Consider the following 112439-nt stretch of genomic DNA (forward strand, 5'->3'; position numbering starts at 1 on the left):
CCAACCTTATCATCTGCCAATGCCCCCTGCGACTTCGTGCTGCAGGGGGCATTTGTATGTTACCCCCCGCCCGGTTGCCCTCCCGCCTCCCGTTAGCTGGCACAACTTAGTATAACCTCTCGCTACTACCCTCGCGCCTAACGTCACTCCCAATTGGTGCAGGAGGGGCTGGAATAGGAGCACTTGCTGTTTAACAGGTGCAGGTAGATTGGCGCTAGCTACTCATTATGGCTCTAGTCTTTCTTGAATCTATAGATACTGGGCAATTGCTAAGTTGCGACCTTTTATAAGTTGTACAAGCTTAATAGGCATACACACCATGGAGGTCTGTTTAGCTTTTCCTTGCCTAAGTATATGCTTGGTCCTCGTAGGTGAGTTTGGCTTCCGATAGTTTAGTAGCAAGCTTACTATTTAAGGAGTATACTATGTGCTGTCTCTCTCTCATTGAAGCATTCGAGCTTGAGCGTACAGTTGGTTCTGATCTTTAAGTGAGCACTACCCCTCAGTTAGTGTACGTTCCTCACGAAAAAAGGCCCCGCTACAATTGTAGCGGGGCCTTTTTCGTGAGAAACAAAGATCTTCTACTCTGTCAGGGAAGTTTGTCCTAGGTCGGTTATCTTATCATTCGTGACCGTAATACCGGTTTTCGTAATCACTTTATACGCTGCTTGGCCGGATGGTGCCGTAGTGGTCGGGAACAGCTCAACCCGGTAGGTGCCCGAAGGAAGCGCGCTCAACTGGAAAGCGCCAGAAGCATCGGCAGCGGTGCTGAAGGTATCAGGAACGGTTATGGATGAGCGAATAGCTAGGACTTGTGGGATAGCAGCAACCGGGGCCACAGTACCACGAATGCCACCTTTCAAGTCTTGGGCAATAACCCGGATGACAGGCTTTAGCAGGTAGCGCTCTTTCCTATCGTTTCCGGTTTTCCAAGTGCCGCGTTCTACGATAGATTTAGCTACGTCGAAATCAAGGAGCAACTGGTACTTCTCCCGCTCGCGCAGCGACACATTGTTTAGCTTGAGCTTTACGCCCGAGGTCTGGCCACTTGGTGTCTTGAGATCATAGCGCTGGCCATCACGACCGGTTACGTAGCTATCAGGCCCTAGTACCAACCGGATTTCCTTGAGGTCGCCGGGCTCAAAATCAGTGTCTACTAGCAGCGCTGATTTGCCATTTACGTAGTCCAGCACATTAACGGTCTGCGCTTGAAATGGCAGCAACTCCCAGCCGTCAGGGTTATTCTCTTCTTTCAGGTGCACTTCAATCTGGCGTACATCGAGCACTACGGCCTGGAAGTCGCCAGGAGCATCGGTGAGCCGCACTTCCAGCTTAGCAGCGCCGGAAGAGGAGTTGTTGTCATCGTTGCAGCCAGCTAACAGCAAAGGGGCTGATAACAGCGCGAGGGAGAGGAGTCGGGAGGGGATCATACAACAGTTTAAAATGAAAAAACGGAATGTTCAGCCTCATACGCAGGGTTGAACATTCCGTTTCTGGCAAGAAGCTAGCCAAAATAGCTACTTCCGCGGTATTAGCAAAATTATATTACCTCTGCTTAGTGCTGTCAGTGGCTACAGGCTCAGTAGGCTTTGTTTCGGTTGGTTTGGGCTCAGCAGGCCGTGCTTTAGGTTTGCCGAAAATCAGATTGTTGAGGCCTTGTTTAGCTTTGTCCTGGAGCTTGGCTTGCGTTTCGAGGCGCTTCTTTTCAATTTCAAGCTGCGCCTTTTGGGTAAGTTCCTGCTGTTTGCGCTGGAGCTCCTTCTGCAGGCTGTCCTGCGCTACTTTGGCTTGGGCCTGTAGCTTGAGCTTGGCATCATCCACTTTGGCTTGCACCACGCTATTCACCAAATCCTTGGCCTGTGCTTTTACACTGCCGGTAGTAAGCCGCACCTGTGGGTTCGTAACGGTTCCGCCAATGGTAAGGCCTAGTGTCACGCGGTCGGTACCCTGCAGGTTTTGTACGCCCGTAAGCTGGGTTAGCTGGCTATTGAGCTGGTTACCCAGCTTGCCCGTGGGCACATTCAGCGCCGTAACATACTCCAGCCCACCGGTGCTGACGTTGTTGGAACCACCTATGGTCATTTTGATTTGACCCACAGTCAGGTCGAAGGGCTTCACTACAAAGTTGCCGTTAATGATTTCAGCAGCCACGTCTTTGTTGTCAACGGCGAATTTCTTGAGCTCCTGAAACTGGGTCAGCGAGCTAATCTTGTTCAGCACTGCGGAGTTGACGACAGAAGCCCGCACCACTTCAAACAGACCTTTGCCAGTGAGCGAACTATACAAGGGCATCATATCGGGGCCCATTTCACCGCTCACCTTAAAGTTGGTAGAGAAGATACCTTCCAAGCTGCCCGCTAGTGGTACTAGGGTCTTGATGGAGTTAAAGGCTTGGAAGGCGTTCTGGAAGTTCAGGTTCTTGATGTTCAGCCCCAGGTCAAACTTCGGATGAGCCAAGTTCTTGCTGGAATAGCTGCCTGTAGTGGCAAAGGAGCCGCCAAGAGTATTAAACGTTAGGCCGTTGAGCAGCGCCACTTGGTCGCGCACCGTGATGGTGCCTTTCACGTCGTCGAGCTTCAGGTTGTCGTACACCATCTGGTTAACGGTGGTGTTCAGCACTAAATCAAATTCCTTCGGAATCTGTAATACACCCTCGGCTTTGGCCGGCGCCTGGCCGCTAGCGGCTACGGTTAGTTTCGCCGATACCTCGTCTACCATCCATTCATTTACATTAAAGCGCTGGGAGTTCACCGTCAGGTTGCCGCGCAGGGGTTGGCCAGGCACAAAGAGGTAGCCCATGTAGTTGCTGATGGTGCCTGAGGCCGCTATATCCGACGACCCCACAAAGCCCGTCATGTTTTGCAGCACAATCTTATCGTTGTTGAAAGTGGCCGTAGCGGCGGTTACTCGCATGCCCTGCGGCAGATCGGTGCTCTTATAAGTAATGTTGCGGGCGTTTACAGTACCCGATGCTATCACGCTTTGGTAACGGCCAGCTTCAATATCCGCCATGTTGCCTTTGGCAGCCACGTTACCATTCAGGCGGCCCGTAACCGTCATGCCTTGCAGCGGGAATATTTTGGTGAGCTTGGTAAGATCTACCACCCCTTTTACATCCGTATCAAAACGTAGCTTATCTACGCCCTGTGTGGCCACGCGGCCTTCCAGCGGCTCACCATCCAGCAGCATCCGGAACTGCGGAATATCAACACGGGTATCATTGAGCAAGCCTGTTGGGTTGGTGACCGTACCAGTAAGGGTCAGGTTTTCAATGGGGGTAGGCAGCTGCTTGGCTTTTACGTAGCCGTTGGTTAGGTTCATTTTGGCCTGTACCACGGGCATCTGGGTTTTGGAGTAGATACCCTTCGCGGTGCCATCCACGAACAGCTTCCCACGCAGCAACAGGTCCTGCACTGGATATACCTTCATCATTTCAGCCAGGTCCACGTTGGCTTTCACCCGACCATCTACTTTCATTGGCTCCAACCCATCAATGCTCACGTTGCCATCAATCGGGTTGGTACCGAGGTCTAAGTGAAACTGCTTGACGTTTACTTTCACGTTGTTAGTAAAGCCCGAGGGGTTATCGACCACCATATCCACGTTGATGTTGCGGGCGCGCTGAGGCAGCTGCGGATATTTAAAGCTGCCTTCCTTCACTTGCAAGTTTATACCGTAGCCCGGCATCTTCACCTCATTCTGGGTGCCTTTGAAATAACCGTCAAACGCTACCTTACCTGTTGCCTCCATGTCCTTGAACTGGTTGGTATAGGCGCCGGGTACTAGGCTCAGAATATTCTTAAAGTCCGTTTCAAGGGCTTTAAACGTCAGGTCATACGTAATGTCGGTGGCGTTGGGCAGGCCAATAATGCCCTGGAAAGTGGCAGGGAAATCGTTCAGCTTCACCTGGTTGTCCTTGAAAGTGAACAGCATCTTTTCCAGGTTCATAGCCAGCGTCACATCAGCATCCAGCTTTTTGTTGCTGATGTATTCGGTGCCATCATATTGCATCGAGAAGCTTTCTGCTGATGTCTGGCTCACCATATCGAAAATATTCTGCTCGAAGTCGCCAGAGCCGGAATGGGTGATGCCGCGCATTTGCATCCCAAACGGAATGCTTTGGTCATCGTAGCGCAGCCGGCCGTTGTTCATCTGCCAGCCCTGAATGGCTAGGTTCACGGCCGTGGTATCCTGTCCTTTCGAGGCAGCCGCAGAGTCTGATACATATACATCCCAGTTGGCGCGGCCACTTTTCAGTACGCGCAGGCTTAGGTCAGGCTGCTCCAGGGTAATGTTCTTGATCTTGATCTGGTTGCCGCTGATAACGCTCATCAGATCCAGGCCTACTTTCACCTGCGGGAGGTAGGCTAACGTATCGCGGGCAAACGAATCCTGACCGATGACGCGCAGTTGATCGATGCGCAGAGCCAAATCGGGGAAGGAGCTGAGCAGCGTTACATCCACGTTCGCCGGATCGTACTGCACGGTGGCCCGTACGCGCTGGGCCAGCTGCTGATCGAAGGCGGCCTTGATTTTATCTTTGAATAGCACCGGCGCCAGCGCCAGACCGGCAATCAGTACTACTAGAAAAATCAGGAGCCCGACAAAGAATTTACGCATAGTAGTAAAGGAAAAGAGCGAGGAACACAGACCGATTAAGCAAAAGCGTCGTAGGCTTACTTAAGTAAAGTACTAGGGCAAAAGTAGTGCGAAACCCTTGCCAGCTTGGGAAGTAAAGGGAAAACCAAACTTTATAAGTGCAAAAACGCGGCAACAATCCTGCACAGTACCGGCAAGCCGAGAAGAATATCGTATGTTCAGGAAGTAAGCACGCCATCGGATGTACCAAAATACCAGAAGCTGGCGTTACGCAACCTACCTATGCTGACGCTTTACCCGCCCGTTGTGCCTAGTCTGCCGCGCTGCCTCCGCCGGAGCAAGGGCTGGGCCTTTGCGGCCGGACTAACCCTAGGGGCCACCCTTGCTGCCCAGGCGCAGGACTTGTATTTCGCTCAGCCGTATGCCAACCGCATGCAGGTAAACCCAGCGTATACGGGCCTGCTCGATGATTACAGCGTCACGCTAAGCTACCGCAACCAGTTTCCAACCCTAGCCGGCTCATTCCAGACCAGCCAACTGGCCGCCGACTACCGCCTGCAGAATCAGCGCAGTGCCGTGGGCGTGCTCGTGAACTACGACCGGACCGGCGGCGTGGGCTACACCCGTTTTCAGGCCGGCGGGCTATATGCCTACCATTTGCGGTTAAATGAACAGCTGAGCTTAAGTGGAGGAGCCTCCCTAAGCTATGGTCTTCAGCGCGTAAGCTACGGCAACCTTATATTCGGTGACCAGCTCTCGGATGAAGGAACCGTAAGCGACTTTAGCTTGGAAGTGGCCGACTACAAGCCTGTGCATTATGTCACTGCTTCGGTAGGCGGACTGCTTTACACTGAGCGGTTCTGGATTGGGGCTGCGGGCCACCACCTCAACCAACCCGACCTAGCGTTTGTAACCCAGGCTAGCCTGCCGCTACGCCTAAACTTCCAGGCCGGCTATAAACAGTACTTTACCCGCACGGCCACTACAGCTGAGTATCGCGAAATTAGTTTGTCGCCGACAGTGAATTATACCCGGCAGGGCGAGTCGCAGCGAGCCGAGACCGGATTATACTTTACAGCTACTCCTATCACGTTAGGAGCCGTGTACCGGGGCGTGCCATTGCCGGGGGCTAGTAAGCCTCAACAGGTCCTGACGGCCATTGCTGGCGTGAGTGTGGGCAGTTTTCGGCTCGGTTATAGCTACGACGTAAGCTTCAGTCAGTTTAGTGCAGATTTAGGTGGCGCACATGAAATTTCTTTGGCCCTTCGGGAGTTTGATTCGCTGGAAGCAGCATGGCGCCGACTAAAACGACGGAATTACCCATCGATTCCTTGCCCAGCCTTTTGAAAATTTGTATTATTGCAGCCGACTTGCCTTGTCTAAACGCTTTTCTAACAGGTAGTTTCAACTCGATCATGAATTTTTCCAAGTACCTGCGCTTTGCTGTAGTGGGAGCCTGCGCACTGGCAGCCTGTAAAGGCGGGCCGCCCACCGCGACCAAACCCGGTAAGTACAGCTCCACGACGGGCATAGAGTACAACACCGAGGAGGGAATGATGGTATCTGATTACCAAGGCATTCCGGAAGGTCCTGGGTTGGTGTTCATCGAAGGAGGCCGCACGGTGCTGGGCTCTTCCGAAGAGGACATCGCCATGACCCACGACAACTTGGAGCGTACCGTTACGCTGGCCTCGTTCTACATGGATGAAGCCGAAGTAGCGAACATTCACTGGTTGGAATACCTGCACTTTGTGCGGAAGGACTCCGCTGAAGAGTTCTACCAGTCGGCTTTGCCTGACACCACCGTGTGGGCCCGTGAGCTGTCGTTCAACGACCCGTACGTTGATTACTACCTGCGTTACCCCGGCTTCCGCTACTTCCCCGTGGTGGGTGTAAGCTGGCTGCAGGCCAACGACTATTGCACCTGGCGTACTGCTAAGGTGAATGAGAAGCTGGCTGGTGAAGGCGACGAAGGCGGTAGCAGCAAAAAAGGTGGTTTGTTTAGCCGCAAGAAAAAAGGTGGTGATGCTGCTGAAGGCACTACCGATGACGAAGGCAAACCAAAAGTTTCCATCGAGAACGGCAACACGCTGCCTAACTACCGCCTGCCCACCGAGGCGGAGTGGGAGTACGCTGCTCAGGCACTTATCGGTACGCAGGAAACCGGCAACGAAAACCAGGAGAACAAGCGCATTTACCCATGGGACGGCCGCCAGGTGCGTAACCCCCACGGCAAGAAAATGGGCGAGTTCCTAGCCAATTTCAAGCGCGGCCGCGGCGACTACGCCGGTATTGCTGGCTCGCTGAACGATGGCGCTATGATTACGGAGTATGTATACGCCTACCCACCAAACGACTACGGCCTGTACAATATGTCGGGCAACGTAAACGAATGGGTGCAGGATATTTACCGTCCGCTCTCGTTTGAAGATGTGGAAGATCTGAACCCCTTCCGTCGGAATGGCTTCCTTGACCCTGCTGAGAAGTACGATAAGAACCCTAACTCGTTGGGCAAAGGTGGCTACCAGTCACTCATCGACGACCACGTGCGGGTGTACAAAGGCGGCTCTTGGCGCGACGTAGCCTACTGGCTCTCGCCCGGTACGCGTCGTTTCATGGCCGAAGACTCGGCTACAGCTACTATCGGTTTCCGTTGCGCGATGATCAACGCTGGCTCGAACAAGTAAGCTGAAAGGCAATACTATTAACACAAGAAAGCCGCCCCATCCCGGGCGGCTTTCTTGTGTTATAAAACCTAGTGAAGAGTTGGGGTTATCGGTCGGCGGTAGCAATGGTGGCAATACTGACCTCAGCGGCACCGGAAGCCAGCAAAGTGGCGGCACACGCTTCAAGGGTCGCGCCAGTTGTCAAGACATCATCAACCACCAAAATACGTAGCCCTTTTATGGCATCAGGCTGGGCTACCTCAAATACGTCGGCTACGTTATGCCACCGCTGCATGCGGTTCTTTCGCGTCTGTGAATCGGTGTGCGAGGTGCGCACGAGGGCATTAGCCAGCCAAGAGCAGCCTAGCCCTAGGGCCATACCGGTCGCAAAGCTATCGGCTTGGTTGTAGCCCCGCGTAGCCAGCTTGCGGCGGTGCAGCGGAACCGGAACCACTAGGTCGAAGCTGGAGGCAAAACCGGCATCATGTAGCTCCTGCCCGTACCACTGGCCCAGCACGCGCCCTACTTCCTGTTGGCCCTGATATTTGAGTTGATGCAGCAGATGCTGCACGCGGCCGTGCTTCTGAAAACGCAGATAGCTTAGGGCGTGGCGCACCGGCAGCTTTCCCCAAAACCGGCGCGCCAGCGGATTTTCAGCGGGCGGGAGGCGGTGGTAATCGGTATAGGGCAGTTGAGCCCGGCAACCGGTACAGATAAGGCCCTCACCGCGGGCCACAGGCTCTTCACAGGCCAAACAAACCTGCGGAAAAACTAGGTTAACAAAATCGGCAAGTAAAGCAGGCAACCCCATAACAGCTAGTTGGATATCAAAAGAAGGCTAGTGGCTTACGAGAAGGTGCTGCAGTCCGTGCGTGGCACTGGCGAACTTCTCCTTAATTTTAAGGTTTAAAGCTGAATCCGGAAACACTGTCCTAGGGTCTCCATCGGGCTATACCTATCAGGCCCACGGTGGGTTCAGCACCTTCTCACGCAACATACAAACCTATATGAGTCTCGTTTCAGAGTTCAATGACTACCGCCAGCGCATGAATGAAAAAATCATGGCGGCTGATAACAAGGTAATTAAGCGGTTTTTTAACCTCGATACCAATACCTATCAGGAAGGCGCGCTCAATGTAAAAACCAAGGAAATGCTGGGCCTAGCCTGCTCCATGGTATTGCGCTGCGACGACTGCATCAAATACCACCTCGGCAAATGCTACGAGGAAGGCATCAACGATGAGGAAATTTACGAGGTGTTTGCCATTGCCAACCTGATTGGCGGTAGCATTGTGATTCCGCACTTCCGCCGGGCAGTGGAGTACTGGGAAGCCCTCAAAGAGGAAGCAGCTGTGGCAGCTCCACCTCATTCGCACGACGCGTAGCTATGCTCGATCCTCAGGAAACGGAAGCGCAGTTTGAGCATCGGTGGTGGGAATTGATGACGGAGCTGCGGGAGCGGTTTGGAAAGAAGCCCGACCTGAATGCGCTGCTGCTGCTCATTGGCGTGCAGGAGCTTGGCCAGGGGGCGGGCCCTTTCACGAAAGAGCAAAAGCAGGACCTGATGCACATTGCCACGTGCCGGCTATTCAGCCTCTCTGGCTATTATGAGCTGGAGAGCGTGGACGCAGAAGGGTGGCCCCACTTTCGGCTGCTGCGCCCCGTGCCCTTTGCCAGCCTGAAAGAGCAGGAACGGATGCTCAAGTGGCACATCCTGGAGTATTTCGCAGAGATGAGCGGCGACTAAAGTGCCCCTGCACTGGTCTGGGTTTGGGTGCTAAAAAAGCGTATTGCGTACACATGAATATCATAACCTACAACGTAAATGGGTTGCGCTCGGCCCTGAGCAAAGGGCTGCTTGACTGGGTGCAAGAGGCCAACCCAGATGTGTTGTGTTTGCAGGAAATAAAAGCCGGGCGTGAGCCGCTGGACGTATCGGGCCTGACGGCACTGGGCTACCACGCGTACCTACATCCGGCTCAAAAGCCGGGTTACAGCGGGGTGGCTACGTTTTCCAAACAGCTGCCGCTGGCTGTAACGGAAGGGTGCGGCAACGGGCTGTACGACGAGGAAGGCCGCGTATTGCGGCTTGATTTTGCCGATTGCTCGGTGCTGAATGTGTATATGCCCTCCGGCACGAGTGGCCCCGAGCGGCAGGCGTTTAAGGTGGAGTGGCTGCATTTCTTCCGGCGCTACGTGCGGGAGCTACAGCAAGCCGGCGCCCCGCCGCTCATTATAGCCGGCGACTTCAACTGCTGCCAGCGCGATATTGACTTGCATAACCCCAAAGCCAACCAGAACAGTCCTGGCTTCACGCCGGAAGAGCGCCAGTGGTTTAAAGACTTTCTGGCCGATGGCTTCACGGATTCCTTCCGGCATCATCACGGCGATGCACCGGGCCACTATTCTTGGTGGACCTACCGAGCCGGGGCCCGTGCCCGCAACGTGGGCTGGCGCCTCGACCACCTGCTGGTTGATATTGCCCTGCAGCCGCGTATCGAAGAGGCCCATATGCTGCGGGACGTGATTCACTCAGACCATTGCCCGGTTCAGCTGGTACTTGGGGCGTAGCCCTAGCCTAGTGAAAACAAAAGTCCGCTGGTACTCTGCGTAAAGAGTGCCAGCGGACTTTTTTGTAAGCTACACTACGCTCAAGTGCTAAGAATAGCCTCCGCAACCTCTCGGCCGGAGGCCATAGCAGCATTAAGCGACGGATAGGCCGTGTAGTCGCCGCAACGGTACAGGTGGCTGTGCAGCTTCAGGAACTGACGAGCCGGTTGGCCGGCGCCATACACGGGCAACGCGTGCGCAATGGTGTACGTGCGCAGATGACGCCATTGCACAGCTTCCGGCCCAAACCAGGCTACTAGCTCCTGCTGCAGCCGAACCGTAAGAGCCTCTTCCGTCAGGCCATGCTCGCCGTGCGTGCTCACAGATACTAGGCGTTGCCCGGTCGGAGCGTACTCCGCCGATACATCGGTAGGAAAGGCAACGTTATGAGCTAGGCAATCGGGGGCGGAGTTGAGCCGCAACAGTTTATCGGGGCGGGCTTTGGGAACCGGGGCCGCAAAATAGGTGCAGGTGGTGTGTCGCCACGTTATATCTGGGGTTTGAGGCTGCGCGCTGCCTAGCAGGCGCGCAGCGGCCTCACCGTCTAGCGCTACTACCACGGTAGCGGCCGCAATGGTTTCGCCGTTGGCCAGGCGTACGGTGGTGCCTTCAATGGCCGTAACGGGGGCACGTAGGCGTACGGCGCCGGCTGGTAGCCGCGTGGCTAGCTGCTCCGGAATCTGCTGCATGCCCAAGGCTGGTACGGCCGCTTCGCCTTCTACAAACTGCTTGAACACGAACTCAAAGAAATTGGCCGCCGTGCTCAAACCGCGGTCAAGAAAAACGCCGCCGAAAAAGGGGCGGAAGAAATTGTTGATGAACTGCTCGCTCCAGCCATACTCCCGCAGAAAGCTCAGCGTATCGAGCTGGTTTGTGGCATTACGTGTGATGAGCTGCTCGCTAGTAAACCGGCGCACGTGCTGCACCATACTCAGTACCCGTAGCTTATCAGGAAGAGTGCCTACGCGAGAGGTAAGCGCCGAAAAAGCCGCCGTGGGTTGCTGCAGTGGGTTTACTAGGGTGGTTTCATGCCCATCGGGCAGCCGGATGACGGCCCCGGACTTAAAGGCCTGCAGTTTCAGTGCGCCGTAGTCCAGGAGGCGCTGCACCTCGGGGTAGCGCGTCTGAAGCACCTGAAAGCCCCGGTCGAGGCGAAACCCATCGGGCGTAATATCCGTCCGGACGCGGCCGCCGACGGCATCACTGGCTTCGAGCACCAGCACCGGTTGGCCCGCGCGATGCAGGTAGCAGGCACAGGTTAGGCCGGCCATGCCTGCCCCAATAATTACAATAGGTAGTTGAGAGGAATTAGCAGCAGTAGTCATACCCTGCCCAAACTGGAAACCAGGGCAGAAGGTTAGGACCCGAGCCGAAGCTAGTACCGGAATATGCTGCTGGCGCCTAAAACAGAGGCTTCCGCTTTTTCATCACTTTACGGGTTTTCATCGTCCAGAACTCCGCTACACCGGGCCGCTGAAAGCTCGCGCGCCACACGCCCATGGTTTGGCCCAACTGATACCCAGTCGCCTGATCCTGTGGGTATTGCTTTCGAATAAGTGCATAGTCGCCGGCAGAAATATCCTTGCCTACTTCGCCGTGGCAGCGCAGGCACACGGCATCACTCAGGACTAGGGGGCGCTGATAGGTAAACTCCTCCGTAGAGGGGCGGGCTACGCGACGGGTCGTGTCGGCAGCGTCGAGCTCGGCGGCGGTTAAGTCAGCCCGATGCAGTGGGTCGCGCGGCCGTGGGCTCACCCAACTCAGCGACGCCTTCAGCACCTTAGCCAGCGAATCAGTAGCCGGAAGCTTGTTGGGGTGGCAGTAGGGTAGGGCTGCGGCCACGCCGCCTTCCTGCAGTTTCTGGGCTAGCAGCTGGCGCAGTTCTCGGTCGGCGGTATTCGTGAGCGAGTCGCCGGCCCAGCGAGTGGCCCGGAGCAAATCCTTGGGCATAATACGCTTCACCTGCCAGTTTTCGGCCTCCACGGCTAGCTCTTTGGTGTTGCTGAGGTGCTCAATCTGATCAGGGCGGCAGGCGGGGAGCAGGGCTAGTAGGAAAGCGGCGCGAAGGATAGGACGCATGGCAGCACAGAGGTTTGGGAACAGCAAAGGGACAAACTCCCCGGCACTCAACCAAAAGATACGCCCAGATGATTTAGGGTTGCGGGCCACTAGGACCGAAAAGCAGGAAAAGCTAAGCCGTTTCCCACAGATACGTTCGTAACGCTTCGTAATCGGGCTCCAGCAAGATGCTTTGCTTGGGTTGCTGCATCAGGTGCTGCAGCGCAGTAAGCACGGGCACCTGCTGGCCAGTAGCCGGCTCCACCGCATCCGGAAACTTCACGGGATGCGCCGTCTCCAGAAACAAGCCGTGGGCTTCGGGATGCTGGCCGAGGTAGTGTTGCAGGGCCACGTAGGCCACGGCGCCGTGGGGGTCGAGCAGGTAGCCGGTTTGCTGATGCACCTGTGTAATAGCCGCGCTTGTATCGGCATCCGAGACAGAATAGCCGCTGAGCAGCTCCCGAATAACTGGGTACTCATGCCGAAACAGCTCCAGAATCCGTCCAAAGTTGCTGGGGTCACCTACGTCCATGGCATTCGAGAGCGTAGCCACGGCCGGCCGCGCACTGTACTGCCCCGAGGCCAGGTAGGCGGGTACGGCCGCGTTGGCATTGCAGGCGGCTATAAAATGTGCCACCGGCAACCCTGAAACGTAGGCCAGCAATCCGGCGCATAGGTTGCCGAAGTTACCGCTGGGTACGGCCACTACCGGCGGAGTGGCTTTTTGCTGAAGCGCCTGTGCCACCCCATAGCAGTAGTACACCTGTTGTGGGAGCCAGCGTGCCACGTTAATGGAGTTGGCGGAGGTAAAACGCCGCCTTTGCATCAGCTCGGGGTCGCGGAAGGCTTGCTTTACTAGGCGCTGACAGTCGTCGAAGTTGCCGCGCACCTCCAGGGCAGTTATGTTCTGGCCCAGGGCCGTGAGCTGCTGTTCCTGCACGGGGCTTACCCGGCCTGCGGGGTAAAGAATCACGACTTCCACGCCCGGCACGCCCAAAAACCCACTAGCCACGGCGCCGCCCGTATCGCCGGAAGTCGCCACCAGCACCGTAACGGGTTGGGTTTCATGACGAGAGAAGTAACCCAGGCAGCGACTCATAAACCGGGCTCCCACATCCTTAAACGCCAGGGTCGGGCCATGGAACAACTCCAACGCACTGATCTGCTCCGTAACGGGCACCAGCGGAAACGGGAAGTTTACGGTTTCGGCACAAATGCGGCGCAGATCCACAGCCGGAATGGTGCTGCCCACGTAGGGCGCTAGCACGGTGTAAGCAACTTCTGCCGCTGATAGTTGCGCCAACTGCTGCACAAAGCCCGCCGGAAAGCGCGGTATAGTTTCGGGGAAGTACAGGCCGCCATCGGGGGCTTGCCCGGCTACCGTGGCCGCCCGGAAATCAACGACATCAGACTGCCGGTTGAGGCTGTAATAGCGCATAGTATTCTGTTGATGAATGTTTTGTGTTTCCTGCGTGGTGCTTGCCTGACCCGAAACCGACTAGGCCTCTCTGACCTGACAACCGGTTGGGTTGATGGTCGTCAGGTAGGTGTGATGATCTAGCCCAAGGCGTTGGTAGGTGCCCTGCATCACGGCTTCCACGGCGCGGGCCGTAGCCTCATCCTGACTCAGCATAAACAACGACGGCCCCGAGCCAGAAATGCCGCCACCCAGCGCTCCGGCCGCTCTGCTACCCTCCTTCACCTCTTGAAACCCCGGAATAAGAATACTGCGCACCGGCTCCACAATCACGTCTTCCAGAGAACGGCTGATCAGGGAGTAATCATGCTGCAGCAGGCCCGCCACCAAGCCGCCCACGTTCCCCCACTGCCGAATGGCATCCTTCAGGGCCACTTCCTGCTTCAGAATCTGGCGAGCATCGGAGGTTTTCACCTCAATCTGGGGGTGTACCACCGTCACGAACAGGGGCGGGAAATCTAGCGGTATGATGTCGGGAGTAGGGGTAGTGGCCCGAATGAGCGTAACGCCTCCGTAAATGCCCGGGGCAATGTTGTCGGCATGGCGCGCTCCGGAGGCCACTTCTTCGCCGTACATGGCAAACTCAATCAGCTCGGGCTTGCTGAAGCGGTGGCGGATCAGATAGTTCAGGCCCACCACGGCTCCGGCGGCGCTGGCCGCGCTGCTGCCAATGCCGCTGCCCGGCTTAATGGTTTTGCGAATGCGCACTTCCACGCCCAGTGGTTCTGGCACGGCCCGCAACATTGCTAGTAGCGCCGCCCCGGCCACATTACGCGCCGGCTCGGTTGGCAGGTGAAAGTCGTCTTCGTTGATAAGTACTACCCCTGGTTGGTCGGTTAAGCGTAGCTGCATCACGTCGTTGGGTTCGTGCAGCGCAAACCCGAGCACATCGAAGCCGCACACCACGTTGGCCACGGTGGCCGGGGCCAGAACAGTTACGGAGCGGGAAGAAAAGGTCATATAGTATAAGTCAGAGGAGCTACTAGGACAGGACGGCCCGCAGGATATCAGCAAAGACGCCCGAGGCCGTTACCTCAGCCCCCGCCCCGGCCCCTTTAATTACGAGCGGCTGCTCCAGGTAGCGGTTCGTGTAGAAAAGCACGGCGTTGTCTTTGCCCTGCAAGGAGTATAAATCATGGGCCGGAGTGAGAGCCTGCAGGCCCACGCAGGCGCGGCCTTCGGCGTAGCTGGCTACAAAGCGCAGCTTGGCGCCGTTAGCGGCGGCCGCATCATATAAGCCACGGAAGTGTGGTTCGTGCGCGGCCAGCTGCTCATAGAATGCAGGCACATCGCCTACTAGGCATGCAGCGGGCAAAAATGGCTCGTTCTCCACATCTTCCATTTCCAGGGTTTGGCCGGCCTCGCGAGCTAGTATCAAAATCTTACGGGCCACATCAACGCCAGTTAGGTCTAGGCGCGGGTCGGGCTCGGTGTAGCCTTCGGCCTGCGCCTGGCGTACCACCTCAGCAAAGGGTCGGGTGCCATCATAGTTATTGAATACAAAGTTGAGCGTGCCGGAAAGCACTGCCTCCATGCGCTGTACTTCGTCGCCGCTGCGGAGCAGGTCGTTGAGCGTCCCGATGATGGGCAAGCCGGCCCCCACGTTCGTTTCGAACAGGAAGCTCGTGTTGAACTCCTGCGCCTGGGCTTTCAGCTGCGCATACTCCTGGTAGGCTGCTGAAGCGGCCACCTTATTGCAGGCTACTACTGCCACGCTGCGGGCCAGCAATGCGGGGTACACCTGGGCTACTTCCGCGCTGGCCGTTACGTCCACGAACACGGTATTGCGCAGGTTCAGGGCTAGTAGCTCATTCGTGAGGGTGGCCAGATTCAAGGGTTGCCCTGCCTGTAGTGCCGCCTGCCAGTTAGCCAAATCAATGCCCTCTTCTTGAAGTACGAACTGTTTGCTTGTTGCTAGGCCCACTACCCGTAGGTTCAGCTGCAACCGCTCCAGTAGCCACTGCTGCTGGCGTGCCAGCTGCTCCAGCAGTTTGCGCCCTACGTTGCCCACGCCCGTCACCACCACGTTCACCTGGCGGGTAGTAGCTTCAAAGAACGTTTCGTGGAGCACGTTCACAGCCTTGCGCACGTCCTGCTGCCGGATAACCGTGGAAATATTCTTTTCTGAGGAGCCCTGCGCAATAGCCCGGATGTTAATACCGTTTTGCCCCAGCGCGCTGAACATGCGGCCACTGATGCCGGGATGATTTTTCATCTGCTCGCCTACCAGCGCCACAATGGCCAAGTCGTCTTCGCAGTACAGCGGGTCAAGGCGGCCGGCACTGATTTCGCCTGCAAATTCTTCATCGGCTGCTTGCCGGGCGCGGGCGGCTTCCGGTGCACTTACGGCCACGGAAATGGAGTGCTCCGACGAGCTTTGGGTGATGAGAATCACGTTGATTTGCTCCCGGGCCAAGGCCGCAAACAACCGCCGCGAAAACCCCGGAATGCCTACCATGCCGCTTCCTTCCAGCCGCAGCAACGCCACTGGCCCAATGCTGGAGAGCCCCCGAACAATGGCGTGGTTACCGAGCGCGGCCACTTCTACCAGGGTTCCTTCGGCTTCGGGCGCGAAGGTGTTCTTAATCAAGAGGGGAATGCCCGACCGCATGACGGGCTGAATAGTTGGCGGATAGAGCACCTTGGCCCCGAAGTGCGAGAGCTCCATGGCCTCCTGGTACGAGATGCGCGGAATGGGGCGCGCGGCCCGCACCAAGCGCGGGTCAGCGGTCATCATGCCGCTTACATCCGTCCAGATTTCAAGCCGCGAGGCACCTAGGGCGCCGGCAAAAATGGCCGCCGTGTAGTCGGAGCCGCCGCGGCCCAGCGTAGTGGTGCTGCCATCCGGAGCGGCGGCCACAAAGCCAGGGGCCACATACAGCCGTACTTCAACCCCATTCACGGCGGCTTGTATTTGAGGGTTGGTCGTGGCAAAATCTACGGTGGCGTGGCCGTATTTGGCATCGGTGCGGATAAGCTGGCGGCTATCCAGCCACTGGTGCGGAGTGTTTCGGGCCGCCAGCCCCGCCGCCACTACCCTCGATGACAGCAATTCCCCGTAGCTTACTAGCCTATCCAGGGTTCGGGCCGAAAGCTCCCCTAGGGAATAGATGCCGGTGCAGATGCTTTCCAACTCGTTGCAATGCGTTTTCACGAAGCTCAATACCCCGCTCTGGCCCGTAAGTGGGAGCAGGTCGCGAACAAGTTCCAGATGACGCTGCTCCAATTCCAGGAGCAGCTGCCGGTAGCTGTCATCAGCAGCAGCTGCGCGCCGACCCGCCGTAATAAGGGCATCCGTCACGCCGCCCAGCGCCGACACTACGACCACCGTGGGCTCGCGCTGGGCAGCGGCTTCGGCCAGGTCCAGTACCCGCCGGATAGTATCGGCCGTTGCCACTGACGAGCCTCCAAATTTCAGCACCTGCATAGTTTCTGTGTTCAGTTAAACATGAAAAAGCCCGCGTCGGCTCGGTGGCTCCTTGTAGGGAGCGTACCGGCGAGGCGGGCAGCGAATCAAAAGAAAAAGGGATTCCGCGGCCCGCTTAGCGGGTTGTAATCACGGTTGTCCCTGTCCCCATCAAGGTGATGGGTAGTGCGCGGGTGGAAGCATGGAAGGCACGAAGCAAGGCCATGAGCGCGGGGTTGAGGACTGCAAAGTAGGAATTTTTTGAAACGATAAACGTTTGAACTATAAATAATTCGATTTTCTGTGGAGAAGCAGCCAGCAAGCCCGCGGCCGGTTCAGAGCCTAACAGGAGCTAGTAGCAGACGCCCAACAGCCTACTGAAAAGCTCCTGCCAAAACCAGCCGGTTCCGGCAAGTTGCTAGCGGTTCTCTTACAAGTGGTTCCGCCGTATTTATGGACGGATTCGTTTCCGTACCTTTGCACTCCCAATACATTTTCTGAAGGCAAGATGCTAGACAAACTGGAGGCCATCCAACGGCGCTTTGAGGACGTGAGCGAACAGCTCACCCAGCCCGAAGCTATGAGCGACATGAAACGCTTCAAGGCCCTCAACAAGGAATACAAGGACCTCGGCAAAATCGTGACCGAGTACAAGGCGTATCAGAACGTGCTGGCCAACATCGACAGCACCAAGGAGGTGATTGCCACTGAAAAAGACGAGGACTTCCGGCAGATGGCGAAGGATGAGCTGGAAACGCTCTATCCGGAGCAGGAGCGTCTGGAAACTGTTATCAAAGAGCTGCTGATCCCGAAAGACCCGAACGATTCCAAGGACGTAATCATGGAAATCCGGGCCGGAGCGGGCGGCGACGAAGCGGCCATCTTTGCCGGTGACCTGCAGCGTATGTACATGCGCTACGCCGAAAAGAACAACCTGCGCATGGACCTCATTGATGCCACTGAAGGTACTTCGGGCGGCTACAAGGAAATTATTCTGGCCGTGAAGGGCGAGGACGTGTACGGCAAGCTCAAGTTTGAGTCGGGCGTACACCGCGTGCAGCGCGTGCCGGCCACGGAAACTCAAGGCCGCATCCATACTTCGGTAGCTTCCATTGTGGTAATGCCGGAGGCTGAGGAACTGGATGTGCAGATTGATATGAACGACGTTCGGAAGGACCTGTTTATGTCGTCGGGTCCTGGTGGTCAGTCGGTAAATACCACGTACTCCGCCGTGCGCCTCACCCACTTACCCACGGGCCTAGTGGCACAGTGCCAGGACCAGAAGTCGCAGCTCAAAAACTTCGACAAAGCCTTGCAGGTACTTCGCTCGCGCCTCTATGAGATTGAGCTGGCCAAGAAAAACGAAGCGGAAGGTGCTACGCGCAAAAGCATGATTGGCGGCGGCGACCGTTCGGACAAAATCCGGACCTACAACTACCCCCAAGGCCGGGTAACCGACCACCGCATTGGCTACACGGTGCACAACCTAGCCAGCGTAATGGAAGGCAACATCGATGACTTTGTAGAGCAGCTGCGCCTAGCAGAAAGCGCTGAGCGCCTGAAGGAAGGCGTGGGATAATACGCCTCTTGTTTGACCGTTTGTCATCCTAAATATACCCGATAACCGGCTGAGGTTTAAACGAAACTACACGGTAGTAACGCCTAACTTCAGCTGGTTCTGTGGTATGTTTAGGATGACTTTTTTTACTCCCAAGCCTTGCTATGCGCTTTCTCCTTTCGTTGCTTGTGTTTCTGTCGGCAGTTACGGTGCTGCTTCCGGGCTGCGAGCCAAAGGAAGACATCGTCACGAATGACAGCAGCGCTAGGCTCGAATTTTCGCTCGACACGGTCAAGTTCGATACGGTGTTCGTGACGGTGGGCACCGTGAGCAAGCGTCTGTGGGTGTACAACCGCAACGCTCGCGCCGTGCGAGTGTCAGAAATTAGCATTCAAAATCGGCCCGGCGTTGCCTACAGCCTGCTCATCAACGGCGATGCCGGCCTCAGCGCCCGCGACGTGGAAATCAGAGGTAAAGACAGCCTACTGGTGCTGGTGCGTGCCACCATCAATCCCACGCCCACCGATGTGAAGCCCTTTTTGGTCATCGACGACCTGCGCTTCCGCACCAATGGCAACGACCAGGACGTGAAGGTGCTCAGCTACGGGCAGAACGCGTATTTCCATGATAACGAGCAGATAAGCAGCAACACTACCTGGCTGGCCGATAAGCCCCACGTTATCTATAACTCCGTCCTAGTTGATTCGGCTGCTTCCCTGACCATTGAGGCCGGGGCCCGCATTTACTCGCATGCTGGCTCTTTTCTGGTGGTGCGCGGGCAACTGCTTTGTAACCCTACGTTCAGGCCAGCCGGTGAGCTTAAGCCCAACGACCCCAACTTTGTGCGCTTCCAGGGCGACCGGCTAGAAGCGCAGTACGAGGAAACACCGGGCCAGTGGGGCGGCATTGAGTTCGACCCCAGCAGCCACGACAACGTGGTGCGCTTCACGGAAATCAAAAACAGTGCGTTTGGGCTGCTGGTGTATAACCCACTTAACCGGCAACCGCGGCCTAGTGTACTGGTAGAAAATAGCTTGATTCGGAATATCTCTAGCGCCAACGGTGGCTTCTCGCTGGAAGGCGCTGGCATTCTAGGCATATCCGGCGACTTCACGGTGCGCAATACCCTAGTGGCGAACTGCGAGCAGTACGCTCTATTTGCTGTGCAGGGCGGCCAGTATCAGCTCGACTACTGCACCATTGCCAACTATACTACCCTCGCCAACCGCCAAACTCCTTCGGTGCTGCTGGCCGATGCCATCAAGATAAACGGCGTACTTCAGCCCGCTGCGGCGCCCCGCCTAACCATGCGCAACAGCATTGTATGGGGAAGCATGCGGGAAGGGGAGGAGCTGGAGTTCAGCAATGGAGAGCAATATGCCAGCAATATCAGCATCAGCAACAGCGTGCTCCGGACCCGCAAATACAACAACACGGGGCCGCTAGGCCAGCAGAAGAATGAGAACCTGCTGAACCCGGCGGAAGGCCCAGCTTACCTGTTCAAGAGCACTCCTTTCCGCTTTCGGGGCCGCACCCTCGATTTTCAGCTCGATACTCTTTCGCCGGCCAGCAACAAAGCCCGGCCGCTCCCCGGCCTGACCACAGACCTGCTCAACCGCCCTCGCGACACCTCGGCGCCGGATATGGGGGCATATGAGCGCAAGAACCCCTAGTAGGCTACATCAGCACGCCAGTTCATGAGCGGTTTATCCACTATTGATGCCTAGTAGCCTGCGCCTTTTTTCAATCACTGAGCTTTACTAGCATGCATTTCTTTCAGAAGCGGTTGCGGCTGCCGGCCGTGAGCCGGGGCTTTCATTTGATTACTGATTTGCTGCTCGCCGAGCTGCCCGAGCTGGAGCAGCTGAAGATGGGTACGGCTCATTTTTTCATTCAGCACACGTCGGCTAGCTTAAGCATCAATGAAAACGCCGACCCAACCGTGCGGCACGATTTCGAGCAGTTCTTTAACCGCACCGTGCCGGAAAATGCACCGTATTTCCGCCATACCCTGGAGGGCTCCGATGATATGCCAGCGCATATCAAAGCAAGTTTACTAGGCCACGCGGTGAGCATACCCATCAGCAACGGAACCCTGGCCCTCGGCACCTGGCAGGGCATTTATCTGGGCGAGCACCGCAACCACGGGGGCCGCCGCTGGGTACTGGCCACCTTGATGGGGCAATAGCTGCAGTCGGTGGGCAAAACACAGTAGTTGAGCGGAATAGTTGGGAGTGGCTGGGCCATACCCCCGAAATTTGCGTATAGGGCCAAAAGCTCCGTTGCCATGTCTGCTGCCCTGTTTTTATCTGCTACCAAAGCCGTTTCGGCCGTGTCGCTCACTGCGGCGCTGTTGTTGCAGGCTGGTGTAAGCAAGGCCGCCGACACTCCGACAGCCAAATCCAGGCAGACTACCCCACAAACCCCGCCTAACCGGCTGGCACCCGCTGCTCCAGTTGCCACACGCATTGTTCGGCTCACCAACGACTCCCTGGCGGGTCAGCCATTCGGCGCCGAGCCAACCGTGCAGGAGCTGTTGGCGCATGGTGGTAAGGTAGTGGCCCGCAAGCCGTTGCGAAATATGTACGAAGCCGGGCAGATCGATACTATTCTGCTGGTACGCCATCAGGGCAATGTATTCGAGTTTTACCGCGCTCCGGAAAAAGACTTGCTGCGCGACGCTACTATTGTCAACTTCCAGCCAGCTTATGGCCGCCGATTGCGCACCCGCCTTGAGCCAGCCTGCCGGCCCGCAAGCGCCAAAGCCAGCCGGGTACGCATCGGCGACACGGAGCGCACCAACTATGTTTCCGTCATCTACCAAAGCGGCCGCCTAAGCGCCGTACACGTAGAGCCGTACGTAGATTAAGCTTACACTTGGTTAGAAAGCATAAAGGCCTCGCTCTGATAAGTATCAGAGCGAGGCCTTGCGTTTACACGGCAGCTGGTTACTTTATTTGGCCCTGCACGGCGTAGTGCACTGAGTCAAACAGAATGAGTTTCTGCACACCTTCCACGCGGTAACTGCTCAACAATCCGTTCTGACAACGAATTTCCAGCGTTTTGGCAGAATATACCAGCGGGTTATCCTGGGCAATTGTGGCCGTAAGCTCCTGGACATCAGGGCCATTGCTTACCACCGTGAGCTGAGTAACCGGGTGCTCGGTGCCAGGCTGGCGCTGATACACGCGGCGCGTTAGGCCCTGTGCAGTGGTAGTAGAGTCCAGTTGGTACAGGCCCCGCAACGCCGGCTTGTTGATGTCGGCCTGTTGAAATATCTGCAGTTCTTTACTCCAGTCGGGCGGAGTAACCTGGGTTACCTCTTGTTGTCCATTGCGCAGCAACACCTGTTTTTCAACTGGCGGCTTCCGGCCATTGAGCAAGCTAGTCTGCTGCTCCAGAAAGCCCATTAAATCGAAATACGAGGGCCGACGGTTAGCTGGGTTAGTGCGCATAGTGGCGTCCTCGCCGGGGCTGCAAGCCGCCAACAAGGCTAGGGCAGCCACTACGCCGCCATACCGCTTACGCATTCGGGGTGGTTGCGGGCCGCAGCAAACTCACGCCGCCCATAACTGCCGGCTGTGGAAGACCCATCAACTGCAACACGGTTGGGGCAATATCACCCAGCTTGCCATCGGCCACGGTGCCTTGGTAGTCGTTGCTGGCAATGATGCAGGGTACCAGGTTGGTGGTGTGCGCCGTGTTGGGGGTGCCATCGGGGTTAATCATCATGTCGGCGTTGCCATGATCCGCAATAATGATGCAGGCGTAATCCGAGGCCAGGGCTGCTTCCACGACTGCTTTAGTGCATTCATCCACGGCTTCTGCTGCTTTTACGGCGGCTTCAAACACCCCGGTGTGGCCCACCATATCGGTGTTGGCAAAGTTCAGCACAATGAAGTCGGCAGACTTGGCCTGCAGTTCCGGTACTAGGGCATCGCGCAGCTCAAAGGCACTCATCTCAGGCTGCAGATCGTAGGTGGCTACTTTAGGAGATGCGCGCATGATGCGTTTTTCGCCCTCGAACTCCACTTCACGGCCCCCGGAAAAGAAGAACGTTACGTGCGGATACTTCTCGGTTTCGGCAATGCGGATCTGCGTTTTATGGTGCGCGGCCAGCACTTCGCCCAGCGTTTCCTCCAAGTTATCCTTCTCGAAGATGGGAGTAACGCCCACGAAAGTGGCGTCGTAGTTCGTCATCGTGAGGTAGTGCAGGTTCAGCCGGTGCATTTCAAAGGCGTGGAAATCCTGCTGCGTTAGGGCCTGCGTGATTTCGCGGCCTCGGTCGGTGCGGAAGTTAAAGCAGATCACCACGTCGCCTTCCTGAATAGTAGCCATGGGCAAACCATCGGCGCCCACTTTTACAATCGGCTTCAAAAACTCGTCGGTTACGCCCTCTTTATAAGAGTCCAGCATGCTCTGGATCAGGTTCTGAGAAGGTGCGCCTTTGCCGTTTACCAGCAAATCGTACGCGAGCTTCACGCGTTCCCAGCGGTTGTCGCGGTCCATGGCGTAGTAGCGCCCTACAATAGAGGCAATTTTGCCACTGGCGCCACGCTGCAAATGCTGCTCCAAGTCGTTCACGTAGCTCACGCCACCTTTGGGGTCGGTGTCGCGGCCATCGGTAAAGGCATGAATAAACACGTTATGTACGTCGGCATCGTGCGCTAGGGTGCACAAGGCCTTCAAGTGCTCGATGTGCGAGTGCACGCCGCCATCGGAGAGCAGGCCCATCAGGTGCACCGGTTTGTTGTTGAGGCGGGCGTACTCAAACGCTTTAGTGAGTGCCGGCATCAGGCCCAATTTCCGCTCCCGGATGGATTTGTTGATGCGCACAAGGTCTTGGTACACAACCCGGCCAGCCCCAATGTTCATGTGGCCCACCTCAGAATTGCCCATTTGCCCGTCTGGCAGCCCTACGGCCTCCCCAGAGGCTTGCAGGCGGCTGTGCGGAAAGCGCTGAAACAGCGAATCGACGAAAGGTGTACGAGCCTGATCAATAGCCGAAACCTCTTTATTCTGCGCCAGACCCCAGCCGTCCAGAATCACCAACAATACCTGTTTGTTCATGGAAGCAAAGATAGGCCAGATGGGCCAAAAAGCCCGCATTTTCCCTAACTTGGCCCCAAGGCAGCAGGGTAAAAGGGCGGAATAAATAAGTGGTGCCAAGTTGGCATAGTTTTAGCGAACCCCATGACGAACTCTTTACGCTAGCATGAAACGCAACTTCTTTTTGGCCTTCGCCCTGGTGTGGGGCCTATTGCTGTCGATGGGGGCCTTGGCCCAGGGCGAGGCGTTTGTCCCCGTTCGTAATGCCATCCGCAGTTCTTCCTCGCGTGATTTGGCTCAGCTTTTCGCCCCTTCCGTCGAGCTAAGCTTCGATGGTGACAAGCAAAGCTACAGCGCTACTCAGGCTGAGTTCGTGATGAAAGACTTCTTCGCGAAACACTCACCTGCCACTTTTGACTTCATTCACTATGGTGGCAGCAACGAAGGCACGCCCTACGCAGTAGGCAAATACGCCGGCAAAGACGGTGCATACCGCATGTTTGTCAAAATGAAATCGGCGGGCGGCAGCATGAAGATTGCCACCATCGACTTTACCAAAGAAAACTAACTGCTCCTTATTTTAGGACTAAAAAAGCGCGCCGCGGAACCCTTCCGCGGCGCTTTTTTGTGTCCTGAGTAGTCTGGCACGGGCTTTCCGAAGGAAGGGCTACGAAACGGCCCCTTTTTGCTATTTTTGCACCGTGCAAAACCCCCACTACCTCACTCCGGAAGCCTTAACCACCTTTATCCGTACGGCCCTGGCCGAAGATGTCGGCGACGGCGACCATTCGGCGCTATCGGCCATTCCGGCAGATGCCCGTAACCGCGCGCACTTGCTGGTAAAAGATGAAGGAGTATTGGCTGGCGTAGAGTTGGCGCGGCATATCTTCCGGGAGGTAGATACTGACCTGCACATGGAAGTTCGCCTACAGGATGGTGCCCGGGTGGCCTATGGCGATATTGCCTTTACCGTGGAGGGCCGCGCGCAAAGCATTCTGACGGCTGAGCGTTTGGTACTCAACTGTATGCAGCGCATGAGTGGTATTGCCACGCACACGGCCCACTTGGTAAGCCTGCTGGCCGGCACGAAGGCCCGTCTGCTTGATACCCGCAAAACGACCCCCAATTTCCGAATGTGTGAGAAGTGGGCGGTGCTGATTGGCGGCGGCCTAAATCACCGCTATGGTCTTTTTGATATGATTATCCTGAAGGATAACCATGTGGATTATGCCGGCGGCATTCGGCAGGCCATTGAAGCCTCGCGCGCGTATCTGGCCCGCACCGGCCGGCAATTGCCCATCGAGATAGAAACCCGCAATCTGGCTGAGGTTCAGCAAGCCGTAGAAACTGGCCGCATCGACCGCATCATGCTCGATAATATGGCGCCGGCGCAGTTGCGCGAGGCCGTGGCCCTAGTAGCCGGCCGTTTTCCGCTGGAAGCCAGCGGAGGAATTACGGAAGAGTCTATTGCAGAAATAGCGGCTACCGGCATCGATTACATTTCCGTAGGGGCCCTGACGCATTCTATCCAAAGCCTCGACATGAGTTTGAAAGCGTACTAGTTGAAGAGAAAGAATCCGACGGCGTGAGCAGAGCACTTCCGGCTCTGACAAGAGCTAGTCATCGTTTCTTTTACCCGGCTGCGCATTCACCACATACCGCACATTTACCTATTACCCACAGATGCAACTTCCTAACCAACGTGGCGGCTACCGGCAGCAAACGCAGCAAGGCTCCTCGCCGCTGGCCATCCGCACGAAAAAGCACCAGCTTGATACCAACACCTACACCAACCTGGCCATGGCCCGGGTGTGGCGCAAAGAGTGGTGGTATGCCCTCATTCCTTTTGCGGTTGGCCTACTGCCCGTCGTGATTTGGCATTCCTGGTGGTGGTTGGCGTCGGCGCTGGTACTCACGCTGCTGTTTGTGCTGTTCCGCTCAGCCCAAGTGACTGGGGTGGCCCAAATGGAGCAAACCAAGCCACTGTTTGAGAAGGTGGGCTATGAGTTTGATAACAAGCAGATTGTGCTGCGCCGCAACGAGAAAGAAGGCATGCGCCTGACCTGGGATATGATTGGTGATGTAAAGCGCGAAGCTGATGGCTATTTGCTGTCATTGCGGGCGCCGGAGTTGCCTCAGGAACTGAAAGGCTGGCGCCTCTGGATGGCCAAAACGTTTGATACGCCCATTTTTCTGCAGGTGCCCGACCGCATTTTTAACTCTGCCAACGACCAAAAGCTGTTTGACGCCATGCTGCGGCGCAAAAATCTGCTTCCCGGCGGTGGTACGGCCGCAGCCTAGCGCTCCGCGTTAACTTGCCGCCTCGTTTTTACGTCCTTACTCTTATTCAAGATTCTGTTTTTCCTCTTCTCATGAGCAAGCAACTTGTAGTTTCTGCCTTGGCCCTGGCTACGCTGGCCCTGAATGCGTGCAGCAGCGAACCTTCGGACTGGCGTCCGGAAGCCAAGGTATCGGTAGATATGGTAGAGCCCGGCAGCCGCTCTTCCGATAATTTTGACCAGCACACGCCTGCTGCCGCCGACCAGTCGAAAGGCGGTGCCATTGAGCGGCCCATCAGCTCCCACGCTGACCTAGAGGGTGTGGACCACCGTGAAGGCGTTAGCGCCGAGAAGGCCCGTACGGCCGATGCCGAAGATGCTGCCCAAACCAACAACCCCGACGCTACTAAGAGCGTCAAGAAAGCTCCTGTAGCTCCAAAGGCTGCCAGCGACCAGAAAGCTGAGGCTGCTGGCCCCGACAAGGAATAAGTAGCCGGGTTGGTTATGCAAACATTCTGGAAACCAGCGGCTGCAGTTGCGCTCCTCGTAATGGGTAGTGTGCTAGGTAGCTGCCAGTCGAAACCAGCTGAGCAACCGGCAACTACTACGGAAGCCGCTGCGCCTGCTGCTTCTGCTGCGTCTGCCGACAGCACCACTGCCCCAGTTGCTACGGCCGCCTACATCTGCCCCATGGGCTGTGAGGGCAGCGCCAGCAACACAACTGGCAAATGCCCGGTGTGTGGGATGGATTTGGAAGCCAATACCGCTGCCAAACCAGCCGCTTCGCTTTGATCTTAAAAAGTAGTCGGCCATATTTGCATCATTGTTGCAAATATGGCCGACTGTTTGCTGTCTTGTCGAGAAGGGGCGTGCAAGCGCCCCTTTTCCGTTTTATTTGCTGCTGCTATTATGCTTTCTGTGCCCACCGAATGGTTTAGTACCTGGTTTGATTCGCCCTACTATCACCAGTTGTACCGCGACCGGAACTACACTGAGGCCCGGGCTTTCCTGGCCAAGCTGCTGGCGCATCTGCACCCCAAGCCTACTACCCGGCTGCTGGATCTGGCCTGCGGAAAAGGCCGCCATGCACTCTATTTCAGCGAGCAAGGCTACGATGTAACCGGCGTTGATCTGTCGCCCCAAAGCATTGCACACGCCCAGCAATTTGCCCACGAACACCTGCGCTTTCATGTGCACGATATGCGTGAGCCACTGCCTTACGCCCCCTTCGATTTCATCTTCAATCTGTTTACCAGCTTTGGCTACTTTGAGCAGGAAACGGAAAATGTGGTAGCGCTCCGTAATGCGGCAGCTGCCCTGCGGCCTGGGGGCAAAATGGTTATCGACTTCCTGAATACCGCGCGCACTATTCAGCACTTGGTAGCCCACGAAACCAAAGTGGTGGATGGCACCGAGTTTCGGCTGCACCGCCACTTTCAGAACGATTTCATTGTCAAGGAAATCAGCTTTCTGGACGCGGCAGGGCAGGAGCAGCACTACGAAGAGCGAGTTCGGGCCCTGAGCCGGGAGCGGTTTGAAGAGTATTTCCACATGGCTGGGTTGCGGCTGGCGGAGGTGCTAGGAGACTACCACCTGGGCCCGTATGATGAAGCCACCAGCCCGCGTATGATTTTCGTGCTAAAGAAATAGACTGCGCAACCCAAGTACTCAGCGCAACGGCATCAAGCGCCAGCAACCCGCTGTGCGCAGCCTTGCTTGATTTGCTACCCCCTTTCCTATCCCCGACCCCTCCTAGTTTCTTGCCATGTGGTTTGCCGTTTTTGCGTTGTTTCTAACTGTGCTGGGGGCTGGCTGGCTCACCCGACTGGTACCAACGGCGCGTACCACCTGGATGAAGCCCCTGCTGGCTTTCAGCGGTGCTTACCTATTCACACTTACCGTTACGCACCTGTTGCCAGAGGCCCTGCAAATGCTGCCGGGGCACCGGGTGGGGTACTTTGTGCTGGCGGGCTTTTTTGGGCAAATGCTGCTGGAGGTGTTTTCGCAGGGCGTGGAGCACGGGCACGTACATCATCACACTGAGCACGCCGGTAGGGTGCCATTTCTGCTACTGTTCTCGCTGGTACTTCACTCGTTTTTGGAGGGTAGTATTCTGGTGAAAACGCCTGAAGCCGGCGACGTAAGCCGAAATTTCTATGCTATTCTGGCGGGGGTAGCGCTGCACCATATTCCGGCCGCATTTGCTCTTATGGCCGCCCTGCTGCTGCGCCTGGGCTCCTTTGCGCGGGCAATGCCTTACCTACTCTTGTTTGCGGTGGCTGGGCCGGCCGGCATGGTTGTCAGCAACTTTGTAGTGCTAGAAGAACTGCTGACGGGTGGGATTTATGCGGCTTTGCTGGGGCTGGTGGCCGGTAACTTTCTGCACGTGTCCACTACCATCCTGTTCGAGACTAGCCCCGACCATAGCCTGAACGTGCGCAAAACCCTCGCTACCCTGGCCGGGCTACTGCTGGCTTTGGTGGTGGATATGGTATAAGCTCTCAGGTGGCGGTTGGTGTTCACGCACTAGGTAGTAACAATCGGCCAACCTCGGCAGGCATACTTTCCAGTAAGCGCGCACCCTTGGAGAACACAAAAAAGGCCCGCTCAATTGAGCGGGCCTTTTTACTAGGTGGTCGAATCGGAATTACTTCCGGCGGGGCGCTGGCTTGCGGGCCGGGGCCTTTTTCGCGGGAGCCTTTTTGGCAGGAGCCGGAGCAACTTTAGCTGGAGCGGCCGGAATTTCTGGAGCTGGGCCGTACTTGGTTTCCGCGGGGTTCGGGTCGCCGGGCAGGTACACATCAAACTCTACGCGACGGTTGAGGGCGCGGCCAGACTCGGTCGTGTTCGGTGCAATCGGCTTGCTTTCACCGTAGCCATGCGACACGATACGGGCTTCCGGAATGCCTTTGCGCAGCATGTAGGCACGGGCCGAAGCAGCACGGTCATCGGAGAGGCGTAGGTTGTAGTCATCGTTGCCTACGTTATCAGCGTGAGCCGAAATGCCGAGATTATAATCCGGGTAGTCGTTCAGGATTTGTACTAGGCCATCCAAAGTCGGGAACGAAATCGGCTTCAAAGTAGCCTTGTTGAACTCAAACTGGATGTACTTGGTCGCTTCCTGAAGGCGCTTCTTCTCTTCCAGCTTCATTTCGGGGCAGCCTTTGTTCGAGGCGGGGCCGGGGCGGTTGGGGCAACGGTCCTGGTAATCCGGAACGCCGTCGCCATCGGTATCAATAGGGCAACCAGTAGCATCTACTTTCACGCCGCCGGGAGTGTCGGGGCACTTGTCGTCCTGGTCGATTACGCCGTCATTGTCGGAATCAGGGCAGCCCTGGAGCTCGGCCTTGCCAGGAGTATCGGGGCACTTGTCGTCGCCGTCGCGCACGCCGTCACCGTCACGGTCGGGGCAGCCTTCGAGAGCGGCTAGGCCTTTTTCGGTGGGGCACTTATCCTGATAGTCCGGAACGCCATCGGCGTCGCCATCAAGCGGGCAACCGTTTGCGTCTACGGCTACACCGGCCGGGGTGCCGGGGCATTTGTCTTTGCGGTCAGCTACGCCATCGTTGTCTTCGTCCTTGGCTTTGCCTAGGGCCACATTCAGGCCCACGGTGTGCTGCAGGAACCGGTCGTCAATCTTGTTGTCGTCGCGCGCTTGGTCGCCGTCAATGTTGGCGTTGAGCGGGAAGTGCTGGCCGGTCTGCACAAACAGGGTCACGGCATCACCCAAGCGGAAGTCAATACCGGCTGCTCCGAACAGGTCGAAGTGGTTTTTGTCTTCGTTCAGGACCGAGTTCTGGTTGTTGCGGTTGATGGTGCTCTCACGGCTCATGTACGTCAGGCCGGGAGCTGCCAGCAAGTAGGGGCGTACGGGCGAGTCTTCGCCCAGTAGCTTAAACTTCAGGCCCAGGTTCACATTCACCACGTTGGTCGCGAAGTTGGAGCCGAAGAGGGGCGCGCTGTTGGGGGCTGTCTTCTTGAACTCGACGTAGTTGCCGCTCAGCTGCAGGTCCAGGCCGCTGGTCAAGTAGCGGCTGATGGTGATGCCGGGGGCATACTTATTCTCGCTCCAATTCCAGTAGTCGGAGCCGAAGTTGCCTTTGTACTGCATGGCACTCACGTTGAGCCCGATGGCCGTCTTGCGGTCGGCGGTTTGTGCGTGAGAAGCTAAAGGCGCCAAGGCCCAGGCAGATAACCCAAGGGCTAGTGCCTTTGGAATGGGAATGCGTGGAAGCATATAGAGGTGGATAAGGTGGCAGAAAGGGAAAAATCTGCAAAGCAGATTGCGCCTTTATACACCCGCCAACCGGAAAAGTTGTGCTTTGCTGTCCAAACGCACCTAGGAATCCTGCAACGTTTCTGATTTACTGTTCAGTAGCGTAAGCTGAGCCGTATTGGTAGAGCGGGTTCGAACTACCCTAACTCGATGTCTAATACAGGACCTGAGCCGCGCAGAAACAACTCCAGCTGCCGAACGCGGGCTCGTTGTAATTGGAGCTCTTGTTGCAGTTGCTCCATCCGCTGGCGCATGGCCACCACCACCTCCAGGCTGTCTTTGCTCAGGCCTAGCTCGTGGTGCAGCCGGGCTAGGCGCGCCACGTGGTCGGGCTCCTCCGCTATAGCCTCGGGCACGTGTGGGGCCGGGTGTAGCAGCCCCAGGTCCAGAAACTCGCGTACATCTGCTTCCGTGAGGCCGTAGCGCACGGCGCAATCCTGAAAAGTAATCGTGATGATATGGGTTTCCATCTCCGTAACAGCTAGTAAATGAGTGCCGAAGCCAGCGGGTACTAGGTCAGTGGTTGGCCTCAACCCTGCGGGCGTAGGCTGGCCAGTTGTCGAAACAAGGTTTTTTCCTGCTCCGTGAGCTGTTGCGGCAAGGTAAGCGTAAGGCGCAGGTACAGGTCGCCGAACTGGCCCGCCTGCCGATACACCGGAAAGCCCTTGCCCCGTAGCCGCAGCCGGGTGTTGTTTTGGGTTTCCGGCTTGATGGTGATTTTAACCGGGCCGGAAAGCGTTTCTACTACCTGCTCGCCCCCGAGCAAGGCCGTGTACAGGCTCACGGGCACGTCCATGGTCAGGTCGTGGCCAGAACGGGTATAGCGGGCGTCGGGCAGGATGCGCAGCGTGATATAGAGCGAGCCGCTAGGGCCACCGTTACGGCCGGGGCCGCCCTGGTCGCGCAGCCGGATGGTCTGCCCATCTTCCACGCCCGGCTGGATGGTTATGCGCAGGTTTTTACCGTTTACGGTGAGCGTGCGGGGGCCGCCGTGGTAGGCTTCTTCCAGGGTCAGTTCTAGCTCCGCCTGAAAATCTTGGCCGGCGCGGGGCCGGGTGCTGCCGCCACCAGCGTGACCACCACCAAACATAGTGCTGAAGAAGTCAGAGAAATCAGCGCCACCAAACGGGTCTTCATGGCCCCCGCCAAACCCGCCTCCCTGGGCATACTGCGACCAATCGAAGCCCTGGCTGCCGCGGCTGTTGGGGCCGCCGGCTTGCTGGTAACGCTGCCAATCAGCGCCTAGCTGGTCGTACTTCTGGCGCTTCTCGTCGTCGCTGAGTACCTCGTTGGCCTCGTTTATTTCCTTGAAGCGGCGTTCCGCCTCGGCATCGTTCGGGTTTACGTCGGGGTGGAACTGCCGCGCCAGCTTCCGGTATTGCTTTCTGATTTGCTCCTTGGTAGCCTTCTTATCAAGCCCCAGGATTTTGTAATAGTCCTTGTAATCCACGAGAGTAACAGGAAAAAACAGGCGAAAAATGAAAGCGGGAAATGCGGTTGGTGTATATCTACTGCATATTTTTTGAAACGCAGCCATCCAAGCTTAGGTTGCTCCGCAGGTAGGGGTGAAATTTGGCGCGTAGTTTGTATTTTAGACCGCCGGCTCCCCCTTGCCTGTGTTTCCACCCACCCCATTTTACTTACTTATGAAAGTGCATTCTTCTCTGCTGGCTACCTTACTGCTACTGGGCGCTACTACCCTGTGCGCGCAGGCTCAAACTAAAGTAGCACCGCGCCGGGCGGTGCAGCCCAAGGCCAAAGTGGTGCCCGTGGGTATTACTATGAAAGACGGTTTCATGATGAAAGAAGGCAAGGTAATGATGACGCGCGACGCGCATACCGAAACCCTCACCTCAGAAACCGCCTTGCTGAACGGTACCAAAATCAACGCCGACGGCACCGTAACGATGACCGATGGCACCACGGCCATGCTGAAAGAAGGCGACTACATGTCCTTGACCGGCCGCCTGACTACCAAAGCCATGAAAGCAGAGCAGGACAGCCTGCTGCAAGTAGCCCGCGACGGTGGCAAGAGCAAGGCCAAGATGAAGAAAAAGGTTAAATAAGCAGGTTACAAGCACTATTCGACCTAGGAAGCGGTCTGGCAGAAGCCGGACCGCTTTTTTTGTTAGCCCCGAACGGGCTGCGTATAATCCTGAAAGATGAGGGCTACTTCTGCCTCATCGGCGGCTTCTACCACCTCATCCATCACAAACTGTATTTCCGCTTCTGACCAGCCTTGCACTTCGGCGGCCTTTACAAAGGCCCCGAGCTGGATAAATCGATCGGCTTCGGCGGGAATGGTCCACTGTACTTTTTTACGAATGCGCATCGCGTGAGCTAAGCTTAGGGTGATTAGGATACACTATGGCTGCTACGGCAGGTTGGGGCAAAGCGGAGGGCTAGCGTGCCTTGCGCACTACCTTTAGTTCAACGGGAGCCACGCCCGCATCAATAATGTCGATTTTGCGGGCCGCTTTTTTGGAAAGGTCAATGATGCGGCCTTTGGCATGCGGCCCCCGATCCGTGACGGTTACTTTTACGGATCGGTGGTTGCGCGGATTGGTTACTCGCACCACCGTGCCGAAGGGCAGCGTATTGTGAGCCGCCGTGCGCTGGCCGCCCCTATACACCGTGCCGCTAGCCGTTTTGCGCCCCTCAAACTTATCAGCATAGAAAGAGGCCTTGCCAGATTGCGTGAAGGCGCCGGAGCTGCCGGCGCAGCTGGCCAGCAGTCCGGCTGCCGGAAAGGCCAGCAGCCAGCGCCACGAAAGGAAAGCGGAGAATTGCATGGGCAGAAACGTTAGTGGGCCAGTGTGCCTGGGGGCCGGGTGCGCGAAGGAATGCGCAGGGCTAGCAGGCGTTCAAAATTTCCTTGAAATACATTGAAGTCCACGGTGCCCCGAATGCCGGGAATGTAGGCCTCATCGGAATGCTGCCAGATGATCCATTTCTCGCGCGGCAATACGGGTTGTGCTACCTCATAGTGCGCCAGCCACAGCGGGTACGCATCAAAATGCCCGGCCAGGTAGCGCTTGTAAAAGCTGTAGTTGGAGTAGAGTATGGGCCGCACGCCGTAGTGGCGCTCTACTAGCCGCAGCCAAATAGCCACGCCGCGCCGCATCTGGGCCACATCATGAAACTCAGCGTGTTCTACATCGAGCACGGGCGGTAAGTCGCCGGGGGCTAGGGGCACCGTGCGGGTAAACAGGTTGGCTTGCTGGGCGCCGTCGTAGTTGGGCTGGAAGTAATGGTAGGCACCGCGGTAAATACCAGCGGCCCGTGCGCCTTTCCAGTTGCGCTGAAACCGTACGTCGCGCAGGGTTACGCCTTCACTGGCTTTAATAAAGGCAAACCGCACGTTGTGCTCGGCTACTTCCGGCCAGTTTATCTGCCCCTGATACGCCGATACATCAATGCCATGCACCGAATAGCCCGTGAGCAGGGGCGTTTTCTCGCGGCCCGTCAGGTACCGGCTGCTGAGCGTGGCGTAGGTGCGGCGAACATACCGGTTAATCTGCCGCTGATATTTCCCATAAAAAACGAGGGCCCCTACCAGCAGCACTAGCAACGCCAGCGGCAGCAACCGGCGCCGGGCCGAGGAAACGCCAGTACGGGAACGACGAGAAGCACTCATGAAGCAAAGGCAGGTGGTCAAAGGTAACGACGCAACGGGCTTGTCTGGTACCTTACTAGGGTGAAGCCAGCCGGAAGCCGCCTGCTTTTTCGCACTTTTGCAGCAACAAGTTGCCCTACTACCATGCCCGACCTGCCCAACCTTCCTGATGCCCGCGACGAATCCGGCCACCTCATCCGCGAGCTACACGGCGTTACCCTGTCTCAGATTCTGGAGTACTTGGTGGCGGCGTACGGCTGGCCCGAGCTCGACAGTCGCATCCGCATCAACTGTTTCGCCGTGAACCCGAGCATCAAGTCCAGCCTCACGTTTCTGCGCCGCACACCCTGGGCCCGAGCCAAAGTAGAGGAACTGTACATCCGAACCCGTACGGCTGAAATACTAAGCAAGCGGTAAGCCCAAACCTCCTGGTCTGGGTTCTTGAATTCTTGTTTTACCTGTTTTACTAGGTGCTGTTATGGCTGAAACCACCCAAAAATCGGGGCTGCGGCCGTTGCTGGTGGGCGCCGCGTTGTTCGTGTTGTTTGAGGTGGTAGTGTACTACGTGCTGCGGTTTGCCACGTCCGGACTGGGCATGAGCAACCAAATGCAGCCCGAAAATACCATTGTCAGCAATTGGGTGAAAACGGTGGTGTTTCTGCTGCTGTACTTGGCCTTGGTAGTAGTGGCCGTGCTGGTATTGAGCAACCGGTTGCCGCGCCGCTACCGCGGGCACCTCATGGGCTGGTTTTACCTCTCCCTGCTCACTGGCTTTCTATTGTTGTGGCCTCTGTTCGAATAGCAGAAGGAATAAGGTTTAGATACTGGTAGTAGCTAGTAGCTAAGCGGGCATGAAAAAGCCACTACCGAGCCGGCAGTGGCAAGTGAAACCATACGGTGGCCGGTCGGTCCCGGCGTTATGAGCAGCTAGTGGATTAGCGCTGCTTGATGGTGATTTCGCGCGCAGCGGCCGTGGTGTCGCGGTACGGAATGCGTACCAGCAGTTCCTGACCTTCAAACACGGCATCGATGCGGCTCTGGTCGAGGTTATCGGGCAGGGCCAGAACGCGCGTGAACAATGGCGCTGCCAGCTTGTCTTCGGGCGAGTTACGATACTCGGCAAACACCGTCAGCACATTGTTATTGAGCACAACGTGAAAGTTCTCAGGGCTCACCGACGGGGCAGCCACACGGACTACCACGCCCTTCTCCCGCTTGTCGACCCGAATCACGGCTTGCGCAATACCACCACCTAGCGTGTTAAGCAGGTCGAGTTGCGGAGCAATGTTGCGGATAAAGTCTTTGCTGATCAGATTCATGGTTAGGTTCCTTTCTGGATGATGTACCAGGGGTATTTCAAATCCTGTACCAACATACCCCAATGGCCACTTAATACTAATACAAGACATAATGTCCGTTTTAAGGTGCATTAAGCCGGTTTTTGCCAGTCATTGTGTCGGGTTTACTGGTAGGAATGACCTAGTGCGGTATCCTTCCGATGTAACTACTCGTCTTTAAGAAGCGGCCTACCTACTCTCTTTTCAAATCAGAAACTCCTGTTTATGAAGCCTCAGCTTTTTACTACTTCCCGTACGGCGCGGTACATCAGCCTCGGTGAGCCCGGCCCTGACATTCAGCACGTGTGGTTTTGTTTGCACGGGCGCGGGCAGTCGTTGGAAGATTTTGCGGCGCAGCTCATTACCCTCGATACACCCGAACGCCTGCTTATTCTGCCAGAAGCCCTTTCGCGCTATACCCTGCCTGCCGAACTCACTGATAAGTTAGTGACCGGTGCCAGTTGGTTTACAGATGATTCGCTGGCGCCCGACTTGGCCGACCTGAACACTTACCTAAATGCCTTGGCCGACCATGTGCTGGCTGCCTGCCCCAAGGGGGTGTCCATCACGGTGCTGGGGTATGGGCACGGCGCTGCTGTTGCCTGTCGCTGGCTAGCCAATGGGCACGTGCCCTACAGCCGCTTGATTTTATACGCGGCGGTATTTCCGGCCGTGCTTGACCGCAGCGCTACCCTGCAAAAATTGCCAAACCGGCCGGTTACGCTCATTTCCACCACTACCAACGACTTTACCCCGGAAGCTTCGGGAGAGGGCCTGCTGCACGATATGCAGGAAGCAGGGCTGCCAGCGCAGTTGCGGTTTGTATCGGAGGGGCCGCTAACGCTGGCGGCTTTAGGTGCTGCTAGTGAGGCCAACTAACGCACCGGCACGGGCTCCGTGGTAGGAGCGTAGGTGAGGTGGCGCTTGAAGCGGTCGAGGGGGGCCTCAATGAAGCGCCAGGAAGCCGCACAGAGCAACAGTAGCAGGGGCGTAAGCACCAGTAACGTAGGAATAGGCCCCAGCAGAATTTCGCGCCAGCCAGACTCTGCCGAGAATAGCTTGTACACCACCCGCTGCCAAAATACCGGCAATACCAAATGGTACAAGTAGGTTCCGAAGCTCCGCTTACCCAGCCATAGCAGTACCGGGTGTAGCAGCCCCATTCGGCGGGCAGCATCGGGGTTGCGCAACAGCCAGGCCAGGGTAAGGAAGGCCGCTACCGAGCCTATAGTAGGAAATACCATAATCCAGGTGGCGCCGCCCTCCACTCGGTGCAGAAACCACCAGGCCGTCCACCATACTGCCCAGGCCAGCAGCACAGAGCGCCCCTTGGCCCAACGGCCTAGCCTTTCTGATTTCTCAAAGAGGCGTAGCAGCGTACCGGCCGCAAACAAATCAATAGAGGAGGGTAGCAGCACCAGCAGAAAGCCCGAAGTGACCAACAGGCCCCAGCCTACCCGGAACGCCAAGCCTAGGCCAGCAATGAGTACAAACCACTTCCAGCGCCGGCCCACCAGCCCCAGCAGCAGCGGCCACAAAAGGTAGAACTGCTCATCTACGGCCAGGGTCCAGAAGTGTCCGCAGCCTTCGCCCCAGCGCTGGAGGTGGTAAAATAACTGGTTTGCCGTAGGTAGCATAAACCAGAGCGCGTACTCGCGCACGGTTTCCAGAGGCAGCAAAGCACTAACGGCCAGGGCACAGTAGTAGGGTGGAATAATCCGGAGCAGACGGCGCAGATAAAACGTACCTAGGCGCTGCCGCCAGGGGCCCGGAGCACCCGGATATACCTGCTGCTTCCAGACAATACCCGAAATCAGGTAGCCGCTGAGTACAAAGAACAGCTGCCGCCCTACTTCCCCCATCATGATAGGGGGCGAGGCCCAGTGCTGCACCACTACCACCCATACCGCAATGGCCCGCACTCCATTCAACTCAGGGCGGTAGGTAAGGGGAGTACCGGTAGCAGCGGACATAGCGGGCAGGACAAAAAGGAAAGCAAAAGTACCGGCTCACCTGCAGCAATCCACTACCTAAGGCCCAGAATAAACATGCCCCAGGCTGCTAACAACCCAGGGCACATCAGGCAGAAGTAGCTGCCAACGGCTTCGTTGGAAATTATTTTTTCTCGGTTTTATCCGTCTCGATAATATCTCGCTCGAAATGCAGACGGCCATCTTCGTCGGGGAGGGTGGTAGTAGGGCGAAAGCCGTTTTGCTCGAGAATACGCTGGGCGCCGGAGTTCTCAGGGGTAGTGCGGGCCGTGAGGTGACGCACTAGTTCGGTATCGGCGGCGTGGCGCACCAGGCCGGCTACCAGCTCTGTACCCAGGCCTTGGTTGCGCCAGTCATCGGCAATCGAAAAGCCTATTTCCACCGATCCATTCACTGGGGGGCCATGGAAGCCGCCGGTGCCAATGATGGTATTAACAGGAGCTTCCTGGCCGGCGCGCAGAATGGCATACCACCCGTACCAGCCCGCGGCAGTGCGGCCGCCCGCCGTAAGCTGCTCCAGAAAATAACGCATGGCGTCCTCGTCGTACTCGCCGGGGGGCCAGTGCGCTGGCATGGCCGCACCCAGTAGCACAGGAAAGTACTGGGGCTTTGTGAGTTCGGCGGTGAGCAGGGCCCGGCTGGCTGCTATCAGGGTAAGCCGCGGCGTATAGGCAATCAAAGGAATCATAGAAAAAGATACGGAGTTGGTCGAAGAAGTGCCAAAAACAGAAGAATGGCTACTATGGTTGCGAAAGTAGGCTGTTACCTTTGATGTAGTTCTTTTCCTTTTGCACATGTCGGCAGTTGCCCCGGAGTACCTGGAAGTCTCGTATCGTGAAGACCTGGACGTGCTACTGATTCGGTGGATGCGGAAAGTAACCGAAGAGGAGATGCGTACCGGCTACCTCTACTTACTGGAGGAAGCGGCCCAGCGCCAGTGCCGGCAGTGGCTGCTCGATGCCCGCCGCCGCTATAACACCGACCGGGATGGTGCCCGCTGGATGATAACCACGTTTCTGCCCATGCTGTCAGCGCGGTTGGGTGGCCGCACTTACCTAGCGTATCTGCTCGTGCCCGCCATCATGCGCGATGCCGAAGCCGATGCCGCTTTTCCGCCCGTTAGCTTTTTTGCTGACAAACCCTTTATAGCAGAGCGTTTTATAGATGAGCGGGAGGCGATTAACTGGCTGCAAATAGGCCGGCGCCAACCAGTGGTGTAAGGCAGGCTTTACGAGCGGCCGGTACCTAGCGCCACAAAAAAAGCCCGGCAGCCCAGTAGCTGTCATCTAAACAACGCTACTGGGGCCGGACCAGGGCAGATAAGGGCGGTAACCAGTATCTGTTTCTGCAAGAACTTTGGGCTGAGCGACGACCTAGTGTACCGTGGCGGCCAGGTGTTCATCTACGCAATCGAGCACGTGTTGCACAGTGCGCAGGCCTTCCAGCTCGGGGTCTGAAATTTCGATGTGAAAGCGGTTCTCCAGATTAATTACCAGCTCCACCATGTCAATAGAGTCAAGTCCTACGTCTTCGTGTAAGCGGGAGGCAGGGGTGAGCTGAAGCGCGGGGTTGCGGTGTTTTTTGCGGAGCATGCGCTCTACTTGGTAGCGAATGAGCTGTTCCATAGTCTGATACGGCAGCAAGTACTGAGAAGAGAGGTAAAAGAAGAAGGGGCCGCGGGCTTACTCAACGCTGGAAAGTAGGAGCGTGGTATCCTCCGGCAACTCCGAAGACAGCCGGGCCACTTCCATCTGCGGGGTGAGGTAGTCGCCGGTAGCCACCAGGCGGCCCGTAATCAGGCCATCGGCCGGGGCCGAAACATACAGGAAGCTGAGCATGGGCACGGCCCGGGCCAGCTGGGTGCGGGTAGCCGCTATCTGCTCACGGGCGGCTGTTAAGGCGGAGGCGGTTGGGGCTGGCTGGGTGGCTAGTAACGCATCAAGGGCTTGCTGCTGCTTTTGCAGACGGGCCTGCAGTTGCTGCTGCGCTACGCTCGGCAGCTTTTCTACCAGCTTTAGCAGCAACTGCCCTTTACGCACGCGCTGGCCTTCGTGGAAGTAGATTTCCCATACCCGGCCCGCTTGGAGCGCCAGTACGGGCTCACCCTTCACGGTATTCAAAGGGCTAGTCTTCGCAGGCTCAGGCAAGAAGTGCGAGGTTGCAATAATAGGCAGCTCAGAAGTTAGCTGCGCCGGAGTGGAAGTAAGCCAGCGGGAAGCCAGCAGGCTGCCCACCACGACGAGGAGGGCAAGCCCCACGCCAAGTAATTTTTTCATGAGTTGAGAACCGGCTTTTCCGGCCTATCCAGGAATGCTGCCCTGGTAAAGGTTAGCCGCTGGCCGATGATGACCGCACGGAAGACGTTGATAAACAGAAAGTAACTGGTTTGGTTACATTTCAGGGCAAATAAAAAGAAGCCTAGCTTGCTGCTGCTCCAGGGCACTGGCCCGGCAGCCGCTTGCGTAGTTCTTGGGCCACCTGTTCTACCGTCACGGCGGCCAGCGCAACGCGCATGGCCTCGAGAGCTGGCCCAAACAAGCTTTCCAGGGTTTCCTGCATCACGCCGCCTACATCGCAGTGGGTGTTGGGGTTGGTGCTGCTTAGTTGAAAAATATCAGGATCGGTTTCCTGCACCGCCCGAAACACATCAAGCAGTGTGATTTCAGTGGCTGGGCGTGCTAGCACCGTGCCGCCACCGGCTCCGCGCTGGCTCTGTACAAAGCCAGCCTCGCGCAACGCACTCATGAGCCGCCGTACTACCACCGGGTGCGTACCCGCGCTGCACGCCAATACCTCCGACGATACCTGCTGCCCTTGCGCATGGGCTAAGTAGGCCAGAATATGCGTTGCAACGGCAAACCGAGTGTTCATGAGGGAATACGTAACAGAATCTGTTACAAATGTACGACGCTGAAAGGTTGTGCACAATCTTTCAGCGATTTTATCTGAGGAAGAAGTAAAAACGTCGGTCATTGGGCGGTGGCTACCAGCCAGTAAAGCAGCTTACTGGCAGAGACGTTTTTCCTAGCCCTTTACTTTACACTAAGGCAATTAATCTTCCCACTGGCCAAACTTGCCGGCTTGGTAGTCTTGGTAAGCCTGCCGGATTTCCTGCTCCGTATTCATCACGAACGGGCCATAGGATACGATCGGCTCCTGAAATGGCTTGGCGTGGCCGAGCAGCAGTACAGCCTCACCGCCTACTGCTTCTATCTGTAGCTCGTCGCCATCATAATTGAACTCCGTAAGCTTGCGGGCCTCGGTTTCCTGGCCGTTCACGCGCAGCTTGCCCCGGATGGTATAAAAGAAAACGGTACGCTCGGCCGGAATAGTAAGGTGAAGCTTACCACCGGCCTGGAAGTTGATGGTAGCCAGCTGAATATCGGCCAGGGGCTGTACCGCGCCCGGTGTGCCGGCCCAGTTGCCCGACACCGCATGAACGGTTACCCGGCCTTCGTCCAGCGAAACGCTAGGTATCTCGGGCTCCTGAAGCCCGATGTAGCGCGGCTCCACCATTTTATCCTTGGCCGGCAGGTTTACCCACAGCTGCAGAATTTCCAGCGGCCCGCCCGTGCGTTTAAACTCCGGCGACGAAATTTCGGCGTGAATCAGGCCCCGGCCCGCCGTCATCCACTGAATACCACCCGGCCCGATAATGCTCTGGTGCCCGCCCGTATCCTGGTGCATAATGTCGCCGTCCAGAATAAAGGTCACCGTCTCGAAGCCGCGGTGGGGATGTGGTCCAAACGGCAAGCCTTGGTTATTAGGTCGGTACACCTGCGGGCCGTGGTGGTTCAAGAACAGAAACGGATCCAGGTGCTCTACGGAGTTCGTAGGCAGCGCCCGATACGTAACCAGGTCGGCGATGGGGGCGTTCTGGGCGCGGTGCTGGGTTTTGATGGTGCGCATGGGGTAGGGAAGACGAAGGTCAGGGGAAGAAAGCAACCCGGTTGCCGGGCCCGGTGCCAGATGCATACCGCCAGCCGGCCTGAATGGTTTTGTTCTTTTGCAGGGCTAGTACGAGCAGGCAATGGCTTCCAGCTGCACATGGCGTCCTGAAAAGCTCAGCGGTGAAAACCCTGATGCCTCACCAGAGGTTTATGAATCTTCGTTCCGAACCGCTTTTACTTCTTTGTATACATAGAATGGCTCAGCTCTTCACGCCGCTTACCCTGCGCGGCCTCACCCTGAAAAACCGCATTGTTATTTCGCCCATGTGCCAGTACAGCGCCCAGGATGGGTTTGCTAACGACTGGCACCTAGTACACTTGGGCGCCCGCGCGGTGGGTGGCGCTGCCCTTATTTTGCTCGAAGCCACGGCCGTGGTGCCCGAAGGCCGCATTACCCCCGACGACCTAGGCATCTGGAAAGACGAGCACGTACCCGGGCTGCGCCGCATCACCGATTTTCTCAAAAGCGAAAACTGCATTCCAGGCATTCAACTCGCCCACGCTGGCCGCAAAGCCAGCCACAGCAGCCCCTGGAAAGGCGGCGCAGTAGTGCCCGAAACCGGAGGCGGCTGGCAAACCGTAGCCCCCAGCGCCCTTCCCTTCACGCCCGAGGAGCCCGCGCCCAAGGAAATGAGCTTGGCTGATATTCAGGGGGTAGTCGACGCCTTTCGGATAGGCACGCGGCGGGCCTTGGAAGCTGGTTTTGAGGTGATTGAGCTGCATGCGGCCCACGGCTACCTACTGCATGAGTTTATGTCGCCGCTCAGCAACCACCGCACCGATGCCTATGGCGGCTTCTTCGAAAACCGCATCCGGCTGCTGCTGGAGGTAGTGGCCGCTACACGCGCCGAACTGCCTGAAAACCTACCGCTGCTCGTGCGTATTTCCGCCACCGACTGGACTGAAGGCGGCTGGACGGCCGAAGAATCCGTGGCCCTGGCGGCTATCCTGAAAGATAACGGCGTTGACCTCATCGACTGCTCCACCGGTGGCAACGTGCCCCGCGCCGACATACCCGTCGGTCCTGGCTACCAAGTGCAGTTCGCCGAGCAAATCAAGCGCGAAACCGGCCTCGCTACCGGCGCCGTGGGCATGATTACCGAAGCCCAACAAGCCGAACACATCATCGCCAGCGGCCAGGCCGATGTAGTACTGCTCGCCCGCGAATCCTTACGCGACGCCTATTTCCCGCTGCACGCCGCTCACGAGCTAGGCGCCGATGTGCACTGGCCCGAGCAATACGAGCGCGCCAAGCCCCGCCAGCGGTAACTGGTAGCGTTGAAGTTGGTTTATCAAGGCAGTGAGGGCTAGTCGCCTTTACTGCCTTGTTAGTTTCTGGTGTTTAAGGATGCTAGTAACTCTGCACTTTTACACTGAGGGTCGTTCTAGGAGTGCGGTGTCGGTAAAGTGCTGTTTAGGAGTAGGAAGTCATCTCGTCTAACACTAGCACAATTTCCTGAGGTGTCGAATAATAAAGATTATGTAAAGAAAGGATTCCGCGAAAGCATCTACTTAAGGCAGCGCCTGTAACTACAGAATTTATCCTAAAAAGCCGCCTTGTTATAGTATAAGTTGGTTATTGACTAGAGGTATCCAGAAAGGATTGGTTAGTAGACGGATTTAACCTCATCGTTAGCAGCCCGGTTAAAGGCGGTTTTCACTTTCGATATTTGTCTCCCTTTGCGATGCTATATAGTCGGTCATCCAGTCCAGTATGATAGCGGTTCCAACCTACTGTTTTGAAGCTATGAAATATCTACGCTTTGTCTTGGCGCTTAGCGTTCTGCTAATTATCGTGCTTCTTATAATCGATCACAACAAAGAGCAGATTGCATATGACAAACGAGCTGCTCGTGACTTTGCCCATATTGGGCACGTAAAACCAGGGATGAGCGCACGTCAAGTATTGGCCATCATGGGTCCACCAGCAGCGATGGACACCCTGCAGCCATGCCAGGATTGTAAGGCGTTTGATCCCGAAAGTATGAGTCCTCGATTTCAGTATTACTACACAGCCATCTCCGGTTCTTCAGGAGACTGCCGGGTGGTATTCGACTCGACGTATCATGTCTCGAAAGTCGTGGCGACTAGATAAATTGAGAGGCTGCTCAGTCTGATAAGTTAAAATATGTTAAGCTAGACGGGACAGCAAACTAGCTCACATATCAGCTTATACTCTAGACTAACTATGAGAGGCATTATAGAAGTTTGCAGTACTAGTATAGTAGGCTTTATCAGCACAAACCAACCGGCGCAACCTTACGAAGGGAGTTACGACCTTAGGCGAAATCCTTTTCTGTATCTCGCTGAATGAAAAACCGTTCTGCTTCCCAGCGGGCTGGGGCCGCGGCCCTGCTGCTGTCCTTGGCCGGCTGCGCCACCAGCCAGCAACCCACAACCACTACCAGTACTGCTGCTGCTACCACAACTCCCGCTTCCGTAGCATCCACCACAGGAGGCCGCAGTATCAACCCCCAGGACGTCGACCGCTCGGTGTCGCCGTGCGAAGATTTCTTTCAGTTTTCGGGTGGCAACTGGCTGAAGAACAACCCGATTCCGGGTTACGCCTCCAGCTGGGGGCCGCGCAACCTGCTCGGAGACCGGACCCAGGCTACGCTTAAACAGATTCTGGAAGAAGCGGCCGCCAACACCTCGGCTGCTAGGGGCACCAACGCCCAAAAGGTCGGCGACTTCTACGCCTCCGGCATGGACTCCGTAGCAATTGAAAAAGCCGGCCTGAAGTATCTGCAGCCGGAGCTAAAGCGCATTGCCGACGTCAAAGACCTGAAAGGCCTGCAAACGGTATTGGCCCGTCAGCACACGCTGGGCACCGGTGCCTTCTTTCGCGCCGGCGTAGGCCCCGACCGCAAGCAAAGCACCAAGTACACCGTGAACCTGAGCCAGGGCGGCCTCGGCATGCCCGACCGCGACTACTACCTCAAGGATGACGCCCGCTCCAAAACCATCCGCGACGCCTACGTCAGCTACCTCACCAGCACCTTTAAGCTGATGGGTGATGCGGAAGCCACGGCCGCTAAGAAAGCCGCCGCCGTGCTGCGCCTCGAAACCCGGTTGGCCAAAGCCAGCAAGGACCGCGTAGCCCTGCGCGACCCCAATGCCAGCTACAACAAAATGACGGTAGCCGAGGCCAACACCCAATTCCCCAACATCGGTCTGACGACCATTCTGGCCCAGAATGGCTTGGGGTCGGCGCCAGAGGTAATTGTGGGCCAGCCAGATTTCTTCCGGGAAGTAAGCGCCCTGATGAAAGCTGAGCCCCTGACCGACATCAAAACCTACCTGACCTGGCAGTTGGTAAGCTCGTTACCTTCGGCGTTGCCCAAAGCCTACGGCGACCTGGCCTTTCAATTTCAGCAGGTGCAAAGCGGGGCCAAGCAGCAGCCGGTTCGGTGGAAGCGCATGCAGTCGGCTACCGATGCGACCCTAGGCGAGGCCTTTGGCCAACTGTACGTGGATAAGGCCTTCTCGCCGGAAGCCAAGCGCAAGGCCCTGGAAATGGTGGCCAACATCAAGGAGTCGATGGCTGAGCACATCCAAACCAACACCTGGATGAGCGACGCCACCAAAGCTGAAGCTCTGAAAAAGCTCAAAGCCCTACGCGTAAAAATCGGTTACCCCGATAAGTGGAAGGACTACTCCGAGCTGAACATTTCGCGCGAGTCGTACCTGCAAAACGTGCTCAATGCCCGGCAGTGGGCCTACAAGCAGAACGTGAAGAAGTTTGGCGGCCCGATTGACCGCAACGAGTGGGGCATGACCCCGCCCACCATCAATGCCTACTACAACCCGCCCATGAACGAAATCGTGTTTCCGGCGGGCTACCTCCAGCCGCCGTTCTTTGACCCCGAAGCCGATGACGCGGTAAATTACGGTGCCATTGGCGGCGTGATGGGCCACGAAATGACCCACGGCTTCGATGACCAGGGCCGCCAGTATGACTCGGAGGGCAACCTGCGCGACTGGTGGACCAAAGCCGATGGCGAGGAGTTCACGAAGCGCGCCGCGGTAGTAGGCAAGCAGTACGACGCCTTCTCGCCCCTCGACTCAGTGCACGTAAACGGCAAGTTGACCATGGGTGAGAACCTAGCCGATTTTGCCGGCCTCACCATCGTGTACGGTGCCCTCCAGAAGCAGCTGGACAAGCAGTATGGCAAAGGCAACCGGCCGCTGATAGATGGTTTCACGCCGGAGCAGCGGTTTTTCCTGAGTTGGGCACAGCTACGCCGCACCAACATCCGGCCAGCCGCTTTGCGCCAGCAAATCCTGACGGACCCGCACTCGCCGGGCCAGTACCGTACCATTGGGCCGCTCATGAACATGCCCCAGTTTTACCAAGCCTTCGGGTGCCAGCAGGGCCAGAAAATGGTACGCCCCGATTCAGAAAGAGCTGTAATTTGGTAATCGGATTATAGGCTGAAAATCCCTAGGCTTTCGAACACCACGAACTGTCTCTGTTGGAGCTCTATAGCAGAGCTACGGCGTAACGAATGGCGGCTTTCATACACACAACACACCTCTTCATTTTCCCACATCCCTAGTTCATGACCTCCAAAAATTACCTGTTGCTGACCTTGGGCACGGCTACTGGCCTAGCCCTGGCCGGCTGCGCAGCCAGCACACCTGCTGCCACTACTACCGCCACCACAACCACCACGGCTACCACCACTACTACCCCCACGGCTGCGCCCAAAGGCCCCGTGTTGCCCGGTGTTGGCCTAGATTTGTCGGCGCGCGATGAGTCGGTTTCGCCCTGCGAGGACTTCTTCCAGTATGCCAGCGGTACCTGGCTCAAGAACACGCCAGTTCCCGCCGCCGAGTCATCGTGGGGTTCCTGGAATACGCTGATCGACCAGAACAACGCTGTACTGCGCAATATTCTGGAAACGGCTGCGGCTAATAAGTCGGCGGCTAAAGGCTCTAACCCACAGAAAGTGGGCGACTTCTACGCCTCGGCCATGGATACGGTAGCCATCGAGAAAGCCGGCCTGAAATATTTGCAGCCGGAGCTGGCCCGCATTACGGGCGTGAAAGACCTGAAAGGCCTGCAAAGCCAACTGGTGCGCCAGCAGATGCTCCAGACTCGCTCGGTATTCGGCCTGGGCGTTAACCAAGACCGCAAAAACAGCTCGCAGTATGCGCTTTACCTGAGCCAAGGCGGCCTGACGCTGCCCGACCGTGACTACTACCTGAAAGACGATGCCCGCTCGAAAGGCATCCGCACGGCCTACACTACGTACCTCACCAACACCTTCAAAATGTTGGGCGACAGCGAGGCTGCGGCTGCCAAAAACGCGGCTACCGTCCTGCGCCTGGAAACCCGGTTGGCCAAAGCCAGCAAAGACCGCGTAGCCCTGCGCGACCCCTACGCCAACTACAACAAGATGACCGTAGCGGAAGCCAACACCCAGTACCCGAACTTGGGCTTGTCGGCGATGCTGCCGCAGCTGGGCCTAGGCTCGGCGAAAGAGGTAATCGTGGGTCAGCCGGAGTTTTTGAAGGAAGCCAGCACGGCCCTCAAGCAAGAGCCCCTCTCTGACTGGAAAACCTACCTGCGGGCACATCTGGTGAACTCCGTATCGTCGGCGCTGCCCAAGGCCTATGTCGATGAGTCGTTCCGGTTCCAGCAGATACTGAGCGGGGCCAAGCAGCAGCAACCCCGCTGGAAGCGCATGCTCCGCGCTACGGATGGCGCCCTAGGCGAAGCCTTCGGCCAGATCTACGTGGAGAAAGCCTTCACCCCCGAAACCAAGCAGAAGGCCTTGGAAATGGTAGCCAACATCAAGGAAGCCATGGGCGAGCACATTCAGGCCCTGGAATGGATGAGCCCGGCTACCAAAACGGAGGCCATGAAAAAGCTGAACTCCTTCACTGTAAAAATCGGCTACCCCGACAAGTGGAAGGACTATTCGGCCCTGAACGTCTCGCGCGAGTCGTACCTGAAAAACGTGCTGGCCGCCCGCGAGTGGGAATTTAAGGACAACGTAAGCCGCTACGGCAAGCCGATTGACCGCCAGGTGTGGGGCATGACGCCGCCCACGGTGAACGCCTACTACAACTCCTCGCTCAACGAAATCGTGTTCCCGGCCGGTATCATGCAACCCCCGTTCTTCGACCCCAAGGCCGATGACGCGGTAAACTATGGCGGCATGGGCGCCGTAATCGGCCACGAAATCACGCACGGCTTTGATGACCGCGGCCGGCAGTCGGATGCGGAAGGCAACCTGCGCGACTGGTGGACCAAGGAAGACGCCGCGGAGTTTACCAAGCGTGCCGACCTAGTAGGCGCTCAGTACTCGGCGTTCCAGCCCCTCGACTCGGTGTTCGTGAATGGCAAGCTGACCATGGGCGAGAACCTCGCCGACTTTGGCGGTACGGCCCTAGCCTACTCGGCACTGCAAAAGCAGTTGCAGAAGAAATACGGCTCTGACCCACGCCCGCAGTACGACGGCCTGGCTCCCGAGCAGCGCTTCTTCCTAGCCTGGGCCCAGATCTGGCGCACCAATGCTCGCCCCGAGTACATTCGTCAGCAAGTACAGACGGATCCGCACTCACCGGCCCAGTACCGCACCAACGGTCCGCTCATGAACATGCCCGAGTTTTATGAGGCCTTCGGCTGTAAAGAAGACGCCAAGATGGTACGCGCTCAGAACGTGCGCGCCCGCATCTGGTAATCTGCTGAGCTACTAGCTCTGAATTTTGGGAAAGCCGGTTTGCCTTGTGCAAACCGGCTTTTTTGTTGCCGCTGAAAATAAATTTGGGGTTGTTGTATGCTTGTTTACGAAATAATCGTAGTATTACGAAATAATCGTAATGACTCATATGGAACGACTTACTCTGCCTGAGGAAGAGGCGATGCGCGGCTTCTGGCAACTAAACGGCGGCTTCATTAAAGAGGTGCTGGACCTGCTGCCCGAGCCGCGGCCGCCGTATACCACGCTGGCTTCTACGGTGCGCAACCTGGAGCGCAAGGGCTACCTCCGCAGCGAGAAGCTAGGCAACACCTTTCGGTTTACGCCGCTTATTCAGGCCGAGGACTACCGCAAGCGCTTCCTGGGCACCTTCGTAGGCGACTACTTCCGCAACTCTTATAAAGAGCTGGTTTCCTTCTTCGCGCAAGACCAGAAAATCAGTGCCGAAGAGCTGCAGGAAATCATTGCCATGATTGAGCAGCAAAAGCCCAAGCAGCCATGATGCCGGACCTGCTGGTGTATCTGCTGAAGGCAAACGGAGCCTTGCTGCTGCTGGTGGGCGTGTATTATGCTTTTCTGCGGCGGCTTACCTTTCATCAACTCAACCGGGCTTATCTGCTCGGGGCCGTGGTTTTCGCAGCGCTGTATCCGCTGCTGGATGTGTCGGGGCTGCTCACCCGGCCGGCCGTGCTGGAAAGTCAGCTGACGGTTTTGCTGCCAACTTGGGCTAGTGGAACCAGTGCCTCGGCCGCAGCACCGGTGGCCGCAGGGCCCGATTACGGCGCTTGGCTACTAGGCCTCTATGGGGCCGGAACTGCCCTGATGCTGCTGCGCCTCGTGGTGCAGGGCGCTTCCCTAGCAGGCATGCATCGGGCGTCGAGGCCGGCGCAGGCCGCGGGTGTGGACTTTCGGCAGGTTGCGGCCCCCATCAACCCGTTCTGCTTCTGGCAAACCATTTACCTGAACCCAGAGCAGCACGCCACCACTGAGTTGCCGGCCATCTTGCTGCATGAGCAAGTACACGTGCGGCAGTGGCATACGCTGGATGTGCTCGTGGGCCACGCACAGCGAATAGTAAGCTGGTTTAACCCTGGCGCCTGGCTGCTGCTGCGGGCCGTGCAGGAAAATCTGGAGTTCATTACCGATGCTGCCGTGCTCATGTCGGGCAGCCTGGAGCCCAAAGAATACCAATACAGCTTGGTGCGGCTTAGCACCCTAGCGCCGGGGCCGGCGCTGGTCACACCTTTCTCCTTTATTACCCTTAAAAACCGTATCCACATGATGAATTCCCAGCCATCTTCCCGCAAGCAAGCCTTACGCTACCTAGCAGTGCTGCCGCTGGCCCTAGGCCTACTGAGCCTCTCAACTCCTGATGCAGCTTCGGCTGTGTTAGCACCAACTGATAACGTACCAACCGCAACCGCTGATACGGAAAAGGAAGCGCCTATCAGTGCCTTGCCCCCGGCCGCCTTAGCCTACATCGTGAAAGAGTACCCCGGCTACCGCCTCATTGGGGTTACGGAAGTGCGCGCCGCCGATGGAAGTAACCTGCGTTACCGGGCTGAAATAGCATCTGGCCGTCGGCCGAAGAAAGTGTTGTTTGATGCCAAAGGTGAGCCCGTGGCGGTAGCCGAGCCTCTGTATTTCCTGGATGGCAAGCCCGTGACCAAAGCGGAGTTGGATGCGCTCAGTCCGTCGGCCATTGAAAGCGTGAGCGTGCTCAAACGAGAGGAAGCGCTAAAGTCATTCGGAGCCAAAGCCAATGAGGGAGCTATCCTGATTATCACGAAGAAAAACAGAGACTCAGCGGAAGTACTAGCCTTTATCAAGGAGCACAACCTCAGCTTTGCGCCCGCCAAGCCCGAAGACCAGCGCCTGACAAGCTCTGTTATGGCTGGCAACGGCTTTACCGCCGCTGATTTAGGCGGCCGGCTTCTAATCATTAATGGCAAAGAAGCAGCCCCGGAGCAAGCCAAAATAGCGGCCGGGCAAGTAGCATCAGTGTACGTGCTGGACGCGCCGAGTGCTACCAAAAAATACGGCGATAAAGGCAAAAACGGCGCTATTGTCATCACTACCAAGTAAAGCGCCCGGACCATACTGGCCGTCTGTAGATGAGCTACTGGCCTAAGAGCTGGTTGAAATTAGTGGAATCTGACACCTACAAAGCCCCGAATGCGCACTGCGTTCGGGGCTTTTGCGGCCCTAGTGGTTCCGTGCGTATCTTGCCTGCTACACTCGCCTCCACGCCATGCTCCTTTCTACTTTCGTGCGTTCTTCTGGCTTGCTGCTTGCCTGCAGCCTGCTGAGCTCGGCCACTGTATCGGCCCAAACGGCGGTGCCGGTGCCGGCTACTACGCAGCACGTAGCGCCCGCTAGCCTCTATTTTCTCGATGGGTTGCCTTCTGACCAGCAAACCATTAGCCAGTTAAACCCTCGTACCATTGCTTCGGCCACTGTGATTAAGGGCGAGGAAGCCATCCGGATATTCGGGGCCGGAGCTCAGGATGGCGTAGTTATGGTGCTAACCAAGCGAAACGTGCGCTCGGCGGCAGTTGCGGAGTTCAACCGCCGCTACGATATCCGGCCGGTGGAGGCTCCTACGCCACCTGCAGTGCCTACTAAACCCTAGCTCAGCCTAGCGCCTGACGTATAGACAGTTGGAAAACCCGCTGAAATAAAGCGCCAAGCCGTATGGCCGGTGTAGCCAACAAGGTAGCCTAGTCGCCCGTATTCCGACCGCTATTCGCGTTGGTTTGACTTTTAGTTCTGATTGCATGACCTCGACCACCGTTGCCGATTTCCTTGTGCTTGCCCACCGCTCTGACTTGGGCATTGTCACGGCTCGCTGGACGCGTCCCGCGTCTTCCGCTGAGCTGCGTGCCGGTTATCAGGAGCTGCTGCGTTATGCTGCCGGCTGCGAGGCCTGCCGCCGCTGGCTGATAGACTCGCGCCGCCGCGTGCAGGTTGACTCCCGCGACGTGCATTGGCTTACCACGGAGTTCTACCCAACGCTGCGCCGCCAGCTCGGCGACCACGTGTACCTGGCCTTCCTGATTGCGCCCTATCAGCAGGATGACGTGCAGGACGACACCTTGCCCTCTTTGCCCTACACCCACGGCGACTACTGCTCCCTCAACCAGTTTACGGATGAAGGCGAAGCTGTGCGCTGGCTTTGTTCCCGGGTGTAATTCTTCGGCTGCTTACTAGGTCGTGCTGCTGGAGAAACCGTTAGCGCTCAGCGCGTAGCCTACCTATAAGAAGCCAGGCCGCACCGGCCACCACCACCGCTACCATCCCGGTCATTGTAGCCTGCCGCAGGCTACGGGCTGACCGTGGCAGCTCAGGAGCCGTTGCGGGCACGCCCTGTCCACTGGTAACGTGCAGGATAAGCTGCGCCGTTTCAGCGGGTTGGTCCCACTGCGGAAAGTGCCCGCAGTCTTCAAACCAATACAGGGCTGCATCCGGAAAGGAGCGCTGGGCCCGGTACGCCTGCGCCGGAAAGCACACCCGGTCTTGCCGCCCCCACCCAATCACTACGGGCTGGGCCAAGCTGCCTGCCGGCGCGCCCTGCTGCCGCTCGCCAAAAGCTAAGCTGCGGAGCAGTTCATCGAAAGAAGGGCTGGCCGCGAAGGTGTGCATTTCCGGCAGCAACACATCTGAGGAGAGGCGCCACGGGTGGGCCGAAAACTGGCTGAATAAGAGCGTGCGCGACACCGGATGGCTGGTAATAGCCGGCATAACGGGGCGCAGCAACCGCACCAAGCGCACTGAAAAAGCCACTGAGTAATAGAATACCGGAATTTCCGATCCTCGCCAGAATCCGCCTGGGTCCAGCGAAACCACCGCGCCCACTACCCCGCCCCGGCGCGCCAACTCCAGCACTAGGCGGGCACCCATTGAGCTGCCTACGGCATCAATGCCCAGCAGTTGATGCTGGCGCAGGAAATCCGTTACGGCATCGGCTAACGTACGGATAGACACTTCACCGGCTAGGGCAGGCGTAGCCCCAAACCCCGGCAAATCCACCGCTATTACGTCGCGCTCTTCGGCCAGCGTATCCAGAATAGTGGACCAGGAGCGCCAGCTGCCGCCAATACCGTGTAGCAGCAACAGGGGTTTGCCCGCGCCCCGCCGGATGTAATGCATGTCCATAGGTGCTCAAAAAAATAAGTAATTGAGGAAACAGCTTCAGATTTAAGCGCCAGAAAACCAGCGATACTACAGTACGGGAAATGCCACCCAAACAGCCTAGGTGGCTCATCTGAAGAAGGCCTGTATTAAAGCTGGTTCTTGTAAAATACTAAGAATTAATTATTGAAAATTTGAAGATAGCTACATATGTTTTATTAGAAAAGTGAAAATAATTATTGGTTATATGAGAAAGTGTATATACGATGTTACTGCCTATGTATCAGTGGCTAAAATCATTTGAGTCCTTGTGTTGGAGGTGGGTTAGAAATAAATATATTTACTTTGCAAACACACAACCAACGCCTCTTCGTACACTTTACATTCCTTGCTTATGTTCAAAACGATACTCTTGTTGTTTTTGGCATTCCTCATGTTTCTGGAGCCAGAACCTGTCCGGGCAGAAGCCGTAACCGATGCCACCGTCTCGGTAGAAATGACGAGCAACGTGCCGCTATTCCGTCGTAGCTATAAGCGTGGGCGTCCCAACTACAAAGCTTACCGTGGAAACAGCCGTCATAAAATGAAAAAGCTTGGCCCGTACCGCCGCTGGAAGCTGCGCCGGAAGGCCCAACACAAACGGCGTCAGGCCGGGCCAAGCGTAAAAGTTGGCTCACCCGTGCGCAGCATGCCGAAGAAATAGGTCGGCATCACAACACAAAAAAGCCGGTTCCCACTTAAGCGGGAACCGGCTTTTTTGTGCCCAATTGACTGGCTTTCCAGCATTGGCCGTCAGCAGCAGGAAAGGAAAACACGGTGTATAGCGTGGCAGAAGTAAGAGAGACGACTACTATTTTTCCCTTCTACGCACCTACCCCCGAGCTACGCACCTACCCCCGAGGCGGCTAAACACAACAGCCTGCCTGCACCGGGCAGACAGGCTGTTGTGGGATGTGGCAGCTTTGTGCTCTGGCGAAAGCTAGGAGCCTACCCCGGAGCTTTTAGGCCGTTTGTTCATTTCCTGCATGGGGTCAGCCGAGGTGGACTTGGCTGAGTTAGCTGCTGAGGCCTTGTTTTTGCCGCTGTCGTTGCCGCCCGACGACCCCTGCACCGGAACATCTGTAGCCTGTTGGCCCGACTGGCCTGAAACTTGGCCCTGCTGCGCCTGCTGGCCCTGGCCACCCCGAATCTCAATCTGATGACGAGCGGTTTTTTGTTGGTCTTTGGGCACGCTCACGCGCAGCAGTCCATCTTCAAACGAGGCCTCAATGTGGCTGGCATCTACGGTGTCAGGTAGTTGCAAAGAGCGTTGGAAGGTGCCGTACGAGCTTTCTACCAAATGGTAGCGCCGCCCCCGCTGCTCGTTTTGAAAGCTTCGTTCGCCGGCAATCGTGAGGCGCCCCTGGTGGAAGTCCACCTTGATGTCTTCGCGCTTCATACCGGGCAGGGAGGCCTCTATTTCGTAGCTTTTTTCGGTTTCATAGGCATCCACGTGGGGCGAGAAGCTATTGACTTTCCCGCGCGACGCCAGCGAATCGTTGAAAAACCGGTCGAGCATGGTGCTAAAGCTCGACGAGGCCTGGTCCGAAAACGAATCCTGATATTTCTGGATAGCCATGGCTGTGAACTGTTAAAGTGAAACATACACAACAAGCAGCCTTTTTACGACTTCCAAAACAGGAGGTTACGCCGAGCTTCCGGCCTAATAAACTATAGGAAAGTGGTTTGTATTCTGTGTGTTAGATGAGAAAACGGAGGCTATTTTGGAACGGCTTGCGGGCTCAGGAGCGAGTAAATCAGAGTATCAATAAACTGCCCCCGGAAGTACTGGTTTTGCTGCAGATGGGCTTCCTGCGTGAAACCGTGCCGCTCCAGAAGCCGGATGGAAGGGCGGTTACTAGGGTCGAGGCAGGCTTCAATGCTGTGCAGGCCCAGCTCCTCGAAGCCAAAGCGCAGCACTTCGGCCAGCGCCTCGCTCATTAGGCCTTGGCCCCAGTAGCTGGGGTGCAGGCCGTAGCCTACCTCGGCCCGGTAGTGCGCCGGCTGCATGTTCCAGAGGCAGATGGTGCCTACTAGCTTCGTTTGGCCCGGCAAGCTCAGGCCCCAGGTAATAGCCGAGTTTTCAGCCATCAGGTTGGCCAGCATCTGCAGGTACTGGCGGGCACCGGTGAGGGTAGCATCTTTCTCGCGCGGGATGTAGCGCAGCATGGCCGCGTTGGAGCGGAAGAAAGCAATATCGGCTGCATCGGTCGGCGCCAACTGCCGGAGCGTGAGCCGAGGGGTTTGCAGCGTTCGGAAGGGTAGTAAGCGTATATCCAACATGAAATAGAAGCAGTGGCACGGGTATAGCCAGGCCCGATTAGGGGCTGCAGCTAGTGTTGAGATGCCAAGATATAACTCTGTGGCTTCTGCTGGTTCCTGTCCGCGCTAGCGCAAGTAGGTTGCTGGCTTGCCGGGGGCTAGTACGCTGCCTGGCCCGTGAGGTGCCCGCGCGCCCAGTGAACTTGCACCACCGCCGAGCCGTACGCCTGTATAGCCAACTGTTCTGCTCCCGCTCCGGCTTCGGAAAGAGGTTGCCACACGTTGGCCCGCTAGTACTCATCCACCCTCTGCGTTATTTCCTGCCCTATGATCCGTCTTCTGTCGTGTAGCTTTCTGCTGGTTGTGCTGGCAATTGAATCAGGCCAGGCCCAGAACCGCAAGCCGGTGCGGCCGGTGCGGCGCCATCCTACGGAGCGGGTTAGCCCCGTGCCGGGGGTGGCATTGCCCGCCGGCGTGGGCCAGGGAAAGGCCGAGCCCCAGCCTGCGCCCACGCAAGTAAACCCGAACGGGACGCTTCCGCTGCCCTCGGTTCCGAGCGGGCAGGTAACCGTAGGCCCGCTTGACTCAGGGCAGACCGTTCCGCCCGCTCGGCCCACTACCCCGGCGCCGGCCCGCAAGCGTCGTCCGTAGCGCGCTGCGTATTAGCTGGGTAGTACCTAGGAAAGTCGCTCAAGGGCCTGCTAGGCGGGTGCGCTGCTCGTTGCTGGGCGGCGCGGGGGCACCGGACTAGGTCCCGCTTAGGCCTAAACTCTGGTGAGCCTGAGCAGGATTTCCAGGCTCGGGTCCCAAAACATCATTCTTTTGTAATATCTGCCCATCTTCTATCTTGGGCATTCATTTACATTTTCCCGCCTCGTATGAGCAAGCAACTCGACGTCATCACTACCTACTTTGATCTTGTACAGGCCTTTACCACCGACTCGGCAGCGTACGCTGCCGTACTGCACCCCGACGTAGAGCAAACCGAATACCCGAACCTGCTGCAGAAAACCCTGCAAAAGCGCTCCTTCGACGAAATGGTCGATAATTTCCGGCTGGCACGCGAATTATTGCGCGACCCCCAGTTTGAGATGCAGAAAACCCAGCACAGCCACGACGGCGGCGTAATTGTGGAAGGCATCTGGCAAGCCACCGCCACCCGCGACATAGGCCCTCTGCTGCGCGGTCAGCGCATCATCGGGCAGGTGTGCCTGATATTCGAGTTCAAAGACGACAAGATTTATCGGCAGCGGCGCTACGCCTGCTACGATATGATGTAAGCTAACGAGAGGCCGTAGGCGCTACGAGCGCCTCGGCCATCGGCTTCAGATCAACATCGGCAATAAACCCGTCGCAGACGGTAAGCACTGAGAACAGGTAACGCTTCAGTTCGTCCGGATCGGGCTGTGGGTTGCGTAGCGCTGCCTGCACCAGATGCAACGACAAATCAGCCAGTACAAACTGCCGGCGCTGCTGGTAATTGGTGGCTGCCAGAGCGGCTTCTTCGGTCAGGGAATGCGCCTGTCGGGCTAGTTTCAGAATTTCGTCTTGCATAAGCAGAGGGCAAGAAGGAGAGAGTAGGAGGTGGGGTTAGGCCGCTTGGGAGTAGAAACTAGCTTACTTCTGCTTTAGATACGAAGCTGCTTCCACCACCCGATACGCCGGATCAGTACCGAAAATATGCTGCAATGACGTTACATGCCGGCCCCCGATAATGGTAAGCACCCGGGCACTGCGCGTGGCCAATTGCGTAGTCACGATGTTGGAATAAATCTTCAGGTCGCGGTTATAGATAACCGAAATAAACTCGGCTCCTACATAGTGCGGAGAAACAAAGGCGGAGTCTACCATCGGGTCTGACTTCAGGGTGCCATCCGTCACGCGGGCCGGCGTCCGATATACTAGCGTATGCAGCTCCTGCAGCAAGGCCCGGCTGTTGATGAAGCCCAGTAGGCCCGCCATCGTGTGTTGCCCACCTTCCCACGCTTGCATAATGGGCGCCACGCTAGTCTTTCGGTGGTTGGCGGTTGCCTGCTCATAAAGCTCTATATTTTTGCCCTGATGCAGAATGCTTTGCGAGGTGCCTCCCTCCGAGTTTACGCAGTAGATGCGGCTTAGGCCTAGGCGCTTGCCCAGCACAAACCCCAACTGATACGTTTCGGAGCGGCCTCCAGGCATAGTATTCAGATCGAGCTTGCCCTGCTGATAGAGGGTGTACAGGCTATCAATGCGGTTCTGCTGCGTGGGCAGCTCCTCCACCATCAGTACATCAGGGCGGAACCGTGCCACCTGCTCAGTAACAGCAGCCAGCTCCGCCTGCCGCCGGGGCGTGAGCACATCCGTCAATGGGGTATTCTCTTTGTACAGCTGGGTCAGATGCGGCGTGGCCAAGAGCATGATCGTGGTAGGACGCGCTGCGCTGCTTGCGGTAGTAGCAGGGGTGTGGGTTGTGGCGCAGCCTGCTAGACTAGCTAAGGCAATAAAGCCTGGGAATAATAATCGGGACATGAAGAATAGGTAGCATGGAATGGTATCGGCACTATAGAGTACCCCACCGACCGAACCGTTGTCAGGAGGAACGCGAATATGCAAATTCCACGCTATTTCTGTGCGCCATGCTCTTCGGCTAGCATTGGTTGCGTTGGGCTACCCCGGCCTCGTAGCGCAGCCATAGGATACCTTCGGGGCGCTGCTTACCCCTTTGAGCTCGGCAGGCGCAACCGCAGGTACTGTTGCAGCCAAATAGGGTACACATTGTACCCCATATTAAGTAGCAAAAGCAGCCCCGCCCAAACCCAGCGGCTTTGGCTTACAGCATAGAGAGTAGCAAACAGAAAGAACAGCAGCGCCGCCACATGAAACCGCTCCATATGGTAGCTGTTGGCTACCAGCGCTACCACCGACCGGCGACTTTGCACCCGGCGGTACTGTGGGTAGCGGGTTCGGATAAGCAGGTGTACTAGGGTTCCATGTTGCGCCAAGTGGTTGACCAGTGGTACGCCCAGCCGCCGGTACGCCGCCACCGACTTGCTTAGCTGCCAATACCGAAACCAGGTTTGCGGCACGGCATAGGCTAGTAAACTGCTCGCCACCAGCCCAACCAGCCACGGCCGCGCCATACACAGGTAGCAAAACACCGCCAACGGCCCCAAGCTCAACCCCGACCACACCACCGATGGCACCGCATTGCAGAAGGCCAGAAGCCCAGCCGATGGATGTTGGTTGTGTGCCTGCCTCATAGGTGTAAAGTACGTACTAGGCCCCGGATTCAATAGAAGCCCGCAACCCAACAAGTCTGGTCCATTGCTATTTCCTGACTAGGATATTTCCTCTATTTTGGCTTCATATTTGCCCCAGCCATTGGACGAAAGCCGGGTTACTGGTTTTCGGTGCGTTTCTATTTCTCTCCCAACTTCTTGTGTATGCTAAAATCTTTCCTCGCTGCAGCTGGCCTCACGGTAGCGGCCCTGGTCCTGAGCGCCACGTCGGCGCAGGCCCAAGTCAACATCAACATCGGTACGCCGGCTCCGCGCTACGTGGTAGTTGAAAAAGCCCACCCCGTAAAAGCCCGACACCCCAAATACAAGAAAGGCACCGTGCTGCTCGTGCCTGCTCGCCCCGTCTACTATGCCCCCAAAGGCCACGGACACGGCCACGGCCGAGGCAAAGGGCGTCACTAAGTAGCGGCAGGTTTAACCACAAAAAAGGCTTCCACGGGTTGTGGAAGCCTTTTTGTTGGGGGTGGCCTAAGGGCGCTACTCTATCTGCTTAAGAGGTACGTTCGTAAAGGAGCCCGTAATAGTAATGTCGCACTTGCGCTTTGGGAAGGTTATGTAAGAAATCACTGGGTCGTTGGAGCCCGTTAAGGTGGCGCTATACGTACCGCTCACAAGTTGCCGCGTGGCATCGTAGCGGCTGATGGTAAGGTTGCCCGTGATGTGTTGCATGCTGCTGAAGTACATAATAGTAGCACCACCCAAGCTTTCCGGTAAATCTTGGAAATAGGTTACATCTGCATCCAAGGTACGGTTGCTAAGGGTTTGTAGGGTATATACCTTCGTAAGCGAGGCGGGTACTGTACTACGTTCCAAGATGAAGCCGATGCCCTCAGTAGTGGTGATGGGCTGTACCCCAACCACTAGGCTCTGGGCGCTCAAAGTGGCGTAGGCTTTTAGCTGCTTAGCCTGAAACGTGGTATCCCGGCGCTGGCCATTGTCCTGATATACAATCGATCGGCTGTATGTAATAGCAAGCTCAGGCGTAGGCTCGGGCGTGTCTTCCCGATCTGTATTACAGCTAGCGGTAAAGACCAGCGTCAGGGCTAGCAATAGCGAGAGAGTAGCGTTGTATTTCATAAGGAATAGAGAGTGTAAAAATGCTATATATAAAACAGTGCCAAGTTAGGTGGGGTAGTGGCCTAACACTTAATATTGAAGTTGAAATCTAGAAGCTTCGTCAGAACTCAGACTTAAGAAAATAATGTGACTAGCGTCACTTCTGGGGTAGGAAGAGCTCAATTTCTTTACTTTAGAGCATTAACTTTATCTAATCAGAGTGAAAAAGGCGAAGAATCCACAAATGAAAGCGTTGTTTGAAGATAGATTCTTCGAGCAATTTACAGGAGCACATATAATCAAGTCCCCTAAGGTCGCCATCATGGAATTGATTGCTAATGCTTGGGATGCCGGTGCCTCAGAAGTCAATATCACATGGCCTGAAAATGACGGTGAAAGATTTTCAGTAGTGGATAATGGGCATGGAATGACCGAAAATCAATTCATGAATATTTTTAGAAAATTATCTTATGACAGAGAAAAAAACCAAGGCCTGTATGCGGAAATACCTACTGACAATGATATAGAAGGCCAAAGGACTGTCTTTGGTAAAAATGGGAAAGGTAGGTTTGCTGGGTTTGCCTTTGGTAAAGCATATTTTGTAAAGACCTGGCGTAGCGGCTATGAAAACACCTTTAAAGTGTATACTAAAGATGATAATAGCTTAGTATTTAAAAAGCAGGGAGAAACAACTCATCGAGAAGGACACGGGACAGAAATATATACCATCCGCAAGGCAAGTTATTCTTTCACAAGATATGGCGCGATCTGAAATAGGAATGCGTTTTATCGTTAATCCTCAGTTTAGCGTTTTTCTAAATGGTATTCAAATAGAGTTTGCTGATATTCCAGAAAACAATATTAGTAAATTGTCTGTAACTGTCGATGAAATAGGTCCAATTGAGCTTGATATAATTGATGTTATAGAGGGTGATAAGACTACACAGCAGCACGGTGTAGCTTGGCTTGTAAATGGCCGTATGGTTGGCGAGTGTAATTGGAAAGGAATTGGTTATCAGCATTTACTTGATGGCAGAAAGACTGCCGCCAAAAGATATACTTTCATTATAAAGGCTGATGTGCTTAATAATTCAAGAACGATACTTCCGGACTGGACGGGGTTCTATCCTAATAATCCAGAATATCTCAAAGTGCATGAGGCGGTACACAGCACTATTAAGGAATATTTGTTAGAACTAACAAAGGATGTCCGTCTAAGCACATTTAAAGACATACAGCGTGAAAATAGTGGAGAATTAAGAAAGATGGGGCTTGTTGGCCGGCTCAGATGGGAAGGCTTTGTACAAGAGGTTCAAAAAGATTGTCCATCTATCTCTGAAACTGACTTATTTAAGCTCTCCAGTATACTAGCCAAGCTTGAGAACTCATCTTCTCAATACAGCTTAATAACTCATCTTTCCGCAATGCAGCCTGATCAACTAGATAGTTTGGTAGGCTTATTAGATAAGTGGAATATAGATGCTGCAAAAATTGTGCTTGACGAGCTTGAATTCAGGCTTCAACTATTAGAGCAGCTCAAAATAAAAGTGTTAAAAAACACTACTTCTGAGGTCGGTGAACTTCAGCCGCTATTTCATCGGGGTCTTTGGATTTTCGGTCCAGAATATGAGACAATTGAGTATACCTCAAATGAAACAATGACATCGGATATTCAAAATTTATACGGGGGAGAAATGATTGGTACTAATATTAGGCCTGATTTTGCAATACTTCCTGATAGTACAATTGGGTTTTATGCATATCAACAATATGACGAAAACGGTGGCGAAATAGGTGTCGATAGACTTACTATAGTCGAATTAAAAAAACCAGGTGTTTCTATAGGAGAGGAAGAAAAGAGTCAAGCTTGGAAGTATGTAAAAGAGCTTATCCATAAAGGGCTTATTACTAACGCGCGAGTAGCTTGCTTTGTCTTAGGAGATACATTAGACCCACTTGAGGCATTCCCAACTAAACAACGTGAGGAAACAGTAGTAATAATTCCAATGTGTTATGATACAGTAATAGCAAGAGCAAAGGGTAGGTTGCTCAAATTGTATGACAAAGTTAAGGGTGCCCCATTTTTAGATAAAGTTAGAATAGATGAGTTTCTGCTTGAAAAATCACGTATTGAATTTGTGCTTCAATGATTTTTATAATTATAGGGCATAAAAAAAGGAGGTGAATTTCACCTCCTTTTTTTATGCCCTATAATTACGAACCGCAGGCCTCGCAGGCGTCTGGGTTATCCAGGGAGCAGGCCATGTCGGAGGCATTCTGGGCCGATACGTTCAGCGGCTCCAGGGTCTCGGCGGCTTGCTTCTGCACCGTGAACTTGATGGCATCCACGGCGGCTTTGGTGCGCAGGTAGTACATGCCGGTTTTCAGGCCCTTCTTCCAGCTATGGAAGTGCATGCTGGTGAGCTTACCGAAGTTCACGTTCAGCACGTGCAGGTTCAGGCTCTGGCTCTGGCAGATGTACGCGCCCCGGTCAGCCGACATATCAATAATGCGGCGTTGCGAAATCTCCCACACCGTCTTGTACAGGTCCTTGATGTGTTGCGGAATGCTGGGGATGTCCTGCACCGAGCCGTTGGCGGCAATGATGGCGTTCTTCATCTGGTCGTTCCACAGGCCTAGCTTCACCAGGTCCTTGAGCAGGTGCTTGTTCACCACCATGAACTCGCCGCTCAGCACGCGGCGCACATAAATGTTGGAGGTGTACGGCTCAAACGACTCGTTATTGCCCAGAATCTGGGCCGTAGAAGCCGTGGGCATAGGGGCTACCAGCAAGGAGTTGCGTACGCCGTGCTCCATTACCTGCGCGCGCAGCGTTTCCCAATCCCAGCGGCCCGAGTCGGGCGTTACGTTCCAGAGGTCGAACTGGAATTTGCCTTCGCTCAGCGGCGAACCGGGGAACGTCTCGTAGTGGCCGTCGCGCATGGCGAGGTCCTTGGAGGCCGTCATGGCCGCGAAGTAAATCGTCTCGAAGATATCCTTGTTCAGGCCGCTGGCTTCGTCGCTCTCGAACGGCATGCGCAGGGCAATGAACGTATCGGCAAGGCCTTGCACGCCCAGCCCGATGGGGCGGTGGCGGCGGTTGCTACGTTCAGCTTCGATAACGGGGTAGTAGTTGATGTCGATGACCTTGTTCAGGTTCATCGTGGCGTGGTAGGTTACCTCGTACAGCTTCTGATGGTCGAAGATGAGGTTACCAGCATCATCAGGGCGTACGTAGCGGGGCAGGGCCAGCGAGGCGAGGTTGCACACGGCAATTTCGTTCTCGTCGGTGTACTCCATAATCTCGGTGCAGAGGTTGGAGCTCTTGATGGTGCCGAGGTTTTTCTGGTTGCTCTTGTTGTTGGCCGCGTCCTTGAACAGCATGTAGGGCGTGCCGGTCTCGGTCTGGCTTTCCAGAATGGCAAACCACAGCTCCTGGGCCTTAATGGTTTTGCGGCCCTTGCCTTCGCGCTCATACTTCTGGTACAGCTTCTCGAACTCGTCGCCATAGGTGGTATCCAGGCCGGGGCACTCGTGGGGGCACATCAGCGTCCAGTCGCCGTTGGCTTCCACGCGCTTCATGAATAGGTCGGGCGTCCAGAGGGCATAGAACAGGTCGCGGGCGCGCATCTCCTCCTTGCCGTGGTTCTTCTTCAGGTCCAGGAAGTCGAAGATATCGGCATGCCAGGGCTCCAGGTAAATAGCGAAGGCGCCTTTGCGCTTTCCGCCGCCCTGGTCCACATAGCGCGCCGTATCGTTGAACACCTTCAGCATTGGCGTGAGGCCGTTGGAGGTGCCGTTGGTGCCTTTGATGTAGGAACCCGTAGCGCGCACATTGTGCACAGCCAGGCCAATACCACCGGCAGACTGCGAAATCAGGGCGCAGTTTTTCAGCGTGTCGTAAATGCCCTCAATGGAGTCGTCCTTCATCGTGAGCAGGAAGCACGAGCTAAGCTGGGGCTTGGGCGTACCGGCGTTGAACAGCGTAGGCGTGGCGTGCGTGAACCACCGCTCACTCATGAGGTTATAGGTCTCAATAGCAGCGGCAATGTCGGCTTTATGAATGCCCACGGCCACGCGCATAATCATGTGCTGGGGCCGCTCTACTACCTTGCCATCGAGGCGCAACAGGTACGAGCGCTCCAGCGTCTTGAAGCCGAAGTAGTCGTAGTTGTAGTCGCGGTCATAGATAATGGCCGAATCGAGGGTAGCGGCATTGGCATGCACGATTTCCCACACGTCCTGGGCAATCAGCGAGGCGTTTTCGCCCGTCTTGGGGTCTTCGTAGGTATGCAGCCGCTTCATGGTGCTGCTAAACGACTTGCTGGTCACCTTATGCAGGTTGCTCACGGCAATGCGCGCCGCCAGAATAGCGTAGTCGGGGTGCTTAGTAGTGAGCGACGCCGCAGTTTCAGCCGCCAAGTTGTCGAGCTCTACCGTCGTTACGCCATCATAAATGCCGTCGATAACCTTCTTGGCTACCTCAATCGGCGAAATAAAGTTCTGATTTAGTCCGTAGCAGAGCTTCTCGATGCGGGCCGTTACTTTATCGAATTTTACGGATTCGCGGCGGCCGTCGCGTTTGAGTACCAACATAAGCGTAGCAGGTTGATGTGGGGAGTTGGGGTAGGGGAGCAGGCTAGGCCGGCTAATGCGTTTAACTAGACTTCGGGGTCGGCCCGGCGGTGAAAGGCAGGTCAACGGTTCCGAAGATATCCGTCTTAAAATGTCAGGACAAACCTTCTTTTCAGAAGTTTTCCACATACGCCTAAAACACTAGTGCTTAGGCGGTTTTTTGTGATTAGCACTGCGCTATATAGCTGGCTAATGAAGTTAGAAATCAGGTTGCTGATTTGCCGAAGAAATGGTATTGTCGGTCAGGCACCGGTTTGAGCCAGCAGGTACCCTAGTAGCTGGCAGCTTTCGATGGGGCCTACTTCCACACGTAGGCAAAGCAGTTGCTGAGCCGCCGAATACTGGCCTCAGTCAGGAAGGGATACCTGGCCCGCAGTCCTTGCGTCACGTGCGGCAGCGCCTCGTCCAGCGTCCACTCCGACCAATCAATCAGGTAGTTAACGGCGAACGTATAGGCTTCCTGTACAAAGCAGAAGGTAGCAAAGCCATACTCCTGCTTGATTAATTCGCTTCTTTGTTCATCTAAGCCTAATCCTAAACAGCGCGCAATGGCCTCGTTGGCTTTGGCCTGAACGGTAGGTAATGGGAGCATACGCATTCGCAAAAAAGCGGCCCGCTGGTACAACGGGCCGCTTTTGGGGTATGGCTGTTAGGGGAGTTTCCGGGGCTTAGAAATCCTCGTCGAGCGAAAAGGCATTGGAAGTCCGTTCGCTCATCACGCCGGCCTTTTGGTATTCGCCCACGCGCTTCTCGAAGAAGTTGGTTTTGCCCTGCAGCGAAATCATTTCCATGAAGTCGAAGGGGTTGGTGGCGCCGTAAATCTTGCTGTACCCAAGCGACTCCAGCAAGCGGTCGGCCACAAACTCAATGTACTGGCTCATCAGCTGGGCGTTCATGCCAATCAGGTTCACGGGCAGCGCATCGGTCACAAACTCCTGCTCAATCTGCACCGCATCCTTGATGATTTCGTGCACGCGGCTTTCCGGCAACTTGTTCTGCAAGTGGTCTTTGTATAGCAAGCAAGCAAAGTCGCAGTGCAGGCCTTCGTCGCGGGAAATCAGTTCGTTCGAGAACGTGAGGCCGGGCATCAGGCCGCGCTTTTTCAGCCAGAAGATGGAGCAGAACGAGCCCGAGAAGAAGATGCCTTCTACGGCCGCAAAGGCAATCAGGCGCTCGGTGAAGTTCTCGGAGTTAATCCATTTGATGGCCCACTCGCCCTTCTTTTTCACGCACGGCACGGTTTCCAGTGCGTTGAATAAGTGGTCTTTCTGCTTGGGGTCTTTGATGTAGGTGTCAATCAGCAGGGAGTAGGTTTCCGAGTGGATGTTTTCCATCATCACCTGGAAGCCGTAGAAGCAGCGGGCCTCGGCCATCTGTACTTCCTGCATAAAGTTCACGGCCAGGTTCTCGTTCACGATGCCATCGGAGGCCGCGAAGAAAGCTAGTACGTGGCTGATAAAATGCCGCTCGCCGTCGTTCAGGTTTTCCCAGTCTTTCTGGTCCTGCGACAAGTCAATTTCCTCGGCCGTCCAGAACGAGGCCTCGGCCTTCTTGTACATCTGCCACACATCGTTGTGCTGAATCGGGAAGAGGACGAAGCGGTTGGGGTTCTCGGTGAGCAGAGGTTCCATGGCAACAAAGTAAAATGGGTAGATAACAGAAGCCGCCCCAAGGTGGGTAGCGTGGAGCTAACCCAAGGCCAGAGCGGATTGTTTCAGCGGATTCGGGCTAGGCCGGAAGCCAAAGATAAACCCCTCAAACCGGAAGGCCGGCTGCCGTTAGGCATTTTTTCTCTGTTATTTTTTGCCTATGCTGCCTCGGTGGTAGTAGCCGGCTACTAGGTCAGAATCAGGCAGAAACAGAAAGCTGAAAATATTTTTCACCAAGGTTATCCACATTTGCGCTGTGGACAATTGCAGTTATCCACAAAAAATGTATGCGCGTACCCGCTGGCGTGTTCCTGCTTAGAGGGTGCAGAAGTGCTATTTCAGCTCGCTAGGGGCAGGGCCAATGATGTTTAGTGAGTTAGGTTTGGATTTGTAAAATGATCCTTCTACTTTTGCCTTCCATTTTTCAGAAACCGCGAAGACGCCGATGTACGCAATTGTCAACATAGCCGGGAAGCAGACTAAGGTCGAAGCCAATAAATTTGTATACGCCCACCGTTTGGCTGGCAACGTCGGCGACACCGTGGAGCTGGGCAAGGCCCTGCTGACCGATGATAACGGAACCCTCACCATTGGCGCCCCTGAGTTGGACGTGACCGTAAGCGGCACTATCCTGGCTCACGTAAAGGGCGACAAGGTATTGGTGTTCAAGAAGAAGCGCCGCAAGGGCTACAAGAAGCTGAACGGCCACCGTCAGCAATTCACCAAAGTAATGATCAACAGCATCGGGTAATTGAGTCGCCTGTCTTGTGTTTCCAGTTGCCAGTCGGTGTACGATTCGGCTTCAATCAACTGGCAACCGGCAATTCAAAAACTCTTAACTCAACAATACCATGGCACACAAGAAAGGCGTAGGTAGCTCCAACAACGGTCGTGAATCGCATTCCAAGCGTCTCGGCGTGAAAATATTCGGTGGTCAAGACATCATCGCCGGCAACATTATCGTGCGTCAGCGTGGTACTAAGCACCACCCCGGCCAGAACGTGGGTATCGGCAAAGACCACACCCTGTTCGCTATGATCGACGGCACGGTGCAGTTCCGCAAGGGCCGCAAAGACCGTTCGTTTGTATCGGTACTGCCCGGTGTTGTTGAAGCTGCTGAGGTTCACACCTCCGCCACAGCTTCGGCTGAAGCACACGGCAACGCCTAGGTTTCGGATTTAACCGAAATTGTAAGCCCAAGGGACAGTCCGCAAGGCCTGTCCCTTTTTGCATTGCTACTAGGTGGCCTATTCGGGCAAACCCCTGAGGCCAACTCACTCCTATGCTGCGTATGTGTTAACAGCCAGCTTACTGCCGATGATACACAAATACTTCATCGTCGCCGAGTAGGAAGTGCTCATGCAGCCCGGTAAGAGTCATGTGTGGTGAGGCTACGCCGCCGCCTAGCAGCTTGGGGCTGCGGATAATACGTGCTTCGTCCCATAAGCCATCTTTAAGCAAGGAGTTCAGGACCGTAGGCCCGCCTTCCACGAGCACCGACTGCACATTGCGCTGGTAAAGGCTGGCTAGAATTTGGGGGAACAGGTCTTCTGCTTCGGAGAGGGGTACGAAGTCTAGGTGGTCTTTCGCTTGCCGCTCCCGATACGTGTACACTACAGTGGGCTGAGAGCCATCGAGCAAGTGGTGAGTGGGCGGCAAGCACAGGTTCTTGTCGATTACCAGCCTGATGGGGTCTTGGCCGGGCCAGGCGCGCACGTTGAGGCGGGGGTTGTCGTGGAGGGCGGTGCGGGTGCCTACTAAAATAGCGTGCTCCTCAGCCCGCCACTGGTGCACGGCTACCCGGGCCAGCTCGCCGCTGATGGCAACTGGCTGGAAATACGGCCCGGCCAAGTAGCCATCTGATGTCTCGGCCCACTTAAGCACCACGTACGGGCGCTGCCGCTCTTGAAATGTGAAAAAGCGCCGATTTAGCCAGCGGCCTTCCGCTTCCAGCACGCCTGTCTCGACCCGGATGCCTGCGTCGCGAAGCTTCTGCATACCGCGCCCCGCTACCAAGGGGTTCGGGTCAAGATTACAAATCACTACTTCTGCTACCCCCTTCTCGATGAGCAAGTCGGCGCAGGGCGGCGTTTTGCCAAAATGCGAGCAGGGCTCTAGCGTGACGTACACCCGGCTTTGGGGTAGCAAGTGAGTCTCGGTTACGGCGGCTATAGCATTTACTTCAGCATGTGGCCCTCCATACTGCTGATGCCAGCCTTCCCCAATAATGCGGCCTTCGTGCGTGATTACGCAACCTACCAGGGGGTTAGGTCGGACGTAGCCAGTGCCCAAACGGGCTAGGTCAAGCGCCCGGCGCATCATCAGTTGATCAAAATCGGAGAAGCCTGACATGGGTGGGTGGGTGGGGTAGGAGGCAAAGAAGGGTGAATATACAGCCCCGACAATAACTACAAAGTTTGGCAGAGCCCAAGTTGCTAGGCCCCGGTAGAGGCCAAACCCAAGTACCTTTGTGCCATGCCTACGCTTCGCCTCCTGACCCAGCACCTGGTTTCCGCCCTTGCCGCCATCTACCCAGCTTCAGAGGCAGAGGCAATGGCAGGGCAGGTTGTGGAGCATGTACTAGGTCTTTCTTCGTTACAAAGGCGGATGCAGGCGGCGGAAGAAGTGCCAGAAGCCACAGTACAGCAACTTGCTGCCATCCAGGCGAGGCTGCTCCGCCATGAGCCGTTGCAGTATGTACTGGGGGTAGCACACTTTGCCGGCCTGGAGTTAGCCGTATCCCCTGCTACCCTGATTCCTCGCCCCGAAACCGAAGAACTAGTATCCTTGATTGCACGTGAGCAGCGTGGCCGCACCAGCCTCCGGGTGCTTGATGTTGGGACCGGATCTGGGTGCATACCGCTGGCCCTAGCGCAACTGTTGCCTGCCGCACGCTTTACGGCCCTGGATATATCCGCCGAAGCATTGCAAGTAGCCCGCCAGAATGCCGCTACGTATAAGGTAGCTGTTGATTTCCAGCAGGTTGATATTCTCAAGCAAGTGCCGAAATTAGCCGAGCTTCAGGATGTGGTCGTGAGCAACCCGCCGTATGTACTGGAAAACGAGCGTCCTTTGATGCGCCCTAACGTGTTGGAATATGAGCCGGCCACGGCGCTGTTCGTACCTGACCACGACCCATTGCTCTTTTATAGGCGCATTGCTGAGCTAGGTCGCAAGTGGCTGGTAGCGGGAGGACATCTTTACTTTGAAATTAATGAGCAGTTTGCTGAAGAAACTGTGCAGATGCTCAGCGGGCTAGGGTATTCTGCGGTCGAAACTTGCCGAGATATATTCGATAAAGAACGTATGGTGCGCGCCATCTGGCCCGGGTTGCAGCTTTAAGTAGCACAACCGTAGCGCAGTTAAGTGCCCGATATTCAGACCTCGCTCGGCTGAACTTCAGAATACACTGACAAAACCCTTACCTTTGCCGGCTGAAATTCTGCTCACTACTTCTTCCGGCATGCCCGATGTTTCCGGCTACTACTCGCACCCAACTGCTGTCCTCGATGAGGGCTGCTGCATCGGTGCTGGCTGCCGGATCTGGCATTTTACCCACGTAAGTGCCACTGCCCAACTAGGGGAGGGGTGCTCACTAGGCCAAAATGTATTCGTAGCCGATGGCGTGAAGCTCGGCCGCAATGTAAAGGTGCAGAACAATGTTAGCCTGTATTCCGGCGTGGAGTGCCAGGACGACGTTTTTCTGGGGCCTTCTGTGGTATTCACCAACGTGCTGAACCCGCGAGCAGCAGTACCGCGGCGAGGTGCTGAGCATTATCTGCCGACGCGAGTTGCTCAAGGGGCCAGTATAGGTGCCAACAGCACCATTGTATGCGGCGTGAACCTAGGCGAATACGCTTTCGTTGGTGCGGGTTCCGTGGTAACCAAGGATGTACCAGCCTATGCCTTGGTATATGGCAACCCCGCCCGGCAACGCGGCTGGATGAGCACGCACGGGCATCGGCTCACGTTCGATACTGCGGGTCGGGCCGTCTGCCCGGAAAGTCACGAGCACTATCAGTTAACCGACGGCCGGGTTTCCCGTATCAGCCCCGGCTAGCGTCCTTCTAGTAATCAGTTTCTAGCTTAAAAGTTATAAGCTAGAGTTCTAACAAAGTAAACCTTAAGCATTCCATATCGTGTACGAGCAACTTCTCCAGAAACAGGCCAAGCTGGCCGTCATTGGCCTCGGCTATGTAGGCCTGCCCATCGCCTTAGAATTCGCGCGCAAAATCAAAGTTATTGGCTTCGATATCAACGCGAAGCGGGTGGAGATGATGCGTAACAACATAGACCCCAGTGGTGAGTTGGAAGCCAAGGACTTTGAGGGCTGCGATATTGAGTTCACCGATTCGTTGGACGTACTACGCGAAGCGACTTTCTATATAGTAGCCGTTCCCACGCCCATCGATGAGCATGCCCAACCCGACCTCAAGCCCTTGCTAGGTGCTTCCTCTTCAGTAGGTAAAGTGCTGAAGAAGGGTGACTATGTGGTGTTTGAAAGCACTGTATACCCTGGTTGCACCGAAGAAGACTGCATTCCGGTAATGGAGAAACTATCGGGCCTGAAATTCTTGGAGGATTTCAAAGTGGGCTACTCACCGGAGCGCATTAACCCTGGTGATAAGGAGCATACCCTATCCAGCATTGTAAAGGTTGTAGCTGGCTGCGACGCAGAGTCATTGGAGGAGATTGCCAAAACATACGAGCTAGTAGTAAAGGCCGGTGTACACCGGGCCAGCAGCATCAAGGTGGCCGAAGCAGCCAAAATCATCGAAAACACCCAGCGCGACGTCAATATTGCTTTGATGAACGAGTTGTCGATGATTTTTGACCGCATGAGCATCAATACATATGAGGTGTTGGAAGCCGCCGGCACCAAATGGAACTTCCTTAAGTTCTCGCCCGGCCTAGTAGGCGGCCATTGCATCGGTGTTGATCCGTACTACCTCACCTATAAGGCCAAAGAGCTGGGGTACGATGCCAAAGTGATTCTCTCGGGCCGGACTACCAACGATGATATGGGGGCTTACATCGCGCGCAAAACGGTGCAAACGATGATCAAGCAGGGCAAAGACGTTTCCAAAAGCCGTGTACTGGTTATGGGAGCTACGTTCAAGGAGAACGTGGAGGACATCCGAAACTCCAAGGTAGCCGATGTCATCAACGAGCTGAAGAACTTCTCCGTGAACGTAGACATCGTTGATCCGCACGCCGACTCAGAAGAACTGTTCCATGAGTACGGCTTCCGGCTAACACCCGAAAACGAAGTTCGCACGGACTATGACGGTATAGTTGTAGCGGTAAGCCATAAGGCCTACACCGAACTGGATGAGTCGTATTTTCAGTCTATCACCAATCAGCCTGCGGTAATCGTGGATATCAAAGGCCTGTTCCGTAACAAGATTCAGGAATTGGCTTATTGGAGCCTGTAACTGGGCGGGCACGAGCTTGGAGCAGTTTTGGTGCAGGCATAGGTTCATCTCTCTAATGCCCTATCTCATCCTTTATTAACTCGAAGATGGACAGAATTAAAATTCTTGTTACGGGTGGAGCCGGTTACATTGGTTCTCATGCTGTAGTAGAGCTATATGAGGCTGGATTTCAGCCAGTAATAGTAGATAATTTCTGCAATTCTCAAGAGTCTGCTCTGCAAGGGATAGAGCAGATTTTGGGTGTGAGAGTGCCTTTCCACCAAATTGACTGCAATGATGCAGAAGCAATGCGGGCCGTTTTTGCTGAGGAAGGTAGCTTGCGTGGTGTGATTCACTTTGCGGCCTTTAAGGCGGTAGGCGAGTCTATGCAGAAGCCACTGGAGTATTATCAGAATAACGTTGGTTCCCTCCTGGCCCTGCTGCAAGTAATGCGCGAGTTCGGGGTAGAGGCCCTGGTGTTCTCTTCTTCGTGCACGGTATATGGAATTCCTGATGCGTTGCCAGTAACAGAGCAAACACCTACCAAAAAGGCCAATTCTCCTTACGGGGCTACCAAGCAGATGTGCGAAGATATTCTGCGCGATGTAGCTGCGGTGCCAAACGTAGGGTTGCGAACTATCCTGTTGCGCTACTTCAACCCTATCGGGGCCCATCCTTCCGCTAAAATCGGCGAGCTACCGCTAGGCATTCCGCAGAACCTTATCCCGTACGTGACGCAAACTGCAGCCGGAATTCGGGAAAAGCTTACCATCTACGGCAACACCTACAATACGCCGGATGGCACCAACATCCGCGACTATGTGCATGTGGTGGACCTAGCGAAAGCGCACGTAGTTGCGGTAAAACGCCTGCTGGAAAGCAGCGGTGAGGCGGTAGAAACGTTTAACGTCGGTACCGGCCACGGTAACTCGGTGCTGGAAGTGGTTCACGCATTCGAGCGGGCGACCGGACAAAAGCTGAACTACGTTATCGGCCCGCCTCGTGCGGGCGATGTACCTGCCATCTATGCCGACGTAACCAAGGCCACCAAGGAATTAGGGTTTCAGACTACCTCTACTTTGGAAGAAGCGTTGGCCAGTGCATGGAAATGGCAACAGACGCTGTAGCCGGAGCAGCAAGCAGAATATCGCGTCCGCCTACTAAGCTCTAAATCATAAAATACTGATCATGAAAATCATCATCACCGGCGGTGCCGGATTCATTGGGTCGCACGTGGTGCGCTTGTTCGTAACGAAGTATCCGGAGTATCATATTATCAACCTGGATGCTTTGACCTATGCTGGCAACCTAGAAAACCTGCGTGACATCGAATCGGCGCCAAACTACCGGTTGGTGAAGGGTGATATTACCGATCAAGCGTTTGTGGATCATCTGTTCGCTACCGAGGAGCCAGATGCGGTAATTCACTTGGCAGCGGAGTCGCACGTGGATCGAAGCATCACGGACCCCTTGGCATTTGTGAAAACGAACGTGCTAGGTACTGTACATCTGCTGAATGCCGCCAAAAACCTGTGGAAGCCGTTGGGCTACGAAGGCAAAACCTTCTATCATGTAAGCACCGACGAAGTGTACGGCTCGTTGGAAATGGGTCCGGAGATGTTCACCGAGGAAACCCCTTACGATCCTCGCTCACCATATTCTGCTTCCAAAGCAGCCTCAGACCATTTTGTACGGGCGTGGTACCATACGTACCACATGCCTGTGAAGCTGAGCAACTGCTCTAACAATTACGGCCCTAACCACTTTCCTGAAAAGCTGATTCCACTAGCTATTCACCGGATCCAAACTAATCAACCGGTGCCGGTATACGGCAAGGGCGAAAATGTGCGCGACTGGTTGTTTGTGAAAGACCACGCCACTGCCATCGACGCCGTCTTTCATAAAGGCAAAGTAGGCGAGACCTACAACATTGGGGGCGTAAATGAGTGGAAAAACCTCGACCTGATTCATCTGCTCTGCGACACGCTGGATGAAAAAACGGGTCAGGAAAAAGGTACTTCCCGCAAGCTCATCACATTCGTGACGGACCGTGCCGGCCACGATTTGCGCTACGCCATTGATTCCAGCAAAATCATGAATGAGCTAGGCTGGAAACCTTCTGTAACCTTCGAGGAAGGCCTTTCCCAGACGGTAGATTGGTACCTCACAAACCAAGAATGGCTGGAGCACGTAACGAGCGGCGCTTACCAGGATTATTACCAGCGGCAGTACAACGGGTAACCTCCCTGCCGCCAGTAGCTGAAGCAACATATTCAGCTATACAACTCACCCAACTACTTAACAGCGGTCACTTTTAGGTTGGCCCAGCGAAATATGTACGAGACCCCCTTCCACAATCAGCCCTTAGATAACCTGTCCTTCCTGGTTACGGGTGGTGCTGGATTCATAGGTTCGAATCTGGTAGAATATCTACTAAAGTATGGGGCCAAAGAGGTTCGTGTGCTGGACAACTTCTCAAACGGGTTCCGGAAGAACGTAGCGTTATTTGAAAGCAACCCAGCTCTTCGCGTGATTGAAGGAGACATCCGCGACCGGCAAACATGCATTGATGCTTGCAAGGGGGTGGACGTTGTGCTACACCAGGCGGCCCTAGGCTCCGTTCCTCGCTCCATCAACGACCCTATCACGAGCAATGATGTGAACGTTGGAGGCTTTGTTAATATGTTGGTTGGAGCTAAAGAAGCTGGGGTAAAACGGTTCGTTTATGCCGCTTCCAGCTCCACCTATGGCGACCACAAGGCGCTGCCCAAAGTAGAAGACCGCATCGGCAAGCCCTTGTCGCCGTACGCTGTAACGAAGTATGCCAATGAGCTTTATGCCGATGTGTTCGGAAAGACATATGGCATGGAAATTATCGGCCTGCGTTACTTCAATATTTTCGGCCCCCGCCAAGACCCGAATGGGGCATACGCAGCGGTAATTCCGCTGTTTATTGATGCTGTGCTGGAAGGAAAAGCGCCTCGCATGAATGGAGATGGCGGCCAGACCCGCGACTTCACCTTTGTTGAGAACTGCGTACAGGCCAATATTAAGGCTGCGCTAGTACAGAATCCAGAGGCAGTGAATCAGGTGTATAACATTGCTGTAGCCGACCGCACCTCGTTGAATGACCTGTTCAATATTCTGAAGGAAGAGGCTGGATCTGATATCACTCCAGAATATGGCCCTGACCGCCCCGGTGACATTCGCGACTCACTAGCAGATATCAGCAAGGCCAAAAACTTACTGGGTTATGAACCCGAAATCCGGATTCGGGAAGGCTTGCAGAAGACCTTAGCTTGGTTTAAAGCTAACCCTGAGTTTATAGCGGAGCGCAACTAGAGCTCCAGGGTATGCTAAGTAAGAATGCTTAGCATACCCTGGAGCTCTGAGTATCTGGAAAATAGTTATCTACAACGTCTCTGATGAAAGGCATCATTCTCGCCGGCGGTTCCGGCACCCGACTGCATCCGCTTACCCTGGCAGTGTCCAAGCAGCTTATGCCGGTCTATGATAAGCCGATGATTTACTATCCCTTGTCGATTCTGATGATGGCTGGTATCAAGGATATCTTGATCATTACCACGCCGCACGACCAAACCCAGTTTAAAAAGCTGCTGGGCGACGGCACTGCGCTAGGGTGCAATTTCCAGTATACCGTTCAGGAGGTGCCTAATGGGTTGGCTCAGGCGTTCGTGCTAGGCGCTGATTTCATCGGGGATGATAAAGTGGCATTGGTACTCGGCGACAACATCTTTCACGGCGAAGGCATGGAAGAACTGTTAAAGTCGAATAACAGCCCGGATGGCGGCGTAGTATATGCTTACCACGTGCACGACCCTGAGCGGTACGGAGTAGTGGAGTTTGATGAGAACAACAAAGCGCTCAGCATTGAGGAAAAGCCGGCAAAGCCGAAAAGCAACTATGCCGTGCCGGGCCTCTATTTTTATGATAACGAAGTAGTAGAAATAGCAAAGAACCTGAAGCCCAGCCCTCGCGGCGAGTACGAAATTACCGACATCAACCAGGAGTACCTGCGGCGGGGTAAGCTGAAGGTGGGTATTCTCGGTAGGGGCACGGCCTGGCTAGATACCGGCACGTTCGAGAGCCTGATGCAGGCCGGAGAATTTGTGCGGGTATTGGAGCAGCGACAGGGCCTGAAAGTAGGCTCCATCGAAGAAATTGCGTACCGCCAAGGCTTCATTAATGCTGACCAACTCCGGAAAATTGCAGAGCCCTTGCGCAAGAGCGGCTACGGCGACTACCTCATGCATCTGCCAGAGCAGCACCTGATGTAAGAGTTGCTAGCTGTTAGCACGTATCAAACCCTGAAACAGAAAGACCGCCAATCAATTGGCGGTCTTTCTGTTTCTAAGCAGATGGGCAAGCCGCAGTGATAGATCAAAAAAGCAAGCCAGCACCCAGCGCTACCATCACGATGGCATACGAAGGAATTCGCTCCCAGAGCAGCAGTAGAAAGGTCACGCCAATGAGCAGAAGATTTATGGGCGTGTCGGGTAAGGGGTGATATAGCAGGAAGGTAGCGGCACAAACCAAGCCTGCTGAAACGGCATTGATACCTTCTAAGGAGGCCTTTACTACCCGATAACGCTTGAGTTGATCCCAAAAGCGAATCAAGAAGAAAATGAGCAGAGTGCCCGGCATGAAAATACCGGCTGCGCCCACCAGAGCCCCTAGTAATTGTCCATCAAGGCCGCTTCCGTCTCGGCGCATAGCTAGCGCGCCAATGTAGGAGGCAAACGAAAAGTTGGGCCCGGGTAGCGCCTGTACAATCCCGAGGCCGGAAAGAAATTCTTCGGGCGTGAGGTAACGCTTGAACTCTACAAACTCAGTATAAAACAACGGCGCCAATACCTGTCCGCCCCCAAACACCAGGCTGCCGTTGCGGTAGAAGTTCTCGAATAACCGCACCGGTAACAGGCGGGTGTAGTGGCCCAACAAAGCGGCGCCTATGAACACGCCTAGCCACAGCAAAAAGTTAGACCACTCAATGCGCATGGGCACCTTAGTTTCCTGAGGCAGTTTGCGGTAACGAAAGGTCGTGATCAGGCCGCCGGCCAGCAGCAACAGCGGCATCAGCCAAGGCACCTGAAACCGATACACCAGCATAGCCGCTACTACCATGAGAGCCACTGAGGTCTTCGTGTGGATTACCTTCTCAGCAATTTTGTAAGCGGAATAGGCTACAAACCCCACGGCCACCGGCTGCACAAACTGCACCAGCCGGGCCACTAAACTCTTATCAAGGTAACTAATGGTAAGGCCAGCTACCGTCATGATGCACACTGCGGGCAGCATCCAGACGAGCAGAGTGAGGTATGCTAGGTTTGGCCCTCCCAAGCGAAAGCCAATGGCCGTAATGGTCTGGGTAGAGGTGGGACCTGGTAAAATCTGGCAGAGGGCCGTCAGCTCCAGCAACTCAGCGGCGGTAAGGTAGCGGCGCTTGTCTACGAGCAGGCGTAGCATCATGGCCATATGTGCCTGCGGACCGCCAAAAGCAGAAAGCCCCAGCGCGCCTACGTCTTTCAGGAAAATGATATTGCGCACCCGTTTCACCCGCTCCGAGCGGTGGGAGGAGGGAGCCAGCTGGATGTCTTCTGGGGAAATCAACATCGGGGGAAAGCAGAAGGCAAAAGTGCGCCAGACAAGGACGGGCAAACCAACCGGAAAAGCAACCGGCCCCGGCTGCGCAGGGCAGCCGGGGCCGGCAACAGTTCAAAAAATCAGCCCAAACGGTTTACTTCTTTTTCAGACCTAGCTCAATGAGCCGCTCGTTCAGAAACTCGCCGGCAGTGATGTCCGCTTCTTTCTTTGGGTTCTCAGCTGTTACGCAGCTGTTCAGCGCCGCCAAGCTCATTTCGGAGCGCGGATGCATGAAGAACGGAATACTGTAGCGCGAAGAGTTCATCTTTTCCCGGGGTGGGTTCACCACGCGGTGAATGGTGCTTTTCAGCACACCGTTGGTCAGGCGCTGGAGCATGTCCCCCACGTTTACCACAATCTGGTCGGGGAGGGCCGTAATCGGAATCCACTTCCCATCGCGGCGCAGCACCTGCAGACCATCGGCCGAGGCACCCATCAGCAGCGTAATCAGGTTAATGTCGCCGTGCTCAGCTGCGCGGACGGCATCAGCGGGCACTTCATCGGGGTTCTCGATGGGGTAGTAATGAATCGGGCGCAGGATGCTATTGCCGTTGCGCACCTTGTCATCGAAGTAGTTTTCGGGCAGCTGCAGATACAGCGCAATGGCCCGGAGTACATCTTTACCGGCTGCCTCCAGCGTTTTATAAGTAGTGAGCGACGTATTCTGGAAGCTTTCTACTTCCGACGGCCAGATGTTATCGGGGTACTCTGCCTTGATGGGGTCGTTGGTATCATCAACCTCCTGGCCCACGTGGTAGAACTCTTTCAGGTCGCCGGTATTGCGGCCTTTTGCGTGCTCTTTGCCTTTGCTTACGTAGCCACGCTGGCCTGCCAGCTCTGGCTTTTCGTACTGACGCTTCACGTCATCAGGCAGGCCGAAAAAGGATTTTACGTCAGCATACAGCTTTTGTGTTTGCTCATCCGTGAGGCCGTGGTTCTTGAGCGCTACGAAACCGATATTTTGGTAGGCTTCGCCGAGTTGTTGCACAAAACGGGCTTTGCGCTCAGGGTCACCGGAGCGGAAATCAGCCAAGTCGAGGGAGGGGATGGCCTCCAGCAGCTTTTCTTCCATATGAAAAAATGTACTTATTGGGGGGCAATTTGGAGGCTGCAAGATACGACAAAACAGCCGATCTGGCGACCGAGGCCTTGGCACGGAAGGTGCCTAGTAAGTATCTTGCAAGCTTAACCAACTTTCAATTTCTGGTGATAGCAGGTTGGCTACTCTTATTTACGCTGACTAGTTGGTCGGCAGGGGTAGCGTCTTAAATTCATGGAGAAAAAAACGCTATTTTCCAGTTTTAAATTCGAAATTCACAAAAAGTCGGAGACGCGCTATGTGGCTTCCGGGGTGTCTTTCGTGCAAACCGAAACCTCAACCCGCCTCAGGACGTCTTCTGAGTGCTGAACCAGCCGGCAAGTTGCTGACCGTCCTTCCGAAGATTTTGTTTTGCCTTGATTGTATGAACGTTACAAAGTTACTGTTGTCGTTGGGAGTGGTGTTGGGAGCAAATACGCTAGTGCAGGCGCAACACGCTGTATGGGCAACGAAGGTTGTAGCGGTGTCGTCGCAGAAAGCAGAAGGCAAAGAACCCTTCTCTCCTGATAAAGTAATAGGCGAGCCAAATGCCATTCCACTAGGGCAAGCAAGCAACGAAGCCTGGATTCCGAAGAAAGAAGGCACCAACGAGTTTATCGAAATCCGCTTTGGCAAATCGATAGTAGCCAAGCAGGTGACGGTGGTCGAGAACTTTAATCCGGGCTCCATTACCAAAATAGAGCTAGTAGATACCCGAGGCGGAAAGCACCAGGTATATACTAACGACAGTCCTGGGCCTATTCCAGAGCAGTTTCGCTCGTTGCAGGTCACGTTTTCGCCGGGCACCTACCGCACCATTGGTGTAGTAGTGACCATGAATACCAAGGCCGTGAATGGCGTAAACCAGATTGACGCCATCGGGGCGGCCGATGTGGCGGAAACCATGGTGAAGAAGGAGTTTGTGAACGAAATGCCGGGAGTAAGCTTTGACTCAGCCATGGTAAACCTCGGGCCAAACGTAAACTCTAAGTATGTAGATACGCACCCGGTTATTTCGCCGGATGGGCGCACCTTGTTTTTCGCTAGGCAGGAAAGTCCGCAAAACTCCGGCGGAGCCAAAGATGTGCAGGACGTGTGGTACAGCACCCTGGCCAACGCCGAAAAGAGAGCTTGGAACCCCGCCAAAAACATCGGCGGACCAATCAATACCTCTGGCCCCAACGGCCTGGCGGCAGTTTCCTCGGATGGCAATACGGCTGTGCTAATCAACGTCTATAACCCCGATGGCTCACTGGACCCCAAGGGCCTGAGCATGTCGCGGCGGACGCGCACGGGCTGGAGCCAACCCGCTAAAATTGAGATTGACGATTTCTACAACGACGACCCGGAAAACGTAGATTACTACCTCGCTACCTCAGGCAAAGTGCTTTTGATGGCCGTCGACCGCAAAGATGGCCAAGGGGAGCAGGATATTTTCGTGAGCTTCTTGAAAGCCGACGGTAAAACCTGGACTAAACCTCGTAACCTAGGGCCTAACATCAATACCAAAAAGCCTGAATTTGCGCCGTTTCTGGCGGCCGATGGCAAGACGCTGTACTTTGCCTCCGAAGGCCATGGCGGCTATGGCAAGAGCGACATCTTTTACGCCAAGCGCCTCGATGACTCGTGGACTAACTGGAGCAAGCCGCGCAACCTAGGCCCGAACGTGAACTCACCCGATTTTGACGCCTACTACACGGTGTCTGCGGCCGGCGAAGATGCCTATCTGGTATCAGCGCGCAATGGGATTGGCGGCTCAAAAGACATTTTCCGGATTAACCTAACGCCAACGCTGCGGCCGGAAATAGTAACGTTGGTACGCGGCCGTGTGCTGGATGCTGCTTCCAAAAAGCCCGTGGCTGCTACCATTCGCTACGAAAACCTGCTGACGGGCGAAGAAATTGGGGTAGCCGAAACCAGTCCCGTCGATGGCTCTTACACCATTGTGTTACCCTCGGGCGCCCACTATGGCTACCGCGCTGAAGCCAAAGACTACCTAGCTGAATCAGATAACCTGGATGTAACCGACCGCCAGAAATACTCCGAGGTAAACCAAGACCTCTTTTTGGTGCCATTTGCCGTGGGCCAGACCATTAAGCTCAACAATATCTTCTTTGCCCAGAGCAAGTATTTCCTGCGCGAAAACTCCTATCCGGAGCTACTCCGCCTGGTTCGGATTCTGAAAGACTACCCCCAGGTAGAAATTAAACTGGAAGGCCACACCGATAACCAAGGCGACCCGCAGCTGAACGTAAAGCTGAGTCTGGACCGTGTGAACGAGGTGAAGAAATACCTGGTGCAGAAAGGTATTGCCAGCAGCCGCATCACTACGGAAGGCTACGGCGGCAGCAAGCCTATTGCCAGCAACGAGCAAGAAGAAACCCGCAAGCTCAACCGCCGCGTGGAGTTCCGTATTACCAAAAAGTAACGGTTTGCAGGCAACGCAGGCCTAGTAAAAAGGGCCGGCTCCATACCTGGAGCCGGCCCTTTTTTTCGGGGGTATGAGCGGGAGCAGCCTAGCTCAGGCGACCTTCGTCGCGGCCAGGCTTAGTGCTGCTGTTCTGGGAGCCAGGGTTGGCAATGGAGTCGCGCATGTCGGTGTCGGCCTGCACGTTGCGCATTTTGTAGTAGTCCATTACGCCCAGGTTGCCAGAGCGGAAGGCTTCGGCAATAGCCTTCGGGATTTCGGCTTCGGCCTCTACTACCTTGGCTTTCGCGTCTTGGGTTTTGGCCCGGTTTTCCTGCTCGACGGCTACAGCCATGGCGCGGCGCTCTTCGGCTTTGGCTTCGGCTACTTTCAGGTCGGCGGTGGCTTGGTCAATCTGGAGCTTAGCGCCAATGTTTTCTCCTATGTCGATGTCAGCAATATCAATGGAGAGGATTTCGAAGGCGGTGCCGGCATCCAGGCCTTTTTGCAATACCAGCTTGGAAATCTTGTCGGGGTTTTCGAGCACCTCTTTGTGGGAGCGAGACGAGCCAATGCTGGTCACGATGCCTTCGCCTACGCGGGCCAGAATGGTTTCTTCGCCGGCGCCACCCACCAGCTGCGCGATGTTGGCGCGCACCGTTACGCGAGCTTTGGCAATCAGCTGAATGCCATCCTGGGCTACAGCGGCCACATTAGGCGTGTTAATCACCTTGGGATTTACGCTGGTAGTCACGGCCTCAAACACGTCGCGGCCAGCCAAGTCAATGGCGGTGGCTTGCTTAAAGGTCAGCGGGATGTTAGCCTTATCGGCCGAAATCAGGGCCTTAATAACGCTAGGCACGTTGCCGCCGGCAAGGTAGTGGGTCTCTAAATCATTGGCTGTCAGCTCCAGGCCAGCTTTAGTGGAGGTAATCATGGAGTTGACAATAAGGGACGGTGGCACTTTCCGAACTCGCATGAACGCCAGCTGAAACAGGCTGATGCGTACCCCCGAAAATAGGGCCGTAATCCAGAGGCTGACCGGAAAAAAGTACAGCAGCACCAGCAGTACAATGCCGCCCACAATGAGCGGTGAATAAGGAAAGTCCATTAGCGAAGCCTGAAGAGGTAAAGGGAGTAGGGCCGAAGCTGGCCGGGTGAAGATATAGGTAAATAACTATGCACTGCCGATTTAGGCGGCGGAAATCGGCTCAACCACAATTCGGTTCTGCTCGATGCCTAGCACGCGCACCTGTGTACCCGCTGGTAGAAACTCGCCTCGGGTCGTGACTTCGCGGCGCTCTTCTTCAAACAGCACCGTTCCGGCCGGGCGCAGGGCCGAAAGGGCCCGGCCCATAGTGCCGGGCAGCACGTCAGGGTCGCGTACATCCTGTACCCTGGCATCGTTTATTTGAGTGAGGGCCATTTTATTAAGGTTTTTCGGGCGCAGCCCTACGTACACCAGCAGCCCAATGACTAGCGCGGAGCTAACCAGCAGCGTATGACCGGTTGTGGTGCCTAGGTCGCGGTAGCTTAGCCACAGGCCCGCCGCTAGCAGCCCAAAGCCCACCAACCCTACGATGGTAGTACCGGGAATAAAAATAACCTCGGCCGCCAGAAAGGCTAGGCCAAAAACGAGGAGCAACGCAATTGTAAGCCAGTCCATAGGAGTAAAAGGTTTGGTGGGATAAGATACGTAGAAGTGCTGCCTTGCCCGCGGTTTTCTATTTTAGTTGATAGCACGGTCTGCGCTAGGCCGAGGCTAAACTTGTCGCTATGAAAAAAACGCCGACTTCTGGTGCAGTAGTTCAGCTTACCGCGCTCTTAACGCAGCTCTCGGCGCTTAGCCCCGAGGAAGTAACCGCGTTTGTGAGGCGGTGGCAGCCTGCGCCTGTACTTATGCGGGGCGAGTTCCTGATACAGCCGGGCCAAGTGGAGCGCACGTTGTATTTCATAAGCCAAGGGCTGGTCCGCATTTTCTTTCCCACTGAAACCGAGGAAATATGTGTGGGCTTTGGCTACGATACTACCCTAGTGTGCGCCTTCCCGTCGTTCGTCAATCACCAGCCCTCTGAGTATGCCATCCAGGCCCTGCGGCGCACCGAGCTGCTTGCCATATCTCGGGCTGAGTTTATGGCCTTTGTGGAAGAAAGCCCCCGCTTCGCGCAGTTTTGGCGGGCAGAGCTAGAAAGGAACCTCGTGGGTCGCATTGAGCGGGAAATAGACTTGCTGCTACCCGATCCGGCACAACGGTACCAGCGCCTGCAGGCTCGCAGCCCACAGCTGCTTCAGCGCGTGCCGCGCAAGTACATTGCCTCCTACCTGCGCATGACGCCCGAAACCCTCAGCCGGCTGCACTAAATATTGAGGTGAATCAAGGTTTGAGCGCCCCCGAACCCCGACGTTTGTGCTGTCGTCTTCCAACTCTGTTTGCCTTATGCTTGCCACCGATTTCCTCCAGGACCTAACCGCGCGCACCGAAGCGCTGGGTGCAGCTGTTTCTCATGAGCTGTGTTCCTTGCCACCCGACGCTATGAACTTTAAGCCGGCGCCAGGCAGCTGGAGCGTGCTCGAATGCATCGAGCACCTGAACCGCTACGGCCGTTACTACCTGCCCGCATTGGCCAAAGCCCTCAGCCGCTCTAAGTTGAACACCGCCTCAAACGAAGAGGTAGGCTTTAGCTGGCTAGGCCGGAAATCGTACGAAATGGTGCGGCCAGATAACGGCGCAACGCACAAAACGCTGGCCCGCATGAACCCGGCCCGCAGCCACCTGACGCGGGAGGTGCTAACTGAATTTCTGGAACAGCTAGCGGAGCTTCAGCGCTTGCTCCGAGCTGCGGCAGGCATACCACTAAACCAGAAGGTAGTGCCAATTGAGTTTTTTAAGCTGCTGAAGCTGCAGCTAGGGGAGGCCCTGCTGTTTGTGGTAGCCCATTGCCAGCGGCACATGGCGCAGGCTCAGCGGGCCCGGGCGGCCTGGGAGCAGCAGCATGCTTCGGCCGCCACTACCTAGCGGTGGGTATTGCCTGAACCCAAAACCTGGCTGCCAGCGCTACGTTAGCAGCAGTGTATGAGCCGCGCATTTACCAAAGAAGACGATTCCCTCGAGGCCCCCATCATTCCGCCCCGGGCGGCGTTGCCCGCCGGCACGCCTAATTACGTGACGCCGCAGGGGCTGGAGCAGCTACGGCAGGAACTAATTGAGTTAGAGCAAGCCCGCACCCAGGCCGAAGCCAACCGTGAAAATGAGTCTGACCGCACCCGCCTGCTGACACTATTTAATGCCCAGATAAGTGCCCTAAACGCCCGCATTAGCAGCGCCCGCGTTATTGACCCACTTGGCCAACCGGCTGGTGAAGTGCGCTTTGGCGCCACGGTCACACTCAAGCCTGTCAGCGGAGGCTCAACTCCAGAACGACAGTTCACGATTGTGGGTGTTGATGAAGCTAGTGTGACCGAAGGTAAAGTGGCCTTCATTGCACCTATTGCCCGCGCAGTGCAGGGCCTGAAGCTGGGGCAGCGCGTAAAGCTGCGGCTGGGCCCGAAGGAAGAAGCGCTAGAGGTAGTGCGCATCCATTATACCTCCACGTAGCGGTAGAACTAATTACCGCACTAGCTGCCCCAATCAGCCAAACCCATTACTCTATGATGAAGCAACGCGAAGTAACCGATAGCCATAATACCACCTGGACCTGCGTGCAGGCCTATGCGGGCGTCGACACGAAAGTGGCGGCCGAAGCAACTGAACGAAGCACCTCCGCCGATGGTACCGTGACGGTGGTATGCACGCCCAGCGGCGGCGCCCAAACCGTGCGGCTGGAGCTGGCCACCAACTGGCTAGACTCCCTATCCGATGAGGAGCTGGCCAACGCCATTGCGGCCCAGTAAGCACCAGACTATAAAACCAAAGCGGCTCCCACTACTACAGTGGGAGCCGCTTTGGTTTAAAGATTAGCAGGGCCTAGTACGCCCGTGCGAAATGCGCCCGACGCTTAGAAGGGCGACCCGTTAGAATACAAATGCCATCCTCTTCGGGCTCAGACAAGGCTAGGCACCGGATGGTGGCTTTGGTTTCTTCCTTAATGCGCTCTTCGGTTTCGGATGTACCATCGTAGTGGGCTACTACAAAGCCGCCTTTGCCGTCGAGAATTTGCTTGAACTCCTCGTAGGTTTCTACGCGGGTGGTGCGCTCTTCGCGGAAGTGGAGTGCCCGACGATAAATGTTCTGCTGAATATCCTGCAGGAGCTGATCTACGCTGTTTACGATGTCGGCGAGGGGGAGCGTCATCTTCTCCTTAGTGTCGCGGCGAGCTACTTCCAAGGTGCCGTTTTCCAAGTCGCGCATGCCCACAGCAATGCGTACGGGCACGCCTTTCAGCTCCCACTCAGCAAACTTAAAGCCGGGGCGCTCCGTGTCGCGGTCATCTACCTTCACCGAAATGCCGCGCTCAATCAGGCCCATCTGCATCGGGCGGATGCGCTCCATAAGCTCATCCAACTGGCCGGCTTTGTAAATGGGCACAATCACCACCTGAATGGGGGCCAGTTTGGGGGGTAGTACCAGGCCTTCGTCATCGGAGTGTGCCATCACGAGTGCGCCCATAAGGCGGGTGCTTACGCCCCAGCTAGTGCCCCACACGTATTCCAGGCCGCCTTCTTTGTTGGCAAACTGTACATCAAAGGCTTTGGCAAAATTCTGACCTAGGAAGTGGGAGGTGCCCGCTTGCAGCGCCTTGCCATCCTGCATCAAACCTTCAATGCAATAGGTTTCCAGCGCACCCGCAAACCGCTCGTTTTCCGTCTTCACGCCTTTTACCACGGGCAGGGCTAGCCATTCCTCGGCAAACTGCGCGTATACGTCCAACATCTGGCGGGTTTCAGCTAGGGCCTCTTCGGCCGTGGCGTGGGCCGTGTGGCCTTCCTGCCACAGGAACTCGGCGGTGCGCAAAAACAAGCGGGTGCGCATTTCCCAGCGCACGACGTTAGCCCATTGGTTAATCAGCAGGGGCAGGTCGCGGTAGCTCTGAATCCAGTTTTTATAGGTGCTCCAGATGATGGCTTCCGAGGTGGGGCGCACAATCAGCTCTTCCTCTAGTTTGGCGTTAGGGTCAACGCGCAACTTGCCGGGCTTATCGGGGTCAGTCTGGAGGCGGTAGTGGGTTACTACCGCACATTCTTTGGCAAAGCCTTCGGCGTTTTTCTCCTCGGCTTCAAACAAACTTTTGGGTACGAACAGCGGGAAATAGGCGTTCTGATGGCCCGTGCGCTTGAACATATCGTCGAGGGTGCGCTGCATCTTTTCCCAGATGGCGTAGCCATAAGGTTTGATGACCATACAGCCCCGTACCGACGAGTTTTCTGCCAGGCCAGCGCGCTTCACCAACTCATTGTACCAGAGTGAATAATCTTCACTACGCTTGGGCAAACTTTTGCTCATATTCGGAGTATCTTAGATGTAGCGAAAAAGTTCCGATTTTGGTACAAGATTTGTCGTACGAAAAGGGGCACCGTTTCGGTCCCAAATTACGTTATTAAATCTGGAGGTTTGGACCTACCTATGGTCCTAGTACCGCTAGGTCCCTTTCGCTCTTCTTCTTCCGGATCATTCTTTATGCGTAAGCAGCCATGAAAAATTTAATTCCATCCGTATTACCTGCTCTGGCCCTGCTTACGCTAGGTGGTTGCGCGGGTACGTCTTATATCTCTACTACGGAGAATGACGGCGTATATTACTCCTCTAAAGATCAGACAACTGCAGTAGCTCCGGCCGTTGCCTCCACTGCCCCCGGCGTGGTAGATGAAGGCGTGGCTGCTAGCCCTGACGATGTCGTCAACCCGGATTATACCGGCACTACCAGTGCCCGCTCCGGCGGCAGCACGGAGTACTACGACGACGATTATTATTACACTTCCCGTTTGCGCCGGTTCCATCAGGTGCCGTATCGGGGGCTAGGCTTGGGCTATTATGATATGGTGTACACTGACCCCTTCTGGTATGGTGGCGCGCCGTATGCTGCCTGGGGCCCGGCGGCTTACTACGACCCATTCTTTAGCCCTTACTGGGGCGGCTCGTTCGTGAATGTCAACATCAGCTTTGGCCGGCCCTGGTACCGGCCTTGGGGATATGGCGCGTACAGCCCCTATGATTACGGCTATGGATACGGTTACGGCCGGCCTTGGGGCGGTTATGGCTACGGCAACGGCTTCTATGGCGGTGGCGGACACTACGGCGGCTTCTACGGCGGTGGCTTTGGCGGCCGCTACAACCGCCGGGCCCAGCAAACCGTGGTTACCGGCACCCGCACCCGAATGGACAACGCCACTGAAGGCGTGGCGCCGGATAGAACGACGGGCGTAACTGGTACCCGTGGCCGCACCAGCGTTCCGCAGGGTGGCATTGTAGCGCCTGGCAGCACTGCATCCGGTACTGATACCTATACACCCTCACCAACAGGTGGCCGGGGCCGTGTGCGCGATGTGCAGCCGGGTAGTGGCCAGCCAGGCGTAACGGCACCTTCTGGCACGCAGGTGGCAGAGTCAAACACCGCTACCCAGCCAGCGGGCCGCCGCTGGCGCGTGCTGAATGAAACTACCTCCGGCGCAGCAACAGAAGCTGGCGGCGCAGAGCCAACGCGGGGCCGCCGTGCGGGCTCAGGTTGGGATAACACAGGCGGTACGCGCCAGCGCACTTCTGATGCTGGTTCTGCTCCAGCTGCTCAGCCCCGCCGCGAGCGGGCGGCAGCGGAACCAACGCGCACGTACTCTGAACCCACCCGCACGTATTCCGAGCCTTCCCGTTCGTCTTCTTCTCCATCCCGCTCTTACGATAGTGGTGGCGGAAGCCGTGGTGGCAGCAACAGCGGTGGCGGTGGCAATAACGGCGGCGGAGGCGGCAATAGTGGCGGCGGTGGCCGTGGCCGCGGAAACTAACTGTTACGGGCAGCCAGGCTGGCCCCTATTATGTGTGTAAAGCCGGCTCCGTGAGGGGCCGGCGCTCATTCTCACCTGCATGAAAAACCTGAAATTCTACTTGGCTGCGGCTTTGCTAAGCCCGGCTGGCTACAGCTTTGCCCAAACTTCAGCCGATGCCTTACGCTTCTCTCAGATCCAACCCGGCGGCACGGCGCGTACACTGGGCCTTGGAGGCGCCAATTCGGCTGTAGGCGCCGACCTAGGTAACCTGCTCACCAACCCAGCTGGCCTAGGCCTATTTCAAAAGTCAGAGATAAGCATCTCGCCGGCACTGGGCAATAGCAACACCACCACGCAAGCCTTCGGGAGCGGCGGCACCGATGCGCGCAGCAGCCTGCTGCTAAGCAACCTAGGTGTGTCGTTTACTGCCCGCCGGCCCGATGATGACACTAGCACGCCGTGGCGGGGCGGTACATTTGCCATTGGCATTACCCGCATCAACGATTTCAACCAGAACCTGCGCTACACGGCTACCCCCGAGCTAAACCAGGATATTCTGCAGCGCTTCAGCGAAGGGCAGGGCGCTATTATAGATGAGCTGGCATACACGGCCCTGCTAACGGAGCGCGACGCAGACGGCACCTACCTGCCGGCTGACTACCAAAACACCGGCCGGTTGGTGCAAAGCGAAACTATTCAGCGCAGCGGTGGCCAAACGCAGTTCGACTTTGGCTATGGCACCAGCTACCGCGACAAAATCTATTTGGGTGGCGCTATCGGGATAGTAAACACGCGCTACAACTCCACCTCAGTACTCACGGCCACTGACCCCGCCGCCCCCAGCAACGACCCTGGCACCGCCTTCGGTAGCCTCAACCTGCGGGAAGAAATCCAGACCCGCGGCACTGGTATCAATGCCCGCATCGGGGTTATTTACCGAGCTACAGATGCGGTGCGGTTAGGGGCTTCTATCCAGACGCCCACTTACTCGGAGCTGGTTGAAACCTACAGCTCGAATTTAGATGTCACCTATGATTCTCCCATCACTACCTCTGAGGGTACCTTTAGTTCCGGAACTGCCAGGTACCCTAATGAGGATCTGGGCTATGCCCTCACGTCGCCATTCCGGGCTACTGGTGGCGCGGCGGTAGTAATTGGCAAGTTTGGTTTCCTGAGTGCCGATGCTGAGTACGTGAACTATGGACAGGCGCATCTGGGCTACGATGAAAACACGTCGGCCTCGGCCATTCCCGGCGACTTAGGCCCGGCTAATGATGCCATCGACCAGCAGCTGGGGTCTGCGGTTAACCTGCGGCTGGGTGGCGAGCTGCGGCTGGATGTGTTTCGGCTGCGGGCCGGTTTTGCCCGCTACGGCGACCCGTACCAGAACAGCAGCCGCTACGACCGGAGCCAGACGTACTACACCGCCGGTGCTGGCCTGCGCCAAAAAAGCTTCTTCCTGGATGTAGCTGGCGTGTATACTTCTGCCAAGCAGTTCTATACTCCGTATCAGCTAGCCTCCGTGCAGAATACCCCCGTAATTGATGTAAAGGACAACCGCTTTACTACCACCATCACGGCTGGTTTCCTGTTCTAACAGCCAGTTACTAGGTTCCTTAAAGAAGAAAAGCCTCCCCAGCAATGAGGAGGCTTTTCTTCTTTAAGGAACCTAGCGAATGATGGCAAGCCTACTTAATTACCCGCACCTCCAGCACCATGGTTCGGATGCCGGTAGTCCGGATGGTGCGAACTAAAATCAGTCCGTATTTCTGCTCTGGAGTTAGGAAAGCAATAACCTGGCCTTCCGCAAGCGGCCCCGTGCTGGTAGAACGGGGAGTAAAAGGGGCCGCTGGGGCTTCTGTGAAAGCCGCTGTAAATGCTTCTAGAGTACTGATGGTAGCAAACTGTGCAGCCGTAAGGGAAGTGTGCCGCAGTTGCGTGGCGCGTGGGTTGTTCCATTTCAGGTTGAGCTGGCTATCAGAGGTAGTAGCCAGGGTGGGCACTCCCGTTGACACCTCTGGCACATACACCACATCAATCAGCTGCTGATTCTGCGGAATGGCTCGAACCGAAAACTTGGGAAGGGCTAACCCCTCCAGCAAGGCCAAAAAGCTCCGACGAATAACTCTGCCTGAGTCCTGAACTCCCGCGGGGGCTTGCAGCGGAACTGAATAGCTGTGAAAGACAGCCGCAGAATCGTTGCGGCCTAGGCGCAGAAAAAAGCTCCGAACGCCGGCTCGGCTATCGGTGTCCGTGAACGTATAGGTCCATTCTTCTCGGCCTGCGGTAGTGCGTGCGGGCTGAGTGCTTTGAAAAGCAAACTCGCTGGTTTTGGCAAAGGTGGTGTCCAGATAGGTAAGCGTGAACGTAGCCGTGTCCCGCTCAACGTAGAGGGGCGGATAAATAAACGGCCGTGGTCGTGGTCGGTAAATGGTCTTGATAACCAAACGATTGAGCGGAGCGGTTGACTCCTGCGCTTCGCCAAAAATCTTAACGGCTACGGTGTCGCCGGGGGTCGTGAGGCGGCGGTTGCTGGCATTGAAGCGCGTGCTGCTCACGAAATCAACCCGGGGGCCCGAGTCGAGGCTTGGTTGACAAGACACCAGCAGCCCTGAAAGTAGCAGTAGAACAGAAAAACGTATCGGCATAGCCTGGTAAAGGTCGGGATTTGACGGATAGTACGGAACTTCGGGGCGTAACTGGACCTAGCGTAATTTCACTTCCGAATTGAGTATGGGCTGGCTGCTGCTGGCCGCGGCCCGTGCAACCCTAGCCCCCGATTACCTTCCTTAACGGCGGATTCCCGCCGACATTTTATTTTCACCTGCATGAATTTTCGTACCCTGGGCCTTGCCCTGTTGCTTACCACGGCCGGTCCGGCGGTGGTTCCTAGCGCCCTGCCAACCGTTTTTGCCCAGCAAAAGCAGAACATTACCCTCGAAGACATCTGGCAGAAAGGCACATTCCAGGCTAGGTCGGTGCCCGGCTTCAACTGGATGAAAGATGGCCGCTACTATTCCTCGCTCAGCCAGGGCAATCTGGTGCAGAACGATGTAACCACCGGCCAGCCCGTAAAAACCTTGGTAGCCAGCCAAGACCTGAAGCTCGCCGGCCAAAGCCAGCCGCTGGCTGTGGATGGCTACAGCTTCAACGCCGACGAAACCAAAATCCTGTTCAGCACCGATACGGAGCCGATTTACCGCCGCAGCAGCAAATCGTACTTTTTTGTGTACGACCAAGGCACCAAGCAACTGGTGCCCCTGAGCAAAACGGCCGGTAAGCAGCTCTACGCTACCTTCTCGCCCGATGGCAAGCGCGTGGCCTTTGTGCGCGACAACAACCTGTTTGTAGTGGACCTGGCCACGATGCAGGAAACGGCCGTAACGACCGACGGCGTCCAGAACAAACTCATCAATGGCGGCACCGACTGGGTGTACGAGGAGGAATTTGAGTTTGCGCAGGGTTTTCAATGGTCGCCTGACTCGCGCCAGCTAGCCTACTACACCTTCAACGAGGCCGAAGTACCCGAGTATAACATGCAGGAGTGGGGCGCGCTCTACCCCAAAGACTACCGCTACAAATACCCCAAAGCCGGCGAGAAGAACTCCATTGTAAGCATCTCGACCTACGATGTGGCCGCGGGCAAAAACACCAAAATGGATGTGGGCCCCGAGCCGGACCAGTATATTCCGCGCATCATCTGGACCCAAACGCCGAACCTGCTGAGCATCCGGCGCATGAATCGCCTGCAAAACAAGCTGGAGATTCTGCACGCTGATGCCGCTACCGGCAAAACCAAGGTAGTCCTGACCGACACCGACCCGGCCTATGTGGAGGTGAATGACGATTTGCGTTACCTGGCCGGCGGTAAGGAGTTCTTATTCAGCAGCGAGAAAGATGGCTACCGCCACCTCTACCTCTATAATATGAACGGCAAGCTGGTGCGCCAGCTCACGAAGGGCCCTTGGGAAATCACGAGCATTGATGGGTTTGACGAGAAGAAAGGCCTAGTGTATTTTACCAGCACGGAGGCCTCGCCGCTCCAGCGCCACCTGTACCGCATTGATCTGAAAGGCAAGGGCAAGACACGCCTGAGCGAAGCGGGCCCAGGCAACGACGCCGTGAACATGAGCGCCGATACACGCTACTTCCTCAACTACCACTCCGAGGCCGGGCAGCCGCAAGTAGTAAGCCTGCGCAACGGCCAAGATGGCAAACTGGTAAAAGTGCTGGAAGACAATGCTAAGCTGCGTCAGAAACTAACTGAGTACAACCTGGGCAAGCTGGAGTTTATCAACTTCAAGACGGCCGAAGGGGTAGAGCTAAATGCCTCCGTGCTGAAGCCCGCCAACTTCGATGCCAGCAAAAAATACCCCGTGCTGATGTACGTGTACGGTGGCCCCGGCTCCCAAACCGTGAAGGACGACGTAGGGGGTGGCATTGCCTTCACCAATTACCTCTGGCACCAGCTGCTGGCCGAGCAGGGCTACATTGTGGTGAGCGTGGATAACCGGGGCACCGGCGCCCGCGGCGCGGCCTTCAAGAAAAGCACCTACGCCAACCTGGGCAAGCTCGAAACCATCGACCAAGCCGAAAGCGCGAAGTACCTCGCTACCCTGCCGTACGTTGATAAGTCGCGGATTGGCATTTGGGGCTGGAGCTTTGGCGGTTACATGACGGCGCTGGCCCTCACCAAAAACGCCGATGTGTTTAAGATGGGCATCTCGGTAGCACCGGTTACCAACTGGCGCTACTACGACTCGGTGTACACCGAGCGGTTCCTGAAAACGCCCCAGGAAAACCCCCAGGGCTACGACGACAACTCACCGGTGCAATACGCCGACAAGCTGAAAGGCAAGCTTCTGCTCGTGCACGGCACCGGCGACGACAACGTGCACTTCCAGAACGCAGTAGCCTTCACGGATGCCATGATCAAGGCCAATAAGGATTACCAAACGCTGTACTATCCCAACCGCAACCACGGTATTTATGGGGGCAACACGCGCCTGCACCTCTATCGCCAGATGACGGACTTCGTGCTCAAGAACCTGTAAGCGCAGAATAAGCTTGATGCGGCTGCCCCTCTAGCAAGACCAACACAACGCCGGTCTTGCTAGAGGGGCAGTTTCGTAAGCGCAGGAACCGCCGCCTGAACCTGTAGGGTATTGGATGGAGGTAATTTGCAGGCCTAGTAGCTCGGGGCTCCGGAACTGCTCATACAAATCCGCAAACAGCTCATTCAGTTCCGTGGTTTGGCAGGCTACCTGCTGCTCTACCTGCTTGGTATTCACTACTTCCCCGTACTCCATCTCAGCCAGCGTGAGTTGGCAATACACCGTACACTGCAGTTCGTTTTTCATAGCTATTAGAAAAGAGGGCGCGACAAGAATAGTATATCAAAGCTAATATTGTTAGCGAAATATACCAATATATTTAGTAGAAAATATAGGCGCTATTATGACAGCGCTTGGGGTGGCGGAGACCCTCCGGCCGGCCGGCTTTTGTCCTGAGGCAAAGGCACAAACTCCAGGTTGTCGTTTGGGGGCAGGGCAATGCGCCCTGCTTGCCAGTCGGCCTTGGCTTGCTCAATTCGCTCTCGACTCGAGGATACGAAATTCCACCAGATAAACCGGTCGCCTAGGGACTCGCCGCCCAGCAGCATCAGCGTACTAGCCTCCCGGGCCACCAAAACCGGATCAATGCCGGGCGTAAAGACCAGTAATTGGCCTGGGCCGTAGGTGCGCCCACCCACTTCTACCAGCCCCTTTGCTATGTACGCGCCGCGCTCCGGATACCGCCTAGGCAACCCAAACCGGGCGCCCGGTTGCAGCACCACATGCAGGTAAAACAGCGGCGAATGAGTCCGGACATCGTTGTGCAGCCCAAAAGCGTCGCCGGCAATCAGGCGCATCCACACGCCCGGCTCCGTGAAAATAGGTAGCTCATAGGGTTGGTAGTTGGTGAAAGCCGGGGCGGTTTCCTCGTCTTTCTCGGGTAGTGCCACCCAGGTCTGAATCATTTCCAGAGCGCCGCCGGCTAGGGTACTCGGGTCCTCAAACCGTTCAGAGTGAGAAATGCCGCTGCCCGCTGTCATCCAGTTTACTTCGCCAGGCCGGATAACCTGCTGCACGCCCAGGCTGTCGCGGTGCGTAACCTGCCCGCCAAACAGGTAGCTCACCGTAGAGAGGCCGATGTGTGGATGCGGCAATACATCGAGCTCCGGCAGCTTTTCAGGGGCAAAGTTTACCGGGCCGGCATGGTCCATGAAAATAAACGGGCCCAGCATGCGCCGCAGTCGATAGGGCAAAATTCGGCGCACATCAAACCCCGGGCTTAGGGCGGCCGGGCGAGCATCAATTACTAGGTCAAGCATACCTCGAAAGTGAGCAGGGAAGATATTCTATGCCTTGGTTATCCTACTGAAGCATAGGAAAGCATAAGTAAATAGGCTTATCACTAGCTATTTAGTAGAAAAAACTGACCTTTAACCAATAAAACCGGGGTTTCCCGCGTAGAGCCTCCCTATGCCGCTGAGTTTCCCTTTCCGTTTCGTGTGCCTGAGCCTAGGTGGATTGTTGTTTGCAACCGCCTGTCAACAGGAACGTGCTGCCCAAAAACCTGCCCCTGCCGCTACGGCCCCCGCCCTGGCCGATACGCTAGCGTATGACTCCCTAGACCAGCCCATGGCCGTTACGCCCGTGCGGCGCGACTGGCACCGGCTGGAAAAACCTACCAGCCGCCGCGCGCCCCTTATTGTGTACCGCAGCAGTCGGCGGCCCCCATCATTGGGTGCAGACGCTCCACCTACCGAAGCTCGCCTGCAGGACCTTACCCTAAAAGCCAGCGAATACTTCCAGATTGACCCTGCCAAGCCCGCCGAAGTGCGCGGCCGCGAAGGAACGATAGTACGCATTCCGGCTGGCGCATTGGTTGACAGCCGCCAGCGGGCAGTAACCAGCAGCGTGTGGCTGGAGCTAAAGGAGTGCTACAACGCATCTGATATTCTCCTCTCGAATCTGCTCACAGAAACCATGGCCGGCGCTCCGCTGGAACTGAGCGGGGCCGTGCTGGTGCGGGCTACGGCCGGAGGGCAACAGCTGGTGCTGGCCGCCGGCCGCAGCATGCAGCTGGAGCTGGCGGGCGGGCCGGCAAGCGGTGCCCTGTATTACGGCCGCTTAGCCGGCGAAGCAAGTGCCATCCGGTGGCAGGAAGGGGAGGCACAGGTTGCTGCTTCCGAACAAATACTGACTACTGCCCAGCAAATGCCCAGCTACGGTAAGGGCCCGGCTGATATAAACCGCCTGATTCGCTACCCCCGCCAAGCTCAGGAACGCCACACCGAGGGCTTGGTGTTTGCTACGTTTGTGGTAGATGAAACCGGCCGCGTAACCAACCCCCGTATTCTGCGCGGCCTCGGCGACGGCTGCGACGAGGAAGTATTGCGCGTGTTGCGTCAGACCTCCGGCCGCTGGGCACCCGGCCAACAGGACGGCCGATTTGTGAAAGTCAAAATGGTATTGCCCATCCGGTTTGCCTTTCAGCCCGGTATGGCCTCGGCGCCTGAGGTAGCCGCCGCCACGGAAGTGGCCCCTGCTCCGGAACCGGTGGAGGAAGAACTGGCTCCTGCCGCTAATGCGTTGCCTATAACCAAGCTAGGATGGGTTTCAGTTGGGCAGCCCTTGAGTGGCTCTATTGCCACCTTGTTTGTGCCCGGCGCATCTTCTGATGGCAATCATACCACTGTTCGGCTGGTGCTTCCGGGCCGGCGCGTGGTGCTAGCGGGCGCGCCCCAAGCATCCGGATATCATTTTGCCAGCGCCCCGGCAGCGGGTGTGGTTGTGGGTCTGCGCTACGAAAACGGCACTCCCTTCTTGGCCCGGCATGATGCCAGCAGCGCGGCCGCTGATACCCTACGCTTTCAGGAAACCACCCTAACTGATCTGGAAACCACTCTTGAGCGGTTAAACTAGCCTAGCCAGAAGCAACCAAGCCGAATTGCATGGCAGGCTCATGGATGGGTAGTTGCAAATAGGCTTGCGGCCAAATGGCACCCTAGCGCAAGAAAAAACTTGGTGTACAGCAGGAGTATACCCAACTTGCGGGCTTCTGACTACAATATATGCTATTTTCTTTCTCGGCGGTCCGCAACTGGCGCCCTTCGCGCAGCGTGCTGCTAGCGCTTGGCTTAGTATTACAGGTAGTGCTTATCCTGCGGGCGTTTGGGGCCCTATTGCTGGAGCCTGGTCAGCACTTACTGATGGATGCGTATGATGGCTCTAAAAACTATTTCACTTTCATAGCCTACGTGCAGCAGCCCTGGTCTTACGGCTTAGGGATGTTTGGGATGATGAACTACCCGTACGGCGATTATATATTCTATACGGATAACACGCCGCTGCTCGCTGTCCCTGTCCGTTTGTGGTCGCATTACATTTTTGATGTGACCCCTTATGCGCTGGATATTTATCACGCATTGTTGCTGGCGGGCTTTCTGCTCAGTACCGCATTGCTGACGGATATATTGCGACGATTGCTGCGTCACTGGGGGCTGGTAATCATTTTTGCAGTGGTACTACCCTGGCTTAACCCTCAAACCGGTCGACTATTTAACGGGCATTTTAACCTGGCCTATAGCTTTGTGCCGCTATTAGCCATCTGGGGATTGCTAGTGCTGTACACCCGTATAAAGAACGGCCAAGCAGTTCGATCTTGGCTGATAGGCCTGATTATCAGCTTTGCCCTCACCGGTCTACTTCACCTGTATTACCTTCCACTGCTTGCCCTCACGACCGGCGGATTTTTTGCGTGGTGGTTGCTTTCTCAGGGGCAGTGGCGTTTCTCGCTAGCGGGTATTGGAATGCTTCTGACGTTACTTCCAACTGGGCTTTGCTTCGGCATTATCCGGCTAGTGGATGGGTATTACCGGCTGCGTAGTGCAGGAGCAAGCGGCTTTAATTCACCTCCTTGGAAACTCCAGCTCTCCGCCTTAATCCGTTCATACAGCTATGATCGTACGCACTTCTGGTTAGAGCCCCAGGCGCAACCGACGTATGAGTCAGTAGCGTATTTAGGAGCCTTTGCTTTGTTTGGCCTTACGCTGGCAGGTGGTGCTTGGCTGGTGCGCCGGCAGGCCGTACAGCAGATGATGGCTGCATGGCGACCTTCACTACAACGGCAGTTTTTAGGGTTCCTCCTGGGCGCCGCCTTGATTGGGCTCGCTATTTCGATTGGCACTACGTATGAGGTATTTGATGGCCAGTATGTATTTCATAACTACTTCAGCGCTTTCTATTATCTGCAAAAAATAACCGACGCAGTTACCCAGTTTCGAACAGTGGCTCGCTTCAGCTGGCCATTTTTCTGGGCTGTGAATTTTCTGGTGCTGGTAGGGCTAGATTTTTGGTTAAGCTACAGCCGTTGGCGCGGGCGCTGGATAGTAGCCATTTTGCTGGTGTTTCTAGCCTGGCTGGACACTCGTGATACCCTCAAGTTCTACCGGGGATCTTTGGTTGCTAATCCTCTAACTGATATCCGACGCACAGAAAATATAAATCAGTTGCTTTTCTCTGCTGAAACAACCGATTATCAGGCTATTTTGCCAATTCCGTTCTTTCACGTAGGCAGTGAAGACATGGAGTTGACTGTGGACGATCATAATCCACACTCCCTGCAGTGCTATCAGCTTTCGCTACGCACTAACCTGCCTCTAATGGCCAGCAAGATGTCGCGGACGCCACCAGAGCAAATGAAACAGCTACGCAGTCTGTTCGATCCAAGCGGTCCGAGTCCCGAACTGCTCGGGCGCTTACGCAAGGTTGGCAAGCCAATTCTGGTTTTCTTCGACCAGAGCTACTATGATGGCTCCAATCCTATTGAAGAACTGAAATCCAACCCCAAAGCGCGGGCTTTGATTGATGCCGGGGCTGAGTTCCCGACCCGTAACCACTTAACCTTGGTAGCGGAAGCCGGCAAGCTGCGCCTCTACCGCTGGGATGTACGCTAAGCCTGTTAAAGCAGAAACCTTCTGCCCAAAATGCGTACAAAGTTTAGGCTCTCAGTAAGCAGAATGCGGGTATTGAGACGAGAAAAAACAATGTTAGGCTTTAGCTCTACAGCCAAGGGCAGCACTCGCAAACGTGTATCGCGAGCAGCCAGAAACAGCATTTCCAGATCGAATAGGTAGCGTTGGGTGGTAGTACGCAGGAAAAGCTGCCGACCGGCCTCATTAAAGCCCTTCAGACCGCACTGGGTATCATCTACGGGCAGGCGAAGGACATGCTTGGTAAGCTGACGCAATATCTGCGAGACGCGGCGCCTAGCCGGCGGAACTTGAGCGTAATAGGCCTCATTGCGCACCCCCACCACTATATCGGCGCCTGAGCTAAATAACAGCTGGCAAAGGGCACCCACGCTATGTTCCTGATACGGAAAATCGATGTCGGTGAAAACGCAGTATGGTTCCCGGGCCTGGGCTACACCAGTGCGGAGCGCATGGCCTTTGCCTTGGTTAACTGTGTAAGCCAAGTACGTAAACCGGTTCGGGAGGGCATGGTGCAGCAAATCCACATCGGCAGCACTTACTTGATGTTCGGCGCCATCATTCACCACATAAAGGTGAAGGGTAGCCGCTTTCGGTAAAAAATTCTGCAGCCGCTCCAGACTTGCCAGTACGTTTTCAGCCCAGTGGGGAGGTGGAGAATAACAAGGCAGAACAAGTGCTAATTGGGCAAGCGGCGCCGACACGGGAAATGACATAATAGCGGTAATCTGGCAAGAATGCTGGCCGAAAGGTAGCCAACCTCACGCATACCTATTCCCTAATGCTTGCCCAACGCTCACACTTGGCGCTAAGCAAAGAGGTAGTAATTCGATTAGCAGCTTGAAGGCTAGCGCGAGGGTAGAGGCGGAGGCTCCGGTAAATTGGAGTCGGAAACGATGTATAAGGGCCGTTGCCGAACATTAGCTGAAAGCCGCGCGATGTACTCCCCAATAATGCCTACCGCAATCAACTGCACACCGCCCAAAAACAAGATGCTCACCATCAGAGAGGGCCAGCCGGGTTGGTAATCTTTGGTTATAAACCGCGAATACAGCGTGTAGAGCATGACCAGGAATGCCACTCCCGATACCAAAAAGCCGCTTACGGTGGCTACTTTAAGGGGCAGGTCAGAAAACGCGGTAATACCATCGAGGGCCAGCTTAATCATTTTGCGGTAGGTGTAACCGGTTTCGCCGCCTACTCGCTCGGCCCGGTCATACTCCAGATACGTCTGGCGGTAGCCAATCCAGGAAATCTGCCCCCGGATAAACTTGTTCTGCTCAGGCATCCGGCGCAGGGCTTCCACCACCTTGTGCGAAATAACCCGAAAGTCGCCAGTATCCACCGGAATAGAGATATTCGTGATGCTCGATAGTATCCGGTAAAAAAGCTTGGCGGTGAGTAGCTTGGCCGCGCTTTCGCCTTGGCGCGAGCGGCGCTTGGCATATACTACTTCGTAGCCTTCTTGTAGCTTTCTGTAGAGCTGCGGTATCAGCTCTGGCGGATCCTGTAAATCTGCATCTATAATAGCCACTGCCTCACCACCCGCCCGATCAAGGCCGGCCGTTACCGCAATCTGGTGGCCGAAGTTGCGGCTAAAATCCAGGTACCGAACCTTTGGGTCACGCAGAGCTAGGGTCTGAATCAGGGCTAGTGACTGATCGCGGGAGCCGTCATTGATAAAAATGAACTCATAGCCGCCCGGTAGGTCCATAGGGTCGAGCACGCCGCGTAGTCGCTCATAGAGGGCCGCAATATTCGCTTCCTCGTTGTAGATGGGAATGATGACGGAAAGATCCACGGCTAGCTACTAGGTATAAGAGAGTGCAAAAGTGCTAATACCGCCGGAATTTAACGGCGAAGCCCCGGAAAGAATCAAGTCCGGCCAATTCTCAAATCGCTATATCTTTGCCCGTTCGTTAAGCATTAGTGAATGGTGATTGATAAAATAATGAGTCGCTCGTATCCGGAGCGGGTTTATCGATATAGTGCTCTTCTGTTATTTGCGTTACTGGCTAGCTATGCTTCAAGTACGCTCAGCATGACGTTCAAGTATAGTAAAACGGCTTTTCAGGCATAGCCTAGCTTTATTATCAGCTGCTGAGGTAAGATTGAGAGGACCTCATTTTCAAACCCAGGAAGCATCTGGTAGTCTGGTAGGCATGCCGAAGTTCCCCCAAACAGCTTACTTTTTACTACCTCCTATATGTGCATGAAGTATTTGTTCTCGGGACTCAGCTTGCTCGGATTGCTGGCTGGTTGCGGCCGCTCCTCCGATGTGTCACCGGTTGGCTCCGGGCGTGCGGAGTGGGTGCGACAGGATTTTGAGAATCTGTTCGGCTGGATTAATCCGGCTAATGCCGCCTCCTTGAGCACTGAGCGGGCGCATAGTGGCCGCTATTCTCTGAAAACCGGACCCGATGTGGAGTATAGCGTGGGGTTCAACGTCCTGATGGGAAAGCTCAGCGCTACCAAACCTCGGAAAATACACGTGGAAGCATGGGCGTGGGTTCCCAGCGAAAAAAGCACTACGGTGCTGGTAATCCAGATTGCCAACGCCACCAAAACGGTTATGTGGGAGGGAATAACTCTAAGTAGCAAGGTGTCCTCTTACAAAGAGTGGTCAAAAGTGGAGGCAGACGTAATGTTGAGCCCGGATATTACATACGAGGACGGCCTCAGCGTATACTTATGGCGGCAGAATGAAACCGAGCCAGTATATCTGGACGATTTGGTGATTTCAGAAGCCAAATAATCGGGCAGTTCGCCTAAAGTAGCTTGGCGTCCGTGGATGGGGTAGCTGGGGGTGAGTTTCCGCTGCAGGCGTATGTGGCGGCTTTGCTGGGAAAGCTAGCTATAGCAGGAGAGGAAGTTTTGCAAAAGATGGTTGGCTTCGGTCTGCGCCTCCCTATACTGAGTTAGCAGCCGCGAGCCGGGGAATACTCGATCAGCCCGCGTTTGTGGTACTGGAGCCTTCTTTGGCTAACCGGCACTGGTAGCAACAAGAGCAAGTACTAGGCTTCTGTTGCGCTCAGGCGCCTAGTAATCCGTATTTCAGAATGCAATAGATAGCCCTGAATCCATCGCGCCAGCCAATTTTCTTGCCTTCGGCGTAGGTGCGGCCGTAGTAGCTGATGCCAACTTCATAAATGCGCACTCCGGGCACTCGCGCTACTTTGGCCGTTACTTCCGGCTCGAACCCAAACCGCTTTTCTTCCAACCGTAAGCTCTGAATGATGTCGCGGCGGAAAAGTTTGTAGCACGTTTCCATATCGGTCAGGTTTAGGTCGGTGCACATATTCGACAGAAAGGTGAGGATGTTATTACCGATGCTGTGCCAGAAAAACAGGATCCGATGGGGGCTGCCGCCAATAAAGCGTGAGCCATACACTACATCAGCAAACCCCCGCAGCACAGGCGCAATCAATAGGTTATACTCCTGCGGGTCGTACTCCAGGTCGGCATCCTGAATGATAACGTAGTCGCCGGTGGCCTCCCGTATGCCGGTGTGCAGAGCCGCCCCCTTACCCTGGTTAACTGCATGACGAAGTAGTCGGAGGCCCAGCTCCGGGTAGCATGCTGCATAGGCTTCTATAGCCGCTACTGAGTTATCAGAGGAGCAGTCATCCACCAGAATAATTTCTTTGCTAATATCCTGTACCAGCTTCAACTCGCGCAGCAAATCCAAAATCTGATGGATCGTACGGCTTTCATTGTAAACTGGTATAACGATAGAAAGGGTAGCAAATGGTACCAAGGAGAGCAAGGTTAGGCATAGAAAACGGTCAAAGATAAACGCTCTGTCCGGGCTAGCGGCCACACCGCAGATATTCGGGAGTTGACGCAGTAAAGAGGGGTAGTAAAGCGCAAAGTCCCCAATATCGGACATGCTACTGCTCACCAAGGTGCGTAAGGAAATAAAACTCAGATATCGGAATTACGAAGAAGAGCCGGATAACAAGTCGAGAAACTACGTAAGCCCCATCGTACTAGGCCTGCTACTCAGGCAAACCCTACCTTCGTGGGCTCTTCCGGCCTAGTGCTGACGCCTGTTTCAAACTTCGCACCTTTCACAACTTCTGCAATGCCTGTTGCCCGCCCGTTTAACTTTCAGCAGTGGATTGATGAGCACCGCCACCTTCTGAAGCCGCCCGTCGGCAACCAGCAGGTTTTCAAGGATAACAAAGACTTTATTGTGATGGTGGTGGGCGGCCCCAATGCCCGCAAAGACTACCATGTGGATGAGGGCGAGGAGCTGTTTCTGCAGCTGGAAGGCGACATTGTGGTGAAAATCATCGAAGACGGCAAGCCCGTTGACATTGAGATAAAGGCCGGCAGCATGTTTCTGTTGCCTGGCGGCGTGCCCCATTCGCCGCGGCGGCCGGCGGGCTCCATAGGCCTGGTGCTGGAGCGCTACCGCACGGCCGGCGAGCTAGATGGCTTTCAGTGGTACTGCGAAAACTGCGGCAACAAGCTCTACGAGGAGTTTGCTGAAATCACGGACATCGTGGCGCAGTTGCCGCCCATCATGAATCGGTTCTGGCAGAATGAACACGAGCGTACGTGCCAGGTATGCGGCACCGTGATGCAACCGCCCGCACCCGTGGCACCAACGGAGTAAGGCTTCGGGCTGCTGGCTGTTGCCCTAAAAAAGCCGAAATGTCATGGTTTCAGGCTTAGAAGGGGCGTGGTATATTTGCTGCTGATGACCTTCCAACCCACCCTCGATTTCGCCCGCCAACTTGATGCGCAGGATCCGCTGCGCGACTTCCGCCAGCAGTTTCTGATTCCGCTTGGGCCCGATGGGCAGGAGTGTCTGTATTTCTGCGGTAACTCGCTGGGCCTGCAGCCCCGTACGGCCCGCGCCGCCGCCGAGCGGCAGTTTCAGAACTGGCAGGACCTAGCAGTAGAAGGTCATTTCAAAGGCGAAACGCCCTGGATGCATTACCATCGGCGCCTGCAGGATGCCACGGCCCACATTGTAGGAGCCAAGCCGATTGAGGTAGTGGTTATGAATAACCTCACTACCAACCTGCACCTGCTGCTGATTTCCTTTTATCAGCCCACGGCTTCCCGCAACAAAATTCTGATGGAAGGTGGGGCTTTCCCTTCCGACCAATACGCCATCGAAAGCCAGGTGCGCATGCGTGGCCTAGAGCCCGATGAGGTGATTGTGGAGCTAGTGCCCCGCCCCGGCGAGCATACCCTGCGCACCGAGGATATTGTGGCTACCATTGCCGAACACGGCGATTCGCTGGCCACGGTGCTGCTAGGGGGTATTAATTACTATACCGGGCAGGTGTACGATATGGCCGCTATCACGCGCGCCGGCCACGCGGCTGGGGCCATGGTGGGCTTTGATCTGGCCCACGCGGCCGGCAACATTCCGCTGCACCTGCACGACTGGGATGTGGATTTTGCCTGCTGGTGCTCGTATAAGTATCTCAACTCGGGACCGGGTGGCGTGTCGGGCGCGTTTGTGCACGAGCGGTTTGCCGACCGCCCGGACCTAGTGCGCCTGGCCGGCTGGTGGGGCTACGATGATGAGGAGCGCTTTAAGATGAAGAAGGGCTTTAAGCCCATGCGTGGTGCGGCAGGCTGGCAGCTTTCCAATGGCGCCATCCTGACCATGGCAGTGCACGAAGCGGCGCTGGCCATTCATGAGGAGGCGGGTGGCATGGCCGCCTTGCGCCAAAAAAGTGAGCTGCTGACCGGTTACCTGGAGTTCCTGATTACCCGCCTAGATCTGCCCAAAACCCGCCTCGAAATCATAACCCCCCAAGACCCCGCCCAGCGCGGCTGCCAGCTCTCTTTGCTGGTGCACCAAAACGGCCGCAACCTGTTTGAGCACCTGATGGCCGTTGGTGTTATCGGCGACTGGCGCGAGCCTAACGTGATTCGGCTGGCTCCGGTGCCGCTCTACAATACGTTTGAGGATGTGTTCCGGGTGGGCGAGGTGCTGGCCCAGTGGGCGGCCCGAGTGTAAGTAGCAACCAAAGGGAAGGACCTTTTCCACCCTGGGCTGTTGTTCTGCGTACTGAAGGAAGGCTACGGCCTTATTTGATTTGACTTTGCTTACCTGATTATCATGGCCGAAGATTACGCGGAGAAAATGGCCCGCAAAACTGACGCCGAGCTGCGCCTGTATGTTCTCAACCGCTCAGAGTATCGGGAAGAAGCCGTTTTGGCGGCTCTCGATGAGCTAGAGCGGCGCCAGGTGCTGGTTGCTGACCTCGATGCGGCGGCTATCAGGGCGGAGCTGCGACCCATTGTGGCACAGCAGCAGGCAGTTGCTGCGCAACAGAAAGCAAGAGTAATAGCCGCGGAGGAAGAAGCTACGACGCCCGCTCCGCGCCTGTATTCGCCCGTGACCATCACGCTGTTTTCGGTGTTCTTTTCCATGCTGGCTGGTGGGGCATTACTGGCGCTCAACTTCCGTACACTGCACCGGAAAGGGGCTATTTGGCGGCTGGTGCTGTTCATTATCGGGTATCTGGTGGTGCTGGCCTTGTGCCTAGGCCCACTGCTGAAAGCTGGGCTGGGTATAGTGCTGCTTTTTGCCGAGCTGCCCGCCATTATTGCCTATAACCTGTGGTTCTGGCCCCGGTATGTGGGTGTACATCAATTTCAGAGCCGCAGCTGGCTGCTTCCCTTCCTGATTTGCACCGTTCTGCGGTTAGGGCTTTGGATGTTGCTGGCTCCACTCATTCAGAAGCAGCTGGAAGCCATGGGCTTGCCTAGCTAGTCGCTCGCCTAGGCCCTGGTGCGCGTCAAACCGCATTAGCCGCCAGCCCCATGCCTGCTACTCGTTGTCTTTCTCGTTATGCCGCTTCTGCCGCTCTTGCTTCCGGATGCTGACCTAGCGCTGGATACTGAGTTTATGGCCCCTGCACAGGCCGCTGCCTTGCTCGCGGAGCTCACCCGAGATATTCACTGGCAGCAGCAACCCATCAAACTATTCGGGCGTGATGTACTGCAGCCCCGCCTGACTGCGTGGTATGGTGATGCCGACGCCCGCTACCGGTACTCGGGCTTGCAACTGGAGCCGCAGCCCTGGACGCCCGCGCTGTTGCAGCTGCGAGAGCAAGTGGAGCTAGCGGCCGGTACTGGGTTTAACAGTGTGCTACTCAACCTCTACCGCACCGGCCAAGACAGTATGGGCTGGCACGCTGACAACGAGCCCGAACTGGGCCCAGCCCCCGTTATTGCTTCCGTAACGTTGGGCGCTACCCGCACCTTTCGCCTCAAACCCCGCGACGTGCATCGTACCCCCCACGCGCCCGTAAGCCTGAGCCTGACCAGCGGCAGCCTGCTTCTGATGCGCGGCACCACCCAACAGCACTGGCTGCATGCCCTGCCCAAAACTGCTCGCCCGGTAGCTCCGCGCCTCAACCTCACGTTCCGCCAGATACTAGGACGCTAGGGGAGTTGCAAGGCCAAAGCCCAACAAAAGGCCTCATCAGAAAAAGCAACCGCTCTTCCTGATGAGGCCTTTTGCAAACCTGGCTTGGCGTCCGGAGTACTAGGTCTTACTTCACGTCTAACCGCACGCCGAGGTAGGCAAGGCGTCCAATCTGCGGGCCACCAAATACCTGCACATTGTTGGCATTGAAGGCATTGGAAATACCAGCCTGGAACGTGCTGCCCAGCTTCGGAACAGCATAGCCGAAATACGCATCGGTAGTGCTGTAGTCGCGCACGTTGCCCGTGGCAAAGGGCATTTCCTGCAAGTGGCCCTGCACCCAGCGGTAGTTCACAGAGTAGCTGAAGTTCTGGATTTGGCCAGTGGCCCCCACGTTGTATTTGTGCTTCGGGGTGTTGAAGAAGGTCTGGAAGTCTGCGGGCAGGTTGCTGCGGTCCAGTACATTCAGCGAGTAGTTGCCCGTCAGGTTAAAGGCCCGGTTGAAGTAGTACGTCAGGCTGCCAGTAACACCCTGCGTGCGCACCTGCTGATTGTTGTTGTAATAGGCGTACAGCACGCGAGTCGGCTGGCTTTGGTCGGCGTAGGCTCCGCTGTAGCCAGCCGCCAACTGCTGGGGCGTGGGGCGCGATCCATCGGTGTTACCCACAAAGGTTTGAGCGCCTATGAAGTCGTTGTACTGACTGCGGAAATAGCTGATGTCGGCGTAGAGGTTGCTGACGATGGCACCTTTGTAGCCGATTTCAGCGGTATTTACTTGCTCCAGCTTGAGGGGGCTGATGGTGTACTCGTAGGGCTGCAGTACGGCGGGGTTGCTTTGCGCGGCTGCCAGCAGCTGCGGCGAGCTAAACAGGGACACGTTATACCCCCGGAATCCGTTCCCAACGTTGCCTATCAGCACACCGGTGCGGATATCGTTGTAGAAGTATTGTTCTGTTTGCGAAGGCGAGCGGAACGCGCGGCCATAGCTGGCGCGGAAGTTATGCTGCTTGTTTCCGCCAAGCGAGTACACGGCGGAAACGCGGGGCGAGAAGGCCGGCTTGAAGTTTTTGAAGTCGTCCACGCGGCCGGCAAAGGCCAGCTTCAGGCGGTCTTCTAGCAGGGGTTGGGTTAGCTGGCCGTAGGCTCCGTACTCGTAATTGCGAATGCGCTTCCCATTCTGGTCAGAGAAAAGCAACCCGTCAGATCCCAGCCGATATTCGCGGTAGGCAGCGCCAACCGTCAGGTCGGGTCCAGCCTCCAACAAACGGAAGGTGCGCTGGCCGCTGATATCGTGCAGGAAAGAGCTGAAGTACTGTTGGGCCCCGCGGCCCGGCTGCCGGTCATTCGTGATTTTCTCGCGCAGGGCAACAAAGCGAGGGTCAGAAGAGCGCAGTTGGGTAGAATTGGCCACGCCTTGGGCAGTAGCAAGGGCCTGATCTATCGTTTGGCCGGCCCGGCGAGCCTGGGTGTACACCGCATTGTAGGTGCCATAAAACTGCTGGGCGTAGCTAGTGTTGCCGCCTTCCGTGGTCGGCGCTTCTTGTATCAAGGTGCCCAACTGGTTCAGCTCATATGAGTTGCCGGTAAAGTCTTTGGTTGAGTAGAGACGCAGAAAGCCTTTGCTGCTCTTGAGCTCTGCCCGATACTGGTCAGTGCCCAATCCTTTCACTCGGAAACGGCTGATGTTCTGGTAGGTAGCAGTTCCTTCGGCGTGCTTGGCTTCTACGGTTAGCTTCAGGTCATCGCGCAGCAAGTACGACACCGCGCCCTGTACCCGATACGAAGACGTACGGTTGTCGTCGGCAATCAGCTCCTGCTCCGTGAAGCCGGGCAGGTACGCCGTGCGGTTTACTAGCTCGGGGTTTGTGCCTTGGCCAGGAGCAAACGTGTAGCCGTACTCACCATACCGGTTTACGGCGTTGTAACCGAGCGTGGAGCCAGCTGGGTTAGCCGAGCTGCGCGTGGCGTTCATGTCGTCAGCAATCCAATCGTTGGCCCGGAAGGCGCTGGCGTTGAGCTTAATGGCCAACTTTTCGGTGAGCTTTTTGGCGTAGCGGAGCTGCCCGTCCAGCAGGTTTCGCTCTCCGCCGCGCAGGCGCATGCTCAGGCCTTCATACACGAAGGGGTCTTTGGAGTTGAACAGGATAACCCCGCTCAAGGCATTAGAGCCGTACAGTGCCGAAGCAGGACCATGAATGATTTCAATGCTCTCCATGTCAAGCTCCGGAATACCCACCAGGTTGCCGGGGCTCAGGTTAAGCGAGGGCAGTTGGGTATCCATGTAGTCGACGAGCTGAATAACCCGCTCCGACTTTGCGGTATTAAAGCCCCTAGTACTTACGCTGGTAAAGAGCATAGACGCCGAGCTAACGTCTAGGCCCTTGATCTGGCCAAGCCCGCTGAGAATCTCAGGGGTAGCAATTTTTTCAATCTGGTTGGTTGAAAGCTTATCGACAGTTACGGGAGCCCGCAGAATGTTTTCTTCGATGCGGGAAGCCGATACGATGGTTTCGTTGAGAAGGGTAGCGCTAGGGGTAAGGCCGATGGTAAGTGTTAGCTCAGGGGCCTCCAAAACAACCTCGCGACTATCGAAACCTACGTAAGAAAAAACCAGCGTAACTGGGCCATTGTCAAAATTGGCGTTCAGGCTGAACTTACCGTATTGATTGGTGCTGGTACCAACAAAGCTGCCTTTAATGAAAACAGTGGCGCCAGGCAGAGGCTCTCCTTTTTCGGTCAGAACTTGTCCGGCCAAGGTGCGTTCCGCCGGATCAGGTAAGGTAAAGGAGGTAGTAGCAAGCAGATTGCCAGTGGTTGCTGCGGTAGCAGCTACAAGATTTGGGAGCAGCAAAGCCGCCAAAACAGGCGGGTACAAGTGTTTCATTATGGTGTGCCTTATGCAGAATCAGAACTAAGGCAAACCTACTGACCTGTTGAGCGCCTCTTATTTTATTTGGCTGAACGGCCACCCCTGCTATGCCAACAACACCTATTGCTTGCGCAACGAAACCAGGATTTAGGCCTAATCACGCTTTCCCGTTCTGACAAAAAATGTCAATACTGCTTCTTCCGGAGGCAATAGAGTAGAACAGACGGGTTTCAAAATGGGAATAGTGTAAAACAAAACGGACGCCCCCTTGCCAGGAGGCGTCCGTTTACTACCTAGTATTACCTAGTGATTACTTCACATCCAGCTGTAAACCCAGGTAGATGAGGCGACCGATCTGGGGGCCACCGTACACCTGCGTGTTGTTGGAGTTGAAAAGGTTGGAAGCGCCGGCTTGCACCGTAGCCCCTACCTTCGGAAGCGTGTAGCCTAGGTACGCATCTACCGAGCTATAGTCGGCCAGTTGGCCTACTGCGAAGGGAGTACCGTATTCGTGGCCTTTGGCCCAGCGGTAGTTAAGCGCGTAGCTCAGGTGGTCGATAACCGTACCATTGACGCCTACATTATACTTGTGCTTCGGCGTGTTGAAGTACGTCTGGAACTCGGCATCCTGCACATCGCTGCGGTCTTGCACGTTCAGCGAGTAGTTGGCTGCAAAGTTAAGCGCAGATGCTACGGCATACGTCAGGCCAACGCCGGCACCCTGGGTGCGAACTTCTTGGTCGGCGTTGGTCCATACCTGCAGTACCCGACCGGCCGCAATGCTAGCTGGGCGGCTGCCATCGGCATTGCCAATAAAGCGCTGGGCACCAATAAAGTCGTTGTAGTAGTTGCGGTAGTAGTTCACGTCCACGGCCAGCTTATCGCCGAGCGCGCCTTTGTAGCCTACTTCCACGCTGCTGAGGCGCTCAAGCTTCAGGGCCGCGACCGAGATGTTCTGGCCATTGGTCAGGCTGTAGCCCTGGTAACCATTGTCAACGTTGCCTAGCAGCAATACCTGGCCCACATCAAGCTTGATGTACTGGTCGAGTTGGGTAGGGGAGCGGAAGGCGCGGCCGTAGCTGGCGCGGAAGTTATGCTGGCGCTTGTCGCCGGCAGAATATACGGCGGATGCGCGGGGCGAGAAGGACGGATCGAAGTTCTTGAAGTCGTCGATACGGCCAGCCAAAGCCAGCTTCAGACGGTCTTCGAGCAGCTTGTGCGTTAGCTGGGCATAGCCACCTAGCTCGTGGTTCTGAATACGGCCTTCGTTGTCAGAGAACAGGTTGCCGTTGGAACCCAAGCGGAACTTCCGGTAAGCAGCACCCACAATCAGGTCCGTTGACTCTCCGAATTTGAAGTTGTACTGGGCGTTGCCTTCATTCAGCAAGGAGCTGGGGTTCAGGCGGGCACCACGGCCGGGAGTAGCATCGCGAATAATCTGGTTACGCAGGTTGCTGAACTCGGCGCTGTTAGGATTAAGCTGCAGCGGATCAGCGGCGGACTGGGCCGTTAGCTGGGCCTGCGCATCTGTCTGGCCGGCCTGGCGGGCACCTACATACGTGTTTACGTACGTGCCGAAGTAGCGCTGGGCGTAGGTAGTACCGGTACCGCTGGTAGAAATAGGCGAGTTCTGAATGAACGCCCCCAGGAAGCTCAGGTCATAGGTGTTGCCGCCAAAGTCCTGGATAGACTGGCCGCGCAAAAACCACCGCTCACCTTTGATTTCGCCGTGGTACTGGTTGGTACCAAAGTCTTTGAAGCGGTAGCGGCTAGTGCTCTGGTAGCTAGCAGAGCCCCGGTTGTAGTTAAACCCAACCGTCATTTTTACGCTATTCGTGAGCAGGTACGAAAGCGAAGGGTGGATTTTCACCGACTTGGCTTTGTCATCGTTGCCAACTAGCGTTTTCTCATCGAAGCCGGGCATGAAAACCGTCTTTCCCCGTACTTCAGGGAACGGGAAGGCACCAGAGAACGTGTAGCCGCCCACATCACCATAGCGGTTCACGGCATCGTAGCCCAAAGTAGAGCCTACGGTGTTGTTGTTGCGCTGCACCTGGGTGCTGGTTGCCGTGTAGTTATTGGCCAGCCAGTCGTTAGCCGTGAGGTAGGCACCCGTGATTTTGAACGCGAATTTCTCGCCAAACTTTTGGGCGTAGCGTACTTGTCCATCGAAGAAGCTCCGCTCACCGCCGCGCACACGCAGGCTCAGGCCTTCGCTTACGAAGGGGTCTTTGGAGTTTTGCAGCAGTACGCCGTTGAAGGCGTTGGCACCATACAGCGCCGAAGCCGGGCCATGAATGATTTCAATGCTTTCGATGTCCAGCTCAGGCAGGCCCGTGAGGTTACCGGCGTTGATGTTCAGAGAAGGCGACTGCGTATCAAAGTAGTCCGTGAGCTGAATCAGGCGCTCCGACTTTGCGGAGTTGAAGCCCCTAGTGCTCAGGGAGTTCATGAGCATGCTGGTGCTGTTCACGTCGATGCCCTTGAACTGGTTCAGGCCCACCTGTACATCGGGGGGAGGGAGGCGTGAAACCTGCTGCGAGGTAATTTTTTCCACCGTTACCGGTGCCTGCAGAATGCCTTCTTCTACGCGCGATGCCGAGGCAATTACCTCGTTGGTTTGCGTCAGGTTAAGCTTGAGCTGCACCTTCACGGTGTTGTCGGGCTGGCTCAGGGTTACGTCGCGGCTCTCGTAGCCCACAAAAGAGATGGACAGCACCACGGGGCCTTCAGTGAAGTCAGCACGCAGGCTAAACTTACCGTCTCGGTCAGTGCTAGTACCAATGAAGGTGCCCCGGATAAAAATGGTGGCACCCGGTAGTGGTTCACCGGTAGCTGTTTCTACAGCTCCCGCCACAATTCCCACGTTCTGGGCCCAGCCGGTAACGGCCTGGCTCAGCAGAAATACCAAGAAAAAAAATAGAAAACGGTAATGTTTCCTCATACTAGAAAACTGCAAAAAATTAAAAATACCCCAACATGTCAGGAAAGGGGCTGCAAAGGTAGGTCAAGCGGGCTGATTACGCAACTGATAAGCAACTGATAGCCACTTGCTTATTGGGTGCGAAAAATGGTATTTAGAAGAGACGCAAATCATGCTAAAACGTAAGCTCCGCCGTAGGTTATAACCTGCTCAGGCTTAGTAGCGGAGGTCAGAGGGCCCATACAGATACAGGCAATCAGCCTCTCCCACTACATAGGGGCCACATTGCAGTGTGCTAGGCAGCGTGGCTGCGGCGGAGCGTAGTTGGCTGAACCGAGGGCCAGGCACAGTGCTGCCCATACCAGTTGGCCGATAGGATATGTGGGAGGTTGGAGTAAAACGGATAGGTAGTGCCTTGCGCCGCCGATGACGATGCTGTTGGCGGGAGGCACCTAGTATAAGCTCTTGCGAGGCCAAGATCATACAAGACATAAATTAGGATAAGTGGATCAACTAAAAGTTCAAATTTAAAGGCGCTTGGTTTTCTGATTATGCACATTACGACCAAGTATAGCCTTCACCCTGCCGAAGCTTGCGTAATGCTCGATCAATCGATGCCAACAGAATCGGTTACTTTCGCCCTTTCGCCCGCGCTTTTCGTTGTTATTACCTTTTGTGTGCCCTATGGCCGAGTTTGCTTCTATTTCTGCTGATCCCGAAACCCTAACCGTAATGGGAGGAGGACTGGTGGGGTCTCTGCTAGCCCTGTATCTGGCGCAGCATGGCCATAAGGTGGAGGTGTTTGAGCGCCGCCCCGATATTCGGCTGGCCGGCAACGTAGAAGGCCGCTCCATCAACTTGGCTTTGTCGGATCGGGGGTGGCGGGCGTTGCAGGGGGTAGGCATTGCCGATTCCGTGCGGGAAGTATCCATTCCGATGCATGGCCGCGTCATGCACGATATCAAAGGCCAACTCACGTTTCAGCCCTACGGCCAGCAGGGGCAATCCATTTTTTCTGTGTCAAGGGCCGGGCTAAACCGGCGGATGCTGGATTTAGTGGAGCAGGAGCCACGCATACAGGTGCTGTTTAACCAGCAGTGCCGCCGCGTTGATTTACCCCAACAAACCGTGGAAATGCTCGATACCGAATCGGGCGAGAGCCGCACGGTGCCTTTCCGGCGCCTGTTTGGGGTAGATGGCGCCTACTCGGCCGTGCGCGGGGCGTTGCAGCGCACGGAGCGGTTCAACTACTCGCAACACTACCTCGATTACGGCTACAAAGAGCTAACCATTGAGGCCAAGCCCAACGGAGAATGGGCCATTGATCAGCATGCGCTGCACATCTGGCCGCGCGGGCAGTACATGATGATTGCCCTGCCCAACCTCGACGGCTCGTTTAACTGCACCTTGTTTTTCCCATTTGAGGGCCCCGTTTCCTTTGCGGCGCTGCAAACCCCGGCACAGGTGCGCACCTTTTTCGAGGAGGTGTTTCCGGATGCTGTGCCCCTGATGCCGAACCTGGAAACCGAGTTTTTCGAAAACCCAACCAGCTCCCTGGTAACGGTGCGCTGCTACCCCTGGACGCACGAAGATGACGTGCTGCTGCTAGGGGATGCGGCGCATGCCATTGTGCCGTTCTATGGGCAAGGCATGAACGCGGGCTTCGAGGATTGTACTGTGCTCAATGAGCTCCTGGGCACCCATGGCTCCGACTGGACCACTATTTTCCGGGAGTTTCAGGTGATGCGCAAGCCCGATACTGATGCCATGGCCGACTTGGCGGTGTATAACTTCGAGGAAATGCGCGACCGGGTAGCCGACCCACGGTTTCTGCTGCAAAAGAAAATTGAAGGCCTGATTTCGGCGCAGTATCCGGGTAAGTGGCTGCCGCTGTACTCGCAGGTTACGTTTTCGCACTTGCCTTACGCCGAGGCTCTAGCGAATGGGCAGGAGCAGGAACGGATTATGCAGCGCATCATGCCCTACATCAAGTCGGAAGCGGATTACCAGCGCCCGGATGTACAGGAGTTGGTGGCCGCCGAAATGGCGCGCCGTTCAGAATAGCGTGCCCCCATTTTTGCGTTCCTCCCAATTTAGGAGGGGAGGTTGGTGGGGCGGTTTACCAGGTGTCGGAGCCTAGTAAACTGGGTGCCCTTGCCATTTGCCAGTTGCTGCCATGTTCCCAGAACCGGAATGGATACTGTTGAGCTGCAGAATTAACTTGGTTGACTGACGTAAGTAGTTTAGTTTAGCTACCCGATTAAATTGGTAAATTTATAGTTGAGAGAGGCTGTCGAGCTTCTGCCTGCTGTCCGGTCCGGTATTTTACCTAGTTTCCGCCCTTCCTTTCCCTGCCCTGCTCTGCCTTCTATGTCTACCGCTCCTGTCCTGACTTGTGCTATTATTGATGATGAGGAAATCAACCGGCTAACGCTGGAGCACTATATCTCCCTAACCGACTCGTTGCAGCTGGTCACGTCTATGGACGATGCCCTGAAGGGCCTGAACTACTTCCGGGCCGGTAACCGGGTAGATGTGTTATTCCTGGATGTGCAGATGCCGGAACTCAACGGCCTGGACCTGTTGCGCGTGCTCACCGATCCGCCCATCGTGATTCTGACCACCGCGCACGAGGATTTTGCCGTGGATGCCTTTGACTTGCGCGTGACGGACTACCTAGTAAAACCCTTCGACTACGCCCGCTTCAGCCGGGCCGTGCAGCGGGCCTTGCAGCAGCATACCGCGCCTCTGGCCGCGGCTGCCCCGGCACCCACTGCCCCGCCCGACAGCGACCTGTTCGTGAAGGTGAACAACAAGATGGTGCGCATCAACTTCGATGAGGTTATCTACATCGAGGCCCTGTCGGACTACGTTATCATCGTGACGGACAAGCAGAAATACATTGTGTACACCACTATGAAGGCCCTGGACGCGCGCCTGCCCTTCGACCATTTTATACGCGTGCACCGCTCTTATATCCTGAACATGCGCCGCGTGGAGGCCATTGAGGATGGTTCGGCGGTAATGCCGGGCGGCCAGCATGTGCCCATCGGGAAGTCGTATCAGGAGGCCTTCTTCCGGAAGCTGAACCGTATT

At 55.9% G+C, this 112439-nt stretch carries 108 protein-coding genes (1 of these 108 running past the window's edge); 61 read left to right on the plus strand and 47 right to left on the minus strand.

The genetic code is table 11. The annotated features are described in order from the left end of the window. Positions 1-581: 581 nt before the first annotated feature. Positions 582-1430, minus strand: a complete 849-nt coding sequence (locus ACYVGU_RS11445) for a DUF4382 domain-containing protein (RefSeq protein WP_460622194.1) — start codon at positions 1428-1430, stop codon at positions 582-584. A 115-nt stretch (positions 1431-1545) separates the two neighbouring features. Then, positions 1546-4620 carry an AsmA family protein gene (locus ACYVGU_RS11450; protein WP_460622195.1) on the minus strand — a complete coding sequence of 1025 codons (3075 nt, stop codon included), beginning with the start codon at positions 4618-4620 and terminating at the stop codon, positions 1546-1548. A gap of 261 nt (positions 4621-4881) precedes the next feature. Between ACYVGU_RS11450 and ACYVGU_RS11455 the strand changes: the two genes are divergently transcribed. Both ACYVGU_RS11455 and gldJ read left to right on the plus strand, forming a co-directional pair. Further along, positions 4882-5946, plus strand: a complete 1065-nt coding sequence (locus ACYVGU_RS11455; RefSeq protein WP_460622196.1) for a PorP/SprF family type IX secretion system membrane protein — start codon at positions 4882-4884, stop codon at positions 5944-5946. A 68-nt stretch (positions 5947-6014) separates the two neighbouring features. Further along, positions 6015-7286 (plus strand): gliding motility lipoprotein GldJ, encoded by a 1272-nt coding sequence (gene gldJ, locus ACYVGU_RS11460; protein ID WP_460614779.1) that lies wholly within the window; start codon positions 6015-6017, stop codon positions 7284-7286. Positions 7287-7371: 85 nt separating this feature from the next. On the opposite strand, the gene ACYVGU_RS11465 is transcribed toward gldJ, so the two are convergent. Beyond that, a complete protein-coding gene (locus ACYVGU_RS11465; RefSeq protein WP_460622197.1) occupies positions 7372-8076 on the minus strand; it encodes a ComF family protein in 705 nt (234 codons plus the stop codon). Positions 8077-8272: 196 nt separating this feature from the next. On the opposite strand from ACYVGU_RS11465, the gene ACYVGU_RS11470 reads away from it, so the two are divergent. From ACYVGU_RS11470 to ACYVGU_RS11480, 3 genes are read left to right on the plus strand one after another with little or no spacing between them, the layout of a single operon-like run. Beyond that, positions 8273-8650, plus strand: a complete 378-nt coding sequence (locus tag ACYVGU_RS11470) for a carboxymuconolactone decarboxylase family protein (protein ID WP_183401614.1) — start codon at positions 8273-8275, stop codon at positions 8648-8650. 2 nt (positions 8651-8652) lie between these two features. Continuing rightward, the gene (locus tag ACYVGU_RS11475; RefSeq protein WP_460614781.1) at positions 8653-9012 is read left to right on the plus strand and encodes a hypothetical protein; all 360 of its coding nucleotides are present in this window, start codon (positions 8653-8655) and stop codon (positions 9010-9012) included. 53 nt (positions 9013-9065) lie between these two features. After that, the gene (locus ACYVGU_RS11480) at positions 9066-9836 is read left to right on the plus strand and encodes an exodeoxyribonuclease III (protein ID WP_460622198.1); all 771 of its coding nucleotides are present in this window, start codon (positions 9066-9068) and stop codon (positions 9834-9836) included. An 80-nt stretch (positions 9837-9916) separates the two neighbouring features. On the opposite strand, the gene ACYVGU_RS11485 is transcribed toward ACYVGU_RS11480, so the two are convergent. The 5 genes from ACYVGU_RS11485 to thrA all read right to left on the minus strand — a co-directional run bounded on the left by ACYVGU_RS11485 (position 9917) and on the right by thrA (position 16837). Further along, a complete protein-coding gene (locus ACYVGU_RS11485; RefSeq protein WP_460622199.1) occupies positions 9917-11200 on the minus strand; it encodes a protoporphyrinogen/coproporphyrinogen oxidase in 1284 nt (427 codons plus the stop codon). Positions 11201-11276: 76 nt separating this feature from the next. After that, complete coding sequence (locus ACYVGU_RS11490) at positions 11277-11954, minus strand: c-type heme family protein (protein WP_460622200.1); 678 nt, start codon at positions 11952-11954, stop codon at positions 11277-11279. A 112-nt stretch (positions 11955-12066) separates the two neighbouring features. Beyond that, positions 12067-13371, minus strand: a complete 1305-nt coding sequence (thrC, locus tag ACYVGU_RS11495; RefSeq protein ID WP_460622201.1) for a PALP domain-containing protein — start codon at positions 13369-13371, stop codon at positions 12067-12069. A 60-nt stretch (positions 13372-13431) separates the two neighbouring features. After that, on the minus strand, positions 13432-14370 hold the full coding sequence (locus tag ACYVGU_RS11500) for a homoserine kinase (RefSeq protein WP_460622202.1): 939 nt from the start codon (positions 14368-14370) through the stop codon (positions 13432-13434). A 22-nt stretch (positions 14371-14392) separates the two neighbouring features. Then, a complete protein-coding gene (gene thrA / locus ACYVGU_RS11505) occupies positions 14393-16837 on the minus strand; it encodes a homoserine dehydrogenase family protein (protein ID WP_460622203.1) in 2445 nt (814 codons plus the stop codon). Between the two features lie 487 nt (positions 16838-17324). On the opposite strand from thrA, the gene prfA reads away from it, so the two are divergent. The 4 genes from prfA to ACYVGU_RS11525 all read left to right on the plus strand — a co-directional run bounded on the left by prfA (position 17325) and on the right by ACYVGU_RS11525 (position 21243). Further along, a complete protein-coding gene (gene prfA, locus ACYVGU_RS11510; protein WP_460614788.1) occupies positions 17325-18395 on the plus strand; it encodes a peptide chain release factor 1 in 1071 nt (356 codons plus the stop codon). Between the two features lie 143 nt (positions 18396-18538). Further along, positions 18539-20047, plus strand: a complete 1509-nt coding sequence (locus ACYVGU_RS11515; protein WP_460622204.1) for a hypothetical protein — start codon at positions 18539-18541, stop codon at positions 20045-20047. Between the two features lie 92 nt (positions 20048-20139). Then, positions 20140-20562: a YjbQ family protein gene (locus ACYVGU_RS11520; RefSeq protein WP_460622205.1), complete on the plus strand. Its 423-nt coding sequence runs from the start codon at positions 20140-20142 to the stop codon at positions 20560-20562. A gap of 99 nt (positions 20563-20661) precedes the next feature. Then, positions 20662-21243 (plus strand): hypothetical protein, encoded by a 582-nt coding sequence (locus ACYVGU_RS11525; RefSeq protein ID WP_460622206.1) that lies wholly within the window; start codon positions 20662-20664, stop codon positions 21241-21243. Between the two features lie 79 nt (positions 21244-21322). On the opposite strand, the gene ACYVGU_RS11530 is transcribed toward ACYVGU_RS11525, so the two are convergent. Further along, a complete protein-coding gene (locus ACYVGU_RS11530) occupies positions 21323-21904 on the minus strand; it encodes a hypothetical protein (protein WP_460622207.1) in 582 nt (193 codons plus the stop codon). Further along, positions 21897-23444, minus strand: a complete 1548-nt coding sequence (gpmI, locus tag ACYVGU_RS11535) for a 2,3-bisphosphoglycerate-independent phosphoglycerate mutase (protein ID WP_460614793.1) — start codon at positions 23442-23444, stop codon at positions 21897-21899. The genes ACYVGU_RS11530 and gpmI overlap by 8 nt, the downstream gene beginning before the upstream one ends. Before the next feature lie 145 nt (positions 23445-23589). Between gpmI and ACYVGU_RS11540 the strand changes: the two genes are divergently transcribed. The 7 genes from ACYVGU_RS11540 to ACYVGU_RS11570 all read left to right on the plus strand — a co-directional run bounded on the left by ACYVGU_RS11540 (position 23590) and on the right by ACYVGU_RS11570 (position 28199). Then, positions 23590-23991 carry a DUF4783 domain-containing protein gene (locus ACYVGU_RS11540; RefSeq protein WP_460622208.1) on the plus strand — a complete coding sequence of 134 codons (402 nt, stop codon included), beginning with the start codon at positions 23590-23592 and terminating at the stop codon, positions 23989-23991. A gap of 133 nt (positions 23992-24124) precedes the next feature. Continuing rightward, complete coding sequence (gene nadC / locus ACYVGU_RS11545; protein ID WP_460622209.1) at positions 24125-24985, plus strand: nicotinate-nucleotide diphosphorylase; 861 nt, start codon at positions 24125-24127, stop codon at positions 24983-24985. Between the two features lie 121 nt (positions 24986-25106). Then, positions 25107-25724 carry a hypothetical protein gene (locus ACYVGU_RS11550; protein ID WP_460614796.1) on the plus strand — a complete coding sequence of 206 codons (618 nt, stop codon included), beginning with the start codon at positions 25107-25109 and terminating at the stop codon, positions 25722-25724. A gap of 71 nt (positions 25725-25795) precedes the next feature. Continuing rightward, on the plus strand, positions 25796-26191 hold the full coding sequence (locus tag ACYVGU_RS11555) for a hypothetical protein (protein ID WP_460622210.1): 396 nt from the start codon (positions 25796-25798) through the stop codon (positions 26189-26191). Positions 26192-26206: 15 nt separating this feature from the next. Next, on the plus strand, positions 26207-26494 hold the full coding sequence (locus tag ACYVGU_RS11560; RefSeq protein ID WP_460622211.1) for a heavy metal-binding domain-containing protein: 288 nt from the start codon (positions 26207-26209) through the stop codon (positions 26492-26494). A gap of 117 nt (positions 26495-26611) precedes the next feature. Then, positions 26612-27352, plus strand: coding sequence for an SAM-dependent methyltransferase (locus tag ACYVGU_RS11565; RefSeq protein ID WP_460622212.1), 741 nt, complete (start codon positions 26612-26614; stop codon positions 27350-27352). A gap of 115 nt (positions 27353-27467) precedes the next feature. Beyond that, on the plus strand, positions 27468-28199 hold the full coding sequence (locus ACYVGU_RS11570; protein ID WP_460622213.1) for a ZIP family metal transporter: 732 nt from the start codon (positions 27468-27470) through the stop codon (positions 28197-28199). 150 nt (positions 28200-28349) lie between these two features. Here the strand turns inward: ACYVGU_RS11570 and ACYVGU_RS11575 are convergent, their stop codons facing one another. The 3 genes from ACYVGU_RS11575 to ACYVGU_RS11585 all read right to left on the minus strand — a co-directional run bounded on the left by ACYVGU_RS11575 (position 28350) and on the right by ACYVGU_RS11585 (position 31428). Beyond that, the gene (locus tag ACYVGU_RS11575; RefSeq protein WP_460622214.1) at positions 28350-29939 is read right to left on the minus strand and encodes an OmpA family protein; all 1590 of its coding nucleotides are present in this window, start codon (positions 29937-29939) and stop codon (positions 28350-28352) included. A 176-nt stretch (positions 29940-30115) separates the two neighbouring features. Further along, positions 30116-30511 (minus strand): chaperone modulator CbpM, encoded by a 396-nt coding sequence (locus tag ACYVGU_RS11580; RefSeq protein WP_460622215.1) that lies wholly within the window; start codon positions 30509-30511, stop codon positions 30116-30118. Then, positions 30508-31428, minus strand: coding sequence for a J domain-containing protein (locus tag ACYVGU_RS11585; RefSeq protein ID WP_460622216.1), 921 nt, complete (start codon positions 31426-31428; stop codon positions 30508-30510). The genes ACYVGU_RS11580 and ACYVGU_RS11585 overlap by 4 nt, the downstream gene beginning before the upstream one ends. A 196-nt stretch (positions 31429-31624) precedes the next feature. Between ACYVGU_RS11585 and ACYVGU_RS11590 the strand changes: the two genes are divergently transcribed. After that, positions 31625-32044 carry a DUF6799 domain-containing protein gene (locus ACYVGU_RS11590; RefSeq protein WP_460622217.1) on the plus strand — a complete coding sequence of 140 codons (420 nt, stop codon included), beginning with the start codon at positions 31625-31627 and terminating at the stop codon, positions 32042-32044. Between the two features lie 62 nt (positions 32045-32106). Here the strand turns inward: ACYVGU_RS11590 and ACYVGU_RS11595 are convergent, their stop codons facing one another. The 3 genes from ACYVGU_RS11595 to ACYVGU_RS11605 form a co-directional block, all read right to left on the minus strand. Next, positions 32107-32310 carry a hypothetical protein gene (locus ACYVGU_RS11595; RefSeq protein ID WP_460622218.1) on the minus strand — a complete coding sequence of 68 codons (204 nt, stop codon included), beginning with the start codon at positions 32308-32310 and terminating at the stop codon, positions 32107-32109. Between the two features lie 70 nt (positions 32311-32380). Then, positions 32381-32770, minus strand: a complete 390-nt coding sequence (locus tag ACYVGU_RS11600; protein WP_460622219.1) for a septal ring lytic transglycosylase RlpA family protein — start codon at positions 32768-32770, stop codon at positions 32381-32383. An 11-nt stretch (positions 32771-32781) separates the two neighbouring features. Next, a complete protein-coding gene (locus ACYVGU_RS11605; RefSeq protein WP_460622220.1) occupies positions 32782-33615 on the minus strand; it encodes a glycoside hydrolase family 25 protein in 834 nt (277 codons plus the stop codon). Positions 33616-33738: 123 nt separating this feature from the next. Between ACYVGU_RS11605 and ACYVGU_RS11610 the strand changes: the two genes are divergently transcribed. Together ACYVGU_RS11610 and ACYVGU_RS11615 are read left to right on the plus strand one after the other, a co-directional pair. Continuing rightward, positions 33739-34011 (plus strand): VF530 family protein, encoded by a 273-nt coding sequence (locus tag ACYVGU_RS11610; RefSeq protein ID WP_460622221.1) that lies wholly within the window; start codon positions 33739-33741, stop codon positions 34009-34011. A 61-nt stretch (positions 34012-34072) separates the two neighbouring features. Further along, on the plus strand, positions 34073-34396 hold the full coding sequence (locus tag ACYVGU_RS11615; protein ID WP_460622222.1) for a hypothetical protein: 324 nt from the start codon (positions 34073-34075) through the stop codon (positions 34394-34396). 133 nt (positions 34397-34529) lie between these two features. Here the strand turns inward: ACYVGU_RS11615 and ACYVGU_RS11620 are convergent, their stop codons facing one another. Continuing rightward, complete coding sequence (locus tag ACYVGU_RS11620; RefSeq protein WP_460622223.1) at positions 34530-34913, minus strand: Hsp20/alpha crystallin family protein; 384 nt, start codon at positions 34911-34913, stop codon at positions 34530-34532. Positions 34914-35156: 243 nt separating this feature from the next. On the opposite strand from ACYVGU_RS11620, the gene ACYVGU_RS11625 reads away from it, so the two are divergent. After that, positions 35157-35810 (plus strand): alpha/beta hydrolase, encoded by a 654-nt coding sequence (locus ACYVGU_RS11625; RefSeq protein WP_460622224.1) that lies wholly within the window; start codon positions 35157-35159, stop codon positions 35808-35810. Here ACYVGU_RS11625 and ACYVGU_RS11630 read toward each other — a convergent pair. Both ACYVGU_RS11630 and ACYVGU_RS11635 read right to left on the minus strand, forming a co-directional pair. Continuing rightward, positions 35807-36904, minus strand: coding sequence for an acyltransferase family protein (locus ACYVGU_RS11630; protein WP_460622225.1), 1098 nt, complete (start codon positions 36902-36904; stop codon positions 35807-35809). The genes ACYVGU_RS11625 and ACYVGU_RS11630 overlap by 4 nt on opposite strands. 142 nt (positions 36905-37046) lie before the next feature. Then, positions 37047-37610: a GNAT family N-acetyltransferase gene (locus ACYVGU_RS11635; protein WP_460622226.1), complete on the minus strand. Its 564-nt coding sequence runs from the start codon at positions 37608-37610 to the stop codon at positions 37047-37049. Between the two features lie 106 nt (positions 37611-37716). Here ACYVGU_RS11635 and ACYVGU_RS11640 point away from each other — a divergent pair, with 106 nt between their 5' ends. Next, entirely contained in the window at positions 37717-38142 is a 426-nt protein-coding gene (locus ACYVGU_RS11640; RefSeq protein ID WP_460622227.1) for a hypothetical protein, read from the plus strand. A gap of 153 nt (positions 38143-38295) precedes the next feature. On the opposite strand, the gene ACYVGU_RS11645 is transcribed toward ACYVGU_RS11640, so the two are convergent. The 4 genes from ACYVGU_RS11645 to ACYVGU_RS11660 all read right to left on the minus strand — a co-directional run bounded on the left by ACYVGU_RS11645 (position 38296) and on the right by ACYVGU_RS11660 (position 40831). Then, positions 38296-38547: a phosphopantetheine-binding protein gene (locus ACYVGU_RS11645; protein ID WP_460614815.1), complete on the minus strand. Its 252-nt coding sequence runs from the start codon at positions 38545-38547 to the stop codon at positions 38296-38298. 57 nt (positions 38548-38604) lie between these two features. Further along, on the minus strand, positions 38605-39198 hold the full coding sequence (locus ACYVGU_RS11650; protein ID WP_460622228.1) for an efflux RND transporter periplasmic adaptor subunit: 594 nt from the start codon (positions 39196-39198) through the stop codon (positions 38605-38607). 142 nt (positions 39199-39340) lie between these two features. Next, positions 39341-39793: an Rrf2 family transcriptional regulator gene (locus ACYVGU_RS11655; RefSeq protein WP_460614817.1), complete on the minus strand. Its 453-nt coding sequence runs from the start codon at positions 39791-39793 to the stop codon at positions 39341-39343. A gap of 180 nt (positions 39794-39973) precedes the next feature. Then, a complete protein-coding gene (locus ACYVGU_RS11660) occupies positions 39974-40831 on the minus strand; it encodes a pirin family protein (protein WP_460622229.1) in 858 nt (285 codons plus the stop codon). Positions 40832-41067: 236 nt separating this feature from the next. Between ACYVGU_RS11660 and ACYVGU_RS11665 the strand changes: the two genes are divergently transcribed. The 8 genes from ACYVGU_RS11665 (at position 41068) to ACYVGU_RS11700 (ending at position 50773) form a co-directional block, all read left to right on the plus strand. Then, a complete protein-coding gene (locus ACYVGU_RS11665) occupies positions 41068-42141 on the plus strand; it encodes an NADH:flavin oxidoreductase/NADH oxidase (protein ID WP_460622230.1) in 1074 nt (357 codons plus the stop codon). Positions 42142-42619: 478 nt separating this feature from the next. Further along, positions 42620-42967 (plus strand): hypothetical protein, encoded by a 348-nt coding sequence (locus ACYVGU_RS11670; protein ID WP_460622231.1) that lies wholly within the window; start codon positions 42620-42622, stop codon positions 42965-42967. 215 nt (positions 42968-43182) lie between these two features. Then, a complete protein-coding gene (locus ACYVGU_RS11675) occupies positions 43183-45294 on the plus strand; it encodes a M13 family metallopeptidase (protein WP_460622233.1) in 2112 nt (703 codons plus the stop codon). A 140-nt stretch (positions 45295-45434) separates the two neighbouring features. Further along, positions 45435-47564 (plus strand): M13 family metallopeptidase, encoded by a 2130-nt coding sequence (locus ACYVGU_RS11680; RefSeq protein ID WP_460622234.1) that lies wholly within the window; start codon positions 45435-45437, stop codon positions 47562-47564. Positions 47565-47712: 148 nt separating this feature from the next. After that, entirely contained in the window at positions 47713-48084 is a 372-nt protein-coding gene (locus ACYVGU_RS11685) for a BlaI/MecI/CopY family transcriptional regulator (protein WP_460622235.1), read from the plus strand. Continuing rightward, entirely contained in the window at positions 48081-49667 is a 1587-nt protein-coding gene (locus ACYVGU_RS11690) for a M56 family metallopeptidase (RefSeq protein WP_460622236.1), read from the plus strand. The genes ACYVGU_RS11685 and ACYVGU_RS11690 overlap by 4 nt, the downstream gene beginning before the upstream one ends. A 166-nt stretch (positions 49668-49833) precedes the next feature. Beyond that, positions 49834-50214, plus strand: coding sequence for a hypothetical protein (locus ACYVGU_RS11695; protein WP_460614825.1), 381 nt, complete (start codon positions 49834-49836; stop codon positions 50212-50214). A gap of 145 nt (positions 50215-50359) precedes the next feature. Then, positions 50360-50773: a hypothetical protein gene (locus tag ACYVGU_RS11700; protein WP_460622237.1), complete on the plus strand. Its 414-nt coding sequence runs from the start codon at positions 50360-50362 to the stop codon at positions 50771-50773. A 40-nt stretch (positions 50774-50813) separates the two neighbouring features. Here the strand turns inward: ACYVGU_RS11700 and ACYVGU_RS11705 are convergent, their stop codons facing one another. After that, positions 50814-51737, minus strand: a complete 924-nt coding sequence (locus tag ACYVGU_RS11705) for an alpha/beta fold hydrolase (protein WP_460622238.1) — start codon at positions 51735-51737, stop codon at positions 50814-50816. Positions 51738-52107: 370 nt separating this feature from the next. Between ACYVGU_RS11705 and ACYVGU_RS11710 the strand changes: the two genes are divergently transcribed. Next, the gene (locus ACYVGU_RS11710; RefSeq protein WP_460614828.1) at positions 52108-52416 is read left to right on the plus strand and encodes a hypothetical protein; all 309 of its coding nucleotides are present in this window, start codon (positions 52108-52110) and stop codon (positions 52414-52416) included. Positions 52417-52692: 276 nt separating this feature from the next. On the opposite strand, the gene ACYVGU_RS11715 is transcribed toward ACYVGU_RS11710, so the two are convergent. Then, a complete protein-coding gene (locus tag ACYVGU_RS11715; protein ID WP_460622239.1) occupies positions 52693-53331 on the minus strand; it encodes an Hsp20/alpha crystallin family protein in 639 nt (212 codons plus the stop codon). A 140-nt stretch (positions 53332-53471) separates the two neighbouring features. Next, positions 53472-54035, minus strand: a complete 564-nt coding sequence (locus tag ACYVGU_RS11720) for a GNAT family N-acetyltransferase (RefSeq protein ID WP_460614830.1) — start codon at positions 54033-54035, stop codon at positions 53472-53474. A gap of 306 nt (positions 54036-54341) precedes the next feature. Here ACYVGU_RS11720 and ACYVGU_RS11725 point away from each other — a divergent pair, with 306 nt between their 5' ends. Together ACYVGU_RS11725 and ACYVGU_RS11730 are read left to right on the plus strand one after the other, a co-directional pair. Then, a complete protein-coding gene (locus ACYVGU_RS11725) occupies positions 54342-54665 on the plus strand; it encodes a hypothetical protein (RefSeq protein WP_460622241.1) in 324 nt (107 codons plus the stop codon). Between the two features lie 227 nt (positions 54666-54892). Further along, positions 54893-55294 (plus strand): nuclear transport factor 2 family protein, encoded by a 402-nt coding sequence (locus ACYVGU_RS11730; protein ID WP_460622243.1) that lies wholly within the window; start codon positions 54893-54895, stop codon positions 55292-55294. A 1-nt stretch (position 55295) separates the two neighbouring features. Here ACYVGU_RS11730 and ACYVGU_RS11735 read toward each other — a convergent pair whose 3' ends face one another. The 3 genes from ACYVGU_RS11735 to ACYVGU_RS11745 form a co-directional block, all read right to left on the minus strand. Continuing rightward, the gene (locus tag ACYVGU_RS11735) at positions 55296-55568 is read right to left on the minus strand and encodes a hypothetical protein (protein ID WP_460622244.1); all 273 of its coding nucleotides are present in this window, start codon (positions 55566-55568) and stop codon (positions 55296-55298) included. Positions 55569-55631: 63 nt separating this feature from the next. Then, positions 55632-56522, minus strand: coding sequence for a DUF5694 domain-containing protein (locus ACYVGU_RS11740; RefSeq protein ID WP_460622245.1), 891 nt, complete (start codon positions 56520-56522; stop codon positions 55632-55634). Between the two features lie 185 nt (positions 56523-56707). After that, positions 56708-57253, minus strand: coding sequence for a glycosyl-4,4'-diaponeurosporenoate acyltransferase CrtO family protein (locus tag ACYVGU_RS11745; protein ID WP_460622246.1), 546 nt, complete (start codon positions 57251-57253; stop codon positions 56708-56710). Between the two features lie 183 nt (positions 57254-57436). Between ACYVGU_RS11745 and ACYVGU_RS11750 the strand changes: the two genes are divergently transcribed. Further along, a complete protein-coding gene (locus ACYVGU_RS11750; protein ID WP_460622247.1) occupies positions 57437-57694 on the plus strand; it encodes a hypothetical protein in 258 nt (85 codons plus the stop codon). Between the two features lie 75 nt (positions 57695-57769). On the opposite strand, the gene ACYVGU_RS11755 is transcribed toward ACYVGU_RS11750, so the two are convergent. After that, entirely contained in the window at positions 57770-58369 is a 600-nt protein-coding gene (locus ACYVGU_RS11755; protein WP_460622248.1) for a hypothetical protein, read from the minus strand. A gap of 199 nt (positions 58370-58568) precedes the next feature. Here ACYVGU_RS11755 and ACYVGU_RS11760 point away from each other — a divergent pair, with 199 nt between their 5' ends. Beyond that, positions 58569-59120: an ATP-binding protein gene (locus ACYVGU_RS11760; RefSeq protein ID WP_460622249.1), complete on the plus strand. Its 552-nt coding sequence runs from the start codon at positions 58569-58571 to the stop codon at positions 59118-59120. Then, positions 59107-60498, plus strand: coding sequence for a hypothetical protein (locus ACYVGU_RS11765; RefSeq protein WP_460622250.1), 1392 nt, complete (start codon positions 59107-59109; stop codon positions 60496-60498). Before ACYVGU_RS11760 ends, ACYVGU_RS11765 begins: the two co-directional genes overlap by 14 nt. A gap of 64 nt (positions 60499-60562) precedes the next feature. On the opposite strand, the gene ACYVGU_RS11770 is transcribed toward ACYVGU_RS11765, so the two are convergent. The 3 genes from ACYVGU_RS11770 to ACYVGU_RS11780 all read right to left on the minus strand — a co-directional run bounded on the left by ACYVGU_RS11770 (position 60563) and on the right by ACYVGU_RS11780 (position 64614). Beyond that, entirely contained in the window at positions 60563-62944 is a 2382-nt protein-coding gene (locus tag ACYVGU_RS11770; protein WP_460622251.1) for a ribonucleoside-diphosphate reductase large subunit, read from the minus strand. A gap of 337 nt (positions 62945-63281) precedes the next feature. Beyond that, on the minus strand, positions 63282-63575 hold the full coding sequence (locus tag ACYVGU_RS11775; RefSeq protein WP_460622252.1) for a hypothetical protein: 294 nt from the start codon (positions 63573-63575) through the stop codon (positions 63282-63284). Between the two features lie 76 nt (positions 63576-63651). After that, positions 63652-64614 carry a ribonucleoside-diphosphate reductase small subunit gene (locus tag ACYVGU_RS11780; protein ID WP_460622253.1) on the minus strand — a complete coding sequence of 321 codons (963 nt, stop codon included), beginning with the start codon at positions 64612-64614 and terminating at the stop codon, positions 63652-63654. Positions 64615-65077: 463 nt separating this feature from the next. Here ACYVGU_RS11780 and rplU point away from each other — a divergent pair, with 463 nt between their 5' ends. Both rplU and rpmA read left to right on the plus strand, forming a co-directional pair. After that, complete coding sequence (gene rplU, locus ACYVGU_RS11785; RefSeq protein WP_244698385.1) at positions 65078-65383, plus strand: 50S ribosomal protein L21; 306 nt, start codon at positions 65078-65080, stop codon at positions 65381-65383. Between the two features lie 100 nt (positions 65384-65483). After that, positions 65484-65801, plus strand: coding sequence for a 50S ribosomal protein L27 (gene rpmA, locus ACYVGU_RS11790; RefSeq protein ID WP_460614841.1), 318 nt, complete (start codon positions 65484-65486; stop codon positions 65799-65801). Positions 65802-65940: 139 nt separating this feature from the next. On the opposite strand, the gene ribD is transcribed toward rpmA, so the two are convergent. Continuing rightward, positions 65941-66984, minus strand: a complete 1044-nt coding sequence (ribD, locus tag ACYVGU_RS11795) for a bifunctional diaminohydroxyphosphoribosylaminopyrimidine deaminase/5-amino-6-(5-phosphoribosylamino)uracil reductase RibD (protein WP_460622254.1) — start codon at positions 66982-66984, stop codon at positions 65941-65943. Between the two features lie 123 nt (positions 66985-67107). Here ribD and prmC point away from each other — a divergent pair, with 123 nt between their 5' ends. The 7 genes from prmC (at position 67108) to rfbA (ending at position 74344) form a co-directional block, all read left to right on the plus strand. Then, positions 67108-67974, plus strand: a complete 867-nt coding sequence (gene prmC, locus ACYVGU_RS11800; protein WP_460622255.1) for a peptide chain release factor N(5)-glutamine methyltransferase — start codon at positions 67108-67110, stop codon at positions 67972-67974. Between the two features lie 121 nt (positions 67975-68095). Next, the gene (locus ACYVGU_RS11805; protein WP_460622256.1) at positions 68096-68692 is read left to right on the plus strand and encodes an acyltransferase; all 597 of its coding nucleotides are present in this window, start codon (positions 68096-68098) and stop codon (positions 68690-68692) included. Between the two features lie 79 nt (positions 68693-68771). After that, positions 68772-70067 carry a nucleotide sugar dehydrogenase gene (locus ACYVGU_RS11810; protein WP_460622258.1) on the plus strand — a complete coding sequence of 432 codons (1296 nt, stop codon included), beginning with the start codon at positions 68772-68774 and terminating at the stop codon, positions 70065-70067. A gap of 86 nt (positions 70068-70153) precedes the next feature. Beyond that, a complete protein-coding gene (gene galE, locus ACYVGU_RS11815; protein ID WP_460622259.1) occupies positions 70154-71173 on the plus strand; it encodes an NAD-dependent epimerase/dehydratase family protein in 1020 nt (339 codons plus the stop codon). A 61-nt stretch (positions 71174-71234) separates the two neighbouring features. Further along, positions 71235-72287 (plus strand): dTDP-glucose 4,6-dehydratase, encoded by a 1053-nt coding sequence (gene rfbB / locus ACYVGU_RS11820; RefSeq protein ID WP_460622260.1) that lies wholly within the window; start codon positions 71235-71237, stop codon positions 72285-72287. A 93-nt stretch (positions 72288-72380) separates the two neighbouring features. Further along, positions 72381-73388, plus strand: coding sequence for an SDR family oxidoreductase (locus ACYVGU_RS11825; RefSeq protein ID WP_460622262.1), 1008 nt, complete (start codon positions 72381-72383; stop codon positions 73386-73388). An 83-nt stretch (positions 73389-73471) separates the two neighbouring features. Then, the gene (rfbA, locus tag ACYVGU_RS11830) at positions 73472-74344 is read left to right on the plus strand and encodes a sugar nucleotidyltransferase (RefSeq protein ID WP_460622263.1); all 873 of its coding nucleotides are present in this window, start codon (positions 73472-73474) and stop codon (positions 74342-74344) included. 103 nt (positions 74345-74447) lie between these two features. On the opposite strand, the gene chrA is transcribed toward rfbA, so the two are convergent. Next, positions 74448-75680 (minus strand): chromate transporter, encoded by a 1233-nt coding sequence (gene chrA, locus ACYVGU_RS11835; protein ID WP_460622264.1) that lies wholly within the window; start codon positions 75678-75680, stop codon positions 74448-74450. Positions 75681-75804: 124 nt separating this feature from the next. Then, positions 75805-76782 carry an isopenicillin N synthase family dioxygenase gene (locus ACYVGU_RS11840; RefSeq protein ID WP_460622265.1) on the minus strand — a complete coding sequence of 326 codons (978 nt, stop codon included), beginning with the start codon at positions 76780-76782 and terminating at the stop codon, positions 75805-75807. A gap of 391 nt (positions 76783-77173) precedes the next feature. Here ACYVGU_RS11840 and ACYVGU_RS11845 point away from each other — a divergent pair, with 391 nt between their 5' ends. Further along, entirely contained in the window at positions 77174-79216 is a 2043-nt protein-coding gene (locus ACYVGU_RS11845; protein WP_460614852.1) for an OmpA family protein, read from the plus strand. Between the two features lie 88 nt (positions 79217-79304). Here ACYVGU_RS11845 and floA read toward each other — a convergent pair whose 3' ends face one another. Both floA and ACYVGU_RS11855 read right to left on the minus strand, forming a co-directional pair. Continuing rightward, the gene (floA, locus tag ACYVGU_RS11850) at positions 79305-80306 is read right to left on the minus strand and encodes a flotillin-like FloA family protein (RefSeq protein ID WP_460614853.1); all 1002 of its coding nucleotides are present in this window, start codon (positions 80304-80306) and stop codon (positions 79305-79307) included. 81 nt (positions 80307-80387) lie between these two features. After that, complete coding sequence (locus ACYVGU_RS11855; protein WP_460622267.1) at positions 80388-80861, minus strand: NfeD family protein; 474 nt, start codon at positions 80859-80861, stop codon at positions 80388-80390. A 110-nt stretch (positions 80862-80971) separates the two neighbouring features. Between ACYVGU_RS11855 and ACYVGU_RS11860 the strand changes: the two genes are divergently transcribed. From ACYVGU_RS11860 to ACYVGU_RS11875, 4 genes are all read left to right on the plus strand, one after another. After that, entirely contained in the window at positions 80972-81556 is a 585-nt protein-coding gene (locus ACYVGU_RS11860; RefSeq protein ID WP_460622268.1) for a Crp/Fnr family transcriptional regulator, read from the plus strand. Between the two features lie 76 nt (positions 81557-81632). Then, positions 81633-82211 (plus strand): DinB family protein, encoded by a 579-nt coding sequence (locus ACYVGU_RS11865; RefSeq protein ID WP_460622269.1) that lies wholly within the window; start codon positions 81633-81635, stop codon positions 82209-82211. A 57-nt stretch (positions 82212-82268) separates the two neighbouring features. Next, positions 82269-82790, plus strand: a complete 522-nt coding sequence (locus tag ACYVGU_RS11870; RefSeq protein WP_460622270.1) for a GreA/GreB family elongation factor — start codon at positions 82269-82271, stop codon at positions 82788-82790. 53 nt (positions 82791-82843) lie between these two features. Further along, the gene (locus tag ACYVGU_RS11875; RefSeq protein WP_460622271.1) at positions 82844-83086 is read left to right on the plus strand and encodes a hypothetical protein; all 243 of its coding nucleotides are present in this window, start codon (positions 82844-82846) and stop codon (positions 83084-83086) included. Between the two features lie 73 nt (positions 83087-83159). Here ACYVGU_RS11875 and proS read toward each other — a convergent pair whose 3' ends face one another. Further along, complete coding sequence (proS, locus tag ACYVGU_RS11880) at positions 83160-84635, minus strand: proline--tRNA ligase (protein WP_460622272.1); 1476 nt, start codon at positions 84633-84635, stop codon at positions 83160-83162. A gap of 188 nt (positions 84636-84823) precedes the next feature. Between proS and ACYVGU_RS11885 the strand changes: the two genes are divergently transcribed. Both ACYVGU_RS11885 and ACYVGU_RS11890 read left to right on the plus strand, forming a co-directional pair. Beyond that, positions 84824-86128, plus strand: coding sequence for a hypothetical protein (locus tag ACYVGU_RS11885; RefSeq protein ID WP_460622273.1), 1305 nt, complete (start codon positions 84824-84826; stop codon positions 86126-86128). A 79-nt stretch (positions 86129-86207) separates the two neighbouring features. Then, complete coding sequence (locus ACYVGU_RS11890) at positions 86208-87707, plus strand: OmpP1/FadL family transporter (protein ID WP_460622274.1); 1500 nt, start codon at positions 86208-86210, stop codon at positions 87705-87707. Between the two features lie 91 nt (positions 87708-87798). Here ACYVGU_RS11890 and ACYVGU_RS11895 read toward each other — a convergent pair whose 3' ends face one another. After that, on the minus strand, positions 87799-88713 hold the full coding sequence (locus ACYVGU_RS11895) for a hypothetical protein (protein WP_460622276.1): 915 nt from the start codon (positions 88711-88713) through the stop codon (positions 87799-87801). Positions 88714-88938: 225 nt separating this feature from the next. Here ACYVGU_RS11895 and ACYVGU_RS11900 point away from each other — a divergent pair, with 225 nt between their 5' ends. Continuing rightward, complete coding sequence (locus tag ACYVGU_RS11900) at positions 88939-91164, plus strand: S9 family peptidase (protein ID WP_460622277.1); 2226 nt, start codon at positions 88939-88941, stop codon at positions 91162-91164. Between the two features lie 30 nt (positions 91165-91194). Here ACYVGU_RS11900 and ACYVGU_RS11905 read toward each other — a convergent pair whose 3' ends face one another. Next, positions 91195-91470 carry a hypothetical protein gene (locus ACYVGU_RS11905; protein ID WP_460614864.1) on the minus strand — a complete coding sequence of 92 codons (276 nt, stop codon included), beginning with the start codon at positions 91468-91470 and terminating at the stop codon, positions 91195-91197. A gap of 95 nt (positions 91471-91565) precedes the next feature. Beyond that, positions 91566-92483, minus strand: a complete 918-nt coding sequence (locus ACYVGU_RS11910) for a pirin family protein (protein ID WP_460622278.1) — start codon at positions 92481-92483, stop codon at positions 91566-91568. A gap of 151 nt (positions 92484-92634) precedes the next feature. Here ACYVGU_RS11910 and ACYVGU_RS11915 point away from each other — a divergent pair, with 151 nt between their 5' ends. Together ACYVGU_RS11915 and ACYVGU_RS11920 are read left to right on the plus strand one after the other, a co-directional pair. Further along, positions 92635-94080, plus strand: a complete 1446-nt coding sequence (locus ACYVGU_RS11915; protein WP_460622279.1) for an energy transducer TonB — start codon at positions 92635-92637, stop codon at positions 94078-94080. Positions 94081-94367: 287 nt separating this feature from the next. Next, positions 94368-96113 (plus strand): hypothetical protein, encoded by a 1746-nt coding sequence (locus ACYVGU_RS11920; RefSeq protein WP_460622280.1) that lies wholly within the window; start codon positions 94368-94370, stop codon positions 96111-96113. A 5-nt stretch (positions 96114-96118) separates the two neighbouring features. Here the strand turns inward: ACYVGU_RS11920 and ACYVGU_RS11925 are convergent, their stop codons facing one another. Together ACYVGU_RS11925 and ACYVGU_RS11930 are read right to left on the minus strand one after the other, a co-directional pair. Next, positions 96119-96865: a glycosyltransferase family 2 protein gene (locus tag ACYVGU_RS11925; protein ID WP_460622281.1), complete on the minus strand. Its 747-nt coding sequence runs from the start codon at positions 96863-96865 to the stop codon at positions 96119-96121. 131 nt (positions 96866-96996) lie between these two features. After that, complete coding sequence (locus tag ACYVGU_RS11930; RefSeq protein WP_460622282.1) at positions 96997-97950, minus strand: glycosyltransferase family 2 protein; 954 nt, start codon at positions 97948-97950, stop codon at positions 96997-96999. A 411-nt stretch (positions 97951-98361) separates the two neighbouring features. Between ACYVGU_RS11930 and ACYVGU_RS11935 the strand changes: the two genes are divergently transcribed. Further along, a complete protein-coding gene (locus tag ACYVGU_RS11935) occupies positions 98362-98904 on the plus strand; it encodes a hypothetical protein (RefSeq protein ID WP_460622283.1) in 543 nt (180 codons plus the stop codon). A gap of 276 nt (positions 98905-99180) precedes the next feature. Here ACYVGU_RS11935 and ACYVGU_RS11940 read toward each other — a convergent pair whose 3' ends face one another. Further along, a complete protein-coding gene (locus ACYVGU_RS11940; protein WP_460622505.1) occupies positions 99181-99906 on the minus strand; it encodes a glycosyltransferase family 2 protein in 726 nt (241 codons plus the stop codon). A 327-nt stretch (positions 99907-100233) separates the two neighbouring features. On the opposite strand from ACYVGU_RS11940, the gene ACYVGU_RS11945 reads away from it, so the two are divergent. The 4 genes from ACYVGU_RS11945 to ACYVGU_RS11960 all read left to right on the plus strand — a co-directional run bounded on the left by ACYVGU_RS11945 (position 100234) and on the right by ACYVGU_RS11960 (position 103572). Further along, positions 100234-100770 (plus strand): 3-hydroxyanthranilate 3,4-dioxygenase, encoded by a 537-nt coding sequence (locus ACYVGU_RS11945; protein ID WP_460622284.1) that lies wholly within the window; start codon positions 100234-100236, stop codon positions 100768-100770. Between the two features lie 84 nt (positions 100771-100854). After that, positions 100855-102135: a kynureninase gene (gene kynU, locus ACYVGU_RS11950; RefSeq protein ID WP_460622285.1), complete on the plus strand. Its 1281-nt coding sequence runs from the start codon at positions 100855-100857 to the stop codon at positions 102133-102135. A gap of 102 nt (positions 102136-102237) precedes the next feature. After that, positions 102238-102894 carry a hypothetical protein gene (locus tag ACYVGU_RS11955; RefSeq protein WP_460622286.1) on the plus strand — a complete coding sequence of 219 codons (657 nt, stop codon included), beginning with the start codon at positions 102238-102240 and terminating at the stop codon, positions 102892-102894. 78 nt (positions 102895-102972) lie between these two features. Next, positions 102973-103572, plus strand: a complete 600-nt coding sequence (locus ACYVGU_RS11960; RefSeq protein ID WP_460622287.1) for an alpha-ketoglutarate-dependent dioxygenase AlkB family protein — start codon at positions 102973-102975, stop codon at positions 103570-103572. 106 nt (positions 103573-103678) lie between these two features. On the opposite strand, the gene ACYVGU_RS11965 is transcribed toward ACYVGU_RS11960, so the two are convergent. Both ACYVGU_RS11965 and ACYVGU_RS11970 read right to left on the minus strand, forming a co-directional pair. Then, positions 103679-106435, minus strand: coding sequence for a TonB-dependent receptor (locus ACYVGU_RS11965; protein WP_460622288.1), 2757 nt, complete (start codon positions 106433-106435; stop codon positions 103679-103681). Between the two features lie 295 nt (positions 106436-106730). Then, positions 106731-109364 (minus strand): TonB-dependent receptor, encoded by a 2634-nt coding sequence (locus tag ACYVGU_RS11970; RefSeq protein ID WP_460622290.1) that lies wholly within the window; start codon positions 109362-109364, stop codon positions 106731-106733. A 663-nt stretch (positions 109365-110027) separates the two neighbouring features. On the opposite strand from ACYVGU_RS11970, the gene ACYVGU_RS11975 reads away from it, so the two are divergent. Further along, complete coding sequence (locus ACYVGU_RS11975; protein WP_460614880.1) at positions 110028-111407, plus strand: FAD-dependent oxidoreductase; 1380 nt, start codon at positions 110028-110030, stop codon at positions 111405-111407. Between the two features lie 306 nt (positions 111408-111713). Next, on the plus strand, positions 111714-112439 hold the 5' portion of the coding sequence (locus ACYVGU_RS11980) for a LytR/AlgR family response regulator transcription factor (RefSeq protein ID WP_460614881.1). It continues 3 nt past the right edge of the window; the window shows 726 of its 729 coding nt (coding positions 1-726); its start codon is at positions 111714-111716; the stop codon falls past the right edge of the window.

It is taken from the genome of Hymenobacter tenuis, assembly GCF_054780495.1.

Coding starts and splice junctions, on each gene's coding strand:
- prfA (WP_460614788.1), top strand. CDS start 17,325: ATGCTAGACAAACTGGAGGCCATCCAACGGCGCTTTGAGGACGTGAGC.
- ACYVGU_RS11620 (WP_460622223.1), bottom strand. CDS start 34,913: ATGAATCTGATCAGCAAAGACTTTATCCGCAACATTGCTCCGCAACTC.
- thrA (WP_460622203.1), bottom strand. CDS start 16,837: ATGCAGGTGCTGAAATTTGGAGGCTCGTCAGTGGCAACGGCCGATACT.
- rfbB (WP_460622260.1), top strand. CDS start 71,235: ATGAAAATCATCATCACCGGCGGTGCCGGATTCATTGGGTCGCACGTG.
- ACYVGU_RS11575 (WP_460622214.1), bottom strand. CDS start 29,939: ATGCTTCCACGCATTCCCATTCCAAAGGCACTAGCCCTTGGGTTATCT.
- ACYVGU_RS11870 (WP_460622270.1), top strand. CDS start 82,269: ATGAGCCGCGCATTTACCAAAGAAGACGATTCCCTCGAGGCCCCCATC.
- ACYVGU_RS11645 (WP_460614815.1), bottom strand. CDS start 38,547: ATGGAACAGCTCATTCGCTACCAAGTAGAGCGCATGCTCCGCAAAAAA.
- ACYVGU_RS11765 (WP_460622250.1), top strand. CDS start 59,107: ATGGCGCGATCTGAAATAGGAATGCGTTTTATCGTTAATCCTCAGTTT.
- ACYVGU_RS11465 (WP_460622197.1), bottom strand. CDS start 8,076: ATGGGGTTGCCTGCTTTACTTGCCGATTTTGTTAACCTAGTTTTTCCG.
- ACYVGU_RS11690 (WP_460622236.1), top strand. CDS start 48,081: ATGATGCCGGACCTGCTGGTGTATCTGCTGAAGGCAAACGGAGCCTTG.
- ACYVGU_RS11480 (WP_460622198.1), top strand. CDS start 9,066: ATGAATATCATAACCTACAACGTAAATGGGTTGCGCTCGGCCCTGAGC.
- ACYVGU_RS11470 (WP_183401614.1), top strand. CDS start 8,273: ATGAGTCTCGTTTCAGAGTTCAATGACTACCGCCAGCGCATGAATGAA.
- ACYVGU_RS11560 (WP_460622211.1), top strand. CDS start 26,207: ATGCAAACATTCTGGAAACCAGCGGCTGCAGTTGCGCTCCTCGTAATG.
- ACYVGU_RS11625 (WP_460622224.1), top strand. CDS start 35,157: ATGAAGCCTCAGCTTTTTACTACTTCCCGTACGGCGCGGTACATCAGC.
- ACYVGU_RS11700 (WP_460622237.1), top strand. CDS start 50,360: ATGACCTCGACCACCGTTGCCGATTTCCTTGTGCTTGCCCACCGCTCT.
- ACYVGU_RS11705 (WP_460622238.1), bottom strand. CDS start 51,737: ATGGACATGCATTACATCCGGCGGGGCGCGGGCAAACCCCTGTTGCTG.
- ACYVGU_RS11455 (WP_460622196.1), top strand. CDS start 4,882: ATGCTGACGCTTTACCCGCCCGTTGTGCCTAGTCTGCCGCGCTGCCTC.
- ACYVGU_RS11500 (WP_460622202.1), bottom strand. CDS start 14,370: ATGACCTTTTCTTCCCGCTCCGTAACTGTTCTGGCCCCGGCCACCGTG.
- ACYVGU_RS11770 (WP_460622251.1), bottom strand. CDS start 62,944: ATGTTGGTACTCAAACGCGACGGCCGCCGCGAATCCGTAAAATTCGAT.
- ACYVGU_RS11750 (WP_460622247.1), top strand. CDS start 57,437: ATGCTAAAATCTTTCCTCGCTGCAGCTGGCCTCACGGTAGCGGCCCTG.
- ACYVGU_RS11600 (WP_460622219.1), bottom strand. CDS start 32,770: ATGCAATTCTCCGCTTTCCTTTCGTGGCGCTGGCTGCTGGCCTTTCCG.
- ACYVGU_RS11965 (WP_460622288.1), bottom strand. CDS start 106,435: ATGAAACACTTGTACCCGCCTGTTTTGGCGGCTTTGCTGCTCCCAAAT.
- ACYVGU_RS11905 (WP_460614864.1), bottom strand. CDS start 91,470: ATGAAAAACGAACTGCAGTGTACGGTGTATTGCCAACTCACGCTGGCT.
- ACYVGU_RS11935 (WP_460622283.1), top strand. CDS start 98,362: ATGAAGTATTTGTTCTCGGGACTCAGCTTGCTCGGATTGCTGGCTGGT.
- ACYVGU_RS11840 (WP_460622265.1), bottom strand. CDS start 76,782: ATGGAAGAAAAGCTGCTGGAGGCCATCCCCTCCCTCGACTTGGCTGAT.
- gldJ (WP_460614779.1), top strand. CDS start 6,015: ATGAATTTTTCCAAGTACCTGCGCTTTGCTGTAGTGGGAGCCTGCGCA.
- ACYVGU_RS11890 (WP_460622274.1), top strand. CDS start 86,208: ATGAAAAACCTGAAATTCTACTTGGCTGCGGCTTTGCTAAGCCCGGCT.
- chrA (WP_460622264.1), bottom strand. CDS start 75,680: ATGTTGATTTCCCCAGAAGACATCCAGCTGGCTCCCTCCTCCCACCGC.
- ACYVGU_RS11610 (WP_460622221.1), top strand. CDS start 33,739: ATGCCCGACCTGCCCAACCTTCCTGATGCCCGCGACGAATCCGGCCAC.
- ACYVGU_RS11710 (WP_460614828.1), top strand. CDS start 52,108: ATGTTCAAAACGATACTCTTGTTGTTTTTGGCATTCCTCATGTTTCTG.
- ACYVGU_RS11520 (WP_460622205.1), top strand. CDS start 20,140: ATGCATTTCTTTCAGAAGCGGTTGCGGCTGCCGGCCGTGAGCCGGGGC.
- ACYVGU_RS11720 (WP_460614830.1), bottom strand. CDS start 54,035: ATGTTGGATATACGCTTACTACCCTTCCGAACGCTGCAAACCCCTCGG.
- ACYVGU_RS11590 (WP_460622217.1), top strand. CDS start 31,625: ATGAAAGTGCATTCTTCTCTGCTGGCTACCTTACTGCTACTGGGCGCT.
- ACYVGU_RS11490 (WP_460622200.1), bottom strand. CDS start 11,954: ATGCGTCCTATCCTTCGCGCCGCTTTCCTACTAGCCCTGCTCCCCGCC.
- ACYVGU_RS11900 (WP_460622277.1), top strand. CDS start 88,939: ATGAATTTTCGTACCCTGGGCCTTGCCCTGTTGCTTACCACGGCCGGT.
- ACYVGU_RS11920 (WP_460622280.1), top strand. CDS start 94,368: ATGGATGCGTATGATGGCTCTAAAAACTATTTCACTTTCATAGCCTAC.
- ACYVGU_RS11515 (WP_460622204.1), top strand. CDS start 18,539: ATGCGCTTTCTCCTTTCGTTGCTTGTGTTTCTGTCGGCAGTTACGGTG.
- ACYVGU_RS11885 (WP_460622273.1), top strand. CDS start 84,824: ATGAAAAATTTAATTCCATCCGTATTACCTGCTCTGGCCCTGCTTACG.
- ACYVGU_RS11955 (WP_460622286.1), top strand. CDS start 102,238: ATGGCCGAAGATTACGCGGAGAAAATGGCCCGCAAAACTGACGCCGAG.
- ACYVGU_RS11865 (WP_460622269.1), top strand. CDS start 81,633: ATGCTTGCCACCGATTTCCTCCAGGACCTAACCGCGCGCACCGAAGCG.
- ACYVGU_RS11695 (WP_460614825.1), top strand. CDS start 49,834: ATGCTCCTTTCTACTTTCGTGCGTTCTTCTGGCTTGCTGCTTGCCTGC.
- ACYVGU_RS11605 (WP_460622220.1), bottom strand. CDS start 33,615: ATGAGTGCTTCTCGTCGTTCCCGTACTGGCGTTTCCTCGGCCCGGCGC.
- floA (WP_460614853.1), bottom strand. CDS start 80,306: ATGGACTTTCCTTATTCACCGCTCATTGTGGGCGGCATTGTACTGCTG.
- ACYVGU_RS11565 (WP_460622212.1), top strand. CDS start 26,612: ATGCTTTCTGTGCCCACCGAATGGTTTAGTACCTGGTTTGATTCGCCC.
- ACYVGU_RS11525 (WP_460622206.1), top strand. CDS start 20,662: ATGTCTGCTGCCCTGTTTTTATCTGCTACCAAAGCCGTTTCGGCCGTG.
- ACYVGU_RS11450 (WP_460622195.1), bottom strand. CDS start 4,620: ATGCGTAAATTCTTTGTCGGGCTCCTGATTTTTCTAGTAGTACTGATT.
- ACYVGU_RS11780 (WP_460622253.1), bottom strand. CDS start 64,614: ATGGAACCTCTGCTCACCGAGAACCCCAACCGCTTCGTCCTCTTCCCG.
- ACYVGU_RS11615 (WP_460622222.1), top strand. CDS start 34,073: ATGGCTGAAACCACCCAAAAATCGGGGCTGCGGCCGTTGCTGGTGGGC.
- galE (WP_460622259.1), top strand. CDS start 70,154: ATGGACAGAATTAAAATTCTTGTTACGGGTGGAGCCGGTTACATTGGT.
- ACYVGU_RS11570 (WP_460622213.1), top strand. CDS start 27,468: ATGTGGTTTGCCGTTTTTGCGTTGTTTCTAACTGTGCTGGGGGCTGGC.
- ACYVGU_RS11735 (WP_460622244.1), bottom strand. CDS start 55,568: ATGCAAGACGAAATTCTGAAACTAGCCCGACAGGCGCATTCCCTGACC.
- kynU (WP_460622285.1), top strand. CDS start 100,855: ATGACCTTCCAACCCACCCTCGATTTCGCCCGCCAACTTGATGCGCAG.
- ACYVGU_RS11825 (WP_460622262.1), top strand. CDS start 72,381: ATGTACGAGACCCCCTTCCACAATCAGCCCTTAGATAACCTGTCCTTC.
- ACYVGU_RS11755 (WP_460622248.1), bottom strand. CDS start 58,369: ATGAAATACAACGCTACTCTCTCGCTATTGCTAGCCCTGACGCTGGTC.
- ACYVGU_RS11745 (WP_460622246.1), bottom strand. CDS start 57,253: ATGAGGCAGGCACACAACCAACATCCATCGGCTGGGCTTCTGGCCTTC.
- ACYVGU_RS11650 (WP_460622228.1), bottom strand. CDS start 39,198: ATGAAAAAATTACTTGGCGTGGGGCTTGCCCTCCTCGTCGTGGTGGGC.
- thrC (WP_460622201.1), bottom strand. CDS start 13,371: ATGCGCTATTACAGCCTCAACCGGCAGTCTGATGTCGTTGATTTCCGG.
- ACYVGU_RS11715 (WP_460622239.1), bottom strand. CDS start 53,331: ATGGCTATCCAGAAATATCAGGATTCGTTTTCGGACCAGGCCTCGTCG.
- ACYVGU_RS11860 (WP_460622268.1), top strand. CDS start 80,972: ATGAAAAAAACGCCGACTTCTGGTGCAGTAGTTCAGCTTACCGCGCTC.
- ACYVGU_RS11960 (WP_460622287.1), top strand. CDS start 102,973: ATGCCGCTTCTGCCGCTCTTGCTTCCGGATGCTGACCTAGCGCTGGAT.
- ACYVGU_RS11485 (WP_460622199.1), bottom strand. CDS start 11,200: ATGACTACTGCTGCTAATTCCTCTCAACTACCTATTGTAATTATTGGG.
- ACYVGU_RS11685 (WP_460622235.1), top strand. CDS start 47,713: ATGGAACGACTTACTCTGCCTGAGGAAGAGGCGATGCGCGGCTTCTGG.
- proS (WP_460622272.1), bottom strand. CDS start 84,635: ATGAGCAAAAGTTTGCCCAAGCGTAGTGAAGATTATTCACTCTGGTAC.
- ACYVGU_RS11675 (WP_460622233.1), top strand. CDS start 43,183: ATGAAAAACCGTTCTGCTTCCCAGCGGGCTGGGGCCGCGGCCCTGCTG.
- ACYVGU_RS11970 (WP_460622290.1), bottom strand. CDS start 109,364: ATGAGGAAACATTACCGTTTTCTATTTTTTTTCTTGGTATTTCTGCTG.
- ACYVGU_RS11630 (WP_460622225.1), bottom strand. CDS start 36,904: ATGTCCGCTGCTACCGGTACTCCCCTTACCTACCGCCCTGAGTTGAAT.
- ACYVGU_RS11475 (WP_460614781.1), top strand. CDS start 8,653: ATGCTCGATCCTCAGGAAACGGAAGCGCAGTTTGAGCATCGGTGGTGG.
- ACYVGU_RS11635 (WP_460622226.1), bottom strand. CDS start 37,610: ATGATTCCTTTGATTGCCTATACGCCGCGGCTTACCCTGATAGCAGCC.
- ACYVGU_RS11975 (WP_460614880.1), top strand. CDS start 110,028: ATGGCCGAGTTTGCTTCTATTTCTGCTGATCCCGAAACCCTAACCGTA.
- ACYVGU_RS11740 (WP_460622245.1), bottom strand. CDS start 56,522: ATGTCCCGATTATTATTCCCAGGCTTTATTGCCTTAGCTAGTCTAGCA.
- rfbA (WP_460622263.1), top strand. CDS start 73,472: ATGAAAGGCATCATTCTCGCCGGCGGTTCCGGCACCCGACTGCATCCG.
- ACYVGU_RS11925 (WP_460622281.1), bottom strand. CDS start 96,865: ATGTCATTTCCCGTGTCGGCGCCGCTTGCCCAATTAGCACTTGTTCTG.
- ribD (WP_460622254.1), bottom strand. CDS start 66,984: ATGTCAGGCTTCTCCGATTTTGATCAACTGATGATGCGCCGGGCGCTT.
- ACYVGU_RS11550 (WP_460614796.1), top strand. CDS start 25,107: ATGCAACTTCCTAACCAACGTGGCGGCTACCGGCAGCAAACGCAGCAA.
- ACYVGU_RS11915 (WP_460622279.1), top strand. CDS start 92,635: ATGCCGCTGAGTTTCCCTTTCCGTTTCGTGTGCCTGAGCCTAGGTGGA.
- ACYVGU_RS11775 (WP_460622252.1), bottom strand. CDS start 63,575: ATGCTCCCATTACCTACCGTTCAGGCCAAAGCCAACGAGGCCATTGCG.
- rplU (WP_244698385.1), top strand. CDS start 65,078: ATGTACGCAATTGTCAACATAGCCGGGAAGCAGACTAAGGTCGAAGCC.
- prmC (WP_460622255.1), top strand. CDS start 67,108: ATGCCTACGCTTCGCCTCCTGACCCAGCACCTGGTTTCCGCCCTTGCC.
- ACYVGU_RS11680 (WP_460622234.1), top strand. CDS start 45,435: ATGACCTCCAAAAATTACCTGTTGCTGACCTTGGGCACGGCTACTGGC.
- ACYVGU_RS11530 (WP_460622207.1), bottom strand. CDS start 21,904: ATGCGTAAGCGGTATGGCGGCGTAGTGGCTGCCCTAGCCTTGTTGGCG.
- gpmI (WP_460614793.1), bottom strand. CDS start 23,444: ATGAACAAACAGGTATTGTTGGTGATTCTGGACGGCTGGGGTCTGGCG.
- ACYVGU_RS11805 (WP_460622256.1), top strand. CDS start 68,096: ATGCCCGATGTTTCCGGCTACTACTCGCACCCAACTGCTGTCCTCGAT.
- ACYVGU_RS11555 (WP_460622210.1), top strand. CDS start 25,796: ATGAGCAAGCAACTTGTAGTTTCTGCCTTGGCCCTGGCTACGCTGGCC.
- ACYVGU_RS11670 (WP_460622231.1), top strand. CDS start 42,620: ATGAAATATCTACGCTTTGTCTTGGCGCTTAGCGTTCTGCTAATTATC.
- ACYVGU_RS11945 (WP_460622284.1), top strand. CDS start 100,234: ATGCCTGTTGCCCGCCCGTTTAACTTTCAGCAGTGGATTGATGAGCAC.
- ACYVGU_RS11845 (WP_460614852.1), top strand. CDS start 77,174: ATGAACGTTACAAAGTTACTGTTGTCGTTGGGAGTGGTGTTGGGAGCA.
- ACYVGU_RS11910 (WP_460622278.1), bottom strand. CDS start 92,483: ATGCTTGACCTAGTAATTGATGCTCGCCCGGCCGCCCTAAGCCCGGGG.
- ACYVGU_RS11875 (WP_460622271.1), top strand. CDS start 82,844: ATGATGAAGCAACGCGAAGTAACCGATAGCCATAATACCACCTGGACC.
- ACYVGU_RS11595 (WP_460622218.1), bottom strand. CDS start 32,310: ATGCGCATTCGTAAAAAAGTACAGTGGACCATTCCCGCCGAAGCCGAT.
- ACYVGU_RS11855 (WP_460622267.1), bottom strand. CDS start 80,861: ATGGACTGGCTTACAATTGCGTTGCTCCTCGTTTTTGGCCTAGCCTTT.
- ACYVGU_RS11640 (WP_460622227.1), top strand. CDS start 37,717: ATGTCGGCAGTTGCCCCGGAGTACCTGGAAGTCTCGTATCGTGAAGAC.
- ACYVGU_RS11655 (WP_460614817.1), bottom strand. CDS start 39,793: ATGAACACTCGGTTTGCCGTTGCAACGCATATTCTGGCCTACTTAGCC.
- ACYVGU_RS11445 (WP_460622194.1), bottom strand. CDS start 1,430: ATGATCCCCTCCCGACTCCTCTCCCTCGCGCTGTTATCAGCCCCTTTG.
- rpmA (WP_460614841.1), top strand. CDS start 65,484: ATGGCACACAAGAAAGGCGTAGGTAGCTCCAACAACGGTCGTGAATCG.
- ACYVGU_RS11660 (WP_460622229.1), bottom strand. CDS start 40,831: ATGCGCACCATCAAAACCCAGCACCGCGCCCAGAACGCCCCCATCGCC.
- ACYVGU_RS11725 (WP_460622241.1), top strand. CDS start 54,342: ATGATCCGTCTTCTGTCGTGTAGCTTTCTGCTGGTTGTGCTGGCAATT.
- ACYVGU_RS11730 (WP_460622243.1), top strand. CDS start 54,893: ATGAGCAAGCAACTCGACGTCATCACTACCTACTTTGATCTTGTACAG.
- ACYVGU_RS11540 (WP_460622208.1), top strand. CDS start 23,590: ATGAAACGCAACTTCTTTTTGGCCTTCGCCCTGGTGTGGGGCCTATTG.
- ACYVGU_RS11665 (WP_460622230.1), top strand. CDS start 41,068: ATGGCTCAGCTCTTCACGCCGCTTACCCTGCGCGGCCTCACCCTGAAA.